The organism is Fictibacillus enclensis (genome assembly GCF_001457035.1).
GTDB classification, from domain to species: Bacteria; Bacillota; Bacilli; order Bacillales; family Fictibacillaceae; genus Fictibacillus_C; species Fictibacillus_C enclensis.
The window spans coordinates 288358-403700 of sequence record NZ_KQ758618.1; the positions used below are offsets into that span (position 1 = coordinate 288358).

120 protein-coding genes, 1 pseudogene, 3 riboswitches and 1 other annotated feature (2 of these 125 only partly in view) are annotated in these 115343 nt (G+C 43.7%); of the genes and pseudogenes, 86 read left to right on the top strand and 35 right to left on the bottom strand.

The genetic code is table 11. The features are described 5' to 3' along the window. The 12 genes from hxlR to AS030_RS11900 all read left to right on the top strand — a co-directional run. Positions 1-30: the final stretch of a transcriptional activator HxlR gene (hxlR, locus tag AS030_RS11845; RefSeq protein WP_061972058.1), read on the top strand. Its footprint begins 327 nt before the window's first position; only the last 30 of its 357 coding nucleotides appear in the window; the start codon falls outside the window, past its left edge; it ends in the stop codon at positions 28-30. A 105-nt stretch (positions 31-135) separates the two neighbouring features. Further along, positions 136-585 (top strand): Lrp/AsnC family transcriptional regulator, encoded by a 450-nt coding sequence (locus tag AS030_RS11850; protein ID WP_061972059.1) that lies wholly within the window; start codon positions 136-138, stop codon positions 583-585. 101 nt (positions 586-686) lie between these two features. Further along, positions 687-824 carry a hypothetical protein gene (locus AS030_RS23610; protein ID WP_156412570.1) on the top strand — a complete coding sequence of 46 codons (138 nt, stop codon included), beginning with the start codon at positions 687-689 and terminating at the stop codon, positions 822-824. 338 nt (positions 825-1162) lie between these two features. Then, positions 1163-1618 carry a hypothetical protein gene (locus tag AS030_RS11860; protein ID WP_240482330.1) on the top strand — a complete coding sequence of 152 codons (456 nt, stop codon included), beginning with the start codon at positions 1163-1165 and terminating at the stop codon, positions 1616-1618. Between the two features lie 364 nt (positions 1619-1982). Next, positions 1983-2378 (top strand): hypothetical protein, encoded by a 396-nt coding sequence (locus AS030_RS11865; RefSeq protein ID WP_061972926.1) that lies wholly within the window; start codon positions 1983-1985, stop codon positions 2376-2378. A gap of 214 nt (positions 2379-2592) precedes the next feature. Next, positions 2593-2838 carry a hypothetical protein gene (locus AS030_RS11870; RefSeq protein ID WP_061972061.1) on the top strand — a complete coding sequence of 82 codons (246 nt, stop codon included), beginning with the start codon at positions 2593-2595 and terminating at the stop codon, positions 2836-2838. A 26-nt stretch (positions 2839-2864) separates the two neighbouring features. Beyond that, positions 2865-3254 carry a YesL family protein gene (locus AS030_RS11875; RefSeq protein WP_061972062.1) on the top strand — a complete coding sequence of 130 codons (390 nt, stop codon included), beginning with the start codon at positions 2865-2867 and terminating at the stop codon, positions 3252-3254. A 23-nt stretch (positions 3255-3277) separates the two neighbouring features. Beyond that, a complete protein-coding gene (locus AS030_RS11880; RefSeq protein ID WP_061972063.1) occupies positions 3278-4261 on the top strand; it encodes an aldo/keto reductase in 984 nt (327 codons plus the stop codon). A 238-nt stretch (positions 4262-4499) separates the two neighbouring features. After that, positions 4500-4685, top strand: coding sequence for a hypothetical protein (locus AS030_RS11885; protein WP_061972064.1), 186 nt, complete (start codon positions 4500-4502; stop codon positions 4683-4685). A 183-nt stretch (positions 4686-4868) separates the two neighbouring features. Beyond that, positions 4869-6515, top strand: coding sequence for a gamma-glutamyltransferase family protein (locus AS030_RS11890; RefSeq protein ID WP_061972065.1), 1647 nt, complete (start codon positions 4869-4871; stop codon positions 6513-6515). Between the two features lie 24 nt (positions 6516-6539). Next, positions 6540-7124, top strand: coding sequence for a chromate transporter (locus AS030_RS11895; protein WP_061972066.1), 585 nt, complete (start codon positions 6540-6542; stop codon positions 7122-7124). Further along, the gene (locus AS030_RS11900; RefSeq protein WP_061972067.1) at positions 7121-7651 is read left to right on the top strand and encodes a chromate transporter; all 531 of its coding nucleotides are present in this window, start codon (positions 7121-7123) and stop codon (positions 7649-7651) included. The genes AS030_RS11895 and AS030_RS11900 overlap by 4 nt, the downstream gene beginning before the upstream one ends. A 50-nt stretch (positions 7652-7701) precedes the next feature. Here AS030_RS11900 and AS030_RS11905 read toward each other — a convergent pair whose 3' ends face one another. From AS030_RS11905 to AS030_RS11915, 3 genes are read right to left on the bottom strand one after another with little or no spacing between them, the layout of a single operon-like run. Further along, positions 7702-8145 (bottom strand): threonine/serine exporter family protein, encoded by a 444-nt coding sequence (locus AS030_RS11905; protein ID WP_061972068.1) that lies wholly within the window; start codon positions 8143-8145, stop codon positions 7702-7704. Between the two features lie 11 nt (positions 8146-8156). After that, entirely contained in the window at positions 8157-8918 is a 762-nt protein-coding gene (locus tag AS030_RS11910) for a threonine/serine exporter family protein (protein ID WP_240482332.1), read from the bottom strand. Between the two features lie 27 nt (positions 8919-8945). After that, positions 8946-10112 (bottom strand): MFS transporter, encoded by a 1167-nt coding sequence (locus tag AS030_RS11915; RefSeq protein ID WP_061972069.1) that lies wholly within the window; start codon positions 10110-10112, stop codon positions 8946-8948. 202 nt (positions 10113-10314) lie between these two features. Here AS030_RS11915 and AS030_RS11920 point away from each other — a divergent pair, with 202 nt between their 5' ends. Genes AS030_RS11920 through AS030_RS11930 form a run of 3 tightly spaced genes read left to right on the top strand, consistent with a single transcriptional unit; the run spans position 10315 to position 14032 of the window. Next, positions 10315-11796, top strand: a complete 1482-nt coding sequence (locus AS030_RS11920; protein ID WP_082635802.1) for a spore germination protein — start codon at positions 10315-10317, stop codon at positions 11794-11796. Then, the gene (locus tag AS030_RS11925; RefSeq protein ID WP_061972070.1) at positions 11793-12893 is read left to right on the top strand and encodes a GerAB/ArcD/ProY family transporter; all 1101 of its coding nucleotides are present in this window, start codon (positions 11793-11795) and stop codon (positions 12891-12893) included. Before AS030_RS11920 ends, AS030_RS11925 begins: the two co-directional genes overlap by 4 nt. Then, positions 12890-14032: a Ger(x)C family spore germination protein gene (locus AS030_RS11930; RefSeq protein WP_061972071.1), complete on the top strand. Its 1143-nt coding sequence runs from the start codon at positions 12890-12892 to the stop codon at positions 14030-14032. Before AS030_RS11925 ends, AS030_RS11930 begins: the two co-directional genes overlap by 4 nt. A gap of 49 nt (positions 14033-14081) precedes the next feature. Here the strand turns inward: AS030_RS11930 and AS030_RS23615 are convergent, their stop codons facing one another. Beyond that, positions 14082-14453, bottom strand: coding sequence for a hypothetical protein (locus AS030_RS23615; protein ID WP_141687075.1), 372 nt, complete (start codon positions 14451-14453; stop codon positions 14082-14084). A 150-nt stretch (positions 14454-14603) separates the two neighbouring features. Then, complete coding sequence (locus AS030_RS11940; RefSeq protein WP_061972073.1) at positions 14604-16040, bottom strand: magnesium transporter CorA family protein; 1437 nt, start codon at positions 16038-16040, stop codon at positions 14604-14606. A gap of 262 nt (positions 16041-16302) precedes the next feature. Between AS030_RS11940 and AS030_RS11945 the strand changes: the two genes are divergently transcribed. After that, a complete protein-coding gene (locus AS030_RS11945) occupies positions 16303-17382 on the top strand; it encodes an AbrB family transcriptional regulator (protein ID WP_061972074.1) in 1080 nt (359 codons plus the stop codon). Positions 17383-17445: 63 nt separating this feature from the next. Here AS030_RS11945 and AS030_RS11950 read toward each other — a convergent pair whose 3' ends face one another. From AS030_RS11950 to AS030_RS24575, 3 genes are all read right to left on the bottom strand, one after another. Next, complete coding sequence (locus AS030_RS11950; RefSeq protein ID WP_061972075.1) at positions 17446-18651, bottom strand: MFS transporter; 1206 nt, start codon at positions 18649-18651, stop codon at positions 17446-17448. Positions 18652-18657: 6 nt separating this feature from the next. Beyond that, positions 18658-19107 carry a MarR family winged helix-turn-helix transcriptional regulator gene (locus tag AS030_RS11955; RefSeq protein ID WP_061972076.1) on the bottom strand — a complete coding sequence of 150 codons (450 nt, stop codon included), beginning with the start codon at positions 19105-19107 and terminating at the stop codon, positions 18658-18660. A 118-nt stretch (positions 19108-19225) separates the two neighbouring features. Next, positions 19226-19357, bottom strand: a complete 132-nt coding sequence (locus AS030_RS24575; RefSeq protein WP_276203856.1) for a hypothetical protein — start codon at positions 19355-19357, stop codon at positions 19226-19228. 497 nt (positions 19358-19854) lie between these two features. On the opposite strand from AS030_RS24575, the gene treP reads away from it, so the two are divergent. The 6 genes from treP (at position 19855) to AS030_RS11985 (ending at position 27252) form a co-directional block, all read left to right on the top strand. Further along, entirely contained in the window at positions 19855-21264 is a 1410-nt protein-coding gene (treP, locus tag AS030_RS11960; RefSeq protein WP_061972077.1) for a PTS system trehalose-specific EIIBC component, read from the top strand. A gap of 72 nt (positions 21265-21336) precedes the next feature. After that, the gene (gene treC / locus AS030_RS11965; protein WP_061972078.1) at positions 21337-23001 is read left to right on the top strand and encodes an alpha,alpha-phosphotrehalase; all 1665 of its coding nucleotides are present in this window, start codon (positions 21337-21339) and stop codon (positions 22999-23001) included. 25 nt (positions 23002-23026) lie between these two features. Then, complete coding sequence (gene treR / locus AS030_RS11970; protein ID WP_061972079.1) at positions 23027-23743, top strand: trehalose operon repressor; 717 nt, start codon at positions 23027-23029, stop codon at positions 23741-23743. A 131-nt stretch (positions 23744-23874) separates the two neighbouring features. Next, positions 23875-24708: an STAS domain-containing protein gene (locus tag AS030_RS11975; protein ID WP_061972080.1), complete on the top strand. Its 834-nt coding sequence runs from the start codon at positions 23875-23877 to the stop codon at positions 24706-24708. Between the two features lie 114 nt (positions 24709-24822). After that, positions 24823-26022 carry a NupC/NupG family nucleoside CNT transporter gene (locus AS030_RS11980; RefSeq protein WP_420889650.1) on the top strand — a complete coding sequence of 400 codons (1200 nt, stop codon included), beginning with the start codon at positions 24823-24825 and terminating at the stop codon, positions 26020-26022. A gap of 207 nt (positions 26023-26229) precedes the next feature. Further along, the gene (locus AS030_RS11985; protein ID WP_061972935.1) at positions 26230-27252 is read left to right on the top strand and encodes an STAS domain-containing protein; all 1023 of its coding nucleotides are present in this window, start codon (positions 26230-26232) and stop codon (positions 27250-27252) included. A 67-nt stretch (positions 27253-27319) separates the two neighbouring features. On the opposite strand, the gene AS030_RS11990 is transcribed toward AS030_RS11985, so the two are convergent. Further along, the gene (locus AS030_RS11990; protein ID WP_061972082.1) at positions 27320-27523 is read right to left on the bottom strand and encodes a hypothetical protein; all 204 of its coding nucleotides are present in this window, start codon (positions 27521-27523) and stop codon (positions 27320-27322) included. Between the two features lie 205 nt (positions 27524-27728). On the opposite strand from AS030_RS11990, the gene yunB reads away from it, so the two are divergent. Together yunB and AS030_RS12000 are read left to right on the top strand one after the other, a co-directional pair. Then, positions 27729-28466, top strand: coding sequence for a sporulation protein YunB (gene yunB, locus AS030_RS11995; RefSeq protein ID WP_162264550.1), 738 nt, complete (start codon positions 27729-27731; stop codon positions 28464-28466). A gap of 105 nt (positions 28467-28571) precedes the next feature. Beyond that, entirely contained in the window at positions 28572-29345 is a 774-nt protein-coding gene (locus tag AS030_RS12000) for a GDSL-type esterase/lipase family protein (RefSeq protein ID WP_061972084.1), read from the top strand. A 38-nt stretch (positions 29346-29383) separates the two neighbouring features. Here the strand turns inward: AS030_RS12000 and AS030_RS12005 are convergent, their stop codons facing one another. The 3 genes from AS030_RS12005 to AS030_RS12015 all read right to left on the bottom strand — a co-directional run bounded on the left by AS030_RS12005 (position 29384) and on the right by AS030_RS12015 (position 30895). Next, positions 29384-29584: a KGG domain-containing protein gene (locus tag AS030_RS12005; protein WP_061972085.1), complete on the bottom strand. Its 201-nt coding sequence runs from the start codon at positions 29582-29584 to the stop codon at positions 29384-29386. Between the two features lie 164 nt (positions 29585-29748). After that, positions 29749-30054 carry a DUF3243 domain-containing protein gene (locus tag AS030_RS12010; RefSeq protein WP_061972086.1) on the bottom strand — a complete coding sequence of 102 codons (306 nt, stop codon included), beginning with the start codon at positions 30052-30054 and terminating at the stop codon, positions 29749-29751. Between the two features lie 103 nt (positions 30055-30157). Continuing rightward, positions 30158-30895: a hypothetical protein gene (locus tag AS030_RS12015; RefSeq protein ID WP_061972087.1), complete on the bottom strand. Its 738-nt coding sequence runs from the start codon at positions 30893-30895 to the stop codon at positions 30158-30160. Positions 30896-31137: 242 nt separating this feature from the next. On the opposite strand from AS030_RS12015, the gene AS030_RS12020 reads away from it, so the two are divergent. The 6 genes from AS030_RS12020 (at position 31138) to AS030_RS12045 (ending at position 37291) form a co-directional block, all read left to right on the top strand. After that, a complete protein-coding gene (locus AS030_RS12020) occupies positions 31138-32418 on the top strand; it encodes an ArsB/NhaD family transporter (RefSeq protein ID WP_061972088.1) in 1281 nt (426 codons plus the stop codon). A gap of 158 nt (positions 32419-32576) precedes the next feature. Further along, complete coding sequence (locus tag AS030_RS12025) at positions 32577-33731, top strand: acyl-CoA dehydrogenase family protein (RefSeq protein ID WP_061972089.1); 1155 nt, start codon at positions 32577-32579, stop codon at positions 33729-33731. Positions 33732-33918: 187 nt separating this feature from the next. Next, positions 33919-34140 carry a hypothetical protein gene (locus AS030_RS12030; RefSeq protein WP_061972090.1) on the top strand — a complete coding sequence of 74 codons (222 nt, stop codon included), beginning with the start codon at positions 33919-33921 and terminating at the stop codon, positions 34138-34140. A 106-nt stretch (positions 34141-34246) separates the two neighbouring features. After that, positions 34247-34561 carry a metal-sensitive transcriptional regulator gene (locus AS030_RS12035; RefSeq protein ID WP_061972091.1) on the top strand — a complete coding sequence of 105 codons (315 nt, stop codon included), beginning with the start codon at positions 34247-34249 and terminating at the stop codon, positions 34559-34561. A 24-nt stretch (positions 34562-34585) separates the two neighbouring features. Next, positions 34586-34792, top strand: a complete 207-nt coding sequence (gene copZ / locus AS030_RS12040; protein ID WP_061972092.1) for a copper chaperone CopZ — start codon at positions 34586-34588, stop codon at positions 34790-34792. 81 nt (positions 34793-34873) lie between these two features. Then, positions 34874-37291 (top strand): heavy metal translocating P-type ATPase, encoded by a 2418-nt coding sequence (locus tag AS030_RS12045; RefSeq protein ID WP_061972093.1) that lies wholly within the window; start codon positions 34874-34876, stop codon positions 37289-37291. A gap of 190 nt (positions 37292-37481) precedes the next feature. Here AS030_RS12045 and AS030_RS12050 read toward each other — a convergent pair whose 3' ends face one another. Continuing rightward, positions 37482-38372: a sulfite exporter TauE/SafE family protein gene (locus tag AS030_RS12050; protein ID WP_061972094.1), complete on the bottom strand. Its 891-nt coding sequence runs from the start codon at positions 38370-38372 to the stop codon at positions 37482-37484. A 228-nt stretch (positions 38373-38600) separates the two neighbouring features. Then, positions 38601-38709: riboswitch (SAM riboswitch) on the top strand. Between the two features lie 115 nt (positions 38710-38824). Between AS030_RS12050 and AS030_RS23045 the strand changes: the two genes are divergently transcribed. From AS030_RS23045 to AS030_RS12090, 9 genes are all read left to right on the top strand, one after another. Continuing rightward, positions 38825-38941, top strand: a complete 117-nt coding sequence (locus AS030_RS23045) for a YezD family protein (RefSeq protein ID WP_420889652.1) — start codon at positions 38825-38827, stop codon at positions 38939-38941. 136 nt (positions 38942-39077) lie between these two features. Continuing rightward, on the top strand, positions 39078-39788 hold the full coding sequence (locus tag AS030_RS12055; protein ID WP_061972095.1) for a phosphoadenylyl-sulfate reductase: 711 nt from the start codon (positions 39078-39080) through the stop codon (positions 39786-39788). 26 nt (positions 39789-39814) lie between these two features. Then, a complete protein-coding gene (gene sat, locus AS030_RS12060; RefSeq protein ID WP_061972096.1) occupies positions 39815-40963 on the top strand; it encodes a sulfate adenylyltransferase in 1149 nt (382 codons plus the stop codon). An 11-nt stretch (positions 40964-40974) separates the two neighbouring features. Further along, entirely contained in the window at positions 40975-41574 is a 600-nt protein-coding gene (cysC, locus tag AS030_RS12065) for an adenylyl-sulfate kinase (protein ID WP_061972097.1), read from the top strand. 34 nt (positions 41575-41608) lie between these two features. Next, positions 41609-42397, top strand: a complete 789-nt coding sequence (gene cobA, locus AS030_RS12070) for a uroporphyrinogen-III C-methyltransferase (protein ID WP_061972937.1) — start codon at positions 41609-41611, stop codon at positions 42395-42397. After that, on the top strand, positions 42398-43144 hold the full coding sequence (locus AS030_RS12075) for a sirohydrochlorin chelatase (RefSeq protein WP_061972098.1): 747 nt from the start codon (positions 42398-42400) through the stop codon (positions 43142-43144). A 1-nt stretch (position 43145) separates the two neighbouring features. After that, the gene (locus AS030_RS12080; protein ID WP_061972099.1) at positions 43146-43757 is read left to right on the top strand and encodes an NAD(P)-binding protein; all 612 of its coding nucleotides are present in this window, start codon (positions 43146-43148) and stop codon (positions 43755-43757) included. A 261-nt stretch (positions 43758-44018) separates the two neighbouring features. Next, positions 44019-44555: an NfeD family protein gene (locus AS030_RS12085; RefSeq protein ID WP_061972100.1), complete on the top strand. Its 537-nt coding sequence runs from the start codon at positions 44019-44021 to the stop codon at positions 44553-44555. A 23-nt stretch (positions 44556-44578) separates the two neighbouring features. Then, positions 44579-46135: a flotillin family protein gene (locus AS030_RS12090; protein ID WP_061972101.1), complete on the top strand. Its 1557-nt coding sequence runs from the start codon at positions 44579-44581 to the stop codon at positions 46133-46135. Positions 46136-46457: 322 nt separating this feature from the next. Here AS030_RS12090 and AS030_RS12095 read toward each other — a convergent pair whose 3' ends face one another. Next, positions 46458-47087, bottom strand: coding sequence for a LysE family translocator (locus AS030_RS12095; protein ID WP_061972102.1), 630 nt, complete (start codon positions 47085-47087; stop codon positions 46458-46460). A 99-nt stretch (positions 47088-47186) separates the two neighbouring features. On the opposite strand from AS030_RS12095, the gene AS030_RS12100 reads away from it, so the two are divergent. Next, complete coding sequence (locus AS030_RS12100) at positions 47187-47783, top strand: hypothetical protein (protein ID WP_061972103.1); 597 nt, start codon at positions 47187-47189, stop codon at positions 47781-47783. 48 nt (positions 47784-47831) lie between these two features. Here AS030_RS12100 and AS030_RS12105 read toward each other — a convergent pair whose 3' ends face one another. Further along, a complete protein-coding gene (locus AS030_RS12105) occupies positions 47832-49046 on the bottom strand; it encodes a cytochrome P450 (protein WP_061972104.1) in 1215 nt (404 codons plus the stop codon). Positions 49047-49248: 202 nt separating this feature from the next. Here AS030_RS12105 and AS030_RS12110 point away from each other — a divergent pair, with 202 nt between their 5' ends. The 3 genes from AS030_RS12110 (at position 49249) to AS030_RS12120 (ending at position 51494) form a co-directional block, all read left to right on the top strand. Next, on the top strand, positions 49249-50016 hold the full coding sequence (locus AS030_RS12110) for a class I SAM-dependent methyltransferase (RefSeq protein ID WP_061972105.1): 768 nt from the start codon (positions 49249-49251) through the stop codon (positions 50014-50016). Positions 50017-50028: 12 nt separating this feature from the next. Next, complete coding sequence (locus AS030_RS12115; RefSeq protein WP_061972106.1) at positions 50029-50808, top strand: class I SAM-dependent methyltransferase; 780 nt, start codon at positions 50029-50031, stop codon at positions 50806-50808. A 167-nt stretch (positions 50809-50975) separates the two neighbouring features. After that, positions 50976-51494: a GNAT family N-acetyltransferase gene (locus AS030_RS12120; RefSeq protein WP_061972107.1), complete on the top strand. Its 519-nt coding sequence runs from the start codon at positions 50976-50978 to the stop codon at positions 51492-51494. On the opposite strand, the gene AS030_RS23620 is transcribed toward AS030_RS12120, so the two are convergent. Together AS030_RS23620 and AS030_RS12125 are read right to left on the bottom strand one after the other, a co-directional pair. Next, the gene (locus AS030_RS23620; RefSeq protein WP_156412571.1) at positions 51489-51662 is read right to left on the bottom strand and encodes a hypothetical protein; all 174 of its coding nucleotides are present in this window, start codon (positions 51660-51662) and stop codon (positions 51489-51491) included. The genes AS030_RS12120 and AS030_RS23620 overlap by 6 nt on opposite strands. Positions 51663-51801: 139 nt before the next feature. After that, complete coding sequence (locus AS030_RS12125; RefSeq protein ID WP_061972108.1) at positions 51802-52740, bottom strand: NADP-dependent oxidoreductase; 939 nt, start codon at positions 52738-52740, stop codon at positions 51802-51804. Positions 52741-52980: 240 nt separating this feature from the next. Here AS030_RS12125 and trpE point away from each other — a divergent pair, with 240 nt between their 5' ends. The 5 genes from trpE (at position 52981) to AS030_RS12150 (ending at position 58469) form a co-directional block, all read left to right on the top strand. Further along, positions 52981-54486 (top strand): anthranilate synthase component I, encoded by a 1506-nt coding sequence (gene trpE, locus AS030_RS12130; protein WP_129479986.1) that lies wholly within the window; start codon positions 52981-52983, stop codon positions 54484-54486. Between the two features lie 227 nt (positions 54487-54713). After that, positions 54714-55496 (top strand): SDR family NAD(P)-dependent oxidoreductase, encoded by a 783-nt coding sequence (locus AS030_RS12135; RefSeq protein WP_061972110.1) that lies wholly within the window; start codon positions 54714-54716, stop codon positions 55494-55496. Positions 55497-55884: 388 nt separating this feature from the next. After that, on the top strand, positions 55885-56943 hold the full coding sequence (locus AS030_RS12140; protein ID WP_061972111.1) for a M42 family metallopeptidase: 1059 nt from the start codon (positions 55885-55887) through the stop codon (positions 56941-56943). 81 nt (positions 56944-57024) lie between these two features. Further along, entirely contained in the window at positions 57025-57846 is an 822-nt protein-coding gene (gene proC, locus AS030_RS12145; RefSeq protein ID WP_061972112.1) for a pyrroline-5-carboxylate reductase, read from the top strand. Between the two features lie 26 nt (positions 57847-57872). Then, entirely contained in the window at positions 57873-58469 is a 597-nt protein-coding gene (locus tag AS030_RS12150) for a DedA family protein (protein WP_074440549.1), read from the top strand. Between the two features lie 137 nt (positions 58470-58606). On the opposite strand, the gene AS030_RS12155 is transcribed toward AS030_RS12150, so the two are convergent. Next, positions 58607-60139, bottom strand: coding sequence for an oligosaccharide flippase family protein (locus tag AS030_RS12155; RefSeq protein WP_061972113.1), 1533 nt, complete (start codon positions 60137-60139; stop codon positions 58607-58609). A 184-nt stretch (positions 60140-60323) separates the two neighbouring features. Between AS030_RS12155 and AS030_RS12160 the strand changes: the two genes are divergently transcribed. Beyond that, the gene (locus AS030_RS12160; protein ID WP_061972114.1) at positions 60324-60944 is read left to right on the top strand and encodes a DedA family protein; all 621 of its coding nucleotides are present in this window, start codon (positions 60324-60326) and stop codon (positions 60942-60944) included. 40 nt (positions 60945-60984) lie between these two features. Here the strand turns inward: AS030_RS12160 and AS030_RS12165 are convergent, their stop codons facing one another. The 3 genes from AS030_RS12165 to AS030_RS12175 all read right to left on the bottom strand — a co-directional run bounded on the left by AS030_RS12165 (position 60985) and on the right by AS030_RS12175 (position 64563). Beyond that, positions 60985-61986 (bottom strand): tryptophan--tRNA ligase, encoded by a 1002-nt coding sequence (locus tag AS030_RS12165; RefSeq protein ID WP_061972115.1) that lies wholly within the window; start codon positions 61984-61986, stop codon positions 60985-60987. Positions 61987-62030: 44 nt separating this feature from the next. Then, positions 62031-62280, bottom strand: a binding site (T-box leader). A 36-nt stretch (positions 62281-62316) separates the two neighbouring features. Continuing rightward, on the bottom strand, positions 62317-62991 hold the full coding sequence (locus tag AS030_RS12170; protein ID WP_061972116.1) for an SOS response-associated peptidase: 675 nt from the start codon (positions 62989-62991) through the stop codon (positions 62317-62319). Between the two features lie 105 nt (positions 62992-63096). Continuing rightward, entirely contained in the window at positions 63097-64563 is a 1467-nt protein-coding gene (locus AS030_RS12175) for an NAD(P)/FAD-dependent oxidoreductase (RefSeq protein ID WP_061972117.1), read from the bottom strand. A gap of 292 nt (positions 64564-64855) precedes the next feature. Here AS030_RS12175 and AS030_RS12180 point away from each other — a divergent pair, with 292 nt between their 5' ends. From AS030_RS12180 to AS030_RS23050, 4 genes and pseudogenes are all read left to right on the top strand, one after another. Then, complete coding sequence (locus AS030_RS12180) at positions 64856-65806, top strand: ring-cleaving dioxygenase (protein WP_061972118.1); 951 nt, start codon at positions 64856-64858, stop codon at positions 65804-65806. Then, positions 65806-66414, top strand: a complete 609-nt coding sequence (locus AS030_RS12185) for an alpha/beta hydrolase (RefSeq protein WP_061972942.1) — start codon at positions 65806-65808, stop codon at positions 66412-66414. Before AS030_RS12180 ends, AS030_RS12185 begins: the two co-directional genes overlap by 1 nt. A gap of 27 nt (positions 66415-66441) precedes the next feature. After that, on the top strand, positions 66442-67053 hold the full coding sequence (locus tag AS030_RS12190; RefSeq protein WP_061972119.1) for a flavin reductase family protein: 612 nt from the start codon (positions 66442-66444) through the stop codon (positions 67051-67053). 43 nt (positions 67054-67096) lie between these two features. Continuing rightward, positions 67097-67677: pseudogene (locus AS030_RS23050) on the top strand (aldo/keto reductase). A 50-nt stretch (positions 67678-67727) separates the two neighbouring features. Here the strand turns inward: AS030_RS23050 and AS030_RS23630 are convergent. Continuing rightward, on the bottom strand, positions 67728-67871 hold the full coding sequence (locus AS030_RS23630) for a hypothetical protein (RefSeq protein WP_156412572.1): 144 nt from the start codon (positions 67869-67871) through the stop codon (positions 67728-67730). A 239-nt stretch (positions 67872-68110) separates the two neighbouring features. Here AS030_RS23630 and AS030_RS12205 point away from each other — a divergent pair, with 239 nt between their 5' ends. The 3 genes from AS030_RS12205 to AS030_RS12215 all read left to right on the top strand — a co-directional run bounded on the left by AS030_RS12205 (position 68111) and on the right by AS030_RS12215 (position 72111). Continuing rightward, on the top strand, positions 68111-70138 hold the full coding sequence (locus AS030_RS12205; RefSeq protein WP_141687076.1) for a penicillin-binding transpeptidase domain-containing protein: 2028 nt from the start codon (positions 68111-68113) through the stop codon (positions 70136-70138). 76 nt (positions 70139-70214) lie between these two features. Continuing rightward, complete coding sequence (locus AS030_RS12210) at positions 70215-70970, top strand: DUF4931 domain-containing protein (protein ID WP_061972123.1); 756 nt, start codon at positions 70215-70217, stop codon at positions 70968-70970. 49 nt (positions 70971-71019) lie between these two features. Beyond that, a complete protein-coding gene (locus AS030_RS12215; protein ID WP_061972124.1) occupies positions 71020-72111 on the top strand; it encodes a low temperature requirement protein A in 1092 nt (363 codons plus the stop codon). Positions 72112-72158: 47 nt separating this feature from the next. Here AS030_RS12215 and AS030_RS24015 read toward each other — a convergent pair whose 3' ends face one another. After that, complete coding sequence (locus AS030_RS24015; RefSeq protein WP_169792705.1) at positions 72159-72317, bottom strand: hypothetical protein; 159 nt, start codon at positions 72315-72317, stop codon at positions 72159-72161. Positions 72318-72514: 197 nt separating this feature from the next. Between AS030_RS24015 and AS030_RS12220 the strand changes: the two genes are divergently transcribed. Beyond that, positions 72515-74143, top strand: a complete 1629-nt coding sequence (locus AS030_RS12220) for a long-chain fatty acid--CoA ligase (RefSeq protein ID WP_176716396.1) — start codon at positions 72515-72517, stop codon at positions 74141-74143. Positions 74144-74207: 64 nt separating this feature from the next. Then, positions 74208-75575, top strand: a complete 1368-nt coding sequence (locus tag AS030_RS12225; protein ID WP_061972126.1) for a sigma-54 interaction domain-containing protein — start codon at positions 74208-74210, stop codon at positions 75573-75575. Between the two features lie 304 nt (positions 75576-75879). On the opposite strand, the gene AS030_RS12230 is transcribed toward AS030_RS12225, so the two are convergent. Beyond that, positions 75880-76722 (bottom strand): hypothetical protein, encoded by an 843-nt coding sequence (locus AS030_RS12230; RefSeq protein ID WP_061972127.1) that lies wholly within the window; start codon positions 76720-76722, stop codon positions 75880-75882. A 197-nt stretch (positions 76723-76919) separates the two neighbouring features. On the opposite strand from AS030_RS12230, the gene AS030_RS12235 reads away from it, so the two are divergent. Further along, entirely contained in the window at positions 76920-77690 is a 771-nt protein-coding gene (locus AS030_RS12235; protein WP_082635807.1) for a hypothetical protein, read from the top strand. 45 nt (positions 77691-77735) lie between these two features. Here AS030_RS12235 and AS030_RS12240 read toward each other — a convergent pair whose 3' ends face one another. From AS030_RS12240 to AS030_RS12250, 3 genes are all read right to left on the bottom strand, one after another. Further along, the gene (locus AS030_RS12240; protein ID WP_061972128.1) at positions 77736-79106 is read right to left on the bottom strand and encodes a murein hydrolase activator EnvC family protein; all 1371 of its coding nucleotides are present in this window, start codon (positions 79104-79106) and stop codon (positions 77736-77738) included. Positions 79107-79434: 328 nt separating this feature from the next. Continuing rightward, positions 79435-80271 (bottom strand): dimethylarginine dimethylaminohydrolase family protein, encoded by an 837-nt coding sequence (locus tag AS030_RS12245; protein ID WP_240482334.1) that lies wholly within the window; start codon positions 80269-80271, stop codon positions 79435-79437. A gap of 91 nt (positions 80272-80362) precedes the next feature. Continuing rightward, positions 80363-81976: a M20/M25/M40 family metallo-hydrolase gene (locus AS030_RS12250; protein ID WP_061972130.1), complete on the bottom strand. Its 1614-nt coding sequence runs from the start codon at positions 81974-81976 to the stop codon at positions 80363-80365. A 419-nt stretch (positions 81977-82395) separates the two neighbouring features. Here AS030_RS12250 and AS030_RS12255 point away from each other — a divergent pair, with 419 nt between their 5' ends. The 11 genes from AS030_RS12255 to AS030_RS12300 all read left to right on the top strand — a co-directional run bounded on the left by AS030_RS12255 (position 82396) and on the right by AS030_RS12300 (position 92427). Beyond that, positions 82396-83262 carry an STAS domain-containing protein gene (locus AS030_RS12255; RefSeq protein WP_061972131.1) on the top strand — a complete coding sequence of 289 codons (867 nt, stop codon included), beginning with the start codon at positions 82396-82398 and terminating at the stop codon, positions 83260-83262. A gap of 149 nt (positions 83263-83411) precedes the next feature. Next, positions 83412-83987, top strand: a complete 576-nt coding sequence (locus AS030_RS12260) for a superoxide dismutase family protein (RefSeq protein ID WP_061972132.1) — start codon at positions 83412-83414, stop codon at positions 83985-83987. 169 nt (positions 83988-84156) lie between these two features. After that, positions 84157-84258, top strand: a riboswitch (purine riboswitch). Positions 84259-84398: 140 nt separating this feature from the next. Further along, positions 84399-84992, top strand: coding sequence for a xanthine phosphoribosyltransferase (locus AS030_RS12265; protein WP_061972133.1), 594 nt, complete (start codon positions 84399-84401; stop codon positions 84990-84992). Next, positions 84992-86311: a nucleobase:cation symporter-2 family protein gene (locus AS030_RS12270; protein WP_061972134.1), complete on the top strand. Its 1320-nt coding sequence runs from the start codon at positions 84992-84994 to the stop codon at positions 86309-86311. Before AS030_RS12265 ends, AS030_RS12270 begins: the two co-directional genes overlap by 1 nt. Before the next feature lie 116 nt (positions 86312-86427). Next, the gene (locus tag AS030_RS23635) at positions 86428-86565 is read left to right on the top strand and encodes a hypothetical protein (protein WP_156412573.1); all 138 of its coding nucleotides are present in this window, start codon (positions 86428-86430) and stop codon (positions 86563-86565) included. Positions 86566-86816: 251 nt separating this feature from the next. Then, positions 86817-87593, top strand: a complete 777-nt coding sequence (locus AS030_RS12275; protein WP_061972135.1) for a hypothetical protein — start codon at positions 86817-86819, stop codon at positions 87591-87593. Positions 87594-88001: 408 nt separating this feature from the next. Further along, positions 88002-89114, top strand: coding sequence for a GNAT family N-acetyltransferase (locus AS030_RS12280; protein ID WP_061972136.1), 1113 nt, complete (start codon positions 88002-88004; stop codon positions 89112-89114). Between the two features lie 24 nt (positions 89115-89138). Further along, complete coding sequence (locus AS030_RS12285; protein ID WP_061972137.1) at positions 89139-89651, top strand: PIG-L family deacetylase; 513 nt, start codon at positions 89139-89141, stop codon at positions 89649-89651. A gap of 82 nt (positions 89652-89733) precedes the next feature. Then, a complete protein-coding gene (locus AS030_RS12290; RefSeq protein WP_061972138.1) occupies positions 89734-90816 on the top strand; it encodes a copper resistance D family protein in 1083 nt (360 codons plus the stop codon). A 209-nt stretch (positions 90817-91025) separates the two neighbouring features. After that, positions 91026-91280: a YusU family protein gene (locus tag AS030_RS12295; protein ID WP_061972139.1), complete on the top strand. Its 255-nt coding sequence runs from the start codon at positions 91026-91028 to the stop codon at positions 91278-91280. Between the two features lie 229 nt (positions 91281-91509). Next, the gene (locus AS030_RS12300; RefSeq protein WP_061972140.1) at positions 91510-92427 is read left to right on the top strand and encodes a proline dehydrogenase family protein; all 918 of its coding nucleotides are present in this window, start codon (positions 91510-91512) and stop codon (positions 92425-92427) included. Positions 92428-92466: 39 nt separating this feature from the next. On the opposite strand, the gene AS030_RS12305 is transcribed toward AS030_RS12300, so the two are convergent. The 6 genes from AS030_RS12305 to AS030_RS12330 form a co-directional block, all read right to left on the bottom strand. Further along, on the bottom strand, positions 92467-94005 hold the full coding sequence (locus AS030_RS12305) for a hypothetical protein (protein WP_061972141.1): 1539 nt from the start codon (positions 94003-94005) through the stop codon (positions 92467-92469). Between the two features lie 85 nt (positions 94006-94090). Continuing rightward, the gene (locus tag AS030_RS12310; protein WP_061972142.1) at positions 94091-94873 is read right to left on the bottom strand and encodes a 3-hydroxybutyrate dehydrogenase; all 783 of its coding nucleotides are present in this window, start codon (positions 94871-94873) and stop codon (positions 94091-94093) included. A gap of 43 nt (positions 94874-94916) precedes the next feature. Continuing rightward, the gene (locus AS030_RS12315) at positions 94917-96311 is read right to left on the bottom strand and encodes a GntP family permease (protein WP_061972143.1); all 1395 of its coding nucleotides are present in this window, start codon (positions 96309-96311) and stop codon (positions 94917-94919) included. 53 nt (positions 96312-96364) lie between these two features. Then, entirely contained in the window at positions 96365-97042 is a 678-nt protein-coding gene (locus tag AS030_RS12320; protein ID WP_061972145.1) for a CoA transferase subunit B, read from the bottom strand. An 18-nt stretch (positions 97043-97060) separates the two neighbouring features. Next, the gene (locus tag AS030_RS12325) at positions 97061-97750 is read right to left on the bottom strand and encodes a CoA transferase subunit A (RefSeq protein ID WP_061972147.1); all 690 of its coding nucleotides are present in this window, start codon (positions 97748-97750) and stop codon (positions 97061-97063) included. 225 nt (positions 97751-97975) lie between these two features. Further along, complete coding sequence (locus AS030_RS12330) at positions 97976-98857, bottom strand: chemotaxis protein (protein WP_141687077.1); 882 nt, start codon at positions 98855-98857, stop codon at positions 97976-97978. 196 nt (positions 98858-99053) lie between these two features. Here AS030_RS12330 and AS030_RS12335 point away from each other — a divergent pair, with 196 nt between their 5' ends. The 6 genes from AS030_RS12335 to AS030_RS12360 all read left to right on the top strand — a co-directional run bounded on the left by AS030_RS12335 (position 99054) and on the right by AS030_RS12360 (position 105769). Continuing rightward, entirely contained in the window at positions 99054-101450 is a 2397-nt protein-coding gene (locus tag AS030_RS12335) for a 3-hydroxyacyl-CoA dehydrogenase/enoyl-CoA hydratase family protein (RefSeq protein ID WP_061972152.1), read from the top strand. A 14-nt stretch (positions 101451-101464) separates the two neighbouring features. Further along, positions 101465-102646 (top strand): acetyl-CoA C-acetyltransferase, encoded by a 1182-nt coding sequence (locus tag AS030_RS12340; RefSeq protein ID WP_061972154.1) that lies wholly within the window; start codon positions 101465-101467, stop codon positions 102644-102646. A 21-nt stretch (positions 102647-102667) separates the two neighbouring features. Further along, entirely contained in the window at positions 102668-104452 is a 1785-nt protein-coding gene (locus AS030_RS12345) for an acyl-CoA dehydrogenase family protein (RefSeq protein ID WP_061972156.1), read from the top strand. Positions 104453-104616: 164 nt separating this feature from the next. Continuing rightward, positions 104617-104979, top strand: coding sequence for an arsenate reductase family protein (locus tag AS030_RS12350; protein WP_061972158.1), 363 nt, complete (start codon positions 104617-104619; stop codon positions 104977-104979). A gap of 67 nt (positions 104980-105046) precedes the next feature. Further along, on the top strand, positions 105047-105433 hold the full coding sequence (gcvH, locus tag AS030_RS12355; RefSeq protein ID WP_061972160.1) for a glycine cleavage system protein GcvH: 387 nt from the start codon (positions 105047-105049) through the stop codon (positions 105431-105433). 87 nt (positions 105434-105520) lie between these two features. Continuing rightward, positions 105521-105769: a YusG family protein gene (locus AS030_RS12360; RefSeq protein ID WP_074440571.1), complete on the top strand. Its 249-nt coding sequence runs from the start codon at positions 105521-105523 to the stop codon at positions 105767-105769. Positions 105770-105860: 91 nt separating this feature from the next. Here the strand turns inward: AS030_RS12360 and AS030_RS12365 are convergent, their stop codons facing one another. Next, positions 105861-106250 (bottom strand): KGG domain-containing protein, encoded by a 390-nt coding sequence (locus tag AS030_RS12365; protein WP_061972164.1) that lies wholly within the window; start codon positions 106248-106250, stop codon positions 105861-105863. Between the two features lie 299 nt (positions 106251-106549). Between AS030_RS12365 and AS030_RS12370 the strand changes: the two genes are divergently transcribed. The 10 genes from AS030_RS12370 (at position 106550) to AS030_RS12415 (ending at position 114578) form a co-directional block, all read left to right on the top strand. After that, positions 106550-106897, top strand: coding sequence for a toprim domain-containing protein (locus AS030_RS12370; protein WP_061972166.1), 348 nt, complete (start codon positions 106550-106552; stop codon positions 106895-106897). Between the two features lie 9 nt (positions 106898-106906). After that, a complete protein-coding gene (locus AS030_RS12375) occupies positions 106907-107944 on the top strand; it encodes a PQQ-dependent sugar dehydrogenase (protein ID WP_061972168.1) in 1038 nt (345 codons plus the stop codon). A gap of 16 nt (positions 107945-107960) precedes the next feature. Further along, positions 107961-108290, top strand: a complete 330-nt coding sequence (locus AS030_RS12380; RefSeq protein WP_061972171.1) for a thioredoxin family protein — start codon at positions 107961-107963, stop codon at positions 108288-108290. 403 nt (positions 108291-108693) lie between these two features. Beyond that, a complete protein-coding gene (sigI, locus tag AS030_RS12385) occupies positions 108694-109443 on the top strand; it encodes an RNA polymerase sigma-I factor (protein WP_061972946.1) in 750 nt (249 codons plus the stop codon). A 104-nt stretch (positions 109444-109547) separates the two neighbouring features. Next, positions 109548-110837 (top strand): anti-sigma factor domain-containing protein, encoded by a 1290-nt coding sequence (locus AS030_RS12390; protein ID WP_061972174.1) that lies wholly within the window; start codon positions 109548-109550, stop codon positions 110835-110837. A gap of 101 nt (positions 110838-110938) precedes the next feature. Further along, positions 110939-111262, top strand: coding sequence for a hypothetical protein (locus AS030_RS12395; RefSeq protein ID WP_061972177.1), 324 nt, complete (start codon positions 110939-110941; stop codon positions 111260-111262). A gap of 57 nt (positions 111263-111319) precedes the next feature. Beyond that, a riboswitch (SAM riboswitch) is annotated at positions 111320-111433 on the top strand. A 78-nt stretch (positions 111434-111511) separates the two neighbouring features. Continuing rightward, positions 111512-112537 (top strand): methionine ABC transporter ATP-binding protein, encoded by a 1026-nt coding sequence (locus tag AS030_RS12400; RefSeq protein ID WP_061972949.1) that lies wholly within the window; start codon positions 111512-111514, stop codon positions 112535-112537. Further along, complete coding sequence (locus AS030_RS12405; RefSeq protein ID WP_061972179.1) at positions 112530-113195, top strand: methionine ABC transporter permease; 666 nt, start codon at positions 112530-112532, stop codon at positions 113193-113195. Before AS030_RS12400 ends, AS030_RS12405 begins: the two co-directional genes overlap by 8 nt. A 24-nt stretch (positions 113196-113219) precedes the next feature. After that, positions 113220-114047: a MetQ/NlpA family ABC transporter substrate-binding protein gene (locus tag AS030_RS12410; RefSeq protein WP_061972182.1), complete on the top strand. Its 828-nt coding sequence runs from the start codon at positions 113220-113222 to the stop codon at positions 114045-114047. A 96-nt stretch (positions 114048-114143) separates the two neighbouring features. After that, positions 114144-114578: an RDD family protein gene (locus tag AS030_RS12415; RefSeq protein ID WP_061972184.1), complete on the top strand. Its 435-nt coding sequence runs from the start codon at positions 114144-114146 to the stop codon at positions 114576-114578. A gap of 82 nt (positions 114579-114660) precedes the next feature. Here AS030_RS12415 and AS030_RS12420 read toward each other — a convergent pair whose 3' ends face one another. Then, on the bottom strand, positions 114661-115343 hold the 3' portion of the coding sequence (locus tag AS030_RS12420) for a metallophosphoesterase (protein WP_061972187.1). Its footprint extends 163 nt past the window's final position; the window shows 683 of its 846 coding nt (coding positions 164-846); its start codon lies off the right edge, out of view — the gene reads right to left on this strand; it ends in the stop codon at positions 114661-114663.

Genomic DNA, 115343 nt, shown 5'->3' on the forward strand with positions numbered 1-115343 from the left:
GATATGAAACCGCTGGATGACGCAAAATAATCCCGTCTTACCATGGACGGGATTTTTTCTTTCAAAAACTATTTGTGTTTCATGAATGCAAAGGGTTACAATGAGTATTATTCGAATGCCGTGTGGTGATCAAAATTGAAACTAAGTGAAACAGACCGGAAAATTTTAGAGCTTCTTTCGCAAAATGGACGAATGTCCTATGCGGAAATCGGCAAGGAATTGAACATTTCCCGAGTATCTATCCGGGATCGTGTGCATCAGATGATGGAAGCTGGCATCATTGAAAAGTTCAGTGTTGTCATCAATTCGGAATTGGTCGGAAAAACGGTATCTGCCTTTTTTGAAGTGGACTGTGAACCCGCTTATCTCGTGACAGTCGCAGAGAAACTGGTAAACAATCCAAGTGTGGCAAGCTGCTATCAGATGACAGGTCCAAGTACCTTGCATATGCACGTGCTGGTAGAAGACTTTCCGTCATTGGAAAGCTTCATCAATAATGAACTTTACGGGATAGAAGGAATTACAAGAGTTGAATCCCACATTCTGCTGCGGCGATTTAAAAGCCGGTCGGGATTAAAACTGTAGGCATCTTACATACAAGAGCCGCTCGGGTCACCAGGACCCGGTGGCTTTTTGTCATTTAACGAATAGGCCAGATGCTGTATTTAAGCAAGAATGAACAAAACATGCTGGCACAGATGGGCATCTTTCAGGATGTGGGCAAATTCAAGATCGATCCGGGCATCCTGAACAAACCAGGGCGCTTGACGGACGAAGAATTTGAGATTATGAAAAGTCATCCGCAGTATGCGGTACTTTATTGAAAAGACGACACAATGGAGAGTGCCATTACGAGCAGCGCTAAGAGCAGAAGAAAGAATGTAATTGGGGATATCTATCCTAATGGTTTCAGTTTTATTTTATATTCTAACGGTAAGTGGATGTCTAAAAAGAAGCTGGGCATTCATACGATTGATGAGGCTATCGATTGGGTTAGAAAGATATTCGGCGAATGAGTAGAGATTCAAAAAAACAGTAGATTATCTTACTATTTTAGTAGCAAAAAAACCTTTACTGAATATGTTAGTTATTGAATGATGCGAATGTTGGACAAGCATAGCATTTATTCACTGATTAACTTTTACGGAAAAGGGTTGGTAATATGGGGAACATGAGGAACACAAGGAATTTAAGCCTATTTAACAATTTTAACAACTTGTCATCAGACGAGGTATTTGAAATTGGCGCTAATTGCCTGTTAGTATTAAAAAACCGCTTTTTTGCAGTCGTAGAAATAGAGTCGGAGGTTCCAGGGGTTGATCTAGAAGTGTTTGTGATCATCCGTATAGATGAACAAACCGCTAAGAAACTCCACGATGCAGGATTGGAATTTTGTGAAATCGTGAATAGAATACCGGAAGCAACAGAGGGTGTAAATGTAGAGTTCAAATGTATTTTTATCAATAAAAACCAAGCGTTTGCATTGTTTGATGTAGAAGATGATTTTGACGAGGCAGTATTTGTGAGAATTTCTTTGGATGAGGCTAAGCGTTTAATCCGCAGAGGCGCCATGCAATGCACCGTAATTGATGCTCGAAACAATAATTCTAATTGCTAGATATAAAAAGGTGCATTAAAGGTGCCAGGCATCACTCATTACACAAGTGTGTAATGGGGGTGCCTGGCACCTTATTGTTGTTTTGGTAAACACCATATCTTTTTAATAGCCGCACAGCGGCTACTATGATTGTGAATCTTTGGCAGTCTTACTATTTTTGCTCTGCTTAATTGGTTAACTTACTATTTTAGTAGCAAAAAAACCTTTACGGAATATGCTAGTTATTGAATGATGCAAGAGTGCTGCCATAGGAAAGGCTTATTGGACAAGCATGGCATTATTCACTTAACTTATACGGTAAAGGGTTGGTAAAATGGGGAAAATGAGGAACACGAATAATAGTCTTTTTGGAAATTTGAGCAACATGGCACCAGAAGAGATTTTTGAGATTGGGGCCAACTGCTTGTTGGTACTGGACAATAAGTTTTTTGCTGTCGTTGAAATTGAATCTGCTGTTATGGGTGTGGAGCTCGAGGTGTTTGTAATCATTCGAATTGATGAAGCCACTGCACGGAGACTTCATAAAGCTGGTCTTGAATTTTGTGAAGTAACACGAACAGTTCCGCGCGAGAGAAACGGAGTTACGGTAGAGTTTAAATGTGTGTTTATTCAAGGCAACAATGCTTTTGCTTTGTTTGATGTGGAAAATGATTTTGACGAAGCTGTATTCGTAAAAATCTCACTCTCTGAGGCTAAGCGTTTAATCCGCCAAGGCGCCATGCAATGTACCGTAATTGATGCTCGAAATACGAATTGCTAGATATGAAATGGTGTTATTAAAGGTGCCTGGCACCACTCATTACACAAGTATGTAAAGGGGGTGCCAGGCACCTGTTTTTTTCGTTATCTCTTTGCTGCGTCTAGGCTAAGACCTTCGACTTCAGGGTCGACGGTTTTGATTTTTGCTACGTAGTCGCGAAGGTTCTCCCAGTCAGAGAAGCCAAGGTCGGTTACGAAGGAGGCAGACTACTCGTATGTCTATTCGCATGGTGAATTTAATAGCGCATTGGTTCAAACCGGCAGGATATCTGCTCGTCCGGACTGCCAATCCCTATTTTCAAATCAAGGACAGTGATGGTGATCAAAAAGAATATATGCTGCTGTTTTACCTTGATTCCACGCCGATTACTTCCAACTACCCCGGGAATACACAGAATCTTATTGAGAGGAGCGGAAACAGTGTTTCGCACTTTTCTTCACTACTTCAAAAAAGAATTTAAAAACTTCCAACCTGGCAGGTTTTTTTTTGGGGATTTGTGGAATTCTTCTGTATGCAGATTATCACTTTCTGTTAACAGCGAGCGGTGCCTTTCGGATTACGGCAGCACTCCTGCTGCTCTTCCTGTTTTGTTATAGCCAGACTGTACTGTTCTTTTTTCCTGTTTTCGTTCATTACGAGCTGGATTTGTTCGGATACATAAAAACGGCGTTTTTGATTGGGATGATGAACCTCCACACTGTATTTTTCATGGCTGTGGGGCTGGGGGCTCTGGTTTATCTTCAAATCAGTTATCCCGGATTTCTCCCTTTTTTTGGAGCCGTTTCTCCAGCCATACTGATCATGGCAGGAGGCTGCTATGGATTCAATCGTATGAAAAGGCTGCAGTTGAGCAGAACAGAACCAGGACACAGATGATGAATTGAAAAGGAGCGTGTCTTATGAATTACCGTGAATTGGGAAACACCGGAATGAAGGTAAGTGAAGTAAGCTTTGGCACATGGGCGATTGGCGGATCCTGGGGACATACAAATGACGAGGATTCGTTAAAAGCAATGGATTATGCGATTTCAGAAGGTGTGAATTTTTTTGATACGGCCGATGTATATGGAGACGGTCACAGTGAAGAACTGCTGGCAAAGGCAACAAAGGGAAAAAAGGACCAAATTTATATCGCGACGAAGTTTTGCAGGCAGGGGGACATCCAGTCCCCGGAAAACTATTCCTATGAAACGGTTAAGAAGTATTGTGAGGACAGCCTGAGAAGGCTTGGCCGTGAAGCAATCGATCTTTACCAAATTCATTGCCCGGCAACAGAGATTTTAAGGGACGGGCAAGTTTTTGATGTGCTTGACACATTAAAGAAGGAAGGAAAAGTCCGGAATTACGGAGTCAGTGTGGAGACCGTGGAAGAAGGGTTAATCTGTCTGGAGCATCCGAATGTATCCAGTCTTCAGGTGATCTTCAATATGTTCCGTCAAAAGCCGCTCGAAGCATTGTTTCCCCAGGCGGCAAGCAAACAAGTCGGTATTTTGGTAAGGCTTCCGCTTGCCAGCGGACTGCTTACGGGCAAATATCAAAAAGGCCATGTATTTGAGGAGGACGATCACCGGAATTTTAATGAAAACGGCGAAGCATTTAATGTGGGTGAAACCTTTGCAGGACTCGGTTTTAATAAAGGTGTGGAACTGTCTGATCAGCTGAAGTGGATCGCGGATGGCAGACCTTCCATGGCAAGTGCCGCCCTTCGTTGGATTATGGACCAGTCAGAGGTCACCTGTGTGATCCCAGGGTTTAGAAACGAGAGGCAGATCGAACAAAATCTACAGGCGCTTGATACACGCCCGTTTTCTCAAGAAGAACTAGGGCGCATCAGGAGCTTTTATGACTCTGACGTGAAGCAATTTATCAGAGGAGCTTATTAAGGACGAAAACGAGATGGCTAAAACACTTCCTTTCAGGTGGTGTTTTTTTATTTTAGCCCGTTGAAAAAATATTCAAGAAATTTGCAAAATTATGTAGAAAATATTCAGAATTTATTTTATAATCTAAAACAACACAATGACGTTTGTAAATTTAATATCTATTTTTAGCTAACAAACGTAATTTCGTTTTAATTTTTATAAACGAATGTTATAAGGGGGCTTGAAGTTGGCTGATTAATTGTTCAACGGTTATACAGTTGATAGTGCTGTTGATCGGAATTTCATTGCATTCTTTCATGATCCTTATGCCTCGCTTAATCCAAAACAGACGGTGGGAGAGGCACTTGAAGACCATTGTGCGGTTGAACGTCCGGAACGGCGGGAAATTGAAGAAGGCCATTATATCGCATGCCACGAAAGATAGTACGTTAAGCAGAAAATGATATGAAAAATTCCGAATGAATTCGATAATCAAAAACATATGATGTACATATGTAAATTAATCATTTCATTTTTATTAACAAACGGAATTTAATTGTAAGTTTTTTGACCGAATGTTAGAATTATGAGGATTATTTATATCCTCATGGCAAGAGAGGGGATCACAATGGATCAGCATACGATTGAAAAAACAGAAGAACAATTGCTATTTAATCATCAGCGGTACCCATATGCTTCACAGCGTTCAGCCATGTACAGTAAAAGAGGAATGGTAGCGACGTCCCAGCCTCTTGCAGCACAGGCGGGACTTGATATGCTGAAAAAAGGCGGCAATGCGATTGATGCTGCGATTGCAACAGCTGCCTGTCTGACGGTAGTTGAGCCCACATCCAATGGAATCGGCGGCGATGCCTTCGCATTGGTGTGGACAAAAGGGAAACTCCATGGATTGAATTCCAGTGGACCTGCTCCGCAAGGTATTTCTGCGGATGCCTTGAGAGAAAGGGGCTATGAAAAGATACCAAAGTTTGGCTGGGAGCCTGTCACTGTGCCCGGTGCCCCGGCAGCCTGGGCAGAATTATCCCGGCGTTTTGGCAAGCTGCCTCTCACAGAGGCCCTGAAGCCGGCCATTGCCTATGCAGAAGAAGGCTATCCGGTTTCACCTGTTTTAGGGAATTATTGGAATAAGGCTTATCATGAATATAAGAAGGCGCAAAAACATAATGAATTTCAAAGCTGGTTTGATACCTTTGCGCCAAATGGAAGAGCTCCTGAAATCGGGGAAGTATGGCGCTCACCGGGTCATGCCGCTACATTAAGGGAAATTGCGGAAACAGAGGCTGAATCGTTTTACCGTGGCGCGCTTGCTAATCAGATTAGTGCGGCTTCCGAGGCGGAAGGCGGTTTTTTGAGAAAAGAAGATCTGGCCGCTTTTTATCCGGAATGGGTGGAGCCAATCAAAGCGGACTACAAAGGATATGAAGTTTGGGAAATCCCGCCAAACGGGCAGGGCATTGTCGCTTTAATGGCATTAAATCTCTTAAAAGAGTATGATTTCCCTGAGATAGAATCTGCAGAACGTTATCACAAACAGATTGAAGCCATTAAACTTAGCTTTATGGATGCCAAAAAATATGTAACAGATACTACCCATATGAAGGTGACAGCTGATGCTCTTTTGTCCGAGGAATATGCGGAAAAAAGACGACAATTGATCGGGGAGGAAGCCCTTCTTCCTGAACCGGGTACTCCGCCTAAAGGGGGGACCGTTTACCTGGCAGCAGCAGATGAAGAAGGAAATATGGTTTCTTTTATACAAAGTAATTACATGGGCTTTGGCTCAGGGATTGTGGTTCCGGACACAGGAATCAGTCTTCAAAACAGAGGACATGATTTTTCCCTGGACGAAGATCACCACAACTGCCTTTGCCCGGGAAAAAGAACCTATCATACAATTATTCCCGGCTTTCTGACCAAGGATGGAAAACCGGTCGGCCCGTTTGGTGTGATGGGGGGCTACATGCAACCGCAGGGTCATGTCCAGGTGATCATGAACACGATTGATTTCGGCCTCAACCCGCAATCTGCACTTGATGCACCGAGATGGCAATGGATAGAAGGAAAAGAAGTTCTTGTGGAACGCTCGGTGCCGCAGCACATTGCAGAGGAACTGGTTCGAAAAGGCCATGATGTAAAAGTTGCGACGGATGGCGGAGCCTTCGGGCGGGGACAGATTATTTGGAGAAATTCAGAAACTGGGGTCCTCACAGGAGGAACCGAAGGACGAACAGATGGAGCTGTAGCTGCCTGGTAGGAATATGTGTAAGGATTTGATGAAATGACATATCTTAATTTATTTATTGCCTTCTTTCGTTCGGGCATTTTGGGATATGGAGGAGGACCTTCCTCCATACCGCTTGTTCATAAAGAAGTGGTAGGAAACTTTAAATGGATGAATGATGAAGAATTTGGTGATGTGCTGGCACTTGGAAATGCGCTTCCCGGGCCGATCAATACGAAAATGGCCGGCTATATCGGCTACCGTGTTGCCGGTATATTGGGGATGCTGGTTGCCATCCTGTCATCGATTCTGCCCACCATCATTCTTATGATCGTGCTTCTGACTTCATTGGCACAATACAAGGACCAGCCATGGGTACAGGGCATGACCAAGGGTGTGCTTCCTGTTGTTGCTGTGATGATGGGAGTATTGACCTGGCAATTCTTTTCCAGCTCTAAAAAGGGTCTGGGCATTAAACTCAGCCTGATCCATATTGTAGTTGGAGTGATTTTACTTCAGGTGCTCGGTGTTCATCCCGCTTTTCTCATTGGTGCCCTGCTGGCATATGCGCTGCTGAAGCCGGAAAATAAGAAACAAGAGGAACCTGTTGAGGAAGCAAAGAGGGGAGAAGGTATGGGATGATTCTATGGCATATCTTTCTCGCATTCTTTATCCCGGGCATACTGGGATATGGAGGAGGACCTTCCTCCATTCCACTGATCGAAAATGAAGTGGTCGGACGTTATCACTGGATGACGGTGAATCAGTTTACTGAAGTTCTTGCGCTGGGAAATGCGCTTCCCGGACCGATTGCCACCAAGATGTCAGGCTATATCGGCTACATGCAGGGAGGTATTCTCGGTTCAATCGTTGCTACAGTTGCTACGGTAGGCCCGTCATTATTTTTGATGATTGTGTTTCTCGGTGTGATCTACAAATACAAGGATTCACCCCGGGTGAAAAAAATGACCTTGTATGTGAAACCCACCATCGCCGTCCTTCTTGGCATTATGACGTATAACTTTTTTATGGAATCGGTGGATACGTCCGGATGGATACAAACAGCGGCCATTGCCCTGCTAAGTTTTCTGTTAATGGAAAGGCTGAAGGTTTCACCTGTGATCGTCATTGTCGCCGCCATTGGGTACGGAGCCCTTTTTATGGTGTAAATCAAAAAAGAGGACATCCTGCGCGCACGCAGAATATCCTCTTTTTCTTATTATTTAACGGTTCTTGTGCTTCTCAGAATAATGGGTAAGATCGTCCCGGCAAGTACCAGCCCAAAAGCGATTGCCCCCGAAATTAAAAAGGTTTGGGATGCAAGCTGAATCGCTTCATTATAATCATTTTCAACGAGCTGCCTCATCGTATCATACGCCCCGCCACCGGGAACGAGCGGAATGATGCCTGCGACACTGAAAATAATGACCGGCATTCGGTAAATCCTTGCGTAAAGATGACTGATGGCTGCAACGACAAAAGAGGCCAGCGCGGTGGCGAGAACCAGGTCGAATTGATTGTTGCCTGACATCCCTTCAAAAATCAGCCAGCCGATCATGCCGCAGATACCTCCTGGAATTACCGCTTTTCTCGGTACATTAAAAAGAATACCGAAGCCTGCCGAAGCAATGAAACTCGTCCAAATGGCTTCAAAGATGTGCATAGGGTTCCTCCTTACAGCGTTACAATGACAAAGGCAATTCCTGTGCCGATGGCGAAGGCAGTGAGCATGGCCTCTGCACCCAGAGAGATTCCGGAAACCAGATGGCCGGCCATCAGGTCCCGTACGGCATTGGTGATTAAAACACCAGGCACAAGCGGCATGACAGCGCCAATAATGATTTTATCCAGTTGGCTTCCCATCCCGGATGTTATCGCCAGTTTAGCGACTAATCCGATAACAAAGGCAGCAAGCAGTTCAGAGAAAAAACGGACCGAAATATAGCGTTTGATCACGAGAAAAACAACATATCCTGCGCCCCCGGCAATCATGGCCGGCATAAAATCACGCCAGTTTCCCTGAAACATGAGGGCGAAGCAGCCACTGACAAGAATAGCGGCCAACGTTTGCACCCATGCTGGATAAGCCTCGGGTGTTTTTTCTATTTTTTTAAGCTCTTTTCTCGCTGTATCCAAGGAAAGAGACTCGCTCGCCACTTTTCTTGAAAGATCATTAACGAGGACGACCACATGCAAATCGGTGGAGCGGTCAACAATCCTGACAATCTTTGTATAATCCATGGTGCGTCCTTTTTCAAAGAGAGAAAGAATGATCGCTGTCGGTGTAACAAAAACTTGAGCGGCTTTCATGCCGTAATTTTGCGCAAGGCGGGTAATGGTATCCTCTACACGGTAGGTTTCTGCACCGTTTTGAAGCATAAGCCTGCCCGCCAAAAGGCAGACTTCCATTACGTCTTCAATTTTATTTTGGGTCAATGTAAGTCCCCTTTCAGCAAATTAATTTTATTGATAGCGATCGGTCTTTGTAAACTGGCGCCGGGCAAAGAGAACAGTAAGAGCGAACAAAAAGGCCGCAAACAAAAATTCCACCCGGTTTCCAAGCTGATAGAAAACAGAACCAAAAATTGGACCCGCAGCCATCCCCAGGTACCTGAAAAAGTTATACACACCAATCGCTGTCGCCCGATTTTGGGTAAAGGCTCTGGCCAAGAGCGTCGTCTGGACAGGAAGCGAAAGACCGAGGCATAGCCCGAACAGGGAGATGCTTACGATCAATACAGGCAAAGATACTGGTGAGAGAATGACGAATAATATGGTTGCCAGGACATTCAACGACGAAGTGACTAACAAAAATGTCCTTGGGTTGCTCTTCTCCTGAAGCCGTCCGCCGGTAAAGCTGCCAAGCACAAGAAAAAGTGACATGGGAAGAAAAACAAGTCCTTTTTGTGCAGCTGACAGCCCATAAAAGGAGGCTAAAAGATTGGGAAGAAAAACAAGGAAATTATAAAACGAATAATATTGAATAAATCCAAGAAGGATGACTGCAAGCCCCGTCCTATCCTTTAAAACGATTGTAAAATCAGAAAAGCTGAATCCTTTTCGTTCCGGACCCTCCGGCTTGGTTTCCGGAAGCAGCTTTACATTGGCAAGAAACATGATGAGTCCGGTGCCAGTCAGCACCCAAAAAACTCCTTGATACCCAGTATACCCTCCAACAAAGCCGCCTACAACGGGGCCGATTACGGGTCCTAGTGTAACGAGAGTCTGAAAGGTTCCCATGGATCGCCCAAGTGATTTACCTTCAAACAAGTCCCCAATAACCGTGGTGGCCACTACCGATCCAGCTGCAATACCCGCTGCCTGAAAGGCACGGAAAAACAACAGAACCCAGATGGAAGTTGATAGGGCAGCGCCTGCAGAAGCAACAATATAGAGTAAGATGGCCGGCAGCAAAATTTTGCGCCGTCCAAGCTTATCTGTCAGCGGTCCGTATACCATCTGCATCATTGCCAGTACGAACGTAAAAATAGAAATCGTCAGGTTCACAATAAATCCTGACGTCTGAAAATCATGCTGGATTTCAGGCAAAATAGGAGTGTAAATCGTTTGGGTAAACGGTCCAAAAAACGCAGCAAACCCCACACAATAAAGAATGACTTTCTTATTCAATGAACAAATCCGCCTTTCAAGAAAAAAACGTTCTACGCAATCTGCCTCAATCATTACATAGAAACAGCCTTTAACTATTCGTTATATGTACTTTTCTTTTTCTCATTTTACACCTTTACGTACCCCTGGCAAAGAATAAATAACCTCTCTTTCGTTCAATCTAAAACATAGAAATACTAGGCTTTAGAGGGCAGGTGACCAAATGAAGAACCATCGAAGCAATAAAAACTCAAAGCCGGTAACCATGAATGCAGATGAAAACCTGCATGTTATTCAATCTATCCTTCATGGAACAAGTGATTTAAAAACCAGAACCATAACCTATCAGAAATCTTCAGGAGTTATTATCTATCTAGAATCTATTGCGGATACAGAGAAAATACAGCAAAGCGTGATTGAACCATTAAACAGAGCCATGGATGATGAAGGGACCGTTGAGACGGTCATCACCAATACGGAGCTTTCATTCATCGAAGAGCTGCATGAGGGAGTTGGAAAGCTTCTGACCGGTTCCTGTCTTTTATCATTTGATGGCATGTGCGGCATGTATGCGGTCAATGTTACCAGCCAATTGACAAGGACTCCGGAGGAACCAACCAACGAAAAAGTGGTCCGCGGATCTCATGAAGGATTTGTGGACAGTCTGACTCAAAATCTTGGGTTGATCCGAAAGCGTCTTGAAAATAAAAATTTGGTAGTCAAACAGTATGTCATCGGGCAATCCACCAATACAAAAGTGGCGTTAGTTTATATGGATGATCTCGTGAATAAAGAAGTGCTGTCAGAGATCTTCAGGAGAATCGAATCGATATCGGCCGACATGGGGTTTAGTCCAGGTTATTTGGAAGAGTTTATGGAGGACAAAACATTTTCTCCATTTCCCCAAATGCTTCCCACGGAGCGGCCGGACCGTACCATGGCCCATTTACTCGACGGAAGGGTGGCGGTTTTATCGGAAGGCACTGCAACCGCATTAATTCTGCCGGTAACATTTCTATCCTTTTTTCAGTCCCCGGACGATTTTAACAGCAGGGTACTGTCAGGGTCGTTTTTCCGGTTGCTTAGAATGGTAAGTTTTCTAGTCGCCATGACACTGCCAGCTGTTTATATCGCAATCATCGGATTTCATTTTGAGATCCTTCCGAACGAATTGATTCTTCCAGTGAAAGCCTCATTGGAAGGAATCCCTTTTCCTCCAATCATTGAGGCATTTGTTATGGTGTTTACGATCGAATTGATCCGGGAGGCGGGGGTCAGGCTTCCTACTCCCATCGGCCAGACCATCGGTATTGTGGGCGGTTTGGTGATCGGGGATGCGGTTGTAAGCGCGGGTTTCATTTCCAATGTTATGGTCATTGTCATTGCTTTGACAGCGGTCGCTTCATTTACGGTGCCCACCTATGAGATGGGGGCCTCGATACGGATTTTGACCTTCCCCTTAATGATTGCCGCGTCACTTCTTGGTTTTCTTGGAATTGTGATGGGATTGATGGTGATCCTGCTTCATTTATGCAAATTGGAGTCTATTGGCACGCCGTATTTTGCCCCTTTTGCGCCATTGAATTTAAGTGGATTAAAAGATGCTGTCATCCGTTTTCCGCTTTGGAAAATGAACAATCGGGCCATGGACGCGCTGCCGCAAAAAAGAAGTCAGCGTAATACAAAAGGATGGAAGAACAAATGAAGCTGAAAAGAGAAGACACCATTACTTCCTTTCAATTCATTTTTCTTATTATTCAGGCTCAAGTTGGGGTCGGGATATTGTCCATGCCGTTTAACATTTACACGGCAGCGGGGCATGATAGCTGGATTTCCGTTCTCATAGGCGGGTGCGTCGTACAAGTTCTGCTTATTTTGTTTTGGATTCTGATGAAACGGTTTCCGTCCATGACGCTGTATGAAGTTTTGGATAGCACCACCGGGATCTTCATCGGCGGGGTCATCAAAGGCTTATATATTATTTATTTTATTCTCGTGGGATCGAACATCCTTTCTTTGTTTTCCGAAATAATCAATATATGGATCCTTCCGTTAACTCCACGCTGGCTGTTGATCGTACTTATGGCAGGGATAGGGATTTATGCCGTAAGAGGGCCGGTAAAGTTTTTAGCGAGATTTTATGTTTTTGTCTCCCTTTTGCTTATCGTTTTTGTGCTGCTTGTCATTTATTCATTTTGGGAAGTCGATTACTTAAATATTTTTCCCATTGGAGAAAAAGGGATCATGCCTATTTTAAAAGGAACCGAAAAAGCACTTTTTTCAATGATCGGTTTTGAGATGTATTTAATTGTTGCTCCATATGTTAATTCCAGTTCCATTAAAAAACTGAAAGCAGCCAGTATTTCCAATGTGGTTGTGACGATTTTTTATTCCTTTTTAACGTTGATTTGTATTTTGTTTTTTGGCATCAAGGAATTCATCCTCGTGCCGGAGCCGCTGTTATACATGATCAAATCGTTTTCATTCAAAATATTGGAGCGTATTGATTTGTTGTTTTTATCCGTGTGGATCGTGTCTGTCGCCACCTCTTACATGGCTTATTTGTTCGCTGCTTCAAGGGGGCTGATGTCGTTTTCCAAAAAAAATAAAGAACATTCCCCTTATGTTTTCTATGCAGCCATTCTATCTGTCCTTATTTCACTAATGCCGGAGGGCGTTTACAAAGTGGGGCAGTTTTCGACGTTTGTCACCTATTTGAGTTATATCTTTGTCCTTGGGCTGCCTGTTTTGCTTTTATTGCTTTCATTACTTACTCATCGAAAGGAGAAACAGCAATCATGAATACATTGTTGACAAAAAAGAAATGGTTTCTCCTGGGTACGCTGTTAATGGTCATCGTGTTGCTTACCGGATGCTGGGATCAGCGCCTGATCAAAGAATCAAGGCTAATTCTGGCAGTGGGACTGGATCTGGAGCCAAATGGGAAAATCATTGATACGGTGGTTTATCCGGTCGTAAACAAAGGCTCCAACGCGATGTCATTGGTGAAAAGTGTAGTGGTTTCATCCACTGGGGTAACAACAAGGGATGCCCGAATTAATCTGGATAAGAAGGTTTCCCAGATGTTTGATGCGTCCAAAAACAGGGTTTTTTTGATCGGTGAAAAACTGGCTCGAAAAGAAATCTATTCAAGTCTCGATGTCATCTACAGGGATCCCAGAGGGTCGGTAAACGCAATGGTGGCAGTTGTGAAAGGCAAGGCGAAAAAAAGTCTTGAAATTCAGCCTCAGGATTCTACTCTTATGAACATCTATTATCCTGAGCTTCTGCAGAGCACCAGTGCGATCGGTTTATTTGAAATTGAAACGGTACAGTCCATTTGTACTCTGATGTTTGATGAAGGAAACGATTATCTGCTTCCGTACTTGAGGATTAATGAACAGCAGCAGCGTGCGGAAGTAATCGGCACAGCCATGTTTCATAAAAGAAAGATGACCGGAACCTTAACCGGAAAAGAATCGACGTTGCTGCTTCTCATGAATGGAGTGAAACAGGATTATCCCAGGTTCACCTTTAAGATTAATGATCAAAAGGAAATGAAGGAACGAAATTATATTACGGTCCTTGTCAATGATATCGAACGGAAAATGAAAATACACATCACCCCTGACCAGAAAGTAAGGGTAAAACTCGCATTGAAGATGGATGTTAACGTGAACGAGCTGCCCGTGGATCATCTCGATAGTGCCGGGAAAGCAAACGAGCTAAACAAGACACTGACACGGGAGATCACCGCACTCGCTAAAAAAACTCTGGCAAAAACACAAAAGGCTAATTGTGATGAGCTGGGAGTCGGCAAACGAATCCGTTCGTTTCATTACGGAGATTGGAAAAAAATGAATTGGGAAAAAGATTATCGAAACATTTCCATTGAACCCGAAATTAAAGTAACCATTGTACAGCATGGGATTATTAACTGAACACAAAAAAAGAAGGACCTAAAGAGTCCTTCTTTTTACTGCCCAAGGATTAGAAAATCCATCCCCAGTTATTACAGCAGCAGTGTCTTCTGCGTCTGCAGCATCTCTTCTTTTTCTTCTTTTTGAAGCAGCAAGAAGAAGAGGAAGAGGAAGAGGAAGATTCACATTTTTTATGCTTTTTCTTTTTGCCGTACCCGTGGTGGCCTCCATCATATGATTGCTTGCCGCCACCTTTTCCACCGTCTAACAATTGGCTGTAGTCAGCAGATTGTTTGTGGTAGTTAACAGAGTAGTTAACGTTTTTGGAGTAGGTTGGCGGAATGTGCGCCTTTTCCACACGATAGAACTTGCTAGAGCTGCTAGAGCTGCTAGAGCTGCTTTCATGCTTTATGTGCTTTCCGTGTTTTGGTTCGTAGCCCATCAGAGCATCCCCCTTGAATTAATTTCCAGAATTGCATTCCGGTTAAGATATCATATGAAGGGCTGCAAAAGGTGGACTAGACCCCTGCTCTATTTTTTTGAAATATTTTTTTAGCTTCAAAAATCTTTATTCGGCGATCTTTAGAGGCTTCTATTCCATTCCGTTACGGTTGCGCAATTCCCGAATCCATTTTTTCAAAAAGGAAATACCAAGCAATAGACTTGCGGCAATGCCTGTAATCGTTACAAACAAAGCGAGATACTCAAAAAAACCAAAAGAAGATATCTTGCTCAATTTGATGGGGCTCTTTAATTCCTCAATCACCATATTCATACCAAAGATCCCTGTAATCACTGTATAAATCGTTAGGATGGAAATAAGATAGTTATTTCTTTTAGCTGATTTTTGGTCCTGATATTGATAGAGAGTGGACAAGGTTTGTTTTACATCATCATAAAGCTCTTGGTTTTGCAGGACCTCTTTCAGTTTAATAAAAATATTTCTTCCCTGGCTTTGCGCAGCAAGCTCCAAAAAGAAATATCGTGCTGAAAAGAGAGTAATTTCTCCAATTAGTTTTTCCGTTTCTTCATTATCTTTTTCAAGGTGCACCTGGGAATAGCGGTTGGATAAACGAAGAAGCACAATTTTATGAAACAGATTCAGCAATAAGCCATAATAAAACTCTCCGTACATCTGATCCAGTTGGTTATCTCTTTCCAGCCCTGTGGCGTTGGTCATGCAACTAAAGACATGTTCATCGATCAGATAATAGGTGTTTGGGGCCCACCGGTGATAACCATTTTCTATGCAATAATCGTGGATATAGTCTTTATTGCAGGAACTGATCTCAGGCTGCCCCTCATCATTTAAACCATCAAGCTGCGATCCTCTAAACAAGTCGCTCTCATGCAATTTGGTGCCTTTTTCAAATTGAAATAGGACTTGTACATACATTCTTTCATCAATAAAAAAGGGCAATGATTCGTAATGAGATCCATTTACCTGACCGACATCCAGATAACGGGTAAAGTCGGGAAGAAGGACATTAAAAAGAAAAGTCTCTACTTGCAGGTACGTTTCGTTTTCAAACAAAACCACAGCCTTACGGTCATCCCTTGTACGATTCTCAAGTACTCTGAACCGTGCGGCAAATTCAATCGCTTCGGAATACGAGACATCCTTTATGCTGATCCGCAAGGTAATGAACCCCAGCTCATACGGCAGGAGAAACACATCTATGGAATTAATCGTAAAAGGCACTTTGATGAGATTGGATTGGAGTTCAGCGGTGATCCCAGTTGCTTTTGAATACCTTCGAAAGGTTAACCGGTGTTCTTTTTTGGGAAAAAGCACGTCTGAAGTAAAAGGAAGGAAGTAATGCTCCAATTCTTTATGAGAAATTTTATTGTTTCCACCGTAGTAAGCCTTTTCCTGTGTCTTGCTTGTTAAGGAAAAGAATTCATACCCTTTATGTTTTAAGTAATTGATCGCTTCCCCGGCACAATCCTCTTTCATTGAAAAAGGAAAAATAAAATGAAAATAGGAGGATTCCAAAGGGGGATCTTCTTTATTCAGTACCGTTGTCATTCGAATTTTTCACCTCTTCTACATCCTTCCCTTAACGTAAAATGAAGTAACCTCCATTTTTTCATTTATGGTCTGCACTTGTGAACGTTATGAACATAACAATCAATATGCATAAAATCTTTTTAAACTAAAAACTCCTGCTATGATAGGAGTGGAAGCGCTATTTTAGCGCTGGATTTGCAGGACGAAGTAAAGAATAATCTGGTAAAATATAAACAATACAAACTAATATCACGGTTAATGAAAGAAGGATGTTATACCGATGAAACAACACGGCAATGATATAGTTGATATTTTCCGTACTGCTATGATTGGGAGTGCCGGTGCTCTTTTGTTTTTGTTGATACATAGCCCGCTTCCCTGGCTGTTGGGGTCACTCACCGCCGTTGTGCTGGTGAGAAAATTCCTGAAACTTCGATTGAAGTGGCCGGTTGGCTTCAGGCATACCGCCATCATATTTTTGGGAGCGATGCTTGGTACATCATTTACGTCAGGCACCATCAAAGAGATGGGTTTGCAATTTCCATTTATGGCGGCATCCACAGTCATCACGGTGCTGTTTTGCCTGGTACTGGCTTATTTCACTGTGAAACATATCAAAATTGATCTGGCCAGCAGCATATTTGGAAGTGTACCTGGTGGAATGTCTCAAGTCGTTGTGATGAGTGAGGAAACAAAGGAGGTTGATACGACCACCGTTGTGCTCATGCAGACGATCCGATCGGTTTCTGTCATATTTTTTGTACCCTTTTTAACGATTCATGGCATAGGAGGTGACGCCCGTCCTTCTGTGTCTCCACATGTCAATAGTGCTGATACAGGAAGCTGGACCCTCTATGCCTTTTTCGTAGCGATAGCGCTTATAGGTGCATGGGCGGGAAGAAAAGTTAAACTTCCTGCCGGTTTTTTAACCGGCCCGTTGATTGCAGTCGCGCTCACAATGTTAACCGGTCTTGATGCACCGCATATTCCGTCTTATCTTTTAATTATTGCCCAGGTTTTTTTAGGGATACATATTGGACGTCAGTTTAATCCTCAAATGGAGGGCAAGATAAGAAAACTTGGGTTTTACACGATTGGCAACAGCCTGCTTCTTGTTTTATTTTCACTGCTGATTGCATTTCTTCTTACAAAATGGACACCGATGAATTTTACGACTGCATTTTTAAGCGCAGCGCCGGGTGGAATTGCTGAAATGGGTGTAACGGCATCAACCGTCCATGCGGATCTTTCCATGGTGACCAGTTATCAGCTGTTTCGTATCTTTTTTATCATGTTCGCTGTTTTGCCATTCGCACAATGGGGTGTGAAAAAGTGGAAAAAACTGGAGGAAACAGCCTAAAAAAAGCTTGAAGAGCCATCAATCGATGATTCTTCAAGCTTTTTTGATTTCGGTCAATTCAGATTACGCCGTTCTTTGTTCTGATTGGGAGGAGCGTTTCTTTCTCTGCCAAATGGAAACAACAAGATAAAGAACAAGGAACAATCCCATAAATAGAGCAGAAATGCGGTACATTCCTGAATAATCGGCATGCATGGCAATTACACCAAGCAGCATGGAGCCGGCGGCAACACCAAAATCCAGTGAATTAAAGAACATGCTGTTTGCAAGACCACGCTGCTCGACAGGAACTTCCTTGATCATCCATGCCTGAATGGACGGCTGAATCATTCCGTAGCCCAGTCCATAAAGGAGGGCAGCCAAAATAATATATAAAGTGGACGTCGCCAGGGAAAGGGTAACCAGACCGCCCATTGTAAAAACAGCTCCTGCAATCATGATGCTAAAGTGGCCTTTGCTGTCAAAAATCCTACCGGAAAAGGGCCGGACAAGAAAAATTGCCAGCGCATTAAATAAAAAGAAGCTGCCGATGTGGGAGAGGTGAGCTTCTTTTCCATAGAGGGCAAGAAAGCTCAATAATCCCCCATAGGTAACGGAAAGCAGCAAATTCAACAATCCCGGTAAAGCAATCTTTTTTAATGCAGCACCGGTATTCTTTTTTGATGAGGAAGTAGAGGCTGCGGATCCGGCTTGGGACAAGTCCACTGACCGATTGGCAAATGCAAGGGGAAAAATAAGAATAAGTACGAGGGTACCTGCAGTAGTCAATGTTCCGAAACCGAAGCTTCCAAGTAACGAAAGGCCAATGATTGGCCCGATGGACATGGCCAGGCTGGTGGAGAGACCGAAATATCCGATACCTTCACCCATCCGGTGCGGCGGGATGACATGTGCGGCCATGGTTGGCAGTGTTGTACTTGCCAATCCGAAACCAATACCAAATAGTACCCGCATGACGAGGAGAAGGGCAATCGAACCGCACCAGTAGTAACCGGCTGTTGCCAATACAGCAATTGCGGCGCCTGTGTACAGAATGATGGATACTTTTCCTTTTCGCAGGATACCTGCGGCAAAAAAGCGTGTAGCGATGGCCGATAAAGCAAAAAGACTCGTTACCAGACTAACGGTAAAATCACTGGCATTAAACGCATCTTTCGTATAAACAGGGAACGAGGGAAGAAGCATTTGCAGGTTAAGAAATAAAAGCAGGTTACACAGGGTGATCAGAATAAATTCCTTGCTCCACAGTTTTTCTTGATGGGTATTCAATAAACATTACTCCTTACTATTCATTGCTGCATCAATATTTTCATTCATTTGGTGCAGCCATTGTTTTATTTGTTCAATCTGCTTTGGCTCCAATCCGGCGACCACTTCATTCATGGTGCTTTCTTCAATAGGGGCGATCTGTTCCGTGATCTCTCTTCCTTTGTCGGACAGGGAAACAATAAAGGCACGGCGGTCATTCTCGCTCATTTGCTTTTGAATCAAGTCTTTTTTTATAAGCAAATCCAGAATACGGGCTGTGGTCGGCTGATCCTTGGCCGTCCGTCGCGCGAGCTCTTTTTGATTGATGCCCCGTCCTTTATGCAGCTGATAAAGGACAGACCATTGCTCCGGCGTTACGTCATATTCCCGAAATCGGTGCATAAGCAGGTGAATGATTTTTCGGCTTGTTTGGTTCATTAAAAAGCCAATTGAAACATGCTGATTTGGAGAATCCATCTTTGAATTTTCCTTTCTTAACAAAATAATTGTCATAACAACTATAAGTTTAACATGTAAATTAAAAAATGCAAGACAGTAAAAAACCTCCGCAGGCAATCCTGCGGAGGCGAAAGGGCTATACCCATTTATATATGAGTTTTTGATAAATTTTATCTGCTGGTTTTTCGGTATCAGGGTAAATATCGATAATCATCATTTTTTCACCGTCAATGTTTTTTTCGAATGATTCCCCAATCCATACCTTCATTTTTTTGCACTTCCAAAATCGTTTTGAACAGCAAGCAGCGACGTTCGAGAACAGAAGTCAATATTTACTCCTTGCTTTTGAAGTTTTTCAATAAGCTCCTTTAATTTTTTTGTCATTCCATCTCATTCCTTTTTATTAGAATTATGGTCAACGGTTACTTATTTCATCTGGTCTTATCATGCTGCCGGTCATTGCTTATCATACTCTTAGTATAACGGGGGCAAGTCGTTTTAGTTGACTTTTGAAAAAAATCACACAACTATCTTTTTCCGTTCTAAAACGAATGCCAAATAAAAGTGTTGACCAACCTGTATATACAAGTTACAATGAAAAATGTAGTACATGTATATACAAGTTTCGCTTTTGTTTGAAAGCGATTTAATCGTTAAAAACCGTTAGAAACACAATCTAATAAATATAAGCTTTGGCAATTTAACGTTTGTACAGAGCTTTTTTTTGAAAAAGATGTTGTAAACGGTAACAAGGGGGAAATCAATATGGATATCAGACAAACAGCGGAACAGATTACAGAAGCTGTAGGCGGCAGGGAAAATATCGCGGCAGCGACACATTGTGTAACCCGGCTTCGCTTTGCGCTGAATGATGAGTCAAAGGTTAATAAAGAAATGCTGGAGAACATTGATGCGGTCAAAGGGTCATTCTCCACTAATGGCCAATTTCAGGTGGTGATTGGCCAGGGAACGGTTGATAAAGTATACCAAGAATTGGTTGCGGTTACAGGCATCGGTACAGCAACAAAGGAAGACATTAAAAATGCAGCTGAAAGGAAATTGAATCCTCTTCAAAGAGCTGTTAAAACGTTAGCGGATATTTTTATTCCAATCCTGCCTGCCATTGTAACAGCTGGTCTGTTAATGGGTATCAATAATATTCTTACAGGCCCTGGTATTTTTTATGATGGAAAGTCATTTGTTGATGTGAATACCGCGTGGAAAGATTTCGCGGATATGATCAATGTGATCGCCAATACGGCTTTTGCATTCCTGCCTGCACTGATTGGCTGGTCCGCTGTCAAAAAGTTTGGCGGCAATCCTTTGCTTGGAATCGTGCTCGGGTTGATGCTCGTCCATCCAAGCCTGCTGAATGCATGGGATTATGGTAAAGCGCTTGAAGCAGGAAAAGTGCCGCACTGGAATTTGTTCGGCCTTGAAATTCAAAAGATCGGATACCAGGGACAAGTTCTGCCTGTTTTGCTGGCATCCTATGTACTCGCTAAAATTGAAGTGTTTTTAAGAAAAAAGATTCCTGATGCTTTTCAATTGCTCGTGGTTGCACCCGTCGCTTTACTCGTTACAGGATTCCTTTCTTTTATCGTGATCGGTCCGATTACATTTGGAATTGCGAACTGGCTCACAGATGGACTTGTTGGTATTTTCGATCAATATGCAGCTTTAGGCGGCTTGATCTATGGCGGAATCTACGCCTTGCTTGTTGTAACAGGTATGCATCATACCTTTCTCGCTGTTGACCTTCAGCTTATAGGCAGCAAGGGGGGAACGTTTTTATGGCCGATGCTGGCTCTTTCAAATATTGCGCAAGGATCTGCAGCACTGGCGATGATGTTCCTTTCTAAGGATGAAAAAGTGAAGGGCTTATCCTTTACTTCAGCTATTTCAGCTTACCTTGGAATAACCGAACCCGCGCTTTTTGGGGTGAATTTGCGCTTCAGGTTCCCGTTTATCTGTGCCATTATTGGTTCAGCCATTGCGGGCATCCTGATTACAGTAAATAAAGTACAAGCCTCTTCCATTGGGGTAGGTGGTATACCCGGATTTTTATCCATCTTTCCTGACAAATGGGGACCATTCTTTATCGGCATGGCAATTGCCATTGTGGTTCCGTTCGTATTAACATACGTGTTCGGAAGGATAAAAAAAGTAAAATAGATGATATGTGAGCTGGCTCCGAGAATCTGAGCCGGCTTGACATAGTTTTAAATCACGTAAGGCGGTGGCAATGTGGAACAACCATGGTGGAAAAAGTCGGTGGTATATCAGATTTATCCAAAAAGCTTTAAGGATACGACCGGCAGCGGAACAGGCGATTTGAACGGAATTATTGAAAAGCTCGATTACTTAAAGGTTCTTGGGATCGATGTGATCTGGCTCACCCCGATCTATGAATCACCACAAAAAGATAACGGCTATGACATCAGTGATTATTACAAAATTCATGAAGAATATGGTTCAATGGAGGATTTCGAGAGACTGCTGTCGGAAGCACATCAACGGGACATTAATATCATCATGGACATCGTGGTCAACCATACATCAACCGAGCATGCCTGGTTCAAGCAAGCACGCTCATCCAAAGACAACGAATTCAGGGATTTTTACATTTGGAAGGACAAGCCGAACAACTGGAAATCCAAATTTGGCGGTTCGGCATGGAAATATGATGAAGTGACCAATCAGCATTATCTTCATCTTTTTGACGTAACACAAGCGGATTTGAACTGGGAAAATGAAAAGGTTCGTGAAAAAGTTTATGAGATGATGAACTTCTGGTTTGATAAAGGTGTGGATGGCTTCAGGCTGGATGTGATTAATCTGATCTCCAAAAATCAGGACTTCCCTGATGATGACGGTACAGTAAAGCCGGGAGACGGCCGGAGATTTTATACAGACGGACCCAGGGCTCACGAGTTTTTGAAGGAAATGAACAGAGAAATCTTTTCGAAGCATGAGAGTTTGACAGTGGGAGAGATGTCTTCCACTTCCATCGATCACTGCATTCAGTATTCAAATCCTGAAAGCAAAGAGCTTAGTATGACCTTTAATTTTCACCATCTGAAAGTGGATTATCCTGACGGCGAGAAATGGACAGTCGCCGATTTTGATTTTGTAGCACTGAAACGAATTTTATCCGAGTGGCAAATCAGGATGCATGAAGGGGGAGGCTGGAACGCCTTGTTCTGGTGCAACCATGATCAGCCGAGAATTGTTTCCCGCTATGGAAACAATAGAGAGTACAGGGAACAATCGGCGAAAATGCTGGCTACCGTCATTCATTGCATGCAGGGCACCCCATACATTTATCAAGGGGAAGAGCTCGGAATGACAAATCCCGGTTTTGAGCGTATTAATAAATACCGGGATGTTGAAAGTTTAAACATCTATAAAGAATTAACCCATGCAGGGATGAATGAGGAAGAAGTTCTGGCCATTTTGAACCAAAAATCCAGAGACAATTCACGGACTCCGGTTCAATGGGATTCCACGGAAAATGCCGGATTTACCACAGGCACCCCGTGGATCGATGTAGCGCAAAATTATAAGGACATCAATGCTGAAAAAGCAATACAGGATAAAAATTCAGTATTCAGCCATTATCAAAAATTAATTTCCATGAGAAAAACGATGAATATTTTCACCGATGGAGACTATCAATGGATCGATGAAGAACACCCCGCCATTTTCGCGTATACAAGGAATGCAGAAAATGAAAGCCTGATGGTGGTGAATAACTTTTATGGAACGGACGCGGAATGGATTCTTCCGGAGGAAATTGAGTTCGCCCCCCATAAAGCAACTGTTCTGTTATCTAACTATGAGGATTCACCAACCCTTGCGAAAACGGTACTAAGACCCTACGAATCCATTGTTTATCATATAAAAAAGTAGTGATAGAATATTCTTGGTGGTAAACATGAAAACAAATAAATACCTGATGATCTATCAGGAAATTTCACAACAGATTGAAAGAGGAGAATGGGCTCCCGGAGTTCAGCTGCCTTCGGAAAACGAGCTTGCCGAACGATATGAGACCTCCCGTGAAACCATTCGAAAGGCATTAACTCTTTTGGCGCAACGAGGTTTTATTCAAAAAATCCGGGGGAAAGGTTCCATTGTACTCGATTTAGCAAAATTTGATTTCCCGGTATCCGGTCTTGTCAGCTTTAAAGAACTCGCATTAAAATCCGGAAAGTCCTGGAAAACAAAAGTCCATGAGCTGGATGTGGTGACACCGGACCGCTTTCTGCAGCAGCAGTTAAAAGTAGAGAGAGAAGACAGAGTCTGGAAAGTAACAAGAGTAAGGGAAATGAACGGGGAGAAAATTATCCTCGATAAGGATTTCTTTAACCAGCAATATGTAACAGAGCTAACCTATGAAATTTGCGAAAACTCAATTTATGAATATATCGAGAATGAGTTGGGGTTAAACATCAGTTTTGCCAAAAAAGAAATTGTGGTGGAACAGCCGACGGAAGAAGACCGTGCGCTATTGTCTCTCGATGGTTTTCATAATGTTGTCGTGGTGAAAAACCATGTATACCTGGATGATGCCAGCCTGCTGCAATATACAGAATCCAGGCACCGCCCCGATAAATTTCGTTTTGTTGACTTTGCCAGAAGAAATCATTAATTCTTCCAGACAGTGTACATCCATTGTCTGGATTTTTTGTTGGTGCCTCATAATACCGGATGAAGGTCCCAGTAAACCTGAAAAAATGTTAGAATAGATATGGATACTCGGACAACAGAGGAGGGTACACATTGGCAATCGAACATGATTTACAGGAATTTATCCTGCAGAACAACGATACATTAAGCAATGAATGGGTAAAGCTGCAGGAGCAAAAGTTTACCCCGTATAATGCTTCAGCAGAAGATACAAGCAGCGAGATACTGGAGCAAAATCGGACGTTTAACCAGATTATTTCCGGGATTTTTGTAAGTGACAATGTTAACTTTTCTGCATGGTCGGAACAAGTGGCTGTAAAACGGGCGAATCGGAATATTCCTCTCCATGAGACGCTCGAGAACTTTAAAAACTACAGAGTGGTCTTCTGGGAATGGATTATGAAGTTCGTCCGTGAAAACGAGAATTCCATTTCTTTGGAAGTGCTTGGAGAATGGAGCAGAAAAGTAAACAGCTGCTTTGATCATGTGATTGAGCTTTTCACCATTTATTTTCAACAGGTCAGCGATGCCCGGCTTCAATCACAGCAGCAGATGATTATGGAATTGAGTGCTCCGATCATTCCCGTGTACTCGAAGATCGGTGTTTTGCCGCTAGTCGGTGAAATTGACACCTATCGGGCTCAAATGATCAAAGAGAGCAGCCTGGATAAATCCACAGAGTTAAAGCTGGAACATTTAATTATCGACCTTTCCGGTGTGCCCATCATGGATACAATGGTGGCCAATGAGCTGTTTCAGGTCGTAAGGGCGCTTGCGCTGCTTGGCATTCAAACGACGGTCACCGGGATTCGTCCTGAAATTGCCCAGACGGCAGTACAGCTCGGAATCGATTTTTCCAACATTTCAACCTACGCTCATTTGAGCCAGGCGCTTCCTGTCATTGTAAACGAACATGAACTTTCATAAGGATTCTTCTCACAAAACCACCTTTTTGTATAAGGTGGTTTTTGTTTTGAGCGAAAACCTTATACGAGGATAAAGCAGGGCGGATTAGGGGTAGTATAAGTTTATGTGCTCAATATGGACGTTGAAGGAGGTTACATTTTGAAGTATGCTATCTTTCTTTTAGGTCTGGCAGTGGTATTCATACTCGCATATCTCGTAAGCAATAATCGCCGCCAGATTAAGTATAAGCCCATTCTTATCATGCTGGTCCTGCAAATTGTGCTGACATATCTTTTATTAAATACGGGGATAGGTCTGGTTCTTATACGGGGCATCGCCAATTTGTTTGAAAAACTTCTCGGTTATGCAGCCGATGGTGTAAATTTTGTCTTTGGTGGTATTGCCAATAAAGGAGCCATGCCGTTCTTCTTTAATGTTCTGCTTCCGATTGTGTTTATATCGGTATTGATCGGAATTGCCCAGCATTTACGAATTCTCCCCGTTATTATCAAGTGGATTGGATGGCTTCTGAGCAAGATAAACGGGTTGGGGCGGCTTGAGTCCTATAATGCTGTAGCATCTGCCGTTTTCGGACAATCAGAAGTCTTTATTTCTGTCAAAAAGCTGCTAGGACATATGCCGCAACACCGTCTGTATACACTTTGTACATCAGCAATGTCAACGGTTTCTGCATCCATTCTCGGCGCGTATATGACGCTGATCGACCCCAAATATGTGGTGACCGCACTCATGCTCAATCTGCTTGGCGGCTTTATTATTGTAAACATCATCAATCCATATGAAGTAAAAGCGGATGAAGACATTATTGAAATCCAGGAAGAAAAACAGACGTTTTTTGAAATGCTGGGTGAATACATTATGGATGGATTTAAAGTGGCCATTATTGTTGGGGCGATGCTGATCGGGTTTGTTGCCCTCATCAGCGCCATTAACGATGTATTCAATCTGGCGTTTGGCATTACGTTTCAAAAGTTGCTCGGTTACGTATTTGCGCCTTTTGCCTTTATTGTTGGTGTTCCCTCTTCAGAAATTGTGACGGCTGGCACGATTATGGCGACCAAGCTTGTTTCCAATGAGTTTGTGGCTATGCTGGACTTGGCCAAAATTAAAGGACTTTCTGAACGAACGTTGGGAATTGTGTCGGTATTCTTAGTTTCATTTGCAAACTTTTCTTCCATTGGGATCATTACAGGGGCTGTGAAAGGCCTCCATGAGCAAAAAGGGAATGAAGTAGCAAAGTTCGGGCTCAAATTACTGTATGGTGCAACCTTAGTCAGCCTTTTATCGGCAGCAGTGGTCGGAGTCATGCTTTAAAAAGAAATAGTTTTATTTAAAAAGGCTCGTAAAAATGAATAAATCAGGGCGTTTTGTAATTGGACATATTGCTTTTTTATGGAAAGAAGACGTTATTGGATGATTTTTTTATTTAACTTTAGTAAAATAAAGTGTGGCAAGTTGCAACGTTTGCTATTTTACAGGCCATAAAGGATGGTTGCTGGAGGTTCCGAAAGGATGGCTGCAATGAATAACTTGGAAAGTAAGCAGATTAATGTAGGCAGAGCCCATTTTGGTTGGGAGCCTGGTAAAGGGAGTTTTTTGTTTGAAGGAGAGGATGCTATCCTCTTTTGGATCAACTCTGCTTTTAAAACATTTCTCGATACGATAGAAGAAGTTTCCGGTGATGAGTCGGCCAGTGTTGTTCTTGAAACGACGGGTTACCGTATGGGATTAATCGTTGGAGAGTTTTTTTATAATGAAGAAGCAAGTCCCGAGGAAGTCATTCAAATGCTTCCGGGTATCTATTCTTCGGCCGGATGGGGAACGCTCGATATTGTCCATTTCTGCCAAAATGAAAAGAAGGCTGTATTGCGGATGACCAACAGCTGGGAATACCGTATAAATAAACTGCAGGGCAAGAAAGAACACGGAACATTTATTCCCGGACACTGGGCCGGAGTACTTAGCGGTTTATTCGGTGAAAACATTTGGTATCGTGTGATGTCCAGCCAGTTGGAAGGTAAAGATTTCTGTGAGTTTGAATATTTCCCTTCCTCCATTACGGTTAATGAGAATATCCACGAGTTAGCCCGCCGCAAGGAACAGGTGGAAATTCATAAGCTTGAGACAGTAGTGCACGAGCGTACCAGGGAGCTTTCCGATCTCATAAAAGAAATTTCTTCACCCATCATCCCTGTGTTGGATCATATTGTAGTCATACCATTGCTGGGTAAGTACAATGAAGAGCGTTCAACAGAACTGCTGGAAAAAACAATTCACGAACTACCGAATTACGATCCTGACTTTTTGATTTTGGATGTAACAGGGTTGGATGAAGAAATCAGCGAACTTACCGTTTCTCTTTTTCATCAGCTGATCGCTGCAACCAGCCTGCTCGGAATAAAAACGATCATGGTGGGAATCTCACCGGGACTCAGTATGAAAATGACGCAATCAAACTATCAAACCGCTGAAATCAAATACTTTGCCAACTTAAAACACGGGATCCATTATGCACTAGGTGAAAAAGGAAAACGGATCATATAAAAAAATCGCAGCCATGGCTGCGATTTTTTTATATGAGAAAAACTTTTTTCATTTATTGGTTAAGTTATTAATGAAACGGTGGCGGAATTAACTTTTGAGTACAATTAGGACAATAGGTGTATTCCTCATCGTTGACAAGAGCCTCCACTTTTTCTTCGCTGTTTGTAAAATCTCGATGGTCGATTAAAATTAAATGATGCTGGCAGGATTGACAAATATAAGCCGTTTGGTGAATGACCAGCATATTATGGTCCACGAGATAGCGGGACATAAAAAACCCCCAATAATTTGGCTTGATTCTATCCTAACATATTAATGTTTCAAGGGTATTACAACGGGATCAACCAATTTAAAAATGTTCCCATTTATTTTTTCCCTCACTATCTTCCAAAGAAAAGGTTGTCTTATGGATGAGATTTTTCTTTTTGAAAGGTAATCCTTCCAAAACAAGCATAAGTATTAGTGGAAGGAGGGGTATGATGTTCAAAAAACGGTTTAGGGTGAGACGACGACCTTTTCATGGGCCACTGCCTTTTAAGACAGTAGTAAAATATTCCTTCTTAATCTTCGCAGTAATCGTCCTGTTCAGTTTATGGTTTGCAAATAAAGCTGTTGATCCGCTATTAATGAATATTGCTGAGAGTGAAATGAAGGGAATTGCTACAGAAACGGTAAATGATTCGCTTGCAGAGAGTATGAAACGTATAGACCTTAACAGTCTTGTTATTGTTCGTCAGGCAAGTCAGGGAGGCAGCCCGACTTACAGCTTTAATCCTGACACTTATAACTCTCTCATTACCAGCATTACGAAGGATATTCAAAATAAGCTTGGAAATAAAAAAACAAAGCACATGCCGGGCCAGGAAAACTTCCAATCGGTGGATTACTATATTCCGCTCGGAGCCCTGACAGGAAATGCGTTTTTTTCAGATATTGGCCCCAAAGTTCCCGTTTCCATGTCTTTGTTGGGAGAGGTAGAGCCGGAGGTCAAAACAAAGGTAACTGATGCGGGAATCAATAACGTATATTTAGAGATATTTGTTCATATCAAAATGAATATCCAGGTCGTTATTCCTTTTGCCACGCATAAAGAGCCTCTGGAAACTAAAATAAAGCTTGGGGATATTTTTATTCCTGGCAGTGTTCCCGATTACTATGGAGGCGAAAACAAAAGTCTGCCTCCTCCAGCTGTTGTACCTAAAAAAAATGAATAGGACAGGAAACCTACTGCAGTTCTTGTTTATTTTTGAACGAATCCGGGAAATATTCTTTTTTACACAACATGGGAATTCATAAGCTACCAGACGGAGGAGTTCAACATGAAAAAGCAAGTTATACTTATCGCAGCCTGTTTCCTTTTACTTGCAGGAGGTATTCTATTTTCGATCAAACAGCTTAATATTCTTTCTGTTTTCGCTTCTTTTTCTCATTACAAAGACTCGGAGATGAAAAATGAAGGGCGGGATTTTACAATGGTCGCTCTTGGCGATTCCTTATCATATGGAGTCGGGAATTCTGGCAACAGTGGGTATGTGGGGAAGGTGGAAAAGCGATTGGAAGGACAATTGAAGAAAGAAATTACGGTTGAAGATTACGGTGTTCCAGATGATACGAGTACGCAGCTGCTGAAAAGGATGCAATCTGAACAGCTTAAATCGTCCATAAGCCAGGCTGATATGATTTTCCTGAACATTGGGATGAATGATTATCTTAACAGTTTGATATTGTCAAAGGCGAAACCAAAAGAAGCAGAACAAATCATTCGAAAAGCACTGCTGAACTATGAGCATAATCTAATGGTTTCTTTCAAAAAAATACGAAAAGAAAACCCGAAAGCCCACATTTATATGGTTGGCATTTATAATCCATTTCCGAATCGAACAGACAAGTTGCAGGAAAGCAAGCTGATTCACGAGTGGAACCGCATGGCAGTGAAAGTAATTTCCCGCCAAAAAAACACCACATTTGTTTCGGTTGAGGATGTATTCACGGGTAAAAACAAACAAGTCTATTTTTCTGATGAGCTGCATCCGAATAAAAAGGGATATACTCTCATTGGGAACCAGGTTTATAACCGCCTTAAATTAAACTGAATCAAAAAAAGCAGCTTCAAATCGAGCTGCTTTTTTCTCTATTGAGTATTGCGGGATGTTCGCCCGCCTTTTTTGCCGATATCTTCATAGAAATCACGATTATGGGCTTTGGATGTTGCCTGTCCGCCTTTTTGGCCGATTTCCTGATAAAATTCTTTGTCGTGAGAGCGGGAAGTAGCTTCTCCGCCTTTCTTACCGGCTTCTTCTCTGGACATGTTATGATCATTGTTCTTGGCCATTTGAAATCACTCCTTTATAGAATTCATTTTACTTTGGCCGTAGTTATGTGTACCCGGTATGATTTTTCTAAAACATAAAAGTGATTTTCAAATTTTATAGGAGGACAAGAGCGCAATAAAAAAACGCACCAGAACCAATATTAGGTGCGTTTAAACATTCGCTATTATCCTACTAAACGGATGAGCATGTGGGCGAGGGCATGCTGTTGATCTTTGTCGCCGACTTTCCAAAGCTCCTGAAGCAGCTTTTCCTCGGAGTTCTTGGGCTCCTCATGTGCAGCAAGATAACCAGCAACTTTTTCAGCGGCTTTTGCTAATTGCTCTTCGTCTAATCCCAGTTTTTGACCTTTGCTTACTTTGTCGGAAAGATACCCTTTAAATTGCTCAAAATCCTGTAAAATCTGTTCTTTCTTTTCGGAGTCCATTTGTGCTACTTTCTGGTCCACATTGTTTACATTTGTGTCAGCCATTTTTGCATTCCTCCTAAATGTAAGATAGTAGAGTAGTACCCGCTCCGATAAAAAGTCAATCCTGTTTTTTGAATAAAAATATTACAATTGTTATACAAAATTTCTACAATTTAGCTTCGGGATCTTTTGGTTCTTGCGGTCGCTGATCATGGCGGCTTTCCTCTTTATCTTTTGGTTTCTCTTCTTCTTCGAAGAATTTACTGCGTATTAAGGGTTCATTTCCATAAACGATCAACCGGTCACCTTCCTGAATTTCCTGCTCGTACAAGTTTTCTCGAATCGGCATATCTCCACGGATCAAGAGGATGATGTGAACATCTTCCCCCCGCTTAATTAAGGTATGAACTTTTTTACCCACATAGTGAAAGTCATCCCTTACCTCCAGGGTAGTAATAAAATCATCTTTATCAAAATAAAGTACATCTTTTATAGGCAGTTCGGAAAGTGGATAGCTGTCTTTTGTTTCCTCTTCTATTGTCTTTGAAAAGAAATGCCGGATCTGGGGGATTTTTAAGATAAACAGCAAAACGAGCAAACTTGAAGAAATAACCATGAGTTCCGTCGTTTTAAAATCATTGGATAAAATGTTGCTGATGGAAGAGATGATCACTGCAAGGGAAAAGGCACCAAAAAGGATAAGAAAGGCACTGATCTTTCTCCTGAGGGGATGGTCAATAATCAGCTTTGACTCGTCAGTGGTAAATCCTGTACCGGTCAGCATAGAGATGACCTGATACCGGGAGATGCTTTTTTTCAATCCTGTAAACACCAGTAGGGTAGATGCAATTTCAATGACGAGTCCAACGATAATCAGATAGAGAAGAATAAAAAAATAGCCCATATTTCAGCCTCCATTAGTCCTGTCTCTTCATTTATTCCATTGTTTACGGTTTTTAAAACAAAGAACTCCTGAATTTTGAATGAATTGGAAAAAGATACATTTTCCATCGAAGGCCGCTTCAATACATGTAAAAATTTATTTCCCCTCACGAAAATGTAGAGTATTATTTTAAATAAGATCTATGGCCGGGGCCAGTTTGTGCACGGGTCTTCTTTAGAATAAGCAAAGGAGAAGCAGATATTATGGGACAGCAGGCAATTATTGCACTAAGTATCTTTTTAATTACATACGGTTTAATCATTTCTGAAAAAGTACACCGTACCATCGTTTCCATCCTCGGTGGTGCCCTCATGGTTGCTTTCGGAGTCATTGACCAGGAAGTGGCAATCCACCATATTGATTTTAATACGATAGGGCTTCTTGTCGGAATGATGGTCATGGTGACCATTACCGCCGAAACCGGCCTTTTTAAATTCATCGCCATCTGGGCGGCGAAAAAGGTGAAAGGAGATCCGATCAAAACCTTAATTATCCTTGGACTGATTACAGCAGTGGGATCAGCCTTTTTGGATAACGTAACAACAGTTTTGCTCGTTGTTCCTGTTACCTTCAGTGTGACAAGAAGGTTGAACCTGAACCCGATTCCTTTTTTAATGACGGAAATCTTTGCTTCCAACATTGGAGGAACCGCCACGATGATCGGCGACCCACCCAATATTATGATTGGAAGTGCGGTCAAGGAGCTTACCTTTTTAGCCTTTATTAAAAACCTTTCCCTGGTCTGCGCCATTATACTGGTGGTTACCATTGTGATTATGGCTTTCTTTTACCGTAAAGGTTTAACAACGAAGCCAGAACTTGTAGCAAATTTAATGAAACTGGATGAGAAGAAGGAAATTGTGGATCACAACCTGCTTCGCAAATGCCTTTTTGCACTTGGGCTAACGATTGCAGGCTTTTTTCTTCATCAGTTTATTCATGTGGAAACCGCAACCATCGCTCTTTTCGGTGCCTTTTTGCTGTTGCTTATGGCTGGGGAAAAGCATCTCGAGTACGCATTGGAAAAAGTGGAATGGACGACCCTTTTCTTTTTTATCGGATTGTTTGTCATTGTCGCCGGCCTTGTTGAAACCGGCATTATTGCGAGTGTCGCTAAACAGGCGATGGAGTGGACCGGCGGTGATCTTAAGGCAACAACCTTTTTGATTTTGTGGATGAGTGCGATTGCTTCAGCCTTTGTGGACAACATCCCATTTGTAGCCACCATGATTCCCATGATCAAGGAAATGGGGAACATGGGAATCACCAATCTTGATCCGTTATGGTGGAGCTTGGCTCTTGGCGCATGTCTGGGAGGAAACGGCACGCTGATTGGGGCGAGTGCCAACCTGGTCGTGGCTGGTCTTGCGGGCAAAGAGGGCTACCACATTTCTTTTGTTAAATATTTGATTATTGGATTCCCACTCATGATTTTATCCATTATTATTTCCAGTGTTTATGTGTATTTGCGTTACCTCATGTAGTAAAAAAAACCCCTTCTGTCCAGAAGGGGTTTTTTGCATTTTAATCATGAAAGGCACAAGCATAAAAGTTGATAAGTATACATAAAGGAAGTAGGGTAAATATACTAACACACTGACGGATAAAAGCGGAAACTACTCTAAGAATAGATGGTGAGACCATGATCGATTTTGTTAAAACTGACTTTCAGTACCGATGGATGGAAAAGCTTAAAGAACTACGCTTACAGTTTGCAGAGCGGGCACCTTTACATGATAAGGAGGGTACGTTTCCATTTGAGAATTTTAAAGACCTGGGAGAGGCCGGCTATTTGTCATTGACCGTACCGGAAAAGTATGGAGGACAGGAAATTAGTCTGTACGATTACATTTTATTTCAAGAAGAAATTGCACGGGGAGACGGCTCCACAGCTCTATCTGTCGGCTGGCATCTTGGTGTGGTTATGGATTTGGATGACCGCCAGTCATGGAAAGAGCAAACATTTGAGAAGCTTTGCAAAAGGATTGTTCATTCCAAGAGTCTCGTAAACCGGGCATCGACAGAGCCCGCAACCGGAAGCCCGACACGAGGGGGCAAACCCCAAACAACAGCAGAGCGAAAGGGAAATCAATGGATGTTAAATGGCCGAAAATCTTTTACATCCATGGCACCGGCCCTGGATTACTCGATCATTTCTGCTTCAGTGAAGGATTCGGATCAGGTTTCTTCTTTCCTTGTCTCTCATAAGCAGCCTGGGGTTTCCATTGAAGAAAAATGGGACACTTTGGGGATGCGTGGCACGCGAAGTGATGACCTGGTGCTGAAAAATGTAGCAGTTGAGTCTGAGAATCTCGTGGAAACTGCAGATCAGGAGGGCAATCAGCAGCTGCCAAAAGGCTGGCTTCTCCATATTCCTGCATGCTATCTGGGCATTGCAAGAGCAGCAAGGGACTTCGCTGTTGAATTTGCGAAAACGTATGAGCCAAACAGCCTGAAAGGGCCGATTAAAGACGTCCCTGAAGTGCAGCGGAAGATCGGCTTAATGGATGTGGAGCTTTTTAAAGCCAGACAGCTCATGTATGGCGTGATTGAACGCTGGGAAGCTGAACCGCAAAACAGAAAAAATCTTGGCAGCTCTCTGGCGGCGGTGAAATATGTGGCCACCAACAGTGCGAATGAAGTGGTGGACCTGGCCATGAGAATTGTCGGCGCACACAGCTTGTTCAAGGTTAATCCGCTGCAGCGGTATTATCGGGATGTCCGGGCAGGACTGCATAATCCTCCGATGGATGATGCGGTCATCGCCCTGTTTGCCAGGCAGGCCCTATCTGATTAAACATAGACGGAGAGAGGTGGATGTATCCACCCTCTCTTTTTTAAACTGTAAGAGCATTTTAGTGATGAGTAATCTCTGAACGATTATCACAGTATTTGGGAAATATTGTTGCTAAAGGGTGAAAGGAGAATGGTCATTTAGCGCAGAATATGTTGGTTAATCACTATGATGAAACGGGGTGTACAGGATGAGAAACAGTTCTGAAGAAAGAACGGTACAGATTCTGGGTGAACATTCGCTTAACCTGCTTCACAACAATGGTCTTTTAGTTGTCAGTGAAGACGAATGGAATGAACTCCAAACTGTAAAAAGGGAATCTGAACTGGAAATAAAACGGCTGAAAAAAGAATTGTTTCATGCGGCCAAAAAACTGGCTACCTGGAGATCCTTTGGAAAATCATGCAGCTAATAGCCTCGATGTTATTTTTTTATAAGATGGGGTAAAGTAGAAAAAAGCTTTGCCCTTTACATAGGGTAGGGGGGTATGGTAAGCTACGAGTAAGGAGATGATTGCAATGGAGATTGAAGAGCAAGATATTCACTGTTCTGCCGAAAGGAAAAGTCATCATTCGGATAAAATGAAAAGCAATCTGCTGACCAGGCTAAACCGTATTGAAGGACAAATACGGGGTGTAAAAGGTATGATTGAACGCGATACGTATTGCGATGATGTTCTTACTCAGCTTTCTGCCATTCAATCTGCCCTCAATAGCGTCGGAAAACTTCTTCTTGAGGGCCATATGAGAAGCTGTGTAGTAGAGCGCATTCAAGAAGGAGAGCTTGAAGTGATAGATGAGCTCTTGATTACTGTAAAGAAATTAATGAAATAAGCCATATTGAAGGAGGATATTACCATGGAGAACGTAACATTGAATGTTAAAGGAATGTCTTGTGCGCATTGTGTGAATGCAGTAGAAGGAAGTGTAGGCAAACTTCCGGGTGTAGAACAAGTTCATGTCCACCTTGAAGAAGGAACAGTGGAAGTAAAATATGATGCCAATAAAGTTGGACTGGATAAAATAAAAGATACCATTGATGATCAGGGTTATGATGTAGCCTGACGGTATAAAGAGAAACGTGCGGATGCGCGTTCTCTTTTTGGATAAAAATATACCCTGTAAGGGTATAAAGAGGTGAATTTCATGGAACCCAATCTCAAAGAAACGACTCTGCCAATCTCGGGAATGACCTGTGCAGCCTGTGCGATGCGTATAGAAAAAGGACTGAAAAAGCTGGATGGAGTTGAAGATGCTAACGTTAACCTGGCCTTGGAGAGATCAAAAGTCGTGTATGATCCCCAGAAAACGTCATCCAAACAATTTCAGCAAAAGATAGAAGACCTCGGCTACGGAATTTCAGGAGAAAAAGAAAAGTTAGAGATTACTGGCATGACCTGTGCCGCCTGTTCTGCACGAATCGAAAAAGGGCTGAACAAATTGGAGGGCGTCATTGAAGCCACTGTGAATCTTCCTCTTGAATCGGCAACGGTGAGCTACTTGCCTTCGCAGGTTTCTGCCGCCGATATGATCAGGAAAATAGAAGACCTCGGGTACGGTGCCCGTCTCAAAGAGGGCGAAGGCGAACAAACGGCTCAGCTGAGGGAAAAAGAAATTCAAAACCAGCTCGGCAAATTTTTCTTTTCACTGATTCTTTCCTTGCCGTTGTTATGGGCAATGGCCAGTCATTTTTCATTTACATCCTTTCTTTATGTACCTGAAATGTTCATGAACCCCTGGGTGCAGCTCGCTTTGGCTACCCCGGTTCAATTTGTCATCGGCAAACAATTTTATAGTGGGGCCTACAAAGCGTTGAAAAATAGGAGCGCCAATATGGATGTTCTTGTCGCACTTGGAACGTCAGCTGCTTATTTTTACAGCCTTTATCTCAGTATTCGTTTGGCTGTCAGAGGACTTCATATGCCTGAATTGTATTTTGAAACCTCCGCTGTATTGCTTACATTGATCATTCTTGGGAAGTGGTTTGAAGCAAGGACAAAGGGAAGATCTTCTGATGCGATTAAAAAACTGATGGGTCTTCAAGCGAAAACCGCACTGGTCGAGCGGGATGGAAGTGAAGTCGAAGTGCCACTGGCAGAAGTCATCCCCGGAGATTTGGTGTACATCAAGCCGGGAGAAAAGGTGCCGGTGGACGGAGAAGTCGTGGAAGGCCGTTCGGCTGTTGATGAATCCATGCTGACTGGAGAAAGTGTTCCTGTGGATAAGGAAGCCGGTGACCTTCTGATCGGGGCAACGATCAACCGCAACGGATTCTTAAAGATGAAGGCAACAAAGGTTGGAAAAGATACGGCATTATCCCAGATCATTAAAGTAGTTGAGGAAGCGCAAGGTTCAAAGGCTCCGATTCAGCGGCTGGCTGACCGCATCTCGGGAATATTTGTCCCTATTGTTGTTGGATTGGCTGTCCTGACATTCTTGATTTGGTTTTTTGGAGTTTCCCCTGGTGATTTTTCAGAATCACTTGAAAAACTGATTGCGGTACTTGTTATTGCCTGTCCGTGCGCGCTTGGGCTGGCAACGCCTACGTCCATCATGGCAGGATCAGGAAGAGCAGCCGAGCACGGCATCCTTTTTAAAGGCGGAGAGCATCTGGAAAATACCCATCGCATGGATACGGTTATACTGGATAAAACCGGGACGGTGACCTATGGACGACCGGTTGTTACGGATATGCTGCCAGAAAACGGTATGGAAAAGGAAGAACTGCTGTTACTGGCTGGCAGTGCTGAAAGAAATTCAGAACATCCACTGGCACAAGCGATTGTTGAAGCCATGAAAGAGAAAAAATTAACGGCCCTTCCTTCACGTGAATTTGAAGCATTGCCTGGGCATGGAATCAAAGTTCACATTCAAGACCGGTCTGTTCTTATTGGCAACCGCAAGCTGATGAAAGAATATGGAATCAACCCTGAAAAAGCCTTTGGAAAAATGAAGGAATTAGAGGAACAGGGAAAAACGGTTATGCTTGTCGGTGTGGAGGGAGGCTTCGCGGGCATGTTGGCGGTTGCTGATACGGTTAAAGAAACATCGAAGGAAGCGGTTGAGCGTCTGAAGGAGATGCATATTGATGTCTGGATGATCACCGGTGACAATGAGCGCACAGCAAATGCCATCGCCCGTCAGGTTGGAATCGAGCATGTGATTGCAGGAGTACTTCCGGAAGGAAAAGCGGAAGAAGTAAAAAATCTGCAGGAAAAAGGGAAAAAAATAGCGATGGTCGGTGACGGAATAAATGATGCACCGGCTCTGGCTTTAGCGGATATTGGAATGGCCATTGGGACCGGTGCGGATGTAGCTATGGAGGCCGCGGATATTACATTAATCCGGGGAGATCTAAACAGCATTGCCGACGCCATTTTTATGAGTCGAAAGACCATTCGCAACATTAAACAAAATCTGTTCTGGGCATTTGCCTACAACGCGATTGGAATCCCTTTTGCCGCTTCCGGATTTTTGGCTCCCTGGCTGGCAGGTGCGGCTATGGCCTTCAGTTCGGTATCCGTTGTGCTAAACGCCCTAAGGTTGCAAAAGATCAAATTGTGAAGGAGGAGTCTGGTGATGCCTGCGATTATCAGAAAATGGGTACTTTCAGCTGCTGGGATTCTGATTCTCATTATGGCAGCTTATGGCTTGTTAACGGGAAAGTGATCACCTATCCTTTTATCGTAAATGTCAAAAAAAAATCCAAAAAAGCTTCGGTCATGCTTAGCATACCGAAGCTTTTTTGTGTGAATCAACCTGTTCTTTTTGAAAGAGAAAGATTGCTGTTTTTTTTGTTTTTACGGAGGCTGTACACGATGCCCGCCACCCATAGTACTCCAAGAATCGTATACACGGACTGTAAAGATGTTCCTGAAACCCCAACCGTTTGAAGGATGGTGCGGGCATTCGTAAAGATAATTAGTCCGCCCACCACAACACCGAGAATATGGGAAGGAATAATCTTAACAAGATAAGCTGCGATCGGTGCAGCAATCAATCCGCCGGCCATAAGGGCAATGACCCACATCCAGTTCACCTGATGCCAACCAAGGGAGATCAGGAAACCGATGGTTGCGGATAAGGCAACCGCAAATTCACTTGTATCAACAGAGCCAATGACTTTTCTTGTAGACGTTCCGTTTTTGGCCAGCAGGACCGGAGTGGCTACCGGCCCCCATCCTCCGCCGCCTGTCGCATCAAGGAATCCGGCAACCAATCCCAAGGGAATGAGCTGCTTGCGGCTGAACGCTTTTTCGTGCTCCGTTACTTTATTGTTCTTTTTAAATAAAAAACGGTAAAGAATATAAAATCCTAGAAATAGCAGGAAAAAGGATACATAAGGCTTTACAATGTCACCGGGAAGGCTTGACAAGAAGCAAGCGCCAGTGAAGGCACCGATTGATCCCGGAATAATAAGCCTATAGATAATCTTTTTATCCACATTTCCAAAGCGTATATGAGAAACCCCGGAAGCTGCAGTAGTTACGACTTCAGCAAAATGCACGGAAGCCGAGGCAACGGCGGGTGCGATTCCGAAGGCAAGCAGCAGGGAAGTTGAAGTCAGTCCGTAGGCCATACCGAGCGATCCGTCAATGAGTTGGGCCACGAGGCCGATTAGTGCCAAGACAATCAATTTTTTCATGGTTTACTCCTCCTGTCACGTAAAAAAAAAGACTCCTAACTACTGTTTGTTAAGAGCCTTCGGTTTTTCCGATCAGCTTAGTGTGATTAAATTAATATTTACTATATTCAATAACAGTGAACTCTGTCAATAATATTTAAACAAATTTTCAATAAATTTTTTTAATCCGATAAGAATAATAGGGTTTCCTTTATAATAAATATGTGGTATTATTTAAAAAAATAAAAAAACTTATCCAGAGTGGTGAAGGGAACTGGCCCGATGAAACCCGGCAACCTGCAATTTTTGCAAGGTGCTAACTCCAGCAGAATGTTTATTACATTTTGGAAGATAAGGTAATATGTTTACCTCGTCAGCCTTTCCGAAATGGGAAGTTTTTTTTATTGTCCAAAAGCGAGCAAACCAGAGAATAAGGAGGTTCTGATGTGGTAAACGGTCCAAACCAGGATGAAATTTTCGAGCAGTTGAAAGAAATGCTGAACAGTATAAGATATGGTTCCATTACATTGATTGTTCAAGATGGAAAACTGATCCAGATTGAAAAAAATGAAAAGGTTCGATTCAAGTAAACCATTCGCTGACTAGAAAACTAGAGGCGGATGCTTCCCATATTTGTTGATTTATCGGCCTTTTTTTATAAAAATGTGCAAAAGGATAAACATTTTGCATCGAAAGCCATATGCTTACTAAAAGGGGTGGTTTACTATGCTTAAGTATGATACATGGGAGGAGCAGGAACATGATTTCCCGTTCCCATCAGACAGCGAAACAAAAGGCGCGATGGAAGTCCTGCAATGGGCCTACGATTATTACGGAGATGAATTGGTTTATGCCTGCAGCTTTGGCATAGAGGGCAGCGTACTCGTAGATTTGATTTCAAAGGTCAAGCCCGATGCACGGGTTGTTTTTCTTGATACGGGCCTTCATTTTAAAGAAACCTATGAGGTTATTGAAAAAGCGAAAGAAAAATATCCGTCACTTAATATTGAAATGAAAAAACCGGCACTCAGTGTCGCCGAACAAGCGGGCGAACATGGTGACGAACTATGGAAAAGGAATCCAAACCTATGCTGCCAAATCAGAAAGGTGATTCCACTTGAAGAAACACTGAGCGGTGCCTCAGCGTGGCTTTCGGGGCTCAGAAGAGAACAGTCAGAAACAAGGCGCAATACTCAATATGTGAATAAAGATAACCGCTTCAAATCCATTAAAATATGTCCGCTGATCCACTGGACGTATAAAGACATATGGAGATATGCACATAAACATAGTCTCCCTTATAATACGTTGCACGACCAGGGCTACCCGAGCATCGGATGTCAGCCTTGTACCCTTCCTGCCGATTGGGCGTCAGGAGATGCAAGATCTGGCCGTTGGTCCGGTCAGGGTAAAACAGAATGTGGTCTTCACCAATAATTTCAATTACAGGAGGAACAATTTAAATGGCTATTTTACCGCACGGAGGAAAACTCATTAACCGATACGAACCAGAATATTCAACAAACCATATTCAAAAAGAAGTGGAACTGGATGCCACCTCACTGAGCGATCTTGAGCTGATTGGGATAGGAGCATATAGTCCGATTACCGGATTTCTGACAGAAAAAGATTATTTATCAGTTGTAAACGATCTCCGTCTGGCAGATGGCGCAGTATGGAGTATTCCGATCGTCCTTCCGGTACAGGAAAAAACAGCACGTACCCTTTCGACCGGTGACGAAGTAAAGCTTACGTTTAACGGGGAGACCTATGGTGTCATCGAGGTGCAGGATGTTTACCGTCCGGATATTAAACATGAAGCACAGCAAGTTTATCAAACAACCGATGTTGAGCACCCGGGAGTAAAGAAGATTTTAGAACGCCCTTCCTATTATATTGGTGGTCCGGTTAAACTGGTAAAACGTCCGAAAAAGGACCGATTCAATGAGTACCGTCTTGATCCAGCGGAAACCCGCAAAGAATTTGAGGAACGGGGATGGAAAACCATTGTTGGCTTCCAAACAAGGAACCCAGTTCACCGTGCACATGAATATATTCAAAAAACAGCGCTTGAGACAGTAGACGGACTTTTCCTTAATCCGTTGGTTGGTGAAACCAAATCAGACGATATTCCGGCTGATGTCCGTATGGAAAGCTATGAAATTCTGCTTAAAAACTACTATCCGAAAGATCGTGTGTTCCTGGCCGTATTCCCGGCAGCAATGAGATATGCCGGACCTCGCGAAGCTATTTTTCATGCCATGGTCCGTAAAAACTTCGGCTGTACGCACTTTATCGTCGGAAGGGACCATGCCGGAGTCGGCAACTATTACGGCACGTATGATGCTCAGAAAATCTTTACACGATTTACATCCGAAGAGCTCGGGATTACTCCGATGTTTTTCGAGCACAGTTTTTACTGTGTAAAGTGCGAGGGAATGGCATCTTCCAAAACATGCCCTCACGACAAGGAATATCATGTCATCCTTTCCGGAACAAAGGTAAGGGAATTGCTGAGAAACGGGGAGCTTCCGCCAGCCGAATTCAGCCGCAAAGAAGTAGTGGAAGTCCTGATTAAAGGACTAAAAGAAAAAGAACCGGCAAAGGCATAAGGAGGAGCAAAATGAGTCAGGCACAAAACATTACATGGCACCAGTCGGCTGTAACCAAAGAAGACAGAAGAAAACAAAATGCCCACCAGAGCTTTGTCATCTGGCTGACAGGATTGTCCGGTTCCGGTAAATCCACTCTGGCGAATGAATTGGCAAAAGAGCTGTATCAGCGCCAGGTCAGAAACTATGTGTTGGATGGCGACAACATCCGCCACGGGTTAAATAAAGATCTTGGGTTTTCAGATGAGGACAGGAAAGAAAACATCCGTCGGATCGGAGAAGTATCTAAATTATTCGTTGACAGTGGAACTGTCGTTCTTACAGCTTTTATCTCTCCTTTTATTGAAGACCGGGAGAGCGCAAGACAGATTCTTGGTGAAGGCGAATTTCATGAAATTTATGTAAAATGCCCGCTTGAGGAATGTGAGAACCGGGATCCAAAAGGATTATACAAAAAGGCAAGAAAAGGCGAGATTCGGGAATTTACCGGAATTGATTCACCATATGAAGAACCAGCTTCACCTGAATTTGTTGTGGATACACAGGCCTCCAGCATTGAAGAATGTACGGCACAAGTTATTGCGTATCTTGAAAGCAAAAATCTGATTTAACTTTTTAATATTTTAAGGAAGGCAGGTGATGAACATGGGCAAAGTATATTTGGTGGGAGCAGGGCCGGGTGATGCGGAACTTATCACTGTAAAAGGTGTCAGATGTATCAGGGAAGCGGATATCATCCTTTATGACAGGCTTGTGAATAAAGAGCTGTTGAATTATGCCCGTCTGGATGCCGATTTGATTTATTGCGGAAAGCTGCCGGGTTTTCATACCATGCAGCAGGAAACGATCAATCATTTTCTCGTTAAGCATGCCAAAAATGGAAAAACTGTCACCCGTTTAAAAGGTGGAGATCCATTTGTGTTTGGCAGAGGCGGGGAGGAAGCAGAGGTCCTTGTTAAGCATCAGATCGAATTTGAAGTGGTACCGGGAATTACATCTGGCATCGCTGTCCCTGCTTATGCAGGGATTCCGGTTACTCACCGGGATTTCAGTGCGAGCTTTGCCATCGTCACCGGCCACAGAAAAGAAGGACAGGATGAAGTGCAAAAGTGGAAAAGCCTGGCCAAAGGTATTGATACGATCGCTATTTATATGGGAGTCAAAAATCTTCCCTATATCTGCGAAAGTCTGATAAAGTATGGTAAGAGCAAATATACCCCTGCAGCTTTGATTCAATGGGGATCAACAGCCGAGCAGCGGACGGCCACCGGGACGCTTGCTACCATTGAAAATGTGGCCAGGCAGGAAGGTATAGAGAATCCCAGCATGATTATTATTGGAGAAGTCGTGGGACTCCGTGACCAAATCAGCTGGTTTGAAAAGACACTGGCCAAAAACGAACCTTCTTCTATTACGATAAGTGAGGCGTTGTAAATGAAAGCATTGCTCCTCATCTGCCATGGCAGCAGAACAAAAGCTGGTACGGAAAAGGCAAGAGAATTTGCCGAGCAGTGTATGAGGCATATTGATTATCCTATTAAAGAAGTTTGTTTTTTAGAGCTGTCCAAGCCGGACATTGCCAAAGGTGTCGAATCTTGCGTACGGCAAGGAGCCACTTCTATTTGTGCTATTCCTATTCTTTTATTGACAGCGGTTCATGCAAAAGAAGACATTCCCGGAGAACTGCAGATCCAGCAGGAACGTTTTCCACATATCGAGTTCTCATATGGTAAGCCCTTTGGTGTTCATGAATCCATTTCTTCATTATTATGGGAACGGATTACTGAATCTACGGATGCTTTTAAGGAAAAGTCACTCATCCTGCTTGTCGGCAGAGGGAGCAGTGACCCTGACGTGAAAAGGGATCTAAAGGCTATTGCTGCTCATCTTGAGGAAAACTATAAAATTCCTCCCATTGAAACCTGTTTTCTAACTGCAGCCCAGCCCAGCTTTGAGGAAATGCTGAGACTGGCCGGATGGGGATATGAACAAGTGATTATTGTGCCTTATCTACTGTTTCCCGGCATCCTTTTAGGCGGAATGAAAAAGGCCATTGCCGAGCAGGCCAGGGAGACTGGTCAGGAGTTAATCCTGTGTGAGGCGCTTGGCTATCATCCCGTTCTTCAAGAGGTACTGCTTTCGAGGATAGATGAAGCCCAAAGACAGCGGACGGTTGTGTAGGATGTATCCGATTGTTCTTGAGCTGAAGGGAAAGCAGGCTGTTGTTGTCGGTGGTGGAACGGTAGCTTTTCGAAAAATCCAAGGTCTATTGGAAGCCGGCGCGTTCGTGCAGGTCATCAGCCCCGAAGCTACTGATGAGATTAAATCTCTACATGCTGCCAATAAGGTAATGTGGAAACAGAAAAAAGCGGAGCCAGTGGATTACGAGGGTGCTTTCATTATTTTTGCAGCTACCAATGATCCTGCAGCGAACCAGGAGGTGGTCCGGTATGCCGGCCCATCCCGTCTGGTTAATGTCGTCGACCAGCCTACACTTGGCAGTTTTACCGTTCCTGCAGTAGCAAGAAGAGGCCGATTAGTACTCTCCGTTTCTACCGGAGGAGCCAGTCCCATTCTTGCTAAACGAATCAGGAATGATTTGTTGGCCGCTTATCCGGAGGATTACGAAGCCTATACGGAATTCCTTTTTTACTGTCGGGAAAAGCTGAAAAAATGGAAGGCTTCCTCTGATAAAAAGCAGAAACTTCTTCATGAAATGCTGGACGAACAGTACATTCGCTCTGGTGAAAAACAACAGGCATTCATCGATACACTTGACCAAAAAGTCACCTGATTTGGAATTGCACACAGTGCAAATTCCCAGGTGGCTTTTTTATTTTTGTATAGTACATAAACCGAAATATAAATATCCTAAAATTTTTTGCGGAAAGCGAAACCTTTTCTTATAATTTACGTTTATATGTATGAAGCGCGCTAGAAGTATTATGAAAAATAAACATGTTTTTCCAAAATGGGGTCAGTAGTATGCTATAATGATCCCATATAATGGATAAAAAGAAGAGGGTTTAAGTCATTTGAAAAAGGAGAGTGCCGAATGGAGATCATGGGATATCCAATGGAAACAGTCTACCTGACAGGACTTATTATTTTTGGATGTATCACGTTTTTATATGTACTGGTAAGTGATTTGATTCAAGGGGCGTTTGATGTATTTTCCCATATCCTGAACCCGACGCTCTTGCTTTCCTTTTTCACCTTGCTGAGTGCGGGAGGATATATTCTGGAAATGGTGACCCCGCTCAGCAGCTGGTTAATAATGGGCTTGGCAGCTGGCGTCTCCTTTGTTCTGGTGTCGCTGCTAAATATCTTTGTTCTGATTCCCCTTGCCTCTGCAGAAGCGTCTTTAAACTACTCGGAAGCAGACCTTCGGGGAAGGATTGGGAAGGTCATCACTTCTATTCCAATCAATGGATTTGGGGAGGTATTTATTGAAGGAATCAGCGGAAATATCGCCAAAACAGCGGTGAGTTTGAATAATGAGCCGATCGGGCAGGGAGAAAAAATTCTTATTGTGGATGTAAAAAGCGGAGTCGTTCATGTATTGCCATATGAACAGGCCGCAATGCTGTAAATAAATGGACAGGGGGAAACAAGATGACACCTATTTTTATCGTTGCAGGTATTGCTGTATTTATCGTTATTGCGTTAGTTGCAGTTTTTGTTACCAAGTATAAGACGGCAGGTCCGGATGAGGCACTGATTGTTACGGGGAGCTTTCTCGGGAACAGAAATGTAAATATCGACGAATCAGGAAACAAAATAAAGATTGTCAGGGGCGGAGGAACTTTCGTATTCCCGGTATTTCAACAGTCCGAACCACTGAGCCTTCTTTCGAGCAAGTTAGAAGTGCAAACTCCCGAAGTATACACCGAACAGGGGGTTCCTGTGACGGCTGATGGAACCGCCATTATCAAGATTGGCAGTTCGATAGGAGAAATCGCAACAGCGGCAGAACAGTTTCTTGGAAAAACCAAACAAGACCGCGAGCTTGAAGCAAGAGAAGTTCTGGAAGGGCATCTGCGTTCCATTCTTGGCTCTATGACCGTGGAAGAAATCTATAAAAACCGTGATAAGTTTTCCCAGGAAGTGCAGCGAATTGCTTCGCAAGATCTGGCAAAAATGGGTCTTATCATCGTTTCCTTCACAATCAAGGATGTAAGGGATAAAAACGGATACCTGGAAGCACTCGGTAAGCCGAGAATCGCCCAGGTGAAGCGTGATGCTGATATTGCGACGGCAGAAGCGGAGAAAGAAACCCGTATCAAGCGGGCAGAAGCAAATAAAGAAGCGCAAAAGTCAGAGCTTGAGCGTGCGACCGAAGTGGCGGAGGCGGAAAAAATCAACCAGTTGAAAATTGCTGAATACCGCAGAGAACAGGATATAGCCAAAGCAAAGGCGGACCAGGCCTACCATCTGGAAGAAGCACGCGCGAAGCAGGAAGTAACGGAGCAGCAGATGCAAATCAAGATTATTGAACGTCAAAAGCAAATTGAATTGGAAGAAAAAGAGATTGCGAGACGAGAGAAACAATATGATTCTGAAGTGAAGAAAAAAGCGGATGCAGACCGTTACTCTGTAGAGCAAGCGGCAGAGGCGGAAAAACGCAAACAGGTTGCTGAAGCAGATGCCCATAAGTACAGAGTAGAGGCAATGGCAGCAGCAGAAGCCGAAAAAGTGCGGCTCGAAGGGCTTTCCAAAGCAGAAGCAGAACGTGCAAAAGGGGAAACCGAAGCCGAGGTTATCCGTCTGAAAGGACTGGCTGAAGCAGAGGCGAAAGAAAAGATTGCCGAAGCCTTTGAAATGTTCGGTCAAGCGGCTATTCTTGATATGATCGTCTCCATGCTTCCAGCTTACGCGAAGGAAGTTGCCAGCCCGCTTTCCAATATCGATAAAATCACAGTAGTGGATACTGGCGGCAATGGTGAGAACGGAGGAGCGAATAAGGTGACCGGCTATGCCACCAACCTCATGGCTTCCCTTCAGGAAACGTTAAAGGCATCATCTGGAATTGATATGAAAGAACTGATTGAGAATTTTTCAGGCAAGGGCAATGTACGACAAAGCATTGACGGACTAAGATACGACCTGGTTAAAAAAAGCAAGGAGCCGGGATCCATAGACCGCAGCGAAGACCCAGTGCCGGTGGAATAGGAAGCAATAGAAAGGGATGACCTGATTGTTCAGGTGATCCTTTTTTAATGAAAACTTTTTAAAGGATGGTTGTGGCTTGCAGGAGTTATTCCTTGACAAGTTGATTGGAGTGCAAGGTGCGAGACTCCGCCGCCGGGATATGCGTGACAGGTGAGATCAGGTAGGCGTTTACGCCGGTCAATGAGGCGCTAGCGCCGACGGGCTCAGCGCACCCCCCTCCCCCCGCGCGAAAGTAGGCGCTCGCGCCGTAAAAGCGAGCATCCTGGAAAGGAAAGAAACTTCTCTCAAGAGCAACAAAGGATACTGCTTTTAAAAATGAAGTCTAAAGGAACCCCAGTAAAAGCTGAAGGTCTTCGAGAACCATTTTACCGCCGTATCCGATAAATAGCACACCAAACAGAATATCCAAATGGGATTGAAAGCGGGCTACCTGTTGGCGAATGCGCTGCATGCCGACGACAGGAAGAATCGCAAGATACCAGCATGAATTGCCGGAAAGAAAAATCAGGGCACTGCCAACTGGCTCTGACGCCAGTTGTTGGGCAGTAACGAATTGAGGGAAAATGCTTAAAAAGAAGAGGCTGACCTTTGGATTTAGAAGATTGCTCCAAAAACCTCGCTGATAGGCAAGAAGGGAAGAAAGGGCGATGTGTGTAATGCTCGATGGATCATGTGCAGGCGAAATTCTCCTAAACAGGTTGTGATAGCCTAAATAAATTAAATATGAAGCCCCTGCTATGCGGATTAACAAGTATAATAGAGCTGATTCCTTTAAGATGACTGACAATCCAAGAACAGCCAGGGTAAGATGGAGGATAAAGCTTGTACGATTTCCAAGAAACGTGACGTAGCCCATACGTGTCCCGTGGCTGAGCGTATGCTTTGTCATCAACAGAAAATCAGGACCGGGAGAAGCTGCAAGAGCCAGTCCGAGTAAAAACAGAATCAGCATGATTGGCCTCCAAGTATAGTAGCTTGTATACTCTCACTATATGTTTGTCCATCGCATTTCAACACAAAAGGAACTATTAGGCAGACGGGAAGTGAAACAATGAAATTATTCCATTATCATTTTTGGACTGATCGAGTAGAAGAAACAGAAAATTATTATCGAAAACTGGGGTTTACTGTTGGATCACGGTATGCGATGGAAAAGGGTACGGTCACACCTTATCATCCGCCGCTTGAATGGGAAGACTTTCGGGAGAATGCCCTCCTTTTTCGGATCATTGAGGTTAGAAGGGGAAAGGTGAATATTACATTTGGTGCAGGCAAGAAACCGATCTTTGACCATATTGGGTATCTTGTGAGCGAGGAAGAGCTTGAACACATTTGCAATCGGGCGGACGTTATGGGCTGGAAAACAGAAATCGGAGCACGCAGAACGTTTATTTTTACGCCGTACCGTTTTAAGATTGAACTCCAAACAAGAAAAGAAACGGTGAATGATGAGAAAATATCCATCTCCAGGATGATGATTAAAGGACCAGATGAATCCTTTAAAAGAGATCTTGAAAGGCTTTTTCATCGTAACTTGGAGGAAATTGTTTTTGAAGAAGGAGAGCAGCTTCAACTTCAGGAAGTCTGGATGTATGGTGTGGAAGGCAGCGGCAAAGACCCGAACAAGGTTATCGTTACAGGCTGCTAAAAAAAAGCAGGAAGCCTCTATTTTGGGGGGCTCCTGCTTTTTTTCTTTCTATAATACGGATAATTTAAATTCCTTAAGACCGTAAACAAATGTGCTCTCAATCGGCTCAAGGGAAAAGCCGGAGCTTCTTTCAAAACGCGGATACCGTTTGATCCATTCTGCCATCGCAATCTCGGCCTCAAGCCTTGCAAGGGGTGCACCCAGGCAAAAGTGGATACCCTTTCCGAATGCGAGATGAGGATTAGGCTTTCTTCGTATATTGAATTGATGGGCGTTCTCAAATTGCTGTTCATCCCGGTTTGCAGACCCCATCCAGGCAACGACAATATTACCTGCTTTAATTTGGGAGCCATTGAGAACCGTATCTTCTTTTGCAACACGGCTCATGGATTGTACAGGGGAACGATACCGGAGCACTTCTTCAATGGTAAGCGGAAGGGTTCCTGCAGGATCTTTGAAAATCTCTTCATAAAGCTCGGGGAACTCAGTAAAGCAATAATAAGCATTGCTGATTAAGTTTGTTGTGGTTTCATTTCCTGCAACCAAAAGGAGAATACAAAAACCGATAATCTCATCTTCTGTGAGCATGGTTCCTTGCATTTCTGCATCAATCAGTACAGATATGATGTCTTCACCCGGCTGCTTTCTTTTCATGGCGATGATTTCTTTAAAATAAACATAAAGCTCGTAATACGTTCTCTGCTGATTTTCTTCCAGTCGTTTAATCGCCTCGGGGCTGTTATCCGTTGGTCCGGCAACCACCCATTCAGACCAGTCCTTGAATTTAGCCTGATCTTTAATCGGTACGCCCAATATTTCGGCAATCACCATTACAGGCAGCGGATAAGAGTACTGCTTGACCAAATCAATTTCAGAAGGGTTCTGTATTTCGTCCAGCAGTTGGTTCGCAATTCGCTCGATGCGGGGCCGCCAGTCTTTCATAACCCTTGGAGTAAATGCTTTGTTCACCAGGGAACGCATTTGTGTATGCTTAGGTGGATCGATGCTGATCAAGCTAAGCTCAATGGGAGAGGCCTGTTCTCCTTCCTGCCTTCTTGAGCGGTTGGAAGAAAACAAATCCTTATTTTCAAGTACGTTTTTTACGCTTTGATAGTCAAAAGCATCCCATGCTCCCCGCTTTTCATCCCAACGCACAGGAGTTTCCTTTCGCATCTTTTCATACCAGGCAAACGGTTCATAACGTTCTTCTTTCGTTGAAATTTCTGATACTTGTCGAAATGCTGTTTGAATGGAATTATCCACGGTCGCTTCCCTCCAATTTTTGGGTGGTTACATTTAAAGGATACGTGCAATTCCCAAAAAGTACAAAGAATATCCCCTCTAAATCTTTTACTATTTCAAATATTCAGGAATTAATTAGTTTTACTTATGGAAACAACGAGCTTTTTAGTAATTTTCATAACGGAGCGGGTTGCATATGATAAAGATGAAGGGAGAGGGTTCCATGGATATTAAAGCAAAGGTTCAAGAGCAATTTGGCAAGAATGCGGACAACTACATTACAAGTCCGATCCACGCAAAAGGCAAGGATCTTGAACTCATGGTGATGCTTTCAAAGGCCACCGCACAAGATCGTGTGCTGGATATAGCCACAGGTGGAGGCCATACGGCAAACGCATTTTCTCCACATGTAAAGGAAGTGACCGCTCTTGATCTGACGAGTGAAATTCTTGTAGCCGCCAAGCAGTTTATAAATGAACAAGGCCGTGACAATGTTTCGTTTGTACAGGGAGACGCTGAAAACCTGCCATTTGAAAAAGAATCGTTCGAACTGGTTACATGCCGGATCGCTCCGCATCATTTTCCAGATGTCAAAGCTTTTGTGTCAGAAGCATTCCGGGTGTTAGTGCCAGATGGAAGATTTCTTCTGATCGACAATACGGCTCCGGAAATTCTGGAATACGATCAATTTTACAATCATGTTGAAAAAAGGAGAGATCCCAGCCATTATCGTGCCTGGAAAAAGTCAGAGTGGCTTCAGCTTTTTGAAGAGACGGGATTCACATTTGAACAGATGCACGCCTTTAAAAAGGATTTTGTTTTCGACAGCTGGTGCAGCAGGATGCAGTTGGCTTCAAAAGACAAAGAAGAATTGGAGAACGACATGTTATCAGCATCTGAACGTGTAAAAGAGTACTTTAAGATCAAGGAAAAAGAAGGTCATGTTCAGACATTCACTGGTGACGCTGTGTTTATTAAAGCAAGAAAATAAGGAGGAAAGAACATGGGAATTGATTTTCACGATCCTTCTATTACGTTTTCCTATGCTTCGAGAACAGCATCCGATGAATGGAAAGCCCTCATTAAACCCTATATTGTTTCTTCGGAATCCATGGCGATAGATATCGGATGCGGCGGGGGGATTTATACAAAAGCTTTGCTGGAGCTTGGCGCCAATCACGTGACGGCACTCGATTTTTCTGAAAACATGCTGACTGCTGCAAAAGAAAACTGTTCAGATTATAAGAGACGGATCAGTTTTAAGCAGGGCGAAGCAACCTGCACCCACCTGCCTTCTTCGGTAGCTGATATCGTTCTTGAGCGGGCGGTGATTCATCATCTGAACGATTTGGAGTCAGCTTTTGTAGAAGCTTTTCGTTTGTTAAAAACAGGCGGAACTTTCATTGTTCAGGACAGAACTCCCGAAGATTGTCTGCTGCCCGGTTCTCCTGAACACATCCGTGGGTACTTTTTTGAGAAAGAACCTGTACTTATTAAACAGGAAATAAAAAGACGGTTTTCGCATGAACGCGTTCACTCCGTATTAACAGAAGCGGGCTTTACCGGTATTAAAGAAATAAAGCTGTGGGAAACAAGAAAATCATTTTCCTCGTTTCAGGAATTGGCCAGTGATTTGAAAAGCCGTACCGGACGCTCTATTTTATTTGAACTGAATGATGAACAGCTGAATGCTTTGTTAACTTTCATTGAAGACAAACTGAAAAACGAAAAGTCTATCATTGAACGTGACCGCTGGACGATCTGGTTTGCTACCCATCCCTAACTTCAAAATACGTCAATTTCCGGGGAAATAAAAATGCAAAGAGCTTGTAATCAAAACGTAAACGACCAACTTTTATGAAATTTGAAGTTTTTTGCCGCCGTAAAGGGTATTGTTTACTAAGTTAATGATTTGTGAGAGCTAATTGTCACAAAAAGGAGGTAAGGACCTTGGAGATACGCAAAGCCCTGCCCGGAGATGAAGAGGCCATCGCATTTGTTCATGTAGACAGCTGGCGGACCACATACAAAGGAATCGTCGATGAGGAATATTTGCAGAACATGTCTGTGGAGGACAGAAAGGAAATGTGGAAAGGAATAATAGAAAACCCATTGCCGGAAAATTATTTATTTGTGGCTTCCATCAACCAGGAAATTATTGGTTTTTGCTCGGGAGGTCCTAACCGTTCTGGTCGGTATCCGTACGATGGAGAGCTTTATGCCATTTATATTCTTCAGGAATATCAGCGGCGTTCGATTGGAACCAGTCTGATCCGCCGGCTGGCGCAAAGTCATCTGGATTCAGGTTACCATACGATGATGGTTTGGGTTCTTCAGGATAATCCGTGTAAAATTGCCTATGAAAGACTGGGCGGCATTTTATTGGGAAAAGAAGAGATTCAAATTGGAAATCAAGAATTGGTGGAGGAAGCTATCGGTTTTGACCTTGCAAGGCTGCTGAATTTATAATTCATTTCTTCTTTGCAGTTTATAACGGATAAAAATACGTTCCATCAAGGAGATCAGCTGGGTTTCATAATCTTTCCTTTCATCTGCACTATTGGCATCGTTTATTTTCGTCTTCAGTTGTTTTACTTTTTCTTTTTCGTCTGGTGTTAATTGGTGGGAAAGGATCATAATATCCTCCTCCTAACGGGATGGTGTTGAGATACTTTACCATGGAAATTGTCAGTTTATCTACAAAAGTGTGAGATTATCTAACGTTAAAAACCCGGTGAAGGTCGTGAACTTCCATCCGGGCTTTTTTATAAGATTATTATTCTTTAACGCTGATAATGATTTTTCCTTTGGCATGGTGGGATTCGCTTAATTCATGTGCGGCCCTGACCCCTTCCTGTGTCAGTGGGAAGATTTCTCCAACAAATGGCTGAATCTTGCCTTCTTCGATCAGTTTGCCGATTTCAGCAAGTTCTTTACCGTCAGGGTCAAGAAAGACAAAGCCTGCTTTCACTGAATGATTCGTAGCATCTTTTTGAACAGGGGGACTGACGATGGATACAAGTACGCCTCCGGGTTTGATCACTTTATAGCTGTTCTTCTGTACATCGCCGCCAATCGTATCAAAAACAATGTCCACCGGTTGAACTGCTTTCGTGAAATCTTGTGATTTGTAATTGATAAATTCATCTGCACCAGATTCTCTAATGATACTCTCGGAGTCCTCACTTCCTGTAGAAATAACGTAAGCTCCTTTGGCCTTGGCAAGCTGAATCGCAAAGCTGCCAACGCCTCCGCCTCCTGCATGAATCAAAACTCTTTGCCCTTCTTTAATTTGCGCGAAATCCACCAGGCATTGCCATGCCGTTAAACCGACAAGGGGTATAGAGGCCGCTTCCTTAAACGTCAGATTCTTCGGTTTTAATGCGACCAGTTCTTCGTCCGCCGCCAGCAGTTCTGCGTAAGTTCCATCCCGCTCGGTTGCGGGCCTTGTAAATACTTCGTCTCCCGGTTTAAATTTCGTAACAGCTGAGCCCGTTTCTTTTACTACTCCAGCAGCATCCCATCCTAGAACGACAGGGAACTTTAATTGGAGATTGTCCTTTAGATAGCCTTCGCGAATTTTCCAGTCCACCGGGTTTACCGAAGTTGAATACACCTCAATGAGAACATCTTTTGGACCGGGCTTGGGAGTATTTACGTTCTTCTCTACCAGTTGATCACGTCCGCCGTATTCATTAATAATGATCGCTTTCATTTTCTCACCTCTACTATAATAACTGTATCTCAGAAAGGTTTCCCTTATTGTGCTGTGTTAAATCAGAAAGTGGTTGACAGTTTTCCGAATGCATTATATAGTGATTTACAATCGCACGAGATTAGTTGAGAAGAGTAGAGAAGGTTTAAGAAAGACAATTACAGATTAAGAGCAGAGCCGAGCTGAGATTAGCGGTTATGGTTGCTAATCTTCGTCTCTCATCAAGAAGGGATGATTATTTTGATTCAACCATCGTTGGAAGAAGTGAAACAATTGGCAGGAACCTACAATTTGATCCCTGTAAGCATTGAATTATTTGCTGATGTACATACAGTGATTGAACTGTATCAAACGTATTATCAGGAAGATTACTCTTTTTTGCTTGAAAGCGTGGAAGGCGGACAGCAATGGGCCCGCTATTCCTATATCGGAAAGAACCCATTTATGGTTGTCTCCTGCAAAAAAGGGCAGACTCAAGTAAAGAAAAAAGATCAGGATGAAACCTATTCAGGTCATCCGATTGAAATCCTTAAATCTCTCCTCAACCAATATAAAAGTCCCGCGCACAAAAACTTGCCTCAGTTCACAGGTGGAGCTGTCGGCTATTTTGGATATGATATTCTCCAATATTTTGAAAAAATCCCGCCTCACAGTAAAGATATTCTTAACACCGACGATATGAAATTTCTGTTTGTCGATGAACTGGTTGTTTTTGACCATTTGAGGCAGTCGATCAACATTATTTGCAACCTTCACGTACCCAAAAATTATAACGAAAAACTAATTGAAGAACTGTACGAAGAGACACGGTTATCGATTGAGGCTACCATGAAACAGCTTGAGCAAAACGTAAAACAACCGGTGCCATCATTTCGCTATCTTCCTCAGCAGGAAGTGGATATCAGCGGCGTAAAATCCAATTTGAGCAAATCCGAATTTTGTTCGATGGTAGATCAGGCCAAAGAATATATTACAGCCGGAGATATATTTCAGGTGGTTCTGTCCCAATGTTTTGAAAGTGAGACCAAGGCCGATCCGCTGACGGTTTACCGCGTATTGCGGATTGTGAACCCATCGGCTTATATGTATCTGCTCAAGCTTCCGGATGAAACCATTGTTGGTTCGTCCCCAGAATTGCTCGTAAAAGTTGAAGGGCAGCGGGTGAGAACCCGACCGATTGCCGGAACACGGCCCCGAGGGAAAGACATGGATGAAGATCAAGCTTTAGCTGAGGAACTGCTTGCTGACGAAAAGGAAGTTGCCGAGCACTTGATGCTTGTCGATTTGGGAAGGAATGATATTGGCAGGGTATCGGAGTACGGAAGTGTGGAAGTCTCTTCTTTTATGGAGATTGAACGATACTCTCATGTCATGCATATTGTGTCTGATGTTACCGGACTGCTTCGTGAAGATAAAGATTTCTTTGATGCCTTGATCTCATGCCTGCCGGCGGGCACATTGTCAGGGGCACCGAAAATCAGGGCCATGCAGATTATCGCAGAACTGGAAACACAGGCTCGGGGAACGTATGCCGGAGCCATCGGCTACCTTTCGTTTTCAGGCAACATGGATTCCTGCATTACGATCCGTACCATTCTTTTTAAAAATGATAAAGCTTATATCCAGGCGGGAGCTGGCATCGTTGCCGATTCCGTTCCCGAGAATGAATACGACGAAACGTTCAACAAAGCCAAAGCATTACTGAAGGCCATACAAGTGGCTGAAGCTATGGAACAGTATGCTTAAAAAAGAGCCATCCGGCTCTTTTTTACTTTGGATATTCATTTCACTCATTACGACCAGGACTAATGAGAGCAGCCAAATCTTGTGAGAAAGTAAGAATGAGTTTGGAAAAACTTAGTCGCTTCCGATGCACATAAAATTTTTAACTGCAGGGGAACGGATTTATAAAAACTGTACATACTATCATAATCCTTTCGAAGATTTGAATTTAAACCAAATGAGGTGGAAAAATGGCAAAAGAATTAACTGGCGTACATGCCGTTGTTACAGGAGGATCAAGCGGTTTAGGATATGCCATGGTAGAAGCACTCCTTGATGAAGGAGCAACGGTTGCAGTGGCATCCCGTCCGGGAGCAAAAATGACGGAAGCTGTAAATAACCTTCAAAATAAGGGATATTCGAATGTTTTTGAACTTCCATTGGATGTCAGGTCAGAGGGATCGGTACAAGATGCAGTGAACTGGGTAAAAAAGGAATGGGGTAAGATCGATGTCCTTGTGAACAATGCGGGGATAGGCATGAGAACTGTAAATCCAAAATTCCTTACAGAACCACAGCCCTTCTATCAGGTCTCTCCTGAAGGGTTTCGAAATTTAATCGATACAAATGTGACCGGTTATTTCCTAACCTCCCGGGGATTCGCTCCTCTGATGGTCGAGCAGGGAAGAGGAAAAATCATCAATATATCAATGAATTATGAAACCATGAAACGAAAAGGATTTGTCCCATATGGCCCTTCTCGTGCCGCAACCGAGTCCCTGTCATTTATCATGGCTGAAGACCTGCGTGAATTTGGAGTGACGGTAAATATGCTTCTTCCTGGCGGGGCCACCGTAACGGGAATGATACCTGATGAAGTGAGAAGGGAACTTGAAGGAAACTCTCAGCTTCTGAAGCCGGAAATCATGGCAAAACCTATCGTTTATCTTGCTTCCGAGCAATCTGAAGGATTAACAGGTGAACGCCTGGTCGCAACCGAATTTGACAGCTGGTTAAAAAATAGAACCAAATAAAATGAGTGAAGAGACTTCTTCTTTGGCAATATGAATGAATAGAGAAAAAGACTCATTTTTGCAGTTTTTCGTTCATCGGGCTTAGGTATCTTTATGCTCCTCCAAATCCTTAAGCTGTTCGTTGCACACCGGGCACCATTCACCCCGGAAAAAAATCAGAAGCTGGAAGCAGTCATTCTTGTTTAAGTGGTCATAGAATTGAAAAAGATTCCCCTTCAGAAGTAACTGCTGTAAATTCTGGTGCCTGGTGGAATTTTGTCACGGAAATACTCCTCCTTTTCTTTACGATTTAAGTATTCCTTCTCCTGAACATGCAAAACATCAGGATTTTTGTGTAATAAAAATAAGAAACTTTCACCATCATATAGACTATAGGAGTGTGATGGTAATGGATCTTTTAAAAGAGTTAACAGAAACAAACGGAGCGCCGGGGTTTGAACACCCAATCCGAAGCATTATGAAGCGCGAGATTGATAAGACGGGTGCCTCGCTGGTATATGATCATATGGGAAGCATCTTTGGCCAAAAGAAAGGCCCATCCTCAGGACCAAAAATTATGCTGGCCGGCCACATGGATGAAGTTGCCTTTATGATCAGTGAAGTGACAAAGGATGGATATTTGAGATTTGTGCCGCTTGGCGGGTGGTGGGATCAGGTCATTCTATCCCAGCGCGTGCACATTCTTACGGAAAAGAAAACCTTTACCGGAGTAGTGGGCTCCAAGCCGCCGCATATTCTTACGGCTGAAGAACGAAAAAAAGTCGTTCCCATGCGCGAAATGTTTATCGATATCGGAGCGAACAGTGCAGATCAAGTAAAAGAATGGGGAATTCGTGTGGGTGACCCGATCATGCCCATATGCCCCTTTGAGATTATGCCGGATAATGATACCATTCTTGCAAAAGCATTGGATAACAGGGCAGGCTGCTATTTAGCGCTGGAAGTTTTAAAACAGCTGAAAGACAGCGAACATCCGAACAGCGTTTATTGCGGGGCCACTGTTCAGGAAGAAGTGGGGCTGAGAGGGGCAGCAACGGCTCCTTATGCCATTGAGCCTGACCTTGCCGTCGCCATGGACGTAGGAATCGCTCAGGATGGACCTGGAGATAATTCGAATAAGGCGAAGCTTGGAGCGGGTCCGCTTATAACGTTCCTTGACTCATCTATGGTACCGCATGTTCCGCTTCGAAATCTGGTGATGGACATTGCAGAAAAGAATAATATCCCTTACCAGGTGGATGTCATGCTCGGTGGCGGGACAGACGCCGGAAGGTTTCATCTGTTTAAAAAAGGTGTTCCATCCATTGTCATTGGTGTGGCTTCCCGATATATTCACAGCCACGTTTCCATGGTCTCAAAAAGCGATCTTGAAAACACCGTAAAGCTGCTGGTTGCCTTTGTAAAAGAGATGGATGAAAACAAAATGAAGTCCTTGATAGATTTTTAGAAAAAATAAGCTACAATAGAGGGAAAAAGGTGTTCTTTTAGGACGCCTTTTATTTTTTAAACCGTTTAAAGGGAGATTTGAATGAACACTACATTTTTATTTATTGGCGCTGGCCGTATGGCAGAGTCAATGATTAAAGGATTACAATCAGCGAAAGGCCAAAACCTTTCGATCATTGCGGCGAATCAGGGAAATAAGAATAGGCTGCAGCATTTGTTTTCCATGTATGCGATAGAAACAACAACAGATTGGCTGCATCATGTGAAAGAAAGCTCTGTCATTGTCCTGGCTATGCCTCCTGAAGCACACGAAGCCGTGCTGGAGCAGCTATCGACCGTGATTGAAGGTCAGCTGGTGATATCCGTTGCGGCAGGCATTGGGCTTAAAAAACTGGAAAACCCGCTTCCGCCAGGAACACCAGTGGCATGGGTGATGCCCAATACAGCAGCAGAAACCGGTGAATCAATCTCGTTATATACGTATGCCGACACCTTAAATGAAAACCAGGTCAAGCTTTTGGAACTGCTTTTAAAAAGCATTGGAAAGTCAGAGTATTGTACGGAAGAACAAATTCATAAGCTAACAGCCATAACAGGAAGCGCTCCAGCGTTTCTGTATGAGTTTGCCTCTGCCCTGATCAATGCTGCAGCAGGCTATGGCATCTCGGAAGCTCAGGCAAGAAAGCTTGTCTCCCAAATGATTTATGGTTCAGCGGTGATGCTTCAGAGCGGAGTTTCTCCTGTTGACCTGAGAAACGCCGTGACCACTCCAGGCGGGTCGACAGCTGCGGGTCTGGAAGTCTTAAATCAGGCAGACTTCAAAATGCTGATCGAAAGCGCGGTAAAAGCAACCAATGAGAAGGCCGCAAAACTTGGTGGGAAACAGGAAAACGAAGAGAAATAAACATACAGGTAAAATAGGTGATGTTGATGAGCAACAGTGTTTTAGCATGGATGGAGCATTATGAATATGCAGGTATTTTTTTAGCGCTGGCCCTGGGCTTAATCGGTTTGCCTGTTCCTGATGAAGTGTTATTAACGTTTTCCGGCTACCTTGTTTTCAAGGGAGATATTCATTTCAGTTTGGCCCTGCTGTCTGCGTTTTTGGGTGCCATGTCAGGCATTTCATTCAGTTACTTGTTAGGCTGTAAGCTTGGCCTGCCGTTTCTTGAAAAATTCGGCCCAAAAGTGGGGATTACTGAGGAGAAAATAACAAAAACACAGTCTTATTTTCAAAGGTATGGAAGTGTAATGATTCTGTTTGGCTATTTTGTCCCGGGGATCCGGCATGTTTCTGCTTATCTGGCTGGCTTTTCTGCCATGGGATTTAAGAAATTTGCTGTTTATGCTTATTCGGGCGGTATCATATGGAGCTTTACGTTTATTTTGGTCGGCAAAATGCTTGGCCCTGACTGGAGAATCGTCGAGCAATACTTCCATCACCTTGGAAAATATGTCTTGCTTGCAGTTGTGGCGGTGGGATTGCTTGCCTGGACTTTTTATAAAGCGTTGTTGAAACGGACATAACAAAAGGAAGCAACGTATTTGGCATGAGTTTGGTATTTTACCGGGCTCATGCCTTTTCATTTTACTTAACTTGTACTTTAAGGTTTATGAGTGTATGGAATTGAGAAAGGAGTAGATTAGAAGCTTCAGTCCAATTCTTATTTTTCGGGCTTCACCCAAAGCCGGGAGAGGCCTGATTGAAACAGTCGCAGAAAGAATAAGGTGCCATAATAAACCGCAAATACAACGGCTAGTACAATGATGATTGATATATGGTCCTCATAATGGGTCCTGTGCATCAATTCACATAAGCCGATGGTGAACGCTCCGGAAGCCAGAAAAATAGCATAGTCCATAAGCTTTGGCTTGAAATGTACTTCTTCAACAATGGTGTGATAATGCAAAAAGGAAAGAAGAACACCGCTGAAATTAACCGCGATGATGACGCCATGGATTCCGAATGATGATTGGGAAGAAAGTGAAACAATCAGCAGGATGGACAAGATGTTGACCCAAATTGTTTGTGAAAATACATCCCGGGCGCGTCCCAGTCCAAACAAAATAGCCTGCAGCGGTGAAAGCAGATAATGAAACAAAATAAAAGGTGACAACAGCATAAGAAACTGGCCGGCTTGTGGTGAATGATAAAAAAGGACGGTCAGTTCATCTGCAAAAAAATACATCACAATGGAACACGGGATTCCATAAAGAAGGGTAATATGGAATGCCTGGTGAATCCGTTGATGCAAGGCATGATCATCCTGTTTGGAACGTGCCTCGGAGATGGAAGGCACCAGTGATACATACAGTGAATACCCGATAAAACCAGGGAAATATCCTATGGTCATGGCAAAGGCTGTGAGCATCCCGTATTGTTTGGTCGCAACGGATGCCGCAATACCGGCAAAGAGTAAACTTTGGGTGATCAGTATGGGGTTTACTGCTGCGGTCAGGGCATTCAAGATTCGCACACCGGTGGTAGGAAGGCTGACCTGGAATAATTTTTTTAATATACTTCTTTTAGATACAGGAGCTGTTTTTTCGGTTGCTGCCTCTCCTGTTGTGCGCTCCCCGAGCAAAAATGAAGCAGAAAAGAAAAACAGGGAAACGAGCTCCCCGGCCCCCAGGCCAAGCACGGCAGCGACTACCCTGTACTCGAGGGGCAGATCTTTCACATAATGAAGCACATAAAAAATAAAACTCAAATGAGCCGTTTTTTCCAATAGTTGAGCAATAGCAATGGGTTTCATTTTCTGTAGGCCGCTAAAATATCCCTTTAGAATAGAGCTGGTCCCAATCACAGGAACAATCGGAATCAGCGCAAGCAGCGGATACCCCAGCCGGATATCGATGTTTTTCCACTTTAGCAAAAGCAAAGTAATGGCCGCACTGACAGCCACAAGAAGCAGGCTAAGTCCCATAATGACGAAAAAAGATACTTTTACAATTTGCAGTCTGGCCCTTTCATTCTGGTGGACTTCTTCTTCGGCCAGTACCTTTGAAAGAGCGGTAGGAAATTCAAGGGCAGCAATTGTGATCAGCAATCCAATGACAGGGAGCGCCATCATGTAAAAACCCATGCCCTCACTGCCGAGTGACTGTGCAAGAAGAATACTGACAACAAATTCAACAACCTTGGTATAAAGCATTGCCAATGATAAGATAAGTGTTCCTTTTAAAAATGTGCCCATGACTTCACCCTTTGTCCTATTCATTTCTTTATTATTTATATGATAGGGGATGAAAAAAAGAAGGACCTTAATTGTCGAATTTCTAGACAGATTTCAACAAAAAAAATAAAAAATTGAGAAAAAACGATACAAAATTGTATATTTTCGGTAAAATAAAGTTATATCCTAAACTAGTTGGTGTTGTATGGAAATCATTTTGCAAAACCTGTTTCATCATTACGGATACTTTGCATTGTTTTTTCTTCTTGCCCTGGGAGTGGTCGGGCTTCCCATACCCGATGAGTTTTTACTGACCTTTGCCGGATATATTGTGTACACCGGTGAAGTTTCTTTTGCCCTTACGCTGTGCGCTGCCTTTTTGGGCTCGGTAACAGGCATAACGATTAATTATTGGCTGGGCAGAAGTTTCGGTCTGCCTCTGCTTCTAAAATATGGACAGAAGCTCCATTTAACCAAACAGCGGATTCATACGTCTCAGAACTATTTTCAGCGTTTCGGAAAGCCGTTGATTATGTTCGGATACTTTATCCCTGGGATCCGGCATCTGACAGCCTATTTTGCCGGAATGTCTTCGCTTTCCTACCGGGCCTTTGCATTGTATGCCTACATAGGGGCATTTATCTGGAGTTTACTGTTTCTCATGATTGGAAGGATTGTAGGCTCTAAATGGTACCTGGTTACGTCATACGTACATAAAGCAAGCTTTGGCGGATTGGCCCTTCTGATTATTGTGGCAGGCATAAGCTACTATTCATTCAAAACAAGGGGAAGAAAATCTGAGAGATACGACATTTCAAAATGGTAATAAACAGGAAACACTGCTACTTTCAGTGTTTCCTATTTATTTAGCCTGAATAGCCGATTTTTTCTTTGATTTCATTAAGAAAAGGCTTTGCCTTCTGTCTCGCTTTTTCTGCTCCATAATGAAGGATTTTATCAATTTCCCGCGAGTTGCTCATCAGCTCTTTGTAGCGCTGTCTGGGCTGCTCTAAATATCTTTTCATCACCAGGAAGAGCTCCTTTTTCACTTCTCCCCATCCAATTCCCGACCGATAGTTATTCCGCATTTGCTCCACCTCATTTTCGGAGGCAAATTCCCGGTAGAGCAAGAAGAGAGAAGACTGATCCGGGTCTTTTGGGGCCTGTGGCGGAGTGGAATCTGTTACGATCCGTTTGATTAATTTTTCCAATTCTTTTTCCTCACAAAAGAGAGGGATCGTATTATGATAGCTTTTGCTCATCTTCCTGCCGTCAAGACCAGGAACCATCGCTATTGTTGTATCCACCATGTATTGGGGAAGGGAGAATGTTTCTCCGAAAACGTGGTTAAAGTGGGTAGCGATGTCCCGTGCAATCTCCACATGCTGAATCTGATCCTTTCCGACAGGGACGATATCCGATTGGAATAACAATATATCAGACGCCATTAAAATGGGATAAGAGTATACACCAATATTGATGCCCGCATCCTGATCAAGGCTGTTCTGCAGGTTTTGTTCTACTGCGCTTTTGTAAGCATGGGCACGGTTCATCAAGCCTTTCGGTGTCAGACAGGACAGAATCCAGGACAGCTCCATGATTTCAGGCACATCCGTCTGCCTGTAAAACGTTGATTGCTCAGGATCGAGACCCAAAGCAAGCCAGCTCGCTGCAATCCTATACACGTAATCCTTAAACTGCTCTCTATTTTGCACGGTAGTGAGTGAGTGATAATCAGCGATAAAATAATAAGGCGAGTATTCATTACTGGCAGCCAGCTGCAGCGCCGGTTTAATCGCACCGATGTAATTGCCGACATGCGGCCGGCCGGTTGATTTAATACCTGTCAGGACTACTTTTTTTTCCATCTTTTCTCCTCCTGTTCAATAAAAAAAGGGGTAACCCGTCCCTGTAAAAGGACGAGTTACCCCGTGGTGCCACCTTAATTGAACCGCCCCAAAAGCAGTCCGCTCAAATAGTATCCAAAAGCCGAATACTTGTCTCCTTATAACGGCGAGACCCTTCCGTCAAAGCCTACTCCCAACAGGTTTCGGTTTGAAAGCTCAGAAGCCCATTCAATATCCTTTCCACACTGGCTCTCACCGCCCGCCAGCTCTCTGAAGTGCAACGTGATATTTACTCTTCTTCTTCAACGCTGAATATGATTGTACTAATGTTATATTATGGAACTAGAAAAATCAAGATGAAATATTTGATAAGGGAACGATGCAGTCTGCTACATCATTTCTTGGTGAATTGACAACAGGTGAGACTTCAAAAGCTTCCATATGTTCACTCCCATAGGGTACAAGAAGCGATTTTAAATACTCTGTGTCCTGAATCGAGGGATCCAGCCAGCTGTCCTGCGCTTCTCGGTTGAGAATAACCGGCATGCGGTCATGAATCTCTTCCATAAGCTTATTTGGAATGGTTGTAATATGTGTGCAGGAGGTGATGATTTCACCCTTGTGGTCCCATTGATCCCAAAGTCCGGCAAAGGCAAAAGGCTTGCCGCTTTTTAACCGGATATGAAATGGCTGCTTTAACTTGTCTTCACGCTTCCACTCGTAAAATCCGTCTGCGATCACGAGGCAGCGCTTTGTTTTTAACGGACCTCTGAAGGATGATTTTTCATCGACTGTTTCTGCCCGTGCATTGATCATTTTATAACCGATTTTGGGGTCTTTCGCCCAGAAGGGGATCAATCCCCAGCGGTACATGTGAGCTTTTCGTTTGCCGCCGTCTGCGGTAACCACAAGAACATCCTGAGAAGGTGCAATGTTGAAACGTTTAGGCAACGTGCCTGGAATGGTAACATCAAACTCTTCCTGAATAAAATCCATATCGGCATATAACGAATATCTGCCGCACATAAGAAACAGCTCCTTTATTTGTGGTACCTCCAGTTTAGCGTATCATTTCGTTTTTAACAAAAACAAAAAAGACCCATGAAAATCCATGAGTCCATTAATCGGTCATTATCCAACAATCACAAGATCTTTTTCTTTTGTTTCCAGCTTTTCGGCGATATCCCGGGCAATCCAGACACCGCAGGCGCTGGCTTGAGCAAGACCGCGGGTAATGCCCGCTCCATCTCCGCCAACATACAGACCGGAAATTTCAGATTCAAATTTCTCATTAAGTTTTGGACGGGCAGAGTAGAACTTGGCTTCCACTCCGTAAAACAAAGTGTGTTCTGAAGCGATACCAGGTGTTACCTCGTTCAGGGCTTCGGTCATTTCAATTAAACTTTTCATCGTATTGTATGGAAGCACAAGCCCGAGATCGCCGGGTACGGCTTCTTTTAGTGTCGGACTAAGGAATCCTTCTTTCAGCCGTTTTTCCGTGGAGCGTCGTCCTTTCTTGATATCTCCGTATTTTTGAACTACAAGCCCGCCAGAAGACAACTGGTTCGCCAGCTTTGAAACCTCGTGGGCATATTCAGTCGGTTCATCAAACGGATCATCAAACGTATGGGAAACGAGTAGGGCAAAGTTCGTATTCGGGCTTCCAAGGGCCGGGTCTTTGTAAGCATGTCCATTGGCAAGCATGATTCCGGAATGGTTTTCAACCACCACGTGACCGGAAGGATTGCTGCAGAAGGTGCGGACCCGTGTTCCGACCGATGTATTGAAAATAAATTTCCCCTCGTACAAATGCGTGTTGATTTCTTCCATCACCACGTTGGATGTTTCCACACGAACGCCGATATCGACCTGATTGGCAGCCATTTTCAAACGGCGTTTTTTCAAAATTTTAGTCAGCCAGGATGAACCGTCACGGCCAGGGACAATCACAATTTTATCTGCATTCAATTGGGTGCCGTCCTTTAATTCCACACCAACAGCCTTGTAGGTGCCATCCACTTTCTCCGTAACAAGATCCAACACTTCTGCTTTATAGCGCATGCTGATCTTTTGTTTTAAATATTCATAGATGCTGGTCAGGATCTCCAGGTTTTGTTCTGTTCCCAGGTGGCGCACTTGTGCGCGAAGTAATTTCAACCCTGCAGCATACGCGCGTCGTTCGATATCTTTAACTTCAGCTGTCAATGGGTCGGTAATGGTATCCGTCGCCCCGTGTTCAAGATTAATGCTGTCTACATATTTAATTAGATCAACAACCGTTTCTTCCGGCAGGTAATCTGTCATCCAGCCGCCAAATTCGCTTGTAATGTTAAATTTTCCATCGGAATATGCCCCTGCCCCTCCAAAGCCGTTCGTAATGGAACAGGCAGGAAGACATCCAGCAAATTCTTTTCTTCCGGCAGCAGGTGGGCATTTTTGAATTTTCTTCTGCAAAATTGGGCAATTTCTAGAATATATATCATGTCCTTTATCAACCAATAAAATGTTGGCATGCGGCATTTTGCGGGTCAGTTCATAGCAAGCAAAGATTCCGGCCGGTCCTGCGCCAACAACGATCACATCATAGGTAGTATTCATAAAAAACCCTCCAGACACGTTTGTCTCAACCTTAGTAACTATAGCAAAATCTGAAAATAAACACAATATTTTTTACGAACTTTTTATAAATTTTTATAATTAATGTTCGGTTTTTAGTCAGATATTTGGAATAACCTTCTTTTTTATCTTTGATTTTAATGTAAAGAAGCTATCGTTGGAGTTTAAGTAATTTTTACAATGTTGAATGGGAGAGTGACGCTTGACTTTAGTAAGTTACATTTGTTACAATACTTACATAAAGTAAGTTAAACCCATGAAGGGAGAGAGTAAGATGGAAAAAAGAACCAGCGGAATTCACCATATTACGGCCATTGTAGGCAATCCACAGGAGAACGTTGATTTTTACGCAGGTGTGCTTGGTTTACGACTCGTGAAGAAAACAGTTAACTTTGATGACCCAGGCACATACCATCTTTATTTTGGAAATGAAGAGGGATCACCAGGAACCATCATGACGTTCTTCCCTTGGCCAGGAGCCTATAGCGGAAGAACGGGAGCAGGGCAAGTGGGAGTAACCTCTTTCGTCGTGCCGGAGAACTCACTTGACTTTTGGGAAAATCGTTTGACCACCTTTAACGTACCTTATGAAAAAACGGAGCGCTATGGTGAACATTACTTAACATTTGACGATCCGCATGGGCTTCATCTTGAATTGGTGAGCCGCAGCGAAGGCAAGAACAGTGAATGGTCATTTGGCGGTGTCTCAGCCGATGTGGCAATCAAAGGATTTGGAGGCGCTGTGTTATTGTCAGGTGCTCCTCATAAAACGATGAACTTGCTGACAGATGTAATGGGTATGGAAAAAGTAGGAGAAGAAGGAGAGTATGTCCGGTTTAGAACATCTTCTGATTTGGGAAATATTATTGATGTGAAAACAACTGCACAACCAAGAGGAATGATGGGCACAGGTACCGTCCATCACATTGCCTGGCGTGCATCAGATTACGAAGACCACGAGCAATGGAGAAGCCATGTGGGAAATAACGGCTATGAAGTCACTCCCATTATTGACCGGCAATATTTTAACGCGGTGTATTTCAGGGAATCTGGCGGTATTCTTTTTGAAATTGCGACTGATCCTCCCGGATTTGCGCGCGATGAGCCAAAAGATGTTATGGGGAAAAATCTGCTTCTCCCACCGTGGCTTGAACCTGAGCGTGAAAAAATTGAAGCGGTATTGCTGCCTGCTGATGCCCGCGTATTGAAGGAGGACCAATCATGATGAAGCATATTTTTAATAAAGGAACCAATGCAGATGCGCCAGTTTTGCTTTTGCTCCATGGAACCGGAGGGAACGAGGAGGACCTCGTTCCTCTTGGTTCCCTCATTTCTCCGGAGTCTTCCATTTTAAGTGTAAGAGGAAATGTTTTGGAAAATGGCATGCCCCGCTTTTTTAGACGATTGGCGGAAGGCGTGTTTGACGAAGACGATTTAAAGTTCCGTACAAAAGAATTGCACGATTTTTTGGATGAAGCCGCAGGCAAATATGAATTTGACCGCAATAACGTGGTGGCAGTCGGTTACTCCAACGGCGCTAACATTGCCGGCAGCTTATTGTTTCATTATGAAGAGAGTTTGCGCGGAGCTGTTCTCCATCATCCAATGGTTCCACTAAGAGGAATTCAACTACCCGACTTAAACGGAGTTAACGTATTTATCGGCGCAGGAAAGAACGATCCGATCTGCCCGCCCCAGGAAACTGAAGAGCTGGAACACCTTTTGAAAGAGGCAGGAGCCGAAGTGGAAACGCATTGGGAAAATTATGGCCATCAGCTTACACAGCCAGAAGCAGAGCGAGCTGCGGCCTGGTTTCAAAAATACTACTTTTAAATTTGACCCAGGGGAAGGAGAACCTTCATGAAATCCATCGATCCATCACAATTATCTGACCGGGAAAACTATAAATTTCTGACGGGAAGCGTCATACCCAGACCTGTCGCTTTTGTTACTTCCTTAACAAAAGAGGGTATATTGAATGCGGCGCCTTTCAGCTATTTCAATGTTGTCTGTTCATCACCCCCGCTCATCTCTGTTTCTGTCCAGCGCTCAAACGGCAATCCAAAGGATACCGCCAGGAACGCTATGGAGGCAGGGGAGTTCGTGGTTCACATTTCCGATGAAAGCTATGTGGAAGCCATCAACAAAACAGCTGCCAGCCTACCACCAGATGAAAGCGAGGTGGAGCTCGCTTCCCTTACCCCGGTAGATAGTACGGCTGTCGGAGTTCCTGGACTGCGGGAAGCAAACATCCGTCTTGAATGTGTGCTGGACCAATCTATCCCCCTTGGCGGAACAAGTGAAAATCCCGCTTGCGATCTGCTGATCGGGCGTGTCGTCCACTACCATATTAAAGAAGAACTCTATGAAGAGGGACGGATTGATGCTGTTGGTTTAAAACCGGTGAGCCGTCTGGCAGGCAATAATTACTCCAGGCTCGGTGATATTTTTACATTAGAACGGCCGGAATAGCAGCTGAATCGTATGACGCATATTTTTTCAGGAGGAATCTTTAATGGAAAAAAGAGCTTTTGGAAAAACGGACATGGAAGTTTCAGTATTGGGATTTGGCGGGGCGGAAATTGGATTTTCAGGCGCTACTGCAGAAACGGTGGACCGGCTACTGGGCAGTGCGCTCGATGCAGGACTGAATTTTATCGATACGGCCGAATGCTACGGCAACAGCGAGGAATTGATTGGAAAAACGATGTCTCACGAGAAGGAACGACTTCTACTTGATTACCAAGTGCGGACATGCCTCTGGATTGTGTGATTGCGAAGCGCCCGATCGCCAATGTTGCCTGGAAGTCGGGGGAAAAGCCGGACAATGAATACATTCAGGAGTATTGGGAGCGCCCGCAGCATCTCCAATATGATTTTCTGGACAATGAATTTACTGCCTCTGTGGAGAAAGCTCTTCGTTTTACATTAAGCACTCCTGGTGTTCATACAGCAATTGTTGGAACCCAGAATCCGGAGCGCTGGACCAAGAACGCACAGCTGCTCGCAAAAGGGGCACTGACGAAAGATGAATATGATGCCATCCGCAACAAATGCAGAAAACCATCTCAAGAAAATTGGGTTGGCCAAGTATAAAGAAAACCAAAAACAAGCCTTCATCCCGCAATCTGAGATGAAGGCTTGCTTTATTTTAGAAAAATAAACCCGATCATAACAATGGCGGGAATTCCGTAAATCAGGGACTGCTGAAAGGTCATTTCCCTATCCAGCCTTTCCTTCCATGTCTTGTAAGCTGAACGTTTCTTCACATACCAATTACCGCTGTTCATGAAAATGCACCTCTTTTTGTAAGGGATTTTTTTAAAAGAAATCGGTGTAATTGATTACTTTAAATTTTCCCGGAACGACATGTTTTTAACCTCGTATTCGACAGAAAATGCAGATTTTTAACGAAGTTGTGGTAGCATAGATGGAAATGAAATGATAAAAGAAGGGTTATCGCTACGATTATCCTTTTAAATGGATTAAAATAGAAAAAGAGAGTGAAAAGCCAGGAGGGAAAGTGGAAGTGAAACAGAGATTAGGTATAATGTTGATCGCGTTGCTGCTCATGGTGATTGCCGGGTGTTCCGACAGTCCAAATCCCGAGCCGAGAATTAAAGATTATATGAAAAACTGGCAGTCTATGAATTTCAATAAGATGTACGATATGCTGTCTGACAGCAGTAAGAAAGCCATCAAAAAGGATGACTTTGTAAAAAAGTATTCTGCGATTTACGGAGGAATCAAAGCTCAAAAGATTTCCATCAAGCCAGCGATTCCAAAAGAAGAGCCGGAACCTGATAAAAATGGAAACATTACGTATACATACAACGTAAAAATGGATACAGTTGCTGGCCCTGTAAGCTATAAGCACAAGATAAAAATGAAGGAACAGGAAAAAAACGACAAGAAGAACTGGTACATTAATTGGGACTACTCACAGATCTTCCCGGGAATGGAGAAGGGGGATAAGGTGAGAGTACAGACCAATAAAGCAAAACGTGGAGAAATTCTCGACCGCAACGGCAATGGACTTGCCGTTAACGGGATGGCTTACCAGGTCGGAATTGTTCCGCAGAACCTTCCTGATAAAAAAGAGGCCAGCAAAGAAGAACTCGCAAAAGTGCTTGGAATCGATAAGAAAACCATTGATAATGCCCTGAATGCTTCATGGGTCCAGCCTGGTTTCTTTGTTCCTGTTAAAACCATTGCTGAAGATGATCCGCGCCTGAAAAAGGTGGAGAAAATTAAAGGGATTTCCACTCAATCGATAGAGACAAGGGTTTACCCTTATAAGGAAGCCGCGTCCCATCTTACCGGATTCGTTCAGCCGATCAAAGCCGATGAGCTTAAAAAACTGCAATCTCAAGGCTATGAATCTACCGACGTGATCGGAAGAAGAGGACTTGAAAAGTTTTATGAGAAACAGCTTCGCGGAACAAACGGCGGTGTCATCCGTATTGTTGATTCGGCGGAAAATGAAAAAAGGAAAGTGGCCGAAAAAGAAGCAGTTGACGGAAAATCGGTAACCTTGAACATTGATATGTATCTTCAGTCGGATCTGTACAATCAAATGAAAAAGGATGTCGGCACCGCTTCTGCCATCAATCCAAAAACCGGGGAAGTCCTAGCGCTTGTAAACAGTCCTGGATTTGATCCGAATGATTTTGTTCTTGGCATTTCCTCGTCGAAATATCAAAGCCTGGAAAAAGATCCGAAGCAGCCGATGTTAAACCGTTTCGCCTATACCTACGCACCTGGCTCTACCTTCAAGCCGATTACAGCATCCATCGGCCTTGAAACCAACAAGCTGGATCCGAATAAGGAAGTTCAGATATCGGGCAAAAAGTGGCAGAAAAAGGGCTGGGACAAGAAGTTTGTAACCCGCGTGGCAACAGTGCCATCCGTCGATCTGGAGAAGGCGTTGATGTATTCCGATAACATTTATTTTGCTCAAACCGCACTGGCCATTGGAAAAGACGATATGGTAAAGGGCGCAGAAAAGTTTGGATTTAATGAAGATATACCATTTGAACTGGACTTTGAAAATTCTTCACTGACAAAGGATGATATCAATTCAGAAGGCATGCTTGCTGATACAGGTTACGGGCAGGGCAGAGTGGAAATGAACATTTTGCACCTCGGGCTCTCCTACACACCATTTATCAACAATGGCAACTTGATCGCTCCAAAATTGGAGAAAGAAGACAAGCCTGAAGAAAAAATCTGGAAGAAAAATGTAATCTCGCCTGAAACGGCTTCAAGAATCCGGAGTGATCTTGTGAAGGTGGTGGAGGACAAGAGAGGGACCGGCTATAAGCCTCCTTTGAAGAATTTAGTTCTTGCCGGCAAGACGGGCACCGCCGAATTGAAGTCCAAGATTGGTGAAAAAGGTAAGGAAAACGGCTACTTCGTGGCATTCAATCAAAAAGATCCGAGCCTTCTGATTTCCATGATGATCGAAGGTGTTCAGGATAAAGGCGGCAGCCACTATGTTGTGCCGAAAGTCAAAAATACATTTAAATCGTATATGAAAGAAAAGCCTCTTCGCTAAGAAGAGGTTTTTCCTGCCTAAGGGAAGAATGATAGTAAGTATATTTTCTTTATTCATTAAACAAAGGGTGATCTTCATGCAAAGTCCTCTACTTTTTAATATGAATATTGGCACACAAAAACCGGAAAGCATCAGGAATACGGCAACCAAGTGCCCGTTTTGTGATCGAGAAAGCCTTACAGATATCCTGGAAGAAAAGGGAGATATCATTTGGCTGAAGAACAAGTATCCTGTGCTGGCCGATGCCTTTCAAACCGTTTTGATTGAAACGAAGGATTGTTTTTCGGAGCTTTCCGAGTACAGCAAAGACCATCTCTACACATTGATTGACTTTGGCCTTCAAGCATGGGAAAAAACAATTGAAAGCGGGGATTACAAATCCGTTATCTTTTTTAAAAACCATGGGCCGTTCTCGGGAGGAACACTTCGCCACCCGCATATGCAGATTATTGGCTTCAAGGAAGCGGATTACCATGAAAACATCAGTGCTTCTCAGTTTGAGGGCTTACCCATTGACCAGCAATATGGTATTGAATTTAACATATCCACCAAACCAAAAATGGGGTTTTATGAGCTGAATATTCTTATGAAAGACCGGGGAAAAACAAAGGAACTGGCGGATTACATTCAGTTGTCCACACACTTCCTGTTGAATCATTTTAATAAAAACTGCAGCAGCTACAACCTTTTCTTTTACCGGATGGATGAGACCATCATCGCAAAAGTGGTGCCGCGCTTTGCCGCTTCCCCGCTGTATGTCGGTTATTCCTTCCCGCAAGTCGCAAGCAATATTGATGCAGTCGCAGAAAAGATCAAATCGCTCTATTTATAGGACAGTAATTACATATTTTGCAAGGTAGACGGGAAGGGGAAAGGGGAATTTGGAGGAGAAAAAAGTAACTTGGCTGGAACTCTTTTACGATTTGTTGTTTGCAGCAGCAGTAGCCAAGGCAACACATGCGATACTGCATGTAGAAGAGGGTTATATTCATACGGAATATCTTGTGAAATTTGTATTGATGTTTGTTCCTGTTTGGTGGGCATGGACCGGGCAGACCATGTTCATTAACCGGTTTGGTGAAGACTCTTCGTATCAGCGCCTGTTTATGATTCTTCAAATGGTGTTCGTATTGACCATGATCTCGAGTCTGTCTGTAGATTTTGATCATTATTATCTTTCTTTTCTGATCGGCTATTTGGGCCTTAGAGGATTAACGGCCATTCAGTATCTGGTGGTTCAGGATGTGGAAAAGGGAGATGTAAAGCGTATTGCCTGGTATTTGGGCAGAACCTTTTGGATCGGCATTGCTGTGTCCTCCCTATCCCTTTTCTTTGATTCCTGGTTTCGCTATGCGGTACTGTATGCAGGCATTGTTATTGATATGCTGATGCCCATCGTGGGGCGCCGTTATCTTGTAAAAGGCCCGCCGCATACTGCTCATTTGTTGGAACGGTTTGCTTTATTAACCTTAATTCTCTTTGGAGAAACGGTGGTCAGTACGCTGGCCGTGATGCAGCCGCAAAAAAGGGATTGGAACTCTATCTCATTTTCCATTCTTTCTTTCATCCTGATCATCGCCATGTGGTGGCAGTATTTTGACAACGTGGAAAAGAAAGTGAACAAGGAAATTCAAACCGCGGGGCAAACCATCATATACGGCCATTTGTTTATTTTAATGTCGTTGAGTATGATTGCAGCTTCCATACAGCTGTTGTTTCTGCACGAAGTCGACTATGCATTCATCGTGTATTTTGTATTTGGTTCTGTATTCGTTTACTTTGTGGCTACCACTCTTGTCTTTCATCAGTACAGGTATGAAAAAGATCGTTTAGGCTACCATCATCTTGGGCTTTTTTTAGGAGTTCTTGTTGCTTTCTTAATCATTAATCTTATTGTTGTAACCCCAAATATCTTGATTATTGGTGAACTGGCTCTGTTTTTTATCCTTTATGCTGTATTAACCACAAGGTGATCATATAAAAAAGGCGCTGTGCATTTTACATAACGCCTTTTTGCTTTTTACTCTGACCCGCTGGGATCCACTTCATCCCATGACATGGTGGTTACTTCGGTAAACTCTCCGTTTTCAATCTCTTCTTCAGTTGCCTCTTGATTTAATTCCTCTGCGTCATTCATTCCGGGTGCAACAGTGGGTTCGTCTTTGTGTTCCTTTTTCATGGTTTCTGTTCCTCCTTTCTATTTGCATGGTATTCGAAGTATCCCCTGTAATTAGGAGATTAATCCCATCCGATCCTTTTCTTTAGGGAAAACAAGGGATTTTAACGCCTGTGGTGAAGTAATAATCTAGGTACAAATGAGGATGCACAACCGCAATGGTTTTACATTTTTTATCAATCCAGGGGAGGTAATCAATGATGATGAATGTGCCTTTACGTGTTACAGCGATGATGGAGCATGCCGAAATGTTTTTCCCTAAAAAAACGGTAGTCAGCCGGACGGCTTCTGGTATTCGAACGTTTACGTACCGTGAAATCGCCAATCGAACAAGGCGGCTGAGCAGTGCGCTGAAAAAAAAAGGGGTCCAAAAGGGAGATAAGGTAGGAACACTGGCCTGGAACCATCACCGGCATCTCGAAGCTTATTTCGGGATTCCGGGAGCAGAAGCTGTTCTTCATACGATCAATATTCGCTTATCACCTGCTCATATTGCTTATATCATCAATCATGCAAAAGACAAAGTGCTTTTGATTGATCAGGATATATTACCGCTGATTGAAGGGATCAGGGAAGAGATTCCAGGTGTGCAATCGTTCATCCTGATGACCGATGAGCCAGAACTGCCTGATTCCCCATTAGAGCCGCTTTATCATTATGAAGCCCTGCTCGATGAAGGTGATCCGAACTTTGCTTTTAATCCGGATATTGATGAAAATGAACCGGCGGGCATGTGCTATACATCTGCCACCACAGGAAATCCAAAGGGTGTTGTCTATTCCCATCGGGGGATCGTTCTTCACAGTATGGCACTAGGCCATGTGGATGGAGGAAGTGTTTCAGAATCCGATATCTGTATGCCTGTCGTTCCAATGTTTCATGTGAACGCCTGGGGTCTTCCGTTTGCGGCCGTCTGGTTCGGGACCACCCAAGTACTTCCGGGGCCACAGTTTACTCCAAAGCTTCTAGCGGAACTGATTGAACAGGAGAACGTCACCATTACTGCAGGAGTGCCGACGATTTGGCTCGGATTGCTGAAAGTGCTTGATGAAGGGGATTATGATACAAGCAGTCTTCGTTATATTTTATGCGGGGGTTCAGCTGCACCTAAAGGGCTGATCCAGGCATTTGAATCCAGGCATGACATTCCGTTTGCACACGCATATGGCATGACAGAAACCAGTCCCCTTGTGGTTTTTTCCCGAATTAAAAGCTACCAGCAGGATCTCAGCGACGAAGAAAAGCTGAATATCCGGGCAAAGCAGGGATACCTGGTACCGGGCGTGGAAATGAAGGTAATAGGCGCAAATGGAGATGTCAAATGGGATGGCAATGAAATGGGAGAGCTTTTTCTTCGGGGCAACTGGATCGCTGATGAATATTACGGTGAAGAATCTTCCGCCTTTGAAGACGGCTGGCTTCATACCGGTGATGTTGTCACAGTGGATGAGGAAGGGACAATAAAAATTGTGGACCGCACGAAAGATCTGATCAAGAGCGGGGGAGAGTGGATTTCATCTGTTGATCTTGAAAACGCTCTCATCGCTCATGAGGATATATTCGAGGCTTGCGTGGTAGCGGTTCCTGATCCAGAGTGGCAGGAGCGGCCGATCGCCTGTGTGGTGTTGAAGGAAGGAGCCCGTAGCACGGTCACTAAGGAAGACATCAAAGAGTATTTAAAACCGCAGTTTGCCAAATGGTGGATCCCGGACGATGTTTTGTTTATGGATGAAATTCCAAAAACATCGGTCGGCAAGTTTTTAAAACGTGCCCTCAGAGATCAGGTTCGTGATTACTATGCAAGTGAAGGTACAGTAGAGACGAAATAAACCATCAGGCTGCCTCTGCTTTTAGCAAAGGCAGCTTCTACATGAAAGAGTAGAGGTGTCAGACGTGTTAATTACAGAACTTCAGTTTAAAGATGAACTCCTGAAAACGATTATTGATAATGCCTTTCATTGCGTGGTTGTCATTGACATTAACGGCATCATTACCTATTTAAATCAGGCGTATTGCGATTTTATTAAAGTGGATCAGCAAGAATCGGTCGGCAGGCATGTGACCGATGTGATTGAAAATACGAGAATGCATATAGTGGCCAGGACGGGAAAAGAGGAGATTGCCGATTTGCAGTTCATTGAAGGCAATTATATGATCGCGGATCGCCTTCCCATCCGTCAGGCCGGCAAGGTCGTTGGTGCCGTTGGAACCGTTACCTTCAGAGATACTGAAGAGTGGCGGACCATGAACTCCCATATCAAAAACCTGTTAACGGAACTGGAATATTACCGCAGTGTTCAGGAGGAGAATACCGGTGCGAAATATTCTCTCCATGATATTGTAGGCTCTTCATCCGAGGTGAAGGTTTTAAAAGAGCGGATCAAAAAAGTAGCGGCAAGTGACGTTTCAGTGCTGATTCGGGGTGAAAGCGGGACAGGCAAGGAACTGTTTGCCCACAGCATCCATCAATTAAGTGAACGCTCAAATAAGCCTTTCATAAAGGTCAATTGCGGTGCCATCCCGGAACATCTTTTGGAATCGGAGCTGTTCGGTTACGAGGAAGGAGCTTTTACCGGTGCCAAAAGGGGAGGCAAGCTTGGTAAATTTCAACTGGCTGACGGAGGAACCATTTTTCTCGATGAAATCGGTGATATGCCCCTTCACATGCAGGTGAAGTTGCTGCGCGTGCTTCAGGACCGTGAAGTGGAAGCGGTCGGCAGTGTGAGGCCGGTAAAGGTGGATGTTCGTGTGATCGCGGCCACCAATAAACCGCTGGAGAAAATGGTAGAGGAGCAGCGGTTTCGGGAGGATTTGTTTTACCGAATCAATGTGATTCAGGTGAACATCCCTCCATTGCGTGACCGGCCGGAAGATATTAAAGAACTCTCCCGGCATTTTCTTGCCAAAATCAATAAGCGTTCCGGACGCCGGATACTGGGACTTCAGGAAGATGTAGCCGGTTTGTTTGACAGCCACAATTGGCCCGGCAACGCGCGCGAGCTTGAAAATGTCATCGAAGCCGCCGTCCATTTGTGCCATGGTGAGCGGATCACAAAAGACGCCCTTCCTGATTACTTAAAAGAAGTTTCCGTGCTGTCCCTGGGGAAACGCAGCCTGAAGGAGATCATGGAGGAAACAGAAAGGCGGGTGTTGCAGGCTGCGCTAAGGGAGCACCATGGCGACCGGCTGAAGACTGCCAAAACTCTCGGTATCGGCAAGACAAGTTTGTATGACAAGCTGAAGAAGTATGGAGTGGAGTGAGGGGGGCGTGAAGTCGAAAGAGAGTAAGCGTAGTTGACATAATATGGTGTTGTTCAGTAAATTTTCAATTTCGGCCAGTAAATCATTCAAACACGCATGTATTTTATTTTTTGGCAGCTCAAACAGGGGATGTTTACTTATTAAAATCCCCTGAATCACGAAAAATACATTAGCCACAGCCAATTCCGGCATTTTCTTCTTGTACCGTCCTCCTCCGTAGCTTGCAAAATGTGAGGTCCCTTAAACTGCAAGAAACTGGCTCCTTCAAAAAACGAAAATATTTCTTAACTTTTCCTGAGTAAGCTCATCTCCCCAAATCCACTTTGCTGATTTTCCAAGCGGACCATGGTGTCAGCCTCGCCACTGTGATGTGAATCAGCGTCTTTTCCACACCTTTATTTTCTCTGTAAATCACCGTTTTAACGGGAATAACGGTTTTAAACGTGCGATGCTTTTTTGATTCTTTCCCCCGGATATCATAATGGATGGCGGTTACGCCTTTACCCGTTTTCAAAAGCTTTTTGCGTTCCACCCCTTTTTCAGGTAGAACCGGTTTCATCAAATCTGGATCATTTTCTTTGAGTGACAATAAGTACATTTGAACAATCTGATGCGGGTTGGCGTGATGAGCGTAATCTTCAAGTTTTCCCCCTGCTTTTAAGATCATCAATTTATGGGAAGGATCCGCGTTGCGTGTTTTATGCGTGGTGCTTCCGGCGAAATGAATGCAAAAATGGCCCGGAAAGCCGTTTTGTAGCGCTCCCGCTCCGTGGGGCATGCCATGCATGGAAGCGGCCAGCATTTTCCCCTTAACCGGTATGAGGATAGCCCGCCGGCGCCAGCTCCATTTCCCGTTATAAAGGTGCTTCAGGACTGCGGTGTCTTTATAGGTCAACGGCTGAACATCGGCATGTTTGTTCCCGGCGCGGCGCTGCACAGAAAAATAAAAGCCGGTTTCCAGGTCAATAACCTTGAATTTTTTTCCGGTAGGCAAAAGCCGGTTCACTTTTTCCCATTTTAAAATGGTTCCTTTTTCTGGAACAGGATAGACGGTAAAAGGGAATTCGCTTGCTTCTGCTGCATGGAAGGGAAGGATCATTAGCATAAGAACAAAAAGAAAAGTAAGGCGGATTTTTCGGCTGTCCATGTCTTTTATCTCCTTGAAATTTTTTTCTTTTTTAATATCTCAATGATCTCCCAAAAATAACCGTTTTTTTTTCCCGTTACCATGGCAAAAGAGCCACATTTTAAGATTTCGGGCTTATCACTTTGGGCCAAGTAATCACCTTTCTTCTCCTTATCCCATATCTTGTATATTATCCTGTGGGAACAGGGGGGCTAACGGTGGTTTATATAAAAGGGAAGCAACTGAACACATTAGAAGATATACCGGGATTCGGACAATTTTCTGAGGCCCAGCGTGCAACTGCGGTACGACTGCTGAACAGCAGGGAGTCTTTTTTTTATGATAGTTCCAGGCAGCTTCAATTCGAAATCACATATCGTGCAAACATTGTTTCATCTGCTTATGCGCTGAAGAACAGCGGAGCGCGGTTTGCCACGTTTCAAACAGCAAGAGCGAACCGGAAATTCTGGATTTTAACGGCCTATGGTGGATTTCTGATCCGTCCGGATGTCACACCGGCGGATGCGATTACCGATATTTTTGTTAATGGACGAAAATATGCCTTCGAATGTACCACCGCCATGATGATTATCCTCTATAAAGGGTTGCTGGAGACGATTGGACCGACAACCTTTAATCAGCTGTTTCGGGGATTGTTGTTGTGGAGCACTGAACATGATGAGGACCTTCAGCTGACTGCTGTGACGAGCGGGGATTCCTTGCCGGGGGACATCCGCTACATTCAGAATCCGGAGTTTCATCCTGCGACTCCTCAGTGGCAGGGCGAGAATTTGATTGACTTAGGAAATGGGATGTTTTTCGGCCATGGCATCGGAGTGGGAATGATCGGTGAATTCATTGAAATTCTCAACCAGCGCAGGCGTCCGGGAGCCACGACGTCGGCTTTTTTGACCGCGCAGATCATCCGTCCCAACTTTAGAAGAATGGCTGAATACACAGGACATCCGCTTCGGCGTCTGCTTGTATAAAAAAACCACCCGGCAAATGATAACCGGGTGGCTTTTACTGGTCTTTTATTGAATGTAAGGAAGCGGGTTAACCGCGTTGGTTTTACCAACGTTCCAAGGTCCTTTATGGAGCTCGAAATGAAGATGCTGTCCAGTGGAGTGGCCAGTGCTGCCCATGTGCCCAAGAGTTTGTCCCTGGGAAACCGTCTGACCGGTGCTTACTGCGCGGTCTCTCATGTGCGCATAAACAGTCGTGTAAAGCTGTCCATCAATATAATGGGACAGGAAAACCACATTTCCGTATGAAGATGAGGTGTAGGAGCGGATTACCGTTCCGGATGCAGCTGCATGGATTGGAACAATACCTCCAGCTGCGATGTCAATGCCTGCATGGAACTTGTTCCATCTTGAACCAAGCTGTGAAGTAACAACACCTGCTGACGGGAAGATGAACTTTCCGGAGGAACTAGGCGGTGTGTAGGATGGTTCTGGCTGTGGCTCAGGCCTAGGCTCAGGTTTAGGAGCAGGAGCCGGTGCTGGCGCAGATTCATGAGCCGGTTGGCTTGCTTTCTCCTTTGCTGCACGTTCAGCCGCTGCTTTTTGGGCGGCTTCTCTTGCTGCTGCTTCTTTTGCTGCTTTAGCCGCAGCCGCTTTAGCTGCCGCCTCACGACGGGCACGCTCTGCTGCTTCTTTTTTCGCTCGTGCAATTTCTGCTTTGATCGCTTTTTCCTGGTCGGCAAGAAGAGCATCTTTCTCTTCAAGCTGGCCGATATCATCATGAAGGTGGTTTTCTTCGCTGCGAAGCTGCTTCATGATCTTATTTTTCTTGCTTTTTTGATCCTTCAGCTGGCCGTTCAATGAATTCAGCTCATCCAATTGGCCGTTCAGTGAAGAAAGCTTTGACTCCACCTGCTGCTTTTTTTGTTCAACTGCCTCCTTGTCACGCCTATGTTCTTCCAGAATCGTTTTATCCTGCTCCGCAATGATGTTCAAGCTGATCATGCGGTCAAGGAAATCACCGAATCCCTGTGAACCAAGCAGCACTTCTATGTATTTTACAGGGCCGCCTGTTTCATACATATTGCGAACACGCTCTTTCAGTAAGGCATCACGTGCCTTAATGCGTTTTTCAAGTTCTGTAATTTCACTTTTCAATTTTTCGATGTCCGCTTTTGTTTGAGCGATCTCATCTTTTTTGGTTTGAATATCGTCAGCTGTCTTCTGTAACGACGCTTGGAGTTTATCCAATTCCTTCAGGAGCTGGTCCTGTTCACCCTGTACTTTTTTAACCTGCTTGTTTTTCTTGGCTTGTTCCGCATGGTTTTCGGCTTGCTTTTGTTGAACATCTTTCAGCGTTTCTGCAGAAGCTGATGTGTATGTAAATCCGGATAGTCCAATACTAATTGTTAAGGCTGCAGTTAAAATCTTCCTCTTCAACAATAAGTCCCCCTTTTCGTGCAAATGTTACCAGTCTATTAATCACAGAGATTATTATAGCATTTAAAATCGACAAGTTTTCGTGAAATAATATTACATTTGTATTTCATAATGTTACAGAAAACGTTGTAATTTGACATTAACTTGGATAAATGAGCCAATTTACCTTGATAGAGGACATGATTTACTGCAGGGAGAAACCTAATTTTGTCGAGTTTTATCAGAACCTCAGCATTTATGAAATAAAATAGTTTTATAATGAAAGAATTGAAAGCAAATAAGAGAAAAAACAGCATCCACTGCAGGTTGAGAGGATGCTGTTCCAGGGTTATGGAGTTGGTTTTTGACGGTCAAGTGGAAGGGTGATGCACCTAAAGGCACCGCCTGATTTAATGATCTCGGTAATGTCCACTTCAATCACGTGATAGCCTCTTTCTTTGAGTTTTGCATTGATTTTTTTATTTACCGGCAGGGCAAAAATGGTTTTGTCCCCGATCGACAATATATTTGTACCGAGCGTAAATTGCTCATCTTCATCAATTTCAATCGTTTGGTACCGGGAAGTCAGCAGTTTTAATTCTTCTTCATGGAATGCAGGAGGGTAAATGATGGCTTCCTCTGGTGATAAAACGTTGAACACACAGTCAAGATGCAAATATTTCTCGTTGAAGGGAACCGGAATGATGGTATATTCAGGCTCATGCTTCTGGAGATTGGCAATTGCTTCCCGGCTTGTGCGGTGGCTCACACCAACATACACGGTTTTTCGGTCCAGAAGCACATCACCGCCTTCAATACTGTCATGCTGCAAATCCTTGATCGTAATGTGCTCTTCATTCATCCACTCTTTCAGTATCTTTTCTTCTCCCTGCCTGATTTCCCGCCCCATTGCGGAGATATACAGCGTATGTCCGATGGTAAAGCCGATATCTCTCGTGAAAACCTGCTCCGGATATTCCTGTATGGCTGGAAGACAGTGCACCGTAATCCCTTTCTCTTCAAGGGCCTTGATAAATCTCTTATGCTGTTTTACCGCAAGCTCTGTGTCGATATTTTCGTCAGCATAGTATTTCTGTGTTTCATTGATGACTTCACGAATTTTCATGAACTTGGGCTCACAAAGAATTACATCTTTCAATTGGTCATATTCGCTATAACAGGCCATTTGATCCCTCATTTTCTACATCGTTTTCTCATCGCATCTGTAAAGACTCCTGCTATATTCTTTCCAAAAAACGAGAAAACATGCTAAAGGCTTAGCTTTCCAACAGCTTTGTAATGGTGTAAGCAATCATTTGCTGAGTAGCAATCAGAGTTGAAAGATGAAGGCGCTCGGTCCATTTATGCGCATCCCGGCCCAATGGACCTAAATTCATCACTGGCATCGTCAGCTCCTTCATTTCATCCAATGGAAGGTTGTACCGTTCACCGTAAACTGGCATGTTGTCCAGCAGCGGTCGCAGTTCCTCTTGTTTATAGGACAGGCCGACATAGCTCAAGTCGGAAAGTCCGGCAAAATAGTTTTGTTTTTTTAATGTGATTTGAAATTGTTTTTCAGCAAACTGGATGACATCTCCTGAAACCTCCTGGATCAATGAATCCTCCCTCGACGATACGGCGGGATAGAAGGGAGGGGCATAAAAAAGAACGATCATAGGCGCATATTGCTTGCAAAGGCTGGCCAGATCATTGACCAGCATTGTGGTTACATCCCGGTCATCGAGATGGGGGTGGGTCGACAAAATATAGTTTTCACGTCTTGTGATCTCCTCCTGACCATGAAGTTCAAGTGCTTTTTCATACAGCTCCTGAAACGTTAAGACAGATATGGGGGTTTTTTTTACGTCAAAAGGGACCAGTTTTGAGTAAGCAAGCGCTTTTTTATAAAAAAAGGATTCCACGTTTTTGGCCGCCTCTTTTGCAAGTCCGAGCAGCTGCCGGTTCACTTCTGTAAAGGATTTTTCCATTAACAGCAAATTAAACATCGTGACGGCTGCATGAGGGATCTGAACGGAATAATGGTCTTTTAAATCTTTCTGAAGCAGATTGGCAGGTGGCGGTATGGCTTCATCCTCAAGTGTTTCGCAAAAGTCGAGATTCAGCTCCAGCCTTTTTGTGATTTCTGCTGTCATCAGATTACCGTTTAATCCGCCAAAGGGTTCACCCACATGGGTTTCCCGGCCGTAACAAAGAAAACCGGGAAGTACTTTGCCCACTGTACCCGTGTACAAATAATGATTCTTGTCCCCTGGGTAGCGGGTAAAGGCAGGTTCTCCGTTCAGGCAGGCTTTATAGGAAATTGAGAATTGTTTTTTCAATTGCTCGAGAGCGGGGATGGCAGCCAGCATACCGGCGGAATTCACTTCTTCGTCGGGAACGGAAACCATCAAAATGTTTCCGGGGAAGTGACCCTCGGCCGCCTTTTCGATCATGGAAAGGTGTAGGGCCACGCCGGCTTTCATATCCATGGTGCCGCGTCCAAACAGCCATTGGCCATTCTCCAAATCTTCCATTAATTCATCCGGCAGATTTTGCAGTTGTTCGATTTGTTCCGTCAGTTCTGATGGACGGAAGGCAAGATGTTTTAAATCGCCATAGTCTTCTATGTTTACCACATCAAAATGGCTTAACAAGATAACAGTATCCTTGTGTGAGCCGTTTCGGACAAAGGCCGTTAATAGCTTGCGTCCATCCGGCATGGGGAGAAGCTGCAAATGGCCGGGGTTTTCTTTGTAATAATCCAGAGAGTTTAGCGTGTAGTAGAGATGTTCAGCCATCGCAATTTCAGCCGGTTCAGTGGAGATACTTGGTATCTCAACAAGTTCTTTTACAAGTGCCGTGAGTGATTCCTTGTCTTGCCATCTGCTCATATGATCCCTCTTTTCTATGAAGTAGCTTGCTTTCTATTGATTGATATTATCCTAACACAAATTGTAAATTATTAAGAATCTTAAGAAAGATTGAAGGTTTGAACCTTATTCTTCCTTTACTCATTGAGCAGTTTTTTCATGAGAAACCACCTGAAAACTTTTACTTCTCCTACATTCCGGTATCTTTACCATTGATCTGTATTTCCATTTGCTTCGGTGTTACCTTGATCTCCGGATTGCGTCCAGCCGTCCGTGCAACTCAAGTGGATGTTTTGAAAGCATTGAGAAGGGATATATAACAGAGTAGCCGCCTTTTTAAAAAAGGTGGCTTTTTAATTGGAATATAAAGCAAAATCACATGCTTATTGATAAAATAAAGGGTATAAAAGAAGTTGTTAAGGTGGAGAGGAAGCGAATCAATGGTAGAAACAATAGAGGAAATCGGCCGGTGGATCAGCAACCAAAGTAAAAAGGAGTTCATAAATCAAAATACGAGAGACCATGTTTTTCTTTTGGATGCTGGCATGATTTCTGAATTTATTGATTTGATCGGTCAAAATTTGCATAAAGATAAGGAAGACTTAAAAAAAAGCATCGATCCTTGGACAAGGAGAGCGGCGGATTTCTATTACCGTTATCAAAAAGAGATGGAGACAGCCATCCAGGAGTTAAGTTTGCTGCGCCAGGAAATATGGAGTAAATTGGAGTACGCCTTTGAACAAGAGCTTTTTACAGGATTTAATGTTTTTGAGATGGGTTCATTGTTGATCAGAAATAATGATTATACCATCTACTCTTTAAGCCGGGCCTTTGAAAACAAATATAAGGATGATGTGGCTCATAAAGAAGAATTGCTGAAGGAGCAAGAATCCGTGATTACTGAACTTTCGGTGCCTATGATTCCTTCTATTATTCCCGATACTATCCTTGTTCCTTTAGCTGGTGATCTTTCTGTATACCAACTGGAGCAAATTCGTACCAGACTTTTGTATGCTGTAGCCAGCCAGAGAATGACCACCGTTGTGGTGGATTTTACAGGAATTACTTCGCTCCAGGTTTCGGCACTGGGAATACAGGAACTGGCTCTGCAAATTGAACAGTTGACTGCTTCATTGCGGCTCATGGGAGTTGATGCACTTTTAACAGGATTTAGTGCAGAGCTCAGCTTGGGCATTGTACAAGCTGATATCTCCTTAAATGTTCCGGTGTTTTCATCCTTCAAAAGTGCTTTAACGTATTTGGTTCATGTGAAGAATATTACAATAGAAGATTTAACCACAAAGTAGACGAATGTACAGAAGGGTCTAAAGTTTCAGAAACCGGAAGTGTGACTGGAAAAATATCCTTCCAAGGGTTTATTTCTATTGTTAAAGGTTTAAATGTCCTCCTTTTCCGTCAACACTTAAATGAGTTGACTTTTAAAGGAGGTATTTTTATGAAAAAATGGGCAAAGGGTGTGGGTATCCTCACGCTTGGTATCCTGCTTTCAGCTTGCAGCAGTAATAATAACAATATGAAAAGTGATCCAAAGTCGGAGGGGGCTTCAAGCATGTCCAAATCCTCGCCGATTACGGTCCAGCTCATGAATTCGCACGGACAGAAGGCAGGGACTGCGACCCTTGAACAAGCCGCTGAAGGCGTAAAAGTAAAAGTAGAAGCCAAAGGGCTGACCCCAGGCAAGCACGGCATTCACTTTCATGAAAACGGCGTATGTGAAGTGCCAAAATTCGAATCAGCCGGCAAGCACTTTAACACCACCAATAAACAGCATGGATTTGAAAACCCAAAAGGACCGCATGTGGGAGATTTAAAAAATATTATGGCCGACCAATCCGGAAATGCAAGCGCTGATTTAATGTCATCTTTTGTTACGCTTCAGGAGGGCAAGGATAATTCTCTGCTGAAAGAGGGAGGTACGGCTCTTGTTGTACACGCCCAGGAGGATGATTACAAAACCGATCCTACCGGTAATTCAGGGGACCGGATCCTTTGCGGCGTCATCAAAAAATAAAAACTCTAAAAACCGGCTTCTGGAAATAGAAGCCGGTTTTTAGAGTTTTTGTACGAAGTTGCTATATCGTTTGGATTTTAACTGTTTTCTCCTTGAAAATATAAAGATTTGTTCGGAAAACAAACTTTTTTCCGAACGATACTTTCTTTTTCTCAAGAATTATTTTATAATGTGTCTAACTTCATAGACTCGTATAATAGCAGGGATATGGCCTGCAAGTCTCTACCGGATCGCCGTAAATGATCCGACTACGGGTGTCGCATAAAACGTGTTGTTTCTTTGTTTAGTGAAACTTCATGTTTCTCTTTCGGGGGATCTAAGATCTGGGAGAACGCTTCATTCGTAGAGAGGCGTTTTTCCGGGTCTTTTTTTCGTACTTTTATCAGTAAACCCTCGTAAAGGAGATATATTATGAACTTTCTTGAAGAAGTCATCTTAAAAGAAGGACAGGCATTATCGGAAAAGGTGCTTAAAGTGGATTCTTTCTTAAATCATCAGGTCGATCCTGAAGTCATGCGAAAAGTAGGGGAAGAATTGGCCCGGAGATTTAAAGATGCTGGAATCACCAAAATCCTTACCATTGAATCGTCGGGTATTGCTCCAGCTGTCATGGCAGGACTGGAACTTGGGGTAAATGTAATATTTGCCCGAAAACGAAAGTCATTGACGCAAAACGAGGATTTGCTGACGGCCAATGTCTATTCGTTTACAAAGGAAGAGAAAAATGAAATATCGGTTTCAAAGAAGTGGCTGACTGCCGGTGAAAACATACTGATCATTGATGATTTTCTGGCTCACGGAGAAGCAGCACTGGGGCTCGCCCATCTGGTGGAAGCGGCAGGTGCGAACGTCGCCGGGTTTGGAATTGTTATTGAAAAGTCGTTCCAGTCAGGAAGAGAGAAGCTTCTTAAAAAAGGCTACCGGGTGGAATCACTGGCAAGAGTAGCATCACTTTCAAATGGCTCCATCACCTTTACACGGCAGACAGAGGAGGCGCGTATCTGATGAAAATGACAAATGGAAAGTTGTTTTCACTGGGCATTCAACATGTTTTGGCGATGTATGCAGGTGCGGTGATCGTGCCTTTAATCGTGGGAGGAGCTTTGAAGCTTTCGACCGAACAGCTTGCCTATCTCGTTTCTATTGATTTATTAACGTGCGGTCTTGCAACCCTGCTGCAAGTATGGAATAACCGTTTTTTCGGAATCGGCCTTCCAGTGGTTCTTGGATGTACGTTTACAGCGGTAGGGCCAATGATTGCTATCGGCTCCCAGTATGGCATATCCGCTGTCTATGGCTCTATTTTGGTCGCAGGCATTGCCGTTGTATTATTAGCTGGTTTGTTCGGCAGAATTCTTAAACTTTTCCCGCCGATTGTAACCGGATCGGTTGTCACAATAATTGGGGTTACCCTCATCCCGGTTGCCATTCAGGATATGGCAGGGGGCCAGGGAAGCAAAGACTTCGGCTCACCGGAAAACCTGATGCTGTCGTTTGGCGTGTTGGCATTTATCATTATCGTTTACCGTTTGTTCACCGGTTTTATACGTGCTGTCTCCATTTTGCTCGGCTTGGTGGCAGGAACGCTGGCCGCTTCCTTTATGGGAAAAGTCGATTTCGGACCGGTAGCAGATGCCTCATGGTTCCATATGGTACAGCCATTCTATTTCGGAGCTCCAACCTTCCATGCAAGTGCCATCCTCACGATGGTTCTTGTGGCCATTGTCAGCATGATTGAGTCGACCGGAGTATTTATTGCCCTTGGAAAAATCTGCGGCAAGGATGTTACACCGAAGCAAATGACAAAGGGATACCGTGCGGAAGGATTGGCGATCATTCTTGGAGGTATTTTCAATGCCTTCCCTTATACGACCTATTCCCAGAACGTCGGGCTTGTGCAGCTTTCCGGCATCCGGACCAAAAATGTGATTTATACTGCCGGAGGAATGCTTGTCGTGCTTGGCCTTGTTCCAAAAGTGGCCACGCTGACGACATTAATCCCTACACCTGTTATGGGAGGCGCCACGGTCGCCATGTTTGGTATGGTCGTGGCTTCCGGCATCAAAATGTTGAGTGAAGTGGATTTTGGCAAACAGGAAAACCTGTTGATTATCGCTTGTTCTGTCGGGATCGGCCTTGGTGTGACGGTTGAGCCGGATTTGTTCGCAAAACTTCCGCAGGGCATACAGATTTTAACCGATAATGGCATCGTAGCAGGCAGCTTAACGGCTATTGTCTTAAACCTTGTTTTTAATACAGAGAGAAAAAAGGTAAATGCTAAACAGCGGAAGGAAGCAGCTGTCCAGGCTATTTCCGTTAAATAAACAATGGCCGGGCAGCAGAATGGATGCTGTCCGGCTTCCATTATAAAAAGGTTTTCATTTCAAAAAATCCGGGTATAAATGGATAGAGCAAGTCAGCAAGTAAAAGGAGGAAAAAAATGAAATACTGCAAAGACTGTTTAACTATTCTTCATCACGATCATGGAAGTGAAGGGTGCCCTGTTTGTGAAGGAACCAATACACAGGATATCGTAATAACCGTGTTAAGCAATGAACGAAATAAGCAAGGCGCATAAGACATATGATATGTCTTATTTTTTTTGCAATTGCATAACTTCTCCCATTTTACTGTAGGATTTTCAATGAAAGTGTATAATAAGTCATCCATTCATATTTCAAATAGGTAATGGAGGCATAAATTACATTTGCTCAAGGGATTTCCTTTTGTTTACAATACAGATATCGTCATATTTGCTCAAAACACATCGAAATGTTGTGAAGTTATCAGCGTAACACCGATGTATAGAAGTTGGGAGGAATGTTTTACATGAAACAAACAATGGATGACAAAATAAAAAACAGGAACAGCTGGTTTAAAATCCTTTTGATCAGCTTATTTTGCATGGTACTCATGTTTAAAGTGGCCACGGCCAAATTTACGTTTCATTTTTCGGATTTATTATCATTTATTCTGGCTGTATTTGCGATCGCCATTTCTGTACTGTATTACTCCAAGGTGAATGAGGTCATTCAACTGCTGGGAGGAAACACGGGCAGTATGTTTAACCGAAACAGGAAAAATGATGGAAACTCTGTAACAGATGCTTATGGGCCTGCGAAAAATGAAGCTGAACTGCAATTGGATCTGGAAGAACATAAAGACCAGCTGAAGCGGGTAAAAAAGGTGCAAAATGAAATCATTGACCGTCTGATGGCCAATCAGGATCTCCTTGAAGATGATAGACGCGATTATATCGGCTATCTTTTGCAAAAAGAAAAAGAGGCTGCGATGATCCAACTCGATATGGATAAGGTGCTCACTCAGCTTTCCCAGCAGGATGAATCATTAGATGATGAAGGATCTGCTGACGGCAAGGAAATCAACAGTGTGAATGATGTAGTGGCCGTTCTGGGGAAAGATGTAATCTTGAGCGCAACGTTTGACGAACTCAATCAAAAGGTTAAAGCCGTACAGCCGAAAATGAGCAGTACTGCTTCCGAAGCTCTTTTGGATACCGGACTGGTGGACCAACATTTCAACATCACACGTAAAGGGCTTAAAGAATTTCGCAGTACCGCCAAGAAAATGAAAAAAAGAGCATAATGCGGATTTTGAAGGGGCTGTCCTGAAAGTCAAAATTGACATTCAGGCAGCTCCTTTCTGCGTAAAAAGCTTCCATGAAAAGTTGATTGTAGTGGAAGGCGCGAGATCCTCGAAAATGAACACCACATTTTCTTCGTGCGATGTTTCGCTGCCGAAGCGTTCCTTGTCCTGTGGGACTAGCGTGACAGGTGAGACTAGGTAGGTGCTGGCACCGGTACCGCAGACGCTTGCGCCAAAAGGTAGGCGTTCACGCCGGTAAGGCTCACCGCACGCCCTGCGAAAGTAGGCGTCGCGTTCACGCCGGTAAAAGCGAGCAGCCTGGAACGAAAATCGACGGCTCCCGGACTTCGACAGCCCCTGTTTTTTTTCCTTTAGAAGGGGAATGGATGCAATAAAGGAGGGTGTGCTGTGGAATTTACTATTCGAACCGTAAATGATCATCAGGAGCTGGAGAATGCAATCAATCTTTTGGGAACGGTTTTCCCGGAAGAGCAGCTTTTTTTCCAGAATCGCCTCGAAAAGGAACCAGCCTACTCATTCAAAACCACATGGATTGCCGAGAAGGAGGGGGATATGGCCTCTGTCGTTCAAATCTTCCCTTTTTCCATCTGGGTGTCCGGAGTTGAGGTGAAAACAGCCGGCATAGGGAACGTCGCCACCCATCCGGACTACCGCGGGCATCGGCTGACCCACCGGATTTTGGAGGAAATTGAACAAAAGCTGTTGGAACAGCAATATGGTTTGTCCAACTTATTCACCGGTATTCCGGGCTTTTATGAAAAGGCAGGATGGCAGACGGTAAATCAGACCATTCCCATTATAAAAGCCGGTCACATGAAACAAGTATGGGACGTTGCGTTTCCTGGCGGTAAGCTGGACATTCAAACGGTAACCGGAAATGATTTGGAATCCATCCGTGCCATTTACGAAGCAGTTTCAACTACCCTGAATGGCCCACGAATCCGGTCTGAAGAGTATTGGAAGAAACAAATAGAAAACGAGAACGAGAACGATTATTTTCAAAAGGCAGTAAGGGACGATATAGTGTTGTCGTATATTCGTGCTGAAAAAAAGAGTGACGTCCTTACGATCCATGAACTTTGCAGTCTGGACGGAGAAAAAGAAAGCATGGTTCCGTTAGTTCTTTCCCTGCTCGATCCCCAAATCAAAACGGTAAGGTGCCTGCTTCCCATGAACCATTTTATCTTGAAAGATGTACCTTATGATATAGAAGAAAATAGAGAAGGCATGTGGAAGATCATCGATCAGGATGAAGTGCTGCAGCAATTTCAATCCGTTTTTGAGAAGCGGGGCCGTCATCTTGGTATGGATCATCTGCAATTATCATTTCTTGAGGATTCCTGGCTTTTCAGCTGGGAGAACGGCAATACAGAGTTAAAGCAATCCGAGTTTCTTCACTATCTTATGAGGGGAGCGGATGAGATCCCTGATCGGCATTCAATCATTAAGGAGCTGTTTCCTGAGTCATCGTATATTTTTTGGTCCAAAGACCGGTTTTAAATCGTACAAGGAGGAAGAATCACAATGAAAGAACCCAATAAACTAATGGTCGTAGCACACCCGGATGATGAGATTTTTTTCGGGGGAGATGAACTGATCCAGGAAAAGGGCTGGAAAGTGATTTGTATTTCGGACCGAAATGATGCTACCCGCAAGAAGGAATTTGAAACCGTCATGAAAGAGGTTGGAGCAGAACATGAGATCTGGAACTATCGGGATGCCTGGACCGAACACGTGAATCGCCATGAACTTGAAACCGATTTACGCCGGGTTCTGGCAGAGAGGGAATATAAGAAAATTGTCACCCACAACCTGAAAGGCGAATATGGCCATCCCGAGCACAAAGCTCTGTCAGAAATAATGGATAATATGGTTGATAAAAATCTTTATATGTTTGATTTTACGATTAAGAAACTGCTGTTCTTCGATATACTCAAACGCAAGCTTGAAATTCTGGAATTGTATAAAAGTCAAAAACCTGCCGTGATTGAACTGCTTGATCTCATTGCCATTGCTCGGACCGTAAAAGTCAAATAAATGTGAACAGAGTAGTTTCCCCGGTGATTTTATGGTAAGTTACTAACGATACATAAAAACTCACAGGGGGACTTTTTTATATATGCTGTTTGTGGCAAAGGCTGTTTTATATCTTGTTTTTTCTCTTTTTATCGGTACTTTTATTCTCTATTCCCTATCTGATAAACGGCGTCCCTCCATTCATGTTTCAAAGAAAGGGCTCTTGTTGTGGATTGCCCTCATCCCTGTGACGGCATTTTCTCAAGTGCTCGAACTGGCATTAAGTCTTGGGAAGGATTTTGGTTTCTGGCCAACCCTTAATGATATCTTATTTACCTTTGACATCGGCAAAGGGTGGTTTTTTATTCTTGCATTATCATTGCTTTTATTTGTGATGGTTTACTTTAACGATGTTTCGAAGGACCGTTTTTTGTCCAGGCTTTCTTTAGGCATAGGCGTCGTCCTCACCATCGCAATTGGATATACAAGTCATGCGGCTTCACTAAATCAATGGGGCGGGCTTTTTGCACATGCCCTTCACTTTCTTTCCGTTACAGGCTGGACGGGAACGCTGCTGATTGTCAGCTGGTTTTCAAAGGACAGGGAAAAGCTGCCTGCCTTTTTTAAATGGTTTACTCCATTTGCCTTCATTTGCCTTCTTGCAACCATTGGAGGGGGAATTTGGCTGATGGGCTATATTGTTCCTGAATATTTCAACTCATGGATGATCAATTATGGACAGGCTCTTCTGATCAAGCATGTACTGTTGATCGTTGTGGTCTTTTACGCAGGAATCAACACCATCTGGGTACGGAAAAACCTGGCCGACACGTCTTTTGTTCCGTACAAATGGATGAGACTTGAAGGTATGATTCTCCTTATTATTTTTGCGGTAACCGGCTTTATGACCCAGCAGGAGCCACCACATGATGTTTCGCAGACACTGGCCTTTCAAAAGCCATCCAAACTGTTCACTGCCTTTGTTGACGGAAAGGTAAAAATCAACTCTACTGTAGAAATCGCTCCGACTTTGATCGGCGCGGGATTTTTGGTGGCAGGTCTGCTGCTGCTTGCCGTCAGTTATTTTACGATCCGACTGAACGTTTCAATGTTGGTGGTTTTCCTGCTATCTTTGGGCGCTGCTCTTTCGTTTTATCTCGCCGTCATGTTCTCGGCTTTCATATAAGAAAAAGCAGGTTGGTACCTTTGTTGCTCTGAATGTGGTTGATTTCCTCACTGGTCAATGAAGCTTATTAAAATAAAGGTTCCAAAGGCTATATTTTAACAAGGATAAAAAATAAAAAGGGTTCCAACAGGGATCCTTTTTTTGTTTGCCCGCTGCCTTTCTTTTTGGGAATACCCTTGTTACAATGGCGGAAACAGGAGGGATCAGCGATGGAACAGCAGCTTCGGGAACAGTTTGATGGTCTGTTGGAGAAATACACGGAATTGCTTCTTGGGGAAAGTGATGATGACAAAAAAGAAAAGGTGAAGATGTGGGCTTTGTATTCCTATATATCGAAAACGATGCCTGCCTTGGCAAAACATTGGAATGAGGAGTATCCGGAAGGAAAACAAGGCATAAAAGAAGTAGTATCCGAGATTAAGCAGCTGAATGAAAAACACCGCAGGAATAGCGGGAAATCTTAATTTTTTGCCGATGACATAGAGGAGCTTCTCCTTTTTCTTTCATATACTGATATAAGGAAAAAACAATACCCAAGCAGGTTTTTCAACAAAAAATGTCGAAATTTTTCAAAAAAGACAATATAGGAAAAACTAATGATATGATTAAAGCGCATACATCATTGAAAGTTCAGTAAACTTCGGTGCCTGGCACCATGAAAGAGAGAGACTGAATCTATAGGGGGAATTAACGATGGAACAGGCGATGAGAGATTTCTTTCTGTTTCTAGCAAAAAACAAAACGATGACAAAACTGGCAAAAAGGTACGGCCTGAAATTCGGGGCGAGCCGTTTTGTCGCCGGAGCTTCACTGGACAGCTCAATCTCGGCCATCAAAAAATTGAATGAAAAAGGAATGCCTGTCACGATTGACCATCTCGGTGAGTTTGTTGACAACGAACTGGAAGCAAAAGAAATGACAGAGCATTGTATTGATGCCATCAAAGCCATTTCAAAGGAAAATGTAAATTCCCAGTTATCCTTAAAGCTCACTTCCATGGGACTGGACATCAGTGATGACCTGGTGATGGCCAACATGAGAAAAATCATGGAAGCCGCCGAAAAATACAATGTATTTGTGACCATTGATATGGAAGATTACAGCCGGTGTGAAAAGACACTGGAGATCTTTAAAAGGCTAAAAAGGGAATTTGATAATATATCAACAGTGATCCAGGCGTATCTTTACCGGTCGCTGGATGACGTTAAAAATCTGAATGAGTATCATCCCAATCTCCGGCTCGTGAAAGGCGCCTATAAAGAATCACAGGAAGTTGCTTTTCCTGAAAAATCAGATGTGGATGAAAACTATAAGAAGCTGATCGAAACTCATTTGCTGAATGGCAATTATACAGCCATTGCCACTCACGATGATGAAATTATCAATTATACGAAAGACCTGGTTAAAAAACATTCCATCCCGTATGACCAGTTTGAATTCCAAATGTTGTTCGGTATAAAAGTAGAGCGGCAGGAGCAGCTGATGCAGGAAGGATATAAAATGCGCATCTATGTACCTTACGGAAACGACTGGTACGGTTATTTCATGCGCCGCCTGGCCGAACGCCCGGCAAACGTCATGTTTGTCGTTAAAGGTGTATTTGGAAAGTAAAAAAAGGATGCCCATGCGGGTATCCTTTTTTATTTAACTTTAATTTCCGGCCGTCGTAAACGGATCATGCTCTTCACCTGTCTTTAAGTCAATCACTTTCGTATTATCTTTCGGGACAGGAACGGTTTTGCTTTTTGGCGCTTTCTTGTGATTCTCCACCCAATCCACGAGCAGGTCAAAGGATTGATACACATACGGAAGCAAAGGCTGCATTTCTTTATGAGGATCCGTGACCGCATTCCATACCAAACTGTCCACATGGTTTCCTTTCTCGATGGTGTACAGGCGGTGGAGATTGCCGCGCCCGTTTTTCTTGATCAGCTTGTCATAGGGATCCGCATGAACGGAAGGGAAAATCAATGAATCCCAGGAGCCTGTCAGGCTGATCAACGGAACATCGATTCTGCCAGTATTCTGGATGGCTTCTACATTCCTTTTTACAGAAGCAGGGCGGGTGTTGTAGTCATAGTTTTGAAAAATAGAGTCATAGGTCCGGTCCCTGACACCGTTGGTAAAATTCAAGTAATTTTGCCATGGAATCCGGTTTGGTGCATTAGGATCGAGCTCGTCCCTGTATATATTTAATGTAACAAACCAGTAGACCTGATCATGGTAGGACCAAAGCTTTTCAGAACCCTTCGGAAGCCCGGCTTTATACAGTTCTTTTCTTGCCTCTGCCTGCTCGGAGGGTGTTCCGTACAATGCCCTTTCAGCTGAATTTACCACAGGGGTGAGAGATGTAATTAAATTCGGTTCATGCGCTCTCCATAAAACGCCTTCCCAATCAATTCCGCCATCAAATAAAGATGGCCTGCCGGATTTTTTCATGCCGTCATGTTCGAGTGCATAGCGGACCACATAACCGCCATTGGAAATACCAACGGCATAGGTAGGGACGCGGTGTTTTTTTGTAACGAGTTTGCTCGCCGGATTGTCCTTATCACTTTTCTTGATCAGCTGGTGAGGATAATTCTTTTCAAGATAGTGCTGGGCAGCAATCGTTATCTGCCTGAATCGCTGATGCCATTCCGAGATGCTGTCTTCCTCACTGGCAAGCGCATTCTTCACTTTTGCAAAAGGGTCGTCAGGATCGGATGTTCCTTGTGTACCTTTATCGATGGCTGCAAAAGCATAGCCTTTCGAAAGCATATAATCACTGAACAGAAGATCGGTTGAGGTTTCATTTCTGGTTGCCGGGATGCCTGCCACCACAAGCTTTCCGTTCCAGTCATGGGGCACCCTGATTACAAACTGTGCATCCTCGAATGCGCCATTTACTTGTGTTCCTGTAATTTCAGCAGGCTGATACAGTTTATTCCAGCCAGTGCCTTTCGCTTTATCTCCCCAATTGTAGGGAGCAAGGCCCAGGTTTCCATAAACGGTAGCGGCTTCATATTGTTTTGGATTTTTGGTCGTCAGCCAGTTACCATCTTTTCCATCATATATTGTTTCTCTAACATCATGTGCGCCTTTAAATTCGGGATAGGGGGAGTCTTTCTTGTCGGCATGTGCGGTTTGCATGCTGGAGAAGATCAACAGTGAAGCGGCCGCGATGATTCCAAAACATTTTCTTTTCATAAATGATTCCTCCATATAAACAAAGAAGAGCCCGGGTAAATTTAAGCGGACTCTTCTCGTTGTTATTTTGTTCGAACTCACGTATTTATTGAGCTGTATAACCGCCGTCGATTACGACGGCCTGCCCGGTCACTCCAGCGGCTTTATCGCTTGCCAAAAAGATGGCATAATCCGAGATTTCTTTAACCGTAAGCAATCGTCTTTGCGGAACTAATGGATAGATGACATCTTCAAGTACTTTTTCAAGCTCCACGTTGCGCGTGCGGGCCAGATCTGACAGCTGGTTCCGTACAAGCGGAGTGTCGACATAACCGGGGCAGATCGCATTGACGGTAATGCCATGTTCAGCCCCTTCAAGTGCTGCTACTTTAGTTAAGCCGATGACACCGTGCTTGGCGCTGTTATAAGCGGCTTTACCGGCGAATCCAACGAGTCCGTTGATAGATGCCATATTAAGGATACGTCCAAAGCCCTGCTTTTTCATAATGGGAAAAGCATGTTTTGTAGCCATGAACGGAGCAGTGAGCATCACCTTGATCAGAAGCTCAAACTTCTCTGTCGGGAATTCTTCCAATGGTGACACATGCTGTAGGCCAGCATTGTTGATGACCACGTCCAGCCTGCCAAACTCACTGACGGTGTCATCCATGGCTTGCTTTAAGGCGTCTTCGTTACTAACATCACATGCAGTGCCAATGGCTTTGAAGCCTTGTTCTTTAAGGGAGGCAGCCGCACGTTCAGCCTTTTCAGCGTTCAGGTCGCAAATGGCCACTCTTGCTCCTTCTTTCGCAAAATCAGTGGCCATTTCCAGTCCGATCCCGCTTGCGGCGCCTGTGATGAATGCAACTTTATTTTCAAGTAATGCCATTTCTGATTCTCCTTTTGGTGTATGACTATTTCTCTCTCTATTCCTAAACAATTCCAAACAGGTAATAGAGACCGATAACAAAAAAGACGGCAATGGTTTTTATGATCGTCATGGCGAATATGTCAAAGTATGATTGTTTATGTGTTAAACCTGTAACAGCAAGAAGGGTAATGACCGCTCCATTATGAGGAAGGGTATCCATTCCTCCGCTCGCCATGGATGCGACCCGGTGAAGTACTTCTGGATCAATGCCGAGCTTATCTGCCTGTTCCACATATTTATCACCCATGGTCGCTAAAGCAATACTTAAGCCCCCTGATGCAGAACCGGTAATACCAGCAAGGGCGGTTGTTGTCACTGCTTCGTTTACGAGGGGATCCTGGATGGTGTCTGCCATACCTTTATTTACAGAGGCAAAGCCAGGCAGTGCAGCGATGACACCCCCAAATCCGTATTCGGAAGCCGTGTTCAGGGTTGCGAGCAAAGCCCCGCCGATGGAGACGTTGATTCCGGCATTGAAATTTGTTTTGACCTGCTTGAAGGCAAAAATAAGAACGGTTACAATTCCGATGACAAGGGCACCTTCCACCGCCCAAACTGCTGCGAGTTTAGGGATTTCAACAGGCGGAACATCCTTCATTCCGACCTTCGAAAAATCAAAAACGGTTCCGTAATATTTAGGAATCATAGAGGTGAATACTTTATTGAAGATTCCTACAAGAAGGAGCGGCAATATGGCAATAAATGCATTGGGGAGGTTCTCATCAGGAATCTGATCCGGCTCATTGATGTGGCCGGTTCCATAGCCCTCTCCTGCTTTTGCGGCCTTCCTTCTTCTCCATTCCAGATACGCCATCCCTACTGCAAGAACAAAAAGTCCGCCAATCAATCCAAGCCATGGTGCAGCCCATGTATCGGTTTTGAAAAAGGTGGTGGGAATGATGTTTTGAATCTGCGGAGTACCGGGAAAAGCATCCATCGTAAATGTAAACGCCCCAAGAGCAATGGTTCCTGGTATTAAGCGTTTCGGGATGTCTGCCATTTTGAACAGTTCAGAAGCAAAAGGATAAAGAGCAAACGCTACCACAAATAGTGAAACCCCGCCATAAGTCAGGATGGCACCAACCAGAACGATGGCGAGCATGGCCCGGCTTGGCCCAATCAGTTTAATAACAGCTCTTGTAATGGATTTGGCAAAGCCGGACATTTCGATCACTTTTCCGAAAATTGCACCCAGCAAGAATACCGGGAAATACAGTTTAATGAACCCCACCATTTTTTCCATAAATACACCCGAGAAAAACGGAAGAACATGGCCCGGGTCGGTCAACAATACGGCAAACAGGGCCGCGATTGGCGCAAACAGGATAACGCTAAAGCCGCGGTAGGCGACAAACATAAGAAAAAACAGCGCCAGTAAAATAATAATAATATCCACTACAAAAACCCCCTATACTTTTCATGCCAAGATTTCTTTTTTTTAAAACAGCTTTAATAAGCATCCATTTTAACGTGCTCTGAAATGATGAGAGACGGGTCGGTGCATTCTTTGATGTCCTCAATACTGTAGCCTGTGGCTACTTCTGCAAGCAATAGTCCGTCTTCAGTCACATCAATGACGGCACGTTCAGTAATAATACGGTTGACAACGCCCTTGCCGGTGAGGGGCAGGGTACATTCCTTTAAGATTTTGCTTGTACCGTCCTTGCTGACATGATCCATAATGACGATGATTTGTTTGGCACCATGAACAAGGTCCATCGCACCGCCCATTCCTTTGATCATTTTTCCTGGAATCATCCAGTTGGCAAGATCGCCTTTCTCTGACACCTCCATACCGCCAAGGATGGCGATATCGATGTGTCCCCCTCGAATCATGCCAAAGGATTCCGCACTGTCGAAATAGGAAGCACCTTCTATGGCAGTGATTGTTTCTTTCCCGGCATTAATTAAGTCAGGATCAACGTCCTTCTCAGCAGGATAGGGGCCAATCCCAAGAAGCCCGTTCTCAGACTGTAGGACGACGCTTTTGTTGGCTGAAATGTGATTTGCAACCATGGTGGGCATTCCGATTCCCAAATTGACATAGAAACCGCTTTCAATTTCCTGCTCGGCTCTTTTGGCAATCTTTTCTCTTATCGCTTTTTTGTCTAGCATTTTCGTGCTCATATGCTCTCCTCCAATCTTCTAGTTTGCTACAGTCAGCTTTTCAATTCTTTTTTCCTGTATCCCAACGATTAGTGACTGAACATATATGCCAGGAGTATGGATCTCGTCGGCACCCAAGCTTCCTGTTTCACATAGCTCTTCAACTTCCACAATCGTAACTTTTCCGGCTGCAGCCATCATGGGATTGAAATTTCGGGCAGTTTTGTGATAAACCAAATTCCCCATGTTGTCTGCTTTCGCGGCACGGATCAAACTGAAGTCGGCTTGAAGCCCTGTCTCCAGCATGTATTCTTTTTCATTAAATGTACGGATTTCCCTTCCCTCAGCAAGAGGCGTACCTACTCCAGCAGGTGTATAAAAAGCCGGAATGCCTGCGCCGCCCGCCCGAATTCTCTCGGCCAATGTTCCCTGGGGGATGAGTTCCACTTCAATCTCTCCAGCCAGCACCTGGCGTTCAAACTCTTTGTTCTCTCCCACATAGGAACCAATCATTTTCTTGATCTGCTTGTTTTTCAGCAGCAGGCCGAGCCCCCAGTCATCTACTCCGCAGTTATTTGAAATGATAGTCAAATCTCTGGTTCCTGCTTCAACAAGAGCAAGAATCAAATTTTCCGGAATGCCGACCAGTCCAAAACCACCCACCATTAGAATGGATCCGTCTGGTATTACTTTAACGGCTTCTTGAAACGAAGATAATACAGGCTTCATGTGATGTTCACTCCTTTTTCAGACTCGTTCAGTAGTCTTGCAAGTTTCATGCCAAGACTAATCCAACCTGTAGAATAAAGAGTTGAACGATTTGTGAACAATTTTAGGTTGCCAAATTTTCCGGTAATCCGGAAATGTTTGGTCTTCTTTTTTGAAAAAACAGAGTCTTATTATGATAGGAACTCATTCCGGAAAAGCGGAAAGTGTTCCGGTTTCTCGGAAAAACTATGAAATACCGTTCACCTTTTTCCATTGCTCGGAGAGAGACAGCGCAATTTCTTTAATGATTTTGTCAGTCTTGAAATAAAAAATATGGGAGAAGGGGGACCAGGATGTAAAAATATTTCCACTGCTAACCTCAATATCTTTTTTCACCGACCGGTTGTACACTTCATTTAATGATTTCAAGGGGAAAGCAATTACATCATCCTGGTCATAATAGTTGATCCATTCCCCACTTAAATAGGGAAAGTGTTTTTTGAGTTGAGGAGAAGGGACTTCAATCGGTTTGTCAAAGTCGTTATACCGGAGGGTCCATAAAGGCATAGGAGTTCCGAGAGTATAAAAATTGGCAAGGGTTTCTCCATTTTCTAGAGGATTATCCGATTTTAATTGCTTAATGGCATCGGGAATCTTTTCTTGAAGATATTGCAGGTCATAAAAATAGTTGCTGGCAATCACCGTGCCGAGGCTGTGGGAAACAACGGTAAGAGGGGACAGATCACCTGTCTTCTCCCGAAGCTTGTGCATCCCTGAGGCCACCGCTTCATGCACTCTTTCATAATTTGGATTCAGATGTGGAAATGAAACGGGCGATGGCTGGTAAGCTATGGCATCACCGAAAAAACGGATAACAAACTGACGGAGGAAGGAATAGTTCAACGTTTTTTGTTTATTGACCTTTGCCCATAATTCGTCCTCCCGTTCATTAAAAACGCTACCCCAATAAATGGGCACCATCTCCACCTGTGAACCAGGGGCAGGGTGTAAGGAGGCAATATTTTTTGCAAAGTGGCTGCGGAGTGCTTTCATAAAGTCGTCGGCATAGGTTTCATCTTGGTTGCCGATCCCATGCAAAATGAGAATACCAAGTTTAATAGACATCATGCCACTTCCTTTCAATAGAGGAACCTTTTTACCATTTAACTATGACAAAAAGCTTTAAAAAAAGAAAGAAAATTCTATGTTGTCAAAATAATTGAAATGACTTATGATGAGTGTAGAACTAAATTTAAAAAGTAGTCATTTATTTTTGGGCTAAAAATGAATGAGTGTTCATTCAATAGCTGAAGGAGGAAATAAGATGGCCATAACCATTCAAAAGGCTGCTGTATTAGGGTCTGGTGTGATGGGTGCAGGAATAGCAGCACACCTTGCAAATGTGGGAATTCCTACATTGCTTCTGGATATGGTGCCGAGGGAATTGTCAGATGCCGAAAAATCCAAGGGATTGACAGAAGAAAGTCCTCAGTACCGAAACAGGCTCACACTGCAGGCAAAGGAACGCATGCTGAAACAAAAACCGGCACCCCTGGCAGTAAAAGAAAATCTGGATTTAATTTCAGTCGGGAACTTTACAGATGATTTATCCAAACTGAATGATGTGGACTGGATTATTGAAGTAGTTGTTGAACGCCTGGATGTGAAACGCCAGATATTTGAGCAGGTGGAGCAGTTCAGGAAAAAAGGGTCCATCATCAGCTCGAATACATCGGGAATCTCCATTGATGCAATGGCAATGGATCGGTCGGATGATTTTAAAAAGCATTTCCTGGGAACCCATTTCTTTAATCCGCCAAGATACTTAAAATTGTTGGAAATCATTCCAACGGAAGATACCAGCCCCGAAGTAGTATCCTTTATGAAGGAATTTGGGGAAAACATACTCGGCAAAGGTGTTGTTGTCGCTAAAGACACACCGAACTTTATTGCCAACCGGATTGGGACGTACGGTCTGATGGTCACTGTGCAGGAAATGATGAAACAGGGGTACAGTGTTGGGGAAATCGATTCCGTCACGGGACCGCTCATTGGCCGTCCGAAAAGTGCTACATTCCGGACACTCGATGTAGTTGGACTGGATACCTTCCTTCATGTGGCAAGAAACGTGTATGACCAGGTGGAGGGCAAAGAAAAGGAAGTGTTTGATGTTCCGCCGTTTTTAAATGAGATGGTGGAAAAGGGCTGGATGGGAAGCAAATCCGGTCAGGGCTTTTATCTGAAACAGAAGAGCAAACAGGGAGGAGAAATCCTTGAGCTTGATCCTTCAACGCTGGAATACAAGCCACGGCAAAAGCTGAAAACGCCAACCACAGAACAAGCTAAACAGTTAAAGACAACAGAGCAAAAAGTGAAAGCGCTTTTATACAGTAAAGACCGGGCAGGTGAAATGCTGTGGTCTATCGTCAAGCCAGTATTGATCTACTCGGCAGAAAAAGCCTACGAAATTGCAGATGATATTGTAGCCATTGATAATGCCATGAAATGGGGATTCGGATGGGAGCATGGGCCATTTGAAATCTGGGATGCCATTGGTGTCAGTGAATCGGTTAAACGGATGGAAGAAGAAGGCGAAACCGTTCCGGCCTGGATTCATGAGATGGTGGAAGGTGGAAATAACTCGTTTTATCAGACTGAGAATGGCGGGGTTTCGTTCTATCATAAAGGTGACTACAAAAAAGTCAATGAAAATCCAAAAACCGTTCATCTGTCACTGCTTAAAAATAAAGGCGGCCTTATCACGAAGAATACTGGCGCCAGCCTGATTGATATGGGCGATGGTGTTGCCTGCCTTGAATTCACATCACCAAACAATGCCATTGGGCCGGACATCATTATGATGATCCATAAAGCACTGGAAGAAGTAGAACGAAATTACGAAGGTTTGGTCATTGGAAACCAGGGCAAGAACTTTTGTGTCGGTGCCAACTTGATGCTGATCCTGATGGAAGCACAGGATGATAACTTTTTTGAACTCGATATGATGGTCCGCCAGTTCCAGAATACGATGAACATGGTTCGATACAGTAAAAAACCAGTGGTTACAGCAAACTTTGGCATGAGTCTTGGTGGCGGAGCAGAAATTTCCATGCCTGCAGCCGAAATGCAAATGTCCGCTGAAACGTATATGGGTCTCGTGGAAGTCGGCGTCGGACTGATACCTGGCGGAGGCGGAAACAAAGAGCTTCTTCGCCGCCAAGTGGAACGCCTGCCTAAAGGTGCAAAGCTGGATCTGCAGGGAGTCGTCAATCAAGTATTTGAAACCATCGCCATGGCCAAAGTGTCCACTTCTGCACAAGAAGCTGCAAAACTTGGTTACCTGCGTCCTCAAGACGGTATTTCTGTAAATGGGGATCACCTGTTATATGATGCCAAGCAGCGTGTGCTGTCTCTGGCAAAACAGGGCTATCAGCCGCCAAAGCGCTCAAAGATTCCGGTGGTCGGCGAAGCGGGTTTTGCAACCCTTTGTCTTGGCGCAGAAACAATGCGTTTCGGGGGATATGTATCGGATCATGATTTGAAAATCGCGAAAAAGCTTGCTTTTGTGCTTGCAGGAGGAAGAGTTCCTGAAGGGACATTGGTTGATGAACAATATTTACTGGATCTTGAACGGGAGGCCTTCCTGAGTCTTGCCGGAGAACCAAAATCACAGGCAAGAATGCAGCACATGCTGACAAAAGGAAAACCGCTTCGCAACTAAAAGGAGGGGAAAACATGCAAAAAGATGCTGTAATCGTAGCAGGAGCAAGAACGCCGATAGGCAAAGCAAAAAAAGGATCCTTCGCTCAAATGCGTTCGGATGAGCTGGCAGCAATAACTGTAAAAGAAACGCTGCGTCGCGCAGGCGGATATGATGGTCCAATTGATGATCTGATTATGGGCTGTGCCATACCGGAGGCCGAACAAGGAATGAATATGGCCCGGCTGATCGGTGCACGCGCAGGTCTTCCGGATACCGTTCCGGCAATCACGGTCAACCGGTTCTGTTCTTCAGGACTGCAAAGTATTGCCTATGGCGCAGAAAAAATCATGCTTGGTCATGCACAGGCTGTATTGGCCGGCGGAGCGGAATCCATGAGCCTTCTACCGATGGAAGGGCATGTGATCAAACCGAATCCGCAGCTCGTGGAAACCGTCCCGCAATATTACATGGGAATGGGATATACAGCAGAAGAAGTGGCCAACCGGTTTGGTGTGACGCGTGAAGATCAGGATGCGTTTGCGGTCAGGAGCCATCAAAACGCTGCGCGCGCCATCAAGGAAGGGAAATTTAAGGATGAAATCGTTCCGGTTACCGTCACGAAACGATGGCTGGGTGAAGACAATAAACTAAAAGAAAAAGAATTTACGGTGGATACGGATGAGGGTGTTCGACCTGATACATCGTTGGAAGGACTTGCACGGCTGCGCCCGGCCTTTTCAGTACGAGGTTCGGTAACAGCAGGCAATGCATCTCAAACCAGTGACGGGGCGGCCACTGTACTTGTAATGGACCGCGAGAAAGCAGAAGCAGAAGGGTTAACGCCGCTTCTTAAATTCAGAAGTTTTGCTGTGGCAGGCGTGCCACCGGAAATTATGGGAATCGGCCCTGTAGCTGCAGTCCCGAAAGCACTTAAACTTGCGGGCCTTGAGGTGGCTGATATCGGGTTGTTTGAATTGAATGAAGCATTCGCCTCCCAGGCGGTTCAAGTGATACGGGAGCTTGGTCTTCCTGAAGACAGAGTCAATGTGAATGGAGGCGGAATCGCTCTCGGCCATCCGCTCGGGTGCTCCGGGGCCAAACTGACGCTTACTCTTCTTCATGAGATGAAGAGAAGAGGAGAACAATTTGGAGTGGTAACCATGTGTATTGGCGGCGGAATGGGTGCTGCCGGCGTTTTTGAACTAGTGGACTAAGCCAAAACAGGAGGGGAAAACATGTCTAACACAATGGAAAAAGTATTTAAAGGCGGAAGTTTTTTAGTGGAGGATATTCAGGCGGAGGATCTGTTTACACCGGAAGATTTTTCAGAAGAACATTTAATGATTGCTAAAACAACGGAAGATTATGTGGTAAAAGAAGTGGTGCCGCAAATTGACAAAATTGAAAATCATCAATTTGATATTTCAAGAAAACTGCTGACCAAAGCGGGAGAGCTCGGCCTGTTGGGTGCCGATGTTCCGGAAGCTTACGGCGGCCTTGAGCTCGACAAAATTTCATCTTCACTGATTACGGAAAAGTTTGCCCGTGCCAGAGGCTTCTCCTTAAGTTATGGCGCACACGTAGGAATCGGTTCTCTTCCTATAGTACTGTTCGGAAATGAAGACCAGAAACAACGGTACCTTCCTGATCTGGCCACGGGAACCAGAATTGCCGCATATGCTCTGACAGAACCAGGATCAGGTTCGGATGCTTTGGGGGCGAAAACCACTGCAAGGTTGAATGAAGAGGGTACACACTATATCCTAAACGGTGAAAAACAATGGATTACCAACTCGGCATTTGCAGATGTATTCATAGTATACGCGAAGATTGACGGCGAACAATTCTCTGCATTTATCGTGGAGCGGAACTTCCCTGGTGTTTCCACGGGTCCAGAAGAAAAGAAAATGGGAATTAAGGGCTCTTCAACAAGAACATTGATCCTGGAGGATGTTTCTGTGCCAAAAGAAAACCTGCTCGGCGAAGCGGGAAGAGGCCATGTGATTGCCTTCAACATATTAAATATTGGCCGTTATAAGCTTGCGGTAGGCTGCGTGGGCGGGTCAAAGCGCGGAATTGAGGTCTCAGCCAAATATGCCAATGAACGTTCCCAGTTCAAACGCAAAATCAGCTCATTCCCGCTCATTCAGGAGAAAATCGCTAACATGGCCGTAAAGACATATGCTTCCGAAAGCTCGGTTTACCGTACGGTCGGTCTTTTTGAAAAGCGGCTGGGCGGATTGGATGCTGAGGCGCAAAAAGATGGCAAAGAAGTGGCAAAAGCCATTGCTGAATACGCCATTGAGTGCTCCCTGAATAAGTTCTTTGCATCAGAAGTTCTTGATTACGTGGTGGATGAAGCAGTACAAATCCATGGGGGATATGGCTTCATGGCCGAATATGAAGTAGAGGGAGCGTACAGGGATTCCCGTATCAACCGAATCTTTGAAGGAACGAATGAAATCAACCGTTTGCTGGTTCCGGGGACTCTTGTCCGCAAAGCGATGAAAGGTGAATTGCCGCTGATTGAAAAGGCAACTGCCCTACAGAATGAATTAATGATGATGATGCCTCAGGAAGTGGGAACTGAACCGCTGGAACAGGAGAAGTATCTCGTCAGCATGGGTAAGAAGATCATTTTAATGGTCGCAGGTCTTGCCGTGCAAAAGTTTGGTCAGAAGCTTGAAAATGAACAGGAGATCCTGGCAAACCTTGCAGATCTGGTGAGCGAGGTATACGCGATGGAATCAACAGTATTGCGTACAGAAAAAGCCATAAACCGAACCGGCCTTGAGAAGAACACACAAAAGCTGTTAATGACCCAGGTGTTCTGTCAGGAAGCCTTCAACCGTATGGAAGCTCATGCCAAAGAATCGATTATCGGAGTAGAAGAAGGAGATACCCTTCGCATGATGCTGTCTGCTCTGCGCAAGCTCACACGCCATACACCGACTAATGTCATCAAGAAAAAACGTGAAATAGCCGCTGTTGTATTGGAGGAAGAACGTTACGTTATTTAAGTTTCATACTACCACTGCCTTATCTTGAAAGTACTCTCTCATATTTGGCTCCGGTACATTGCCGGAGCATTTTTTTTGTGTTAATCATGATGAGACTGATGATTAATTTCCCTTTACGTGGCAACACTATTTTGTGTTACTATGGAAAGGAAGGAGTGAAACAAATGAGCCTGACTTTTTACCAGTATCCCAAATGCGGAACATGCCAGAAAGCAAAGAAATGGCTGGAAAATCATGATGTTCCATTCGAATCTGTCCATATCGTTGAAAACCCTCCTTCAAAAGAGGAAATCAAGGAACTTGTCTTGAAAAGCGGACTGGATTTAAAAAAATTCTTTAATACGAGTGGAATGAAGTACAGAGAGCTCGGCTTAAAGGATAAAATCAAAAGTGCTTCCAATGAGGAACTGTTTGATTTACTCGCTTCTGACGGCATGCTGCTGAAGCGCCCGATTGCCACCGATGGAACACAGGTAACCGTCGGATTTAAAGAAGATACATATCAACAGACATGGGCATCAAAATAGTTGCTTAACTATAATAAATTTAATATTATAGTTATTATAAATAACAAGAAAGCCTGGAGGGATACGAATGAATTTTCCAAAAGAATTGCGTTATTCAGAAGAACATGAATGGGTTAAAGTTGAAGAAGGAAATAAAGTAAGAATTGGTATTACCGATTTTGCACAAGATGAGCTGGGTGATATCGTATTCGTAGAACTGCCGGAAGTAGGCGACGAAATCAAAGCGGACGAGCCATTTGGCAGCGTTGAATCCGTGAAAACCGTTTCCGAGCTTTATGCTCCAATTTCCGGAAAAGTCGTTGAAATCAATGAAGAGCTGGATGACAGCCCGGAACTCGTAAACGAATCTGCTTATGAAAAGGCATGGATGATTGTGGTTGAAGCATCTGATCTTTCTGAAACAGAAAACCTCATGTCAGCTGAACAATATGAAGAAATGACAAAAGAGGATTAATCCGTTACAAAGAATTTCAATGAGTAGGGCGCTTCTTTCCGGAGACAATAGAAACATCTTCTCCGGAAGGAAGTGACTTCATTGAACATGAACGATTCGAATCAAAATGCGAAATCAGATATCACAACTAAGGTGTATGGAAAAATGGATGCGGGCTACATGTCTTTGTTCCATGACAACCAAAAAATCGGACGCGTCGTTTTTTCCGATCAGGGCAATCAATATGAAATGGCTGAAGGTTTTGAGTTTGATGCTGAAAAAATCTATAAAAAGAATGATTCAGCACAGAAATATCCCAAAAGCTATGTTCAGGGATGCGATGAGGGCTGGTGTTAGTTCATGCCTTGTAAGTCCGGCACACTTTGATGATTATTTTGTAGCAAAAAAGGACAAGCCCTCGGGCTTGTCCTTTTTTGCTTGATATATATTAATCGTTGTTATTGCGGCTGTTACCGCCTTTTTGTCCAATATCTCTGTAAAAATCTTTATCGTGGCTTTCGGAAGTAGCTTCTCCGCCTTTTTTACCGATTTCCTGATAAAAATCTTTATCATGGCTGTCGGCTGTGGACTCCCCGCCTTTTTTACCAATGTCCTGGTAGAAGTCTTTATCATGGCTGGAAGCAGTTGACTCTCCGCCTTTTTTACCGATTTCCTGATAGAAGTCTTTGTCGTGGCTTTCGGAAGTAGACTCCCCGCCTTTTTTGCCGATCTCCTGATAGAAATCTTTCCCATGGGTTTTGGATGTTTTTTCTCCGCCCATGCGACCGGCTTCTTCTCTGCTCATTCCATCTCTGTTGTCATTATTGTTTCTAGCCATTTCTAATTCCTCCTCTTATGGTAAAAAGTAATTTTTCAACAGTTGTTTTCTTGGTACTGTTGAACTTAGAGAAACAATATCCCCTTTTCGTTATCGTTAAACGACTTTAGGAGAAGTTAGTACGATTTTCCTTACTGGGTTGCCTTCTTGTGGTAATAAAGGGTGGTTACCCAGAAGAAACGGACAGTTTTATTAACACTTGAAAGAGGATTCTAATAAAATAAAGGGTATTATAATAACTAAGAGAAATATCAATCGTTTTAATACTTGTTCTTTAGAAGAAATAGGAGAGATGATTGATGGATAACAACAGTGATAAAGTTATAATCGTTGAAGGCAAATCTGACAAGGATAAGCTGATCTCCATACTGAATGAGCCTGTTGAAATTATCTGCACCAATGGAACAATGGGGCTTTCACGCCTCGAAGAACTGGCAATCGAAATTGAAAACAGAGATGTTTATATATTGGTTGATGCAGACGAAGCCGGTGCAAAACTGCGAAAAATGCTGCAAAGAGAACTTCCGAACGCTGAACATTTATACATTCATAAGATGTACCGGGAAGTGGCAAAGACTCCACTCATGTACCTTGCTAATATTTTGCTGGGTGCCCGTTTTACGATAAATAAAAATTGTTTGGGATAGGAGGAATGTATGTACCGCTTTTGCCTGTTGCTGCTGCTGATCTTGACTGCATGTTCTTCTGAGGAAACCGGAAAAAAAGAAAAGCGACCACAGGAAAAAACAAAGATCTTTGCAAAGAATTTAAACGTTCCCTGGCAGATCGATTTTTATAATGGAGAGACCTATATTTCTGAAAGGACCGGGAAAATGACGAAAGTGACGAAACAAGGAAAGAAGGTTCCTGTGTCATTATCATTTTCCAAAAAGGTTCTTTCAGAAGGGGAGGGTGGTTTCCTTGGCTTTTTATTTGATCCGGAGGCCGGGGAGAATCACAGGGCTTATGCCTATTACACGTATCAGGAAAAGGGAAAGGTGTACAATCGAATCGTCTCTTTAAAAGCAGGACAGGCATCTTTGAAAGAAGATCGTGTGCTCCTTGAAGGGATACCTGGAGGGTCGATTCATAATGGCGGAAGAATCAAATTTGGACCTGACGGAAAACTGTATGCAACCACCGGAGATTCAGGGGATGATTCGCTTGCCCAGAACAAGGACAGTCTTGCTGGAAAAATTTTAAGAATGAATGCCGATGGATCCATACCAAAGGATAACCCGTTTAACCATTCTTATGTGTATTCCTACGGACACCGCAATCCACAGGGGCTTGCATGGGATGGAGACAAAATGTTTTCAACTGAGCATGGTTCAACCAACTATGACGAAATAAACGGGGTCAAAGCTGGGGAAAATTACGGGTGGCCGGTCATTAAAGGGGATGAATCCAAAGAAAACATGGAAAAGCCTCTTCTTCATTCGGGAAGAAAGACATGGGCACCGTCGGGTATTGCCATCAAGGACAGCAAGATTTATATTGCCTGTCTGCGCGGAGAAAAGATCATTAAAGTAAACACATCCGGCAAGCAGATGGAAACGATGGCGAGCAATCATGGCCGTATCAGGGATGTTCAAGTTCATAACGGGGCGCTTTATTTCTTAACTAACAATAAAGATGGCAGGGGAACACCGAAACAAAATGATGACAAGATGCTCGAAATGAGCAGTTTTTAAAGGATTGGGGAGAAGTATGAAGGATTTAACTAACTTAGAGACACAGGATTATATTGAGGAGTCGGCAGAGGTACCGGCGGCTCTCTATATTCAAACACCACTTTGCGGCACCTGCAAAATGGGCAGGCGAATGCTTGAGATCACACTGGAAGCGTTGGACAAGCCAGGAAACAAACAGCCCAAGGTGGGCGCAATCAATTTAAATGCCATGCCAGAACTGGCTGAAAAATACAACATTACCAGTGTACCGTGCCTCCTTTTTTTAAATCGCGGGATTGCCGTACGCAAGATTTATGCCATGCAATCTGTTGATTTTTTGTATCATAACTTAAAAAAGTACCTTTAAAGGCACATTCAGTGTCTTTTTTCTTTTTTAGGGGGTGTTTTTTAAATGTAATACATGGTTGGTGTGGTAAAATAAAACAAAAATATGTAAATCATTTTACATCACATTTCAGCCATTAAAACAGATGAAATTCCCTTGAAAAAGCTATGATACCAAGCAAGTCAGTGGTAATTTCTGATTTATCGGCACAGAAGCTAGTTTTTTCTTTTTCAGAAACGTGACAGAAAGATTACAAAAAGGCGGTAGTCCTGTAATATTGTTATACAACTGTATCCTACAAACCTACAAATCAATGGTATAAATGTATAGGAGAGCTTGAAACTTGTTTGCTCCTGTCGACTTTTGGGGAATTTCGTCCTCCGAAAGTTAAAACAACCTGGATTTAAGAGGTGAAATAATGTCAATGTCTACTGCATTTGTATCAAGAATAAAAAACAGCACTAGCGCTATAAATAATATTGAAGATAAAGTTATGAACATCCAAAGAGGAAATGATTTTTTACGAAATGAACTGATTGAAGCCTATCAGCCCTTTATTAAAAAGGTGACATCAAAGGTTTGCAGTCAATATATAGATCGAACAATGGACGAATTTAGTGTAGGTCTGTATGCATTCAATGAGGCAATTGATCAATACCAGGAAGGACAGGGAAGCCGATTCCTCTCTTTTGCTGATATGGTGATCCGCAGAAGAGTGATTGATTATATTCGTAAAGAAGTAAGGCAGAACCGGTTAATTTATCTCCAGCCTGATGAAGAGGACGAAGAAGGCCGCGTTGAGGATAGCTATGCTGAACAAAAAGCGGCAATGGATCATTATGAAGAAAGCATTCAGGCTGAAAATCGTGTGTATGAAATTGAGGAGTATCAAAAGCTGCTAAAAGATTTCAACTTGAATTTCAAAGTGCTAAGCAAACATTGTCCGAAGCACGTTGATGCACGTGAAAATGCGAAAGAAATTGCCCGGCTGCTCGTTGAAAACCGGGAAATGGCTGAGTTTTTATTGGAGAAAAAACAACTTCCCATAAAAGATTTGTTAAGCATGGTCTCCTGCAGTCGTAAAACGATAGAGCGAAATCGAAAGTATATAATAGCGGTATCGCTAATATATCTAGGGGACTTTAAAGCGTTAAAGTCTTATATTCAGCCTTAAATAAGGGGAAGTTAAACGGTTGTAATTATTCGTGTGGCCTAAAAGCTGGCTCATGATGGTTATGATACGAAGCAGATCCTTCGCCTTCAGGGGGGATATGTGGAATGAAGAACGGTATTTTGATGGAAGTTAAGAAAGGAAAAGCGATTCTTTTAACAAAAGACGGGTCATTTGTCTCGGTTAAACTGCCACGGGGAAAAAAACTGGTGCCGGGAATGGAATATGACGTCTCTAGTTTATACAGAAGCAAGACCAGGCGCTTTTTTCTTCCTTCACTTTCTTTGTCTATAGGAGCACTACTCATATTTGTGTTATTTTCGGGTGTAAACCCGTTGAGCCGCAACGACCATACTGTTGCGGCTTATGTCAGTTTTGACGTGAATCCGAGCCTCGAGGCTGCGGTTAATGAAAATCTTCAGGTCGTTCAAGTAAAAGCGTTCAACCCGGAAGGAGAAAACCTGATCCACTCCCTTCAGTATGCGAAGGATGTCAGCCTGTTTCAATTTGCTTCTTCACTGTTGAATGCTTATGACCAACAAGGTTATCTTTCCAAGAATCCGGACGTGCTGATTGCGTCTACTATTGTGGATCAAAGTGATAAAAAGATGTCTTCATCCCTCCAAGATGCTGTAACAGCCATTAAACGCAATGCTGCTGTCTATAATGAGAAAGCAGCCATCGACATCAAGAGCCTTGATATAAAAAAGCGTAATGCAGCAAAGAAAAATGGAGTATCGCCAGGGAAATATTTGATGTATCTTTATGCAAAGCAAAACCATGATCCGCTTTCTTTAAAAGACGTCAAAAAGATGTCATTTTCCGAGCTGAAAAAAAAGATGGAGAAGAAAAACGACCAGCAGCATAAAAAGAATAAGGAAAACATGGAAGTACCCGAAAAAATCAAGCGGAACGAGAGAAATATCCAGCCTGAAAAGACCCATCCAAAAAAGGCGGTTAAACAACCATCCGCCAAGACTGAACCAGTAAGAAAAACCTCATATAAAGAAACGAATAAAAAAGCGGATTCGATGCAAAGCAATAAAAAAATGACAGTTAAATCTGCTGAACCTGCCCAGCAGGAGAATAGGAAAGTGATGAGTCAAAATAATCAGGCCGGGTTTCATTCATTCGGCTCTGTACATAAACATCCGGATAAAAAATGGAAGAAACCACCGGGAAAAGGCCAGCCAACGCCGCAGCCTTCTTTCCGAAATTCACCGAAGGATCAAAACAAGATGAAGGTGAAAACCGTACCCGTCCATAAGAAAAAGATGAACAAAGACAAACCGGGGCCGCAAAAACAACGGTTTAACCATGAGAAAAAGTGGGGCAGAGGCCAAGCCACGCCCAAAAAGGAACATCCAGGTCATCGTCATCAAAAGAAAGCAAGCTAAAAATCGACAGAAGGACCCTTTAACTGTCGAAGGATCCTTACAGGAAGAGGGTCCAGCCTCCTCGAACCCTTTTAGAAGGGATATAACGAGGGGGAATTTTGATGAATTGGGATCAATGGGTGGATCATATTCAAAAAACAGATTTTCTCCGTCCGCTTGTGGGGAATGAGAGGGCGAGTGTATCACTGGAAGGGAAAACCATCTGTATCACCTTTATCAACACCATCACGGAGAAGCAAAGAAAAATACTGCTTTCAGGCAATGATGAGGAATTACGGCTTGTTTGCAATGGTGAAAGTCATTTGAGCAAACTGATCAAACAAGGAAAGCTGTCTTTTACAGGGACATACAGAGAACAGTTAAAACTCGAATCATTACTGTACTTGGCCCGCAGTCAACGAACAGGGACAAAAGAAATGGTTTGACAGTAAATGTACGTGATGATAAAATCCATACTGCAAGCTGAAAACTTAAACATTTCGTTCTTATCGCGAGAGGTGGAGGGACTGGCCCGATGAAACCCGGCAACCGTTAAACAGCAATCCTGTTTAAAATGGTGCCAATTCCTGCAAAGCGCATGCTTTGGGAGATGAGAGATGGCGCATATTAATTCAATGCCCTTCTGCTCATATTCGCAGAAGGGCATTTTTTATGAAAGTGAGGAATCCAGTCTTTTGATAACTTTAGATGCAGTGCGCAAGATCTTTAAGACGAAAGACGGACAGGTCAATGCGGTTGACCAGGTCAATCTTACAATAGATCAAGGTGAAATTTTCGGAATAATAGGATATAGCGGTGCCGGAAAAAGTACGTTGATCCGTATGTTGAACATGCTGGAACGGCCGACGAGCGGAAGTGTAACGGTAGCCGGACAGGATTTGTCCAAGCTGAGCAAGAGCGGGCTTCGGAAAGCTCGTCAGGAAATCAGCATGATTTTCCAGCATTTTAATTTGCTTTGGTCCCGTACCGTAAGGGAGAACATTGCTTTCCCTCTTGAAATTGCCGGGGTGGCAAGAGCTGAACGGTTAAGAAGGGTGGATGAACTGATTAAACTGGTTGGCCTCGAAGGCCGGGGAGAATCTTATCCGTCCCAGCTGAGCGGAGGACAAAAACAGAGGGTCGGTATTGCCCGGGCATTGGCCAATAACCCAAAAGTGCTTCTTTGTGATGAAGCGACATCGGCGCTTGATCCGAAAACCACCGACAGCATCCTGAATCTGTTGGTTGAGATTAACGAAAAACTCGGATTGACGATTGTCCTGATTACTCATGAAATGCATGTCATACGGAAGATCTGCCATCGGGTTGCTGTCATGGAAAACGGAAGAGTGGTAGAGCAGGGACCAGTCCTGGACGTCTTCCGTCATCCTTCCGAGGAAATTACGAAAGATTTTGTGAAGCAGATCACAGAACCGGAAGAAACAACGGATGTGATTAAACAGCTGGCTTCAGAAAAGCCGCAAAACAAGATTGTACAGCTGACATTTGTCGGAGGACGCGCTGAGCAGCCTATTATCACAGAGGTTATCCGAAAATTCAACGTTCAGGTTAACATTCTTCAGGGCAAGGTTTCACAAACACAAAACGGTGCATATGGATCACTCTTTATACAGCTCGAAGGGGTTGATTCAGAAGTTTCTGATGCAATCAATTACATGAACCAACAGCAGGTCGAAGTGGAGGTGGTTTCATATGAGTAATCTGTTCCCGAATGTAGAATGGGATGTGATGTTAACATCTACAGGTCAGACGCTGTACATGACTGCAGTAGCTGTTATTGCCACCTTCGTTATTGGCTTGTTTTTAGGATTGGCTTTATTTCTTACGGGGAAAGGAAACTTGTGGGAGAACAAGCTTTTTAATGTAATTACAGCGGCAATCGTTAATATTTTTCGTTCGATACCCTTTATCATCTTAATCATTTTGTTGATACCATTTACACTCTTTTTGGTTGGCTCCATGCTTGGTGCCAATGCTGCGCTCCCGGCACTTATAATCGGGGCAGCGCCATTTTATGCACGAATGGTTGAGATCGCTCTCCGCGAAGTGGATAGAGGAGTCATTGAAGCTGCGAAATCCATGGGATCGAGCAATACCCAAATCATATTTAAAGTGCTTATTCCTGAAAGCTTGCCCGCTTTGATTTCAGGGATCACTGTAACCTCCATCGCGCTTGTGGGCTATACCGCAATGGCTGGTGTGGTTGGCGCAGGGGGTTTAGGTGACCGGGCTTTTCTAGACGGCTTCCAGCGTACACAAAATGATGTTACGTTTGTTGCCACAGTTATTATTTTGATTATCGTCTTCCTTATCCAATTTATCGGGGATACTATTACCCGACGCCTGGATAAACGATAAAAATAGACAATCAGGAGGAAAACCATGAAAAAATTGATTACACTCATTCTTTTGTTGGCCATGACAACAGCCCTTGCTGCGTGCGGTGCAAACAGCGGAGGAGATAAAAAGCTTGCTGATAACAAAATTGTTGTAGGGGCATCCAACGTTCCGCATGCCGAAATTCTTGAACAGGCTGTACCGCTAATGAAGAAAAAAGGAATTGATCTTGAAATCAAAAAGTTTCAGGACTATGTATTACCGAATAAAGCTCTTGCAAATAAAGAGATTGATGCCAACTACTTTCAGCATATTCCTTATTTAGAGTCACAAATGAAGGAAAACAAAAACTACAAATTTGAAAATGCAGGCGGAATTCATATTGAGCCGATCGGTGTATACTCCAAAAAGTATAAATCGCTAAAAGACCTTCCAAAGGGCGCAACCATCATTATGAGTAATTCTGTAGCCGACCATGGCCGTATGCTGTCACTGCTTGAAAAAGAAGGGCTGATCAAGCTCAAAAAAGGCAAAGGCTATAATGCTCAAATCAAGGATATTGCAGAAAATCCAAAGAACCTTAAATTCAAAGCGGATGTTGAAGCAGGACTACTTCCAAAAGCCTACCAAAATGGTGAAGGCGATGCGGTGCTGATCAATACCAACTATGCGATTGATGCTGGATTGAATCCTCAAAAAGATGCGATCGCACTTGAAGGCGCAGATTCACCGTTTGTCAATATTATCGCTGTACGTAAAGGCGATAAAGATGCCAAAACAGTCAAAACCCTTGTGCAGGTTCTTCATTCAAAAGAAATCCAGGATTTCATTAAGAAGAAGTACAAAGGAGCAGTTGTACCAGTAAACAAATAAGGTGCCATAAAAGGACAGCCACAGGCTGTTCTTTTTTTTGTCCCATTGTAATAAAGTTAGATGACTTAAAACTAACCAATCAGGGAGGGGTACAAGATGGACGTTCAACAGCCAGCGGGATTTTGGATCAGGGTAGGAGCCTGTTTGCTGGATGGCATTATTATCGGCATTCCATTAGCTATCATTGGTTTTTTAATTACCGGAGACTTTGCTTCCGGTCAACCGGGAGAAAATTGGTACCTCGATATCATCAGTTTCCTCTATGCCCTATTGCTGCCCATCTATTGGCAGGGGTACGTGGTTGGAAAGAGAATCTGCGGGGTTCGGATCGTTAAAGCTGATGGCAGCAAGCTGGGGCTTGGTGCCATGCTGATGCGAGTTCTGGTCGGAGGGATTATTTACGCAGTAACGCTTGGAATTGGATTGATTGTCAGTGCTTTTATGGTTGGGATTCGAAAAGATAAAAAAAGTATTCATGATTTTATCGCAGGAACCTATGTCACCCATCTTCCGCCTCAAAAGGAAGGATAAGTAAAGAAGACGGCTTCCAGGTCCGGGAGCCGTCTTTTTTGTTTTCGTAACTTTGTTGCTGGAAATTCCCACAAAAATGTTTCTATTCTAAAACAATGGATGTAATCTCCGGCCTGCAAAAGAAGCGAAAGGGAAGGTGGGTCGTTCCCATTCCTCTGTTGGTATACAAATGTTTCTCTTCTGACTCATAATGGCCGGTGTGGAATTTTCTTCCCATACGTGAAGTGATAATTGGCCCGTACAGCGGCATCCGCACTTGACCGCCGTGGCTGTGGCCAGACAGCTGAAGATCGATGGGGAATTTTGAGCTTACCTTAAAATAATCCGGTTCATGGGCGAGAAAAAGTGTGAACTGATCCTCCGGAATGCCCTCCAGAGATTTCTCAATATCTGCTTCTCCTTGCAGGTAGTCATCAAGTCCTGCGATATAGAAGTTGTCATTCCCCTTTGTCAGTTTCCTGTTCTCATTTACAAGCAGTTCGAAGCCGCTTTTTCTCAATAGCTCAGAGATCGTATCAATGTCTTCAAGGTAATCATGGTTTCCGAGCACAGCGAATTTTCCAAGCGGAGCTTCAATACTTTTTAAGCCTGGTATGCTTTTTACTGCAGACCTGCGAGAACGTTTCGAATTGACCAGGTCTCCGGTAAAAATGACAAGGTCCGGTTGCAGCTTCTGTATTTTTTCAGCCATCTTATTGATATGTCTTGTTCTGAAATGAAATCCAAGGTGGAAATCACTGATCTGAACAATATGTACCCCTTTAA

Coding starts and splice junctions, on each gene's coding strand:
- AS030_RS12390 (WP_061972174.1), top strand. CDS start 109,548: ATGAAGAACGGTATTTTGATGGAAGTTAAGAAAGGAAAAGCGATTCTT.
- AS030_RS12020 (WP_061972088.1), top strand. CDS start 31,138: ATGGGACAGCAGGCAATTATTGCACTAAGTATCTTTTTAATTACATAC.
- AS030_RS23620 (WP_156412571.1), bottom strand. CDS start 51,662: ATGATCCTTTCCCACCAATTAACACCAGACGAAAAAGAAAAAGTAAAA.
- AS030_RS12010 (WP_061972086.1), bottom strand. CDS start 30,054: ATGGCTGACACAAATGTAAACAATGTGGACCAGAAAGTAGCACAAATG.
- AS030_RS12335 (WP_061972152.1), top strand. CDS start 99,054: ATGGCCATAACCATTCAAAAGGCTGCTGTATTAGGGTCTGGTGTGATG.
- AS030_RS12360 (WP_074440571.1), top strand. CDS start 105,521: ATGAACGATTCGAATCAAAATGCGAAATCAGATATCACAACTAAGGTG.
- AS030_RS12100 (WP_061972103.1), top strand. CDS start 47,187: ATGAAATTATTCCATTATCATTTTTGGACTGATCGAGTAGAAGAAACA.
- AS030_RS12265 (WP_061972133.1), top strand. CDS start 84,399: ATGAACTTTCTTGAAGAAGTCATCTTAAAAGAAGGACAGGCATTATCG.
- AS030_RS11940 (WP_061972073.1), bottom strand. CDS start 16,040: ATGACAACGGTACTGAATAAAGAAGATCCCCCTTTGGAATCCTCCTAT.
- AS030_RS12005 (WP_061972085.1), bottom strand. CDS start 29,584: ATGGCCAAGAACAATGATCATAACATGTCCAGAGAAGAAGCCGGTAAG.
- AS030_RS12330 (WP_141687077.1), bottom strand. CDS start 98,857: ATGATGTCTATTAAACTTGGTATTCTCATTTTGCATGGGATCGGCAAC.
- AS030_RS12160 (WP_061972114.1), top strand. CDS start 60,324: ATGGAAATCATTTTGCAAAACCTGTTTCATCATTACGGATACTTTGCA.
- copZ (WP_061972092.1), top strand. CDS start 34,586: ATGGAGAACGTAACATTGAATGTTAAAGGAATGTCTTGTGCGCATTGT.
- AS030_RS12165 (WP_061972115.1), bottom strand. CDS start 61,986: ATGGAAAAAAAAGTAGTCCTGACAGGTATTAAATCAACCGGCCGGCCG.
- AS030_RS12290 (WP_061972138.1), top strand. CDS start 89,734: ATGCTGTTTGTGGCAAAGGCTGTTTTATATCTTGTTTTTTCTCTTTTT.
- AS030_RS12000 (WP_061972084.1), top strand. CDS start 28,572: ATGAAAAAGCAAGTTATACTTATCGCAGCCTGTTTCCTTTTACTTGCA.
- AS030_RS12285 (WP_061972137.1), top strand. CDS start 89,139: ATGAAAGAACCCAATAAACTAATGGTCGTAGCACACCCGGATGATGAG.
- AS030_RS11980 (WP_420889650.1), top strand. CDS start 24,823: ATGGACGTTGAAGGAGGTTACATTTTGAAGTATGCTATCTTTCTTTTA.
- AS030_RS11925 (WP_061972070.1), top strand. CDS start 11,793: ATGAAGCTGAAAAGAGAAGACACCATTACTTCCTTTCAATTCATTTTT.
- AS030_RS12050 (WP_061972094.1), bottom strand. CDS start 38,372: ATGAAAAAATTGATTGTCTTGGCACTAATCGGCCTCGTGGCCCAACTC.
- AS030_RS12075 (WP_061972098.1), top strand. CDS start 42,398: ATGAAAGCATTGCTCCTCATCTGCCATGGCAGCAGAACAAAAGCTGGT.
- AS030_RS12190 (WP_061972119.1), top strand. CDS start 66,442: ATGAAATCCATCGATCCATCACAATTATCTGACCGGGAAAACTATAAA.
- AS030_RS12325 (WP_061972147.1), bottom strand. CDS start 97,750: ATGAAGCCTGTATTATCTTCGTTTCAAGAAGCCGTTAAAGTAATACCA.
- AS030_RS12055 (WP_061972095.1), top strand. CDS start 39,078: ATGCTTAAGTATGATACATGGGAGGAGCAGGAACATGATTTCCCGTTC.
- AS030_RS12340 (WP_061972154.1), top strand. CDS start 101,465: ATGCAAAAAGATGCTGTAATCGTAGCAGGAGCAAGAACGCCGATAGGC.
- AS030_RS12125 (WP_061972108.1), bottom strand. CDS start 52,740: ATGAAAGCGATCATTATTAATGAATACGGCGGACGTGATCAACTGGTA.
- treP (WP_061972077.1), top strand. CDS start 19,855: ATGGATATCAGACAAACAGCGGAACAGATTACAGAAGCTGTAGGCGGC.
- AS030_RS12270 (WP_061972134.1), top strand. CDS start 84,992: ATGAAAATGACAAATGGAAAGTTGTTTTCACTGGGCATTCAACATGTT.
- AS030_RS12150 (WP_074440549.1), top strand. CDS start 57,873: ATGAGCAACAGTGTTTTAGCATGGATGGAGCATTATGAATATGCAGGT.
- AS030_RS12320 (WP_061972145.1), bottom strand. CDS start 97,042: ATGAGCACGAAAATGCTAGACAAAAAAGCGATAAGAGAAAAGATTGCC.
- AS030_RS12250 (WP_061972130.1), bottom strand. CDS start 81,976: ATGAGCAGATGGCAAGACAAGGAATCACTCACGGCACTTGTAAAAGAA.
- AS030_RS11895 (WP_061972066.1), top strand. CDS start 6,540: ATGACATATCTTAATTTATTTATTGCCTTCTTTCGTTCGGGCATTTTG.
- cysC (WP_061972097.1), top strand. CDS start 40,975: ATGAGTCAGGCACAAAACATTACATGGCACCAGTCGGCTGTAACCAAA.
- AS030_RS12030 (WP_061972090.1), top strand. CDS start 33,919: ATGAGAAACAGTTCTGAAGAAAGAACGGTACAGATTCTGGGTGAACAT.
- AS030_RS12345 (WP_061972156.1), top strand. CDS start 102,668: ATGTCTAACACAATGGAAAAAGTATTTAAAGGCGGAAGTTTTTTAGTG.
- AS030_RS12275 (WP_061972135.1), top strand. CDS start 86,817: ATGAAACAAACAATGGATGACAAAATAAAAAACAGGAACAGCTGGTTT.
- AS030_RS11880 (WP_061972063.1), top strand. CDS start 3,278: ATGAATTACCGTGAATTGGGAAACACCGGAATGAAGGTAAGTGAAGTA.
- AS030_RS12175 (WP_061972117.1), bottom strand. CDS start 64,563: ATGAATACTACCTATGATGTGATCGTTGTTGGCGCAGGACCGGCCGGA.
- AS030_RS11990 (WP_061972082.1), bottom strand. CDS start 27,523: ATGTCCCGCTATCTCGTGGACCATAATATGCTGGTCATTCACCAAACG.
- AS030_RS11890 (WP_061972065.1), top strand. CDS start 4,869: ATGGATCAGCATACGATTGAAAAAACAGAAGAACAATTGCTATTTAAT.
- AS030_RS11930 (WP_061972071.1), top strand. CDS start 12,890: ATGAATACATTGTTGACAAAAAAGAAATGGTTTCTCCTGGGTACGCTG.
- AS030_RS12300 (WP_061972140.1), top strand. CDS start 91,510: ATGGAACAGGCGATGAGAGATTTCTTTCTGTTTCTAGCAAAAAACAAA.
- AS030_RS12140 (WP_061972111.1), top strand. CDS start 55,885: ATGGATCTTTTAAAAGAGTTAACAGAAACAAACGGAGCGCCGGGGTTT.
- AS030_RS12135 (WP_061972110.1), top strand. CDS start 54,714: ATGGCAAAAGAATTAACTGGCGTACATGCCGTTGTTACAGGAGGATCA.
- AS030_RS23610 (WP_156412570.1), top strand. CDS start 687: ATGCTGGCACAGATGGGCATCTTTCAGGATGTGGGCAAATTCAAGATC.
- cobA (WP_061972937.1), top strand. CDS start 41,609: ATGGGCAAAGTATATTTGGTGGGAGCAGGGCCGGGTGATGCGGAACTT.
- AS030_RS12375 (WP_061972168.1), top strand. CDS start 106,907: ATGTACCGCTTTTGCCTGTTGCTGCTGCTGATCTTGACTGCATGTTCT.
- sigI (WP_061972946.1), top strand. CDS start 108,694: ATGTCTACTGCATTTGTATCAAGAATAAAAAACAGCACTAGCGCTATA.
- proC (WP_061972112.1), top strand. CDS start 57,025: ATGAACACTACATTTTTATTTATTGGCGCTGGCCGTATGGCAGAGTCA.
- AS030_RS12095 (WP_061972102.1), bottom strand. CDS start 47,087: ATGCTGATTCTGTTTTTACTCGGACTGGCTCTTGCAGCTTCTCCCGGT.
- AS030_RS12045 (WP_061972093.1), top strand. CDS start 34,874: ATGGAACCCAATCTCAAAGAAACGACTCTGCCAATCTCGGGAATGACC.
- AS030_RS11870 (WP_061972061.1), top strand. CDS start 2,593: ATGTCTATTCGCATGGTGAATTTAATAGCGCATTGGTTCAAACCGGCA.
- sat (WP_061972096.1), top strand. CDS start 39,815: ATGGCTATTTTACCGCACGGAGGAAAACTCATTAACCGATACGAACCA.
- AS030_RS11860 (WP_240482330.1), top strand. CDS start 1,163: ATGGGGAACATGAGGAACACAAGGAATTTAAGCCTATTTAACAATTTT.
- AS030_RS12180 (WP_061972118.1), top strand. CDS start 64,856: ATGGAAAAAAGAACCAGCGGAATTCACCATATTACGGCCATTGTAGGC.
- AS030_RS12035 (WP_061972091.1), top strand. CDS start 34,247: ATGGAGATTGAAGAGCAAGATATTCACTGTTCTGCCGAAAGGAAAAGT.
- AS030_RS24015 (WP_169792705.1), bottom strand. CDS start 72,317: ATGAAAAAGGAACACAAAGACGAACCCACTGTTGCACCCGGAATGAAT.
- AS030_RS12405 (WP_061972179.1), top strand. CDS start 112,530: ATGAGTAATCTGTTCCCGAATGTAGAATGGGATGTGATGTTAACATCT.
- AS030_RS12370 (WP_061972166.1), top strand. CDS start 106,550: ATGGATAACAACAGTGATAAAGTTATAATCGTTGAAGGCAAATCTGAC.
- yunB (WP_162264550.1), top strand. CDS start 27,729: ATGATGTTCAAAAAACGGTTTAGGGTGAGACGACGACCTTTTCATGGG.
- AS030_RS12380 (WP_061972171.1), top strand. CDS start 107,961: ATGAAGGATTTAACTAACTTAGAGACACAGGATTATATTGAGGAGTCG.
- AS030_RS12115 (WP_061972106.1), top strand. CDS start 50,029: ATGGGAATTGATTTTCACGATCCTTCTATTACGTTTTCCTATGCTTCG.
- AS030_RS12295 (WP_061972139.1), top strand. CDS start 91,026: ATGGAACAGCAGCTTCGGGAACAGTTTGATGGTCTGTTGGAGAAATAC.
- AS030_RS12185 (WP_061972942.1), top strand. CDS start 65,806: ATGAAGCATATTTTTAATAAAGGAACCAATGCAGATGCGCCAGTTTTG.
- AS030_RS11900 (WP_061972067.1), top strand. CDS start 7,121: ATGATTCTATGGCATATCTTTCTCGCATTCTTTATCCCGGGCATACTG.
- AS030_RS12310 (WP_061972142.1), bottom strand. CDS start 94,873: ATGGCATTACTTGAAAATAAAGTTGCATTCATCACAGGCGCCGCAAGC.
- AS030_RS11945 (WP_061972074.1), top strand. CDS start 16,303: ATGAAACAACACGGCAATGATATAGTTGATATTTTCCGTACTGCTATG.
- AS030_RS12365 (WP_061972164.1), bottom strand. CDS start 106,250: ATGGCTAGAAACAATAATGACAACAGAGATGGAATGAGCAGAGAAGAA.
- gcvH (WP_061972160.1), top strand. CDS start 105,047: ATGAATTTTCCAAAAGAATTGCGTTATTCAGAAGAACATGAATGGGTT.
- AS030_RS12025 (WP_061972089.1), top strand. CDS start 32,577: ATGATCGATTTTGTTAAAACTGACTTTCAGTACCGATGGATGGAAAAG.
- AS030_RS12260 (WP_061972132.1), top strand. CDS start 83,412: ATGAAAAAATGGGCAAAGGGTGTGGGTATCCTCACGCTTGGTATCCTG.
- AS030_RS12110 (WP_061972105.1), top strand. CDS start 49,249: ATGGATATTAAAGCAAAGGTTCAAGAGCAATTTGGCAAGAATGCGGAC.
- AS030_RS12230 (WP_061972127.1), bottom strand. CDS start 76,722: ATGGACAGCCGAAAAATCCGCCTTACTTTTCTTTTTGTTCTTATGCTA.
- AS030_RS12210 (WP_061972123.1), top strand. CDS start 70,215: ATGCAAAGTCCTCTACTTTTTAATATGAATATTGGCACACAAAAACCG.
- AS030_RS12255 (WP_061972131.1), top strand. CDS start 82,396: ATGGTAGAAACAATAGAGGAAATCGGCCGGTGGATCAGCAACCAAAGT.
- AS030_RS12015 (WP_061972087.1), bottom strand. CDS start 30,895: ATGGGCTATTTTTTTATTCTTCTCTATCTGATTATCGTTGGACTCGTC.
- AS030_RS23635 (WP_156412573.1), top strand. CDS start 86,428: ATGAAATACTGCAAAGACTGTTTAACTATTCTTCATCACGATCATGGA.
- AS030_RS12245 (WP_240482334.1), bottom strand. CDS start 80,271: ATGGCCTGTTATAGCGAATATGACCAATTGAAAGATGTAATTCTTTGT.
- AS030_RS12080 (WP_061972099.1), top strand. CDS start 43,146: ATGTATCCGATTGTTCTTGAGCTGAAGGGAAAGCAGGCTGTTGTTGTC.
- AS030_RS12395 (WP_061972177.1), top strand. CDS start 110,939: ATGAATTGGGATCAATGGGTGGATCATATTCAAAAAACAGATTTTCTC.
- AS030_RS11905 (WP_061972068.1), bottom strand. CDS start 8,145: ATGCACATCTTTGAAGCCATTTGGACGAGTTTCATTGCTTCGGCAGGC.
- AS030_RS11955 (WP_061972076.1), bottom strand. CDS start 19,107: ATGGATTCTCCAAATCAGCATGTTTCAATTGGCTTTTTAATGAACCAA.
- AS030_RS11920 (WP_082635802.1), top strand. CDS start 10,315: ATGAAGAACCATCGAAGCAATAAAAACTCAAAGCCGGTAACCATGAAT.
- AS030_RS12155 (WP_061972113.1), bottom strand. CDS start 60,139: ATGGGCACATTTTTAAAAGGAACACTTATCTTATCATTGGCAATGCTT.
- AS030_RS23630 (WP_156412572.1), bottom strand. CDS start 67,871: ATGAACAGCGGTAATTGGTATGTGAAGAAACGTTCAGCTTACAAGACA.
- AS030_RS23615 (WP_141687075.1), bottom strand. CDS start 14,453: ATGGGCTACGAACCAAAACACGGAAAGCACATAAAGCATGAAAGCAGC.
- AS030_RS12305 (WP_061972141.1), bottom strand. CDS start 94,005: ATGAAAAGAAAATGTTTTGGAATCATCGCGGCCGCTTCACTGTTGATC.
- AS030_RS24575 (WP_276203856.1), bottom strand. CDS start 19,357: ATGAAGGTATGGATTGGGGAATCATTCGAAAAAAACATTGACGGTGAA.
- AS030_RS12350 (WP_061972158.1), top strand. CDS start 104,617: ATGAGCCTGACTTTTTACCAGTATCCCAAATGCGGAACATGCCAGAAA.
- AS030_RS12220 (WP_176716396.1), top strand. CDS start 72,515: ATGATGAATGTGCCTTTACGTGTTACAGCGATGATGGAGCATGCCGAA.
- treR (WP_061972079.1), top strand. CDS start 23,027: ATGAAAACAAATAAATACCTGATGATCTATCAGGAAATTTCACAACAG.
- AS030_RS12415 (WP_061972184.1), top strand. CDS start 114,144: ATGGACGTTCAACAGCCAGCGGGATTTTGGATCAGGGTAGGAGCCTGT.
- AS030_RS12170 (WP_061972116.1), bottom strand. CDS start 62,991: ATGTGCGGCAGATATTCGTTATATGCCGATATGGATTTTATTCAGGAA.
- AS030_RS11865 (WP_061972926.1), top strand. CDS start 1,983: ATGGCACCAGAAGAGATTTTTGAGATTGGGGCCAACTGCTTGTTGGTA.
- AS030_RS12410 (WP_061972182.1), top strand. CDS start 113,220: ATGAAAAAATTGATTACACTCATTCTTTTGTTGGCCATGACAACAGCC.
- AS030_RS11985 (WP_061972935.1), top strand. CDS start 26,230: ATGAATAACTTGGAAAGTAAGCAGATTAATGTAGGCAGAGCCCATTTT.
- AS030_RS12090 (WP_061972101.1), top strand. CDS start 44,579: ATGACACCTATTTTTATCGTTGCAGGTATTGCTGTATTTATCGTTATT.
- AS030_RS12085 (WP_061972100.1), top strand. CDS start 44,019: ATGGAGATCATGGGATATCCAATGGAAACAGTCTACCTGACAGGACTT.